This window comes from Viscerimonas tarda (assembly GCF_054601255.1).
In genome coordinates this window covers 57,672-173,014 of the sequence record NZ_BAAHWV010000002.1, presented here as the reverse complement: position 1 = coordinate 173,014, position 115,343 = coordinate 57,672, and the positions used below count along the sequence as shown (strand labels likewise).

At 43.9% G+C, this 115,343-nt stretch carries 85 protein-coding genes (2 of these 85 cut by a window edge); 32 read left to right on the top strand and 53 right to left on the bottom strand.

Annotated features, from left to right (window positions below; translation table 11 throughout):
- The 9 genes from ACYPWY_RS01490 to ACYPWY_RS01450 form a co-directional block, all read right to left on the bottom strand.
- Nucleotides 1–909 carry the 5' portion of a DUF6080 domain-containing protein gene (locus ACYPWY_RS01490; RefSeq protein ID WP_459683577.1) on the bottom strand. 387 nt of this gene lie to the left of the window's left edge, so 909 of the gene's 1,296 nt are visible here — the first part of the coding sequence; its start codon is at nt 907–909; its stop codon lies off the left edge, out of view.
- Nucleotides 910–933: 24 nt separating this feature from the next.
- Nucleotides 934–3,276 (bottom strand): ATP-dependent helicase, encoded by a 2,343-nt coding sequence (locus ACYPWY_RS01485; protein WP_459683575.1) that lies wholly within the window; start codon nt 3,274–3,276, stop codon nt 934–936.
- Nucleotides 3,277–3,299: 23 nt separating this feature from the next.
- Nucleotides 3,300–4,094 carry a thymidylate synthase gene (locus tag ACYPWY_RS01480; RefSeq protein WP_459683573.1) on the bottom strand — a complete coding sequence of 265 codons (795 nt, stop codon included), beginning with the start codon at nt 4,092–4,094 and terminating at the stop codon, nt 3,300–3,302.
- A 194-nt stretch (nt 4,095–4,288) separates the two neighbouring features.
- Complete coding sequence (locus ACYPWY_RS01475; RefSeq protein WP_459683571.1) at nt 4,289–5,896, bottom strand: hypothetical protein; 1,608 nt, start codon at nt 5,894–5,896, stop codon at nt 4,289–4,291.
- A 533-nt stretch (nt 5,897–6,429) separates the two neighbouring features.
- Nucleotides 6,430–7,140, bottom strand: coding sequence for a response regulator transcription factor RprY (rprY, locus tag ACYPWY_RS01470; RefSeq protein ID WP_459683569.1), 711 nt, complete (start codon nt 7,138–7,140; stop codon nt 6,430–6,432).
- Nucleotides 7,141–7,147: 7 nt separating this feature from the next.
- On the bottom strand, nt 7,148–8,704 hold the full coding sequence (locus ACYPWY_RS01465; RefSeq protein ID WP_459683568.1) for a sensor histidine kinase: 1,557 nt from the start codon (nt 8,702–8,704) through the stop codon (nt 7,148–7,150).
- 136 nt (nt 8,705–8,840) lie between these two features.
- The gene (sov, locus tag ACYPWY_RS01460; RefSeq protein WP_459683567.1) at nt 8,841–16,361 is read right to left on the bottom strand and encodes a T9SS outer membrane translocon Sov/SprA; all 7,521 of its coding nucleotides are present in this window, start codon (nt 16,359–16,361) and stop codon (nt 8,841–8,843) included.
- A 25-nt stretch (nt 16,362–16,386) separates the two neighbouring features.
- Entirely contained in the window at nt 16,387–16,968 is a 582-nt protein-coding gene (gene ruvA / locus ACYPWY_RS01455; RefSeq protein ID WP_459683565.1) for a Holliday junction branch migration protein RuvA, read from the bottom strand.
- Nucleotides 16,969–17,306: 338 nt separating this feature from the next.
- A complete protein-coding gene (locus tag ACYPWY_RS01450; protein ID WP_459683563.1) occupies nt 17,307–17,822 on the bottom strand; it encodes a DUF6913 domain-containing protein in 516 nt (171 codons plus the stop codon).
- A 323-nt stretch (nt 17,823–18,145) separates the two neighbouring features.
- On the opposite strand from ACYPWY_RS01450, the gene rplM reads away from it, so the two are divergent.
- The 10 genes from rplM to ACYPWY_RS01400 all read left to right on the top strand — a co-directional run bounded on the left by rplM (nt 18,146) and on the right by ACYPWY_RS01400 (nt 31,776).
- Nucleotides 18,146–18,601: a 50S ribosomal protein L13 gene (gene rplM, locus ACYPWY_RS01445; protein ID WP_459683562.1), complete on the top strand. Its 456-nt coding sequence runs from the start codon at nt 18,146–18,148 to the stop codon at nt 18,599–18,601.
- 5 nt (nt 18,602–18,606) lie between these two features.
- Entirely contained in the window at nt 18,607–18,993 is a 387-nt protein-coding gene (rpsI, locus tag ACYPWY_RS01440) for a 30S ribosomal protein S9 (protein ID WP_459683560.1), read from the top strand.
- Nucleotides 18,994–19,183: 190 nt separating this feature from the next.
- A complete protein-coding gene (gene rpsB / locus ACYPWY_RS01435; protein ID WP_459683559.1) occupies nt 19,184–20,044 on the top strand; it encodes a 30S ribosomal protein S2 in 861 nt (286 codons plus the stop codon).
- A gap of 107 nt (nt 20,045–20,151) precedes the next feature.
- On the top strand, nt 20,152–20,976 hold the full coding sequence (gene tsf, locus ACYPWY_RS01430) for a translation elongation factor Ts (RefSeq protein ID WP_459683558.1): 825 nt from the start codon (nt 20,152–20,154) through the stop codon (nt 20,974–20,976).
- Between the two features lie 237 nt (nt 20,977–21,213).
- Nucleotides 21,214–22,653: a hypothetical protein gene (locus ACYPWY_RS01425; protein WP_459683557.1), complete on the top strand. Its 1,440-nt coding sequence runs from the start codon at nt 21,214–21,216 to the stop codon at nt 22,651–22,653.
- A gap of 240 nt (nt 22,654–22,893) precedes the next feature.
- Entirely contained in the window at nt 22,894–25,992 is a 3,099-nt protein-coding gene (locus ACYPWY_RS01420) for a SusC/RagA family TonB-linked outer membrane protein (protein ID WP_459683556.1), read from the top strand.
- A gap of 89 nt (nt 25,993–26,081) precedes the next feature.
- The gene (locus ACYPWY_RS01415) at nt 26,082–27,710 is read left to right on the top strand and encodes a RagB/SusD family nutrient uptake outer membrane protein (protein WP_459683555.1); all 1,629 of its coding nucleotides are present in this window, start codon (nt 26,082–26,084) and stop codon (nt 27,708–27,710) included.
- 75 nt (nt 27,711–27,785) lie between these two features.
- Complete coding sequence (locus tag ACYPWY_RS01410) at nt 27,786–28,958, top strand: dicarboxylate/amino acid:cation symporter (RefSeq protein WP_459683554.1); 1,173 nt, start codon at nt 27,786–27,788, stop codon at nt 28,956–28,958.
- A 240-nt stretch (nt 28,959–29,198) separates the two neighbouring features.
- Nucleotides 29,199–29,402 carry a hypothetical protein gene (locus ACYPWY_RS01405; protein ID WP_459683552.1) on the top strand — a complete coding sequence of 68 codons (204 nt, stop codon included), beginning with the start codon at nt 29,199–29,201 and terminating at the stop codon, nt 29,400–29,402.
- A 190-nt stretch (nt 29,403–29,592) separates the two neighbouring features.
- A complete protein-coding gene (locus ACYPWY_RS01400) occupies nt 29,593–31,776 on the top strand; it encodes a RelA/SpoT family protein (RefSeq protein ID WP_459683551.1) in 2,184 nt (727 codons plus the stop codon).
- Here ACYPWY_RS01400 and mutL read toward each other — a convergent pair.
- The 9 genes from mutL to ACYPWY_RS01355 form a co-directional block, all read right to left on the bottom strand.
- Nucleotides 31,773–33,560, bottom strand: coding sequence for a DNA mismatch repair endonuclease MutL (gene mutL / locus ACYPWY_RS01395; protein ID WP_459683550.1), 1,788 nt, complete (start codon nt 33,558–33,560; stop codon nt 31,773–31,775). The genes ACYPWY_RS01400 and mutL overlap by 4 nt on opposite strands.
- Nucleotides 33,561–33,581: 21 nt before the next feature.
- Nucleotides 33,582–35,192 (bottom strand): OstA-like protein, encoded by a 1,611-nt coding sequence (locus ACYPWY_RS01390; RefSeq protein ID WP_459683548.1) that lies wholly within the window; start codon nt 35,190–35,192, stop codon nt 33,582–33,584.
- Between the two features lie 22 nt (nt 35,193–35,214).
- Nucleotides 35,215–36,585: a peptidylprolyl isomerase gene (locus ACYPWY_RS01385; protein ID WP_459683547.1), complete on the bottom strand. Its 1,371-nt coding sequence runs from the start codon at nt 36,583–36,585 to the stop codon at nt 35,215–35,217.
- A 94-nt stretch (nt 36,586–36,679) separates the two neighbouring features.
- The gene (locus tag ACYPWY_RS01380; RefSeq protein WP_459683546.1) at nt 36,680–37,552 is read right to left on the bottom strand and encodes a peptidyl-prolyl cis-trans isomerase; all 873 of its coding nucleotides are present in this window, start codon (nt 37,550–37,552) and stop codon (nt 36,680–36,682) included.
- 5 nt (nt 37,553–37,557) lie between these two features.
- On the bottom strand, nt 37,558–39,519 hold the full coding sequence (locus ACYPWY_RS01375) for a foldase protein PrsA (RefSeq protein WP_459683545.1): 1,962 nt from the start codon (nt 39,517–39,519) through the stop codon (nt 37,558–37,560).
- 400 nt (nt 39,520–39,919) lie between these two features.
- Nucleotides 39,920–40,738, bottom strand: coding sequence for a metal ABC transporter permease (locus tag ACYPWY_RS01370; protein WP_459683544.1), 819 nt, complete (start codon nt 40,736–40,738; stop codon nt 39,920–39,922).
- Between the two features lies 1 nt (nt 40,739).
- A complete protein-coding gene (locus ACYPWY_RS01365) occupies nt 40,740–41,144 on the bottom strand; it encodes a phospholipase (RefSeq protein ID WP_459683542.1) in 405 nt (134 codons plus the stop codon).
- On the bottom strand, nt 41,144–42,370 hold the full coding sequence (locus ACYPWY_RS01360) for a 3-phosphoshikimate 1-carboxyvinyltransferase (protein ID WP_459683540.1): 1,227 nt from the start codon (nt 42,368–42,370) through the stop codon (nt 41,144–41,146). Before ACYPWY_RS01360 ends, ACYPWY_RS01365 begins: the two co-directional genes overlap by 1 nt.
- A 316-nt stretch (nt 42,371–42,686) precedes the next feature.
- Entirely contained in the window at nt 42,687–43,829 is a 1,143-nt protein-coding gene (locus tag ACYPWY_RS01355) for a PDDEXK nuclease domain-containing protein (RefSeq protein WP_459683538.1), read from the bottom strand.
- A gap of 235 nt (nt 43,830–44,064) precedes the next feature.
- Here ACYPWY_RS01355 and ACYPWY_RS01350 point away from each other — a divergent pair, with 235 nt between their 5' ends.
- From ACYPWY_RS01350 to ACYPWY_RS01335, 4 genes are all read left to right on the top strand, one after another.
- Nucleotides 44,065–45,768, top strand: coding sequence for a tetratricopeptide repeat protein (locus tag ACYPWY_RS01350; protein ID WP_459683536.1), 1,704 nt, complete (start codon nt 44,065–44,067; stop codon nt 45,766–45,768).
- Nucleotides 45,769–46,237: 469 nt separating this feature from the next.
- The gene (locus ACYPWY_RS01345) at nt 46,238–48,250 is read left to right on the top strand and encodes a T9SS type A sorting domain-containing protein (protein WP_459683535.1); all 2,013 of its coding nucleotides are present in this window, start codon (nt 46,238–46,240) and stop codon (nt 48,248–48,250) included.
- A gap of 166 nt (nt 48,251–48,416) precedes the next feature.
- On the top strand, nt 48,417–48,581 hold the full coding sequence (locus tag ACYPWY_RS01340) for a hypothetical protein (protein WP_459683534.1): 165 nt from the start codon (nt 48,417–48,419) through the stop codon (nt 48,579–48,581).
- Nucleotides 48,582–48,766: 185 nt separating this feature from the next.
- Entirely contained in the window at nt 48,767–49,759 is a 993-nt protein-coding gene (locus ACYPWY_RS01335; protein WP_459683532.1) for a glycosyltransferase family 2 protein, read from the top strand.
- A gap of 138 nt (nt 49,760–49,897) precedes the next feature.
- Here the strand turns inward: ACYPWY_RS01335 and ACYPWY_RS01330 are convergent, their stop codons facing one another.
- The 9 genes from ACYPWY_RS01330 to ACYPWY_RS01290 form a co-directional block, all read right to left on the bottom strand.
- Nucleotides 49,898–51,244, bottom strand: a complete 1,347-nt coding sequence (locus ACYPWY_RS01330) for a phosphatase PAP2 family protein (protein WP_459683531.1) — start codon at nt 51,242–51,244, stop codon at nt 49,898–49,900.
- Between the two features lie 677 nt (nt 51,245–51,921).
- A complete protein-coding gene (locus ACYPWY_RS01325; protein ID WP_459683529.1) occupies nt 51,922–53,991 on the bottom strand; it encodes an HD family phosphohydrolase in 2,070 nt (689 codons plus the stop codon).
- Nucleotides 53,992–54,034: 43 nt separating this feature from the next.
- Nucleotides 54,035–55,513 (bottom strand): O-antigen translocase, encoded by a 1,479-nt coding sequence (locus ACYPWY_RS01320; RefSeq protein WP_459683527.1) that lies wholly within the window; start codon nt 55,511–55,513, stop codon nt 54,035–54,037.
- Between the two features lie 410 nt (nt 55,514–55,923).
- A complete protein-coding gene (locus ACYPWY_RS01315) occupies nt 55,924–57,126 on the bottom strand; it encodes an acetate kinase (RefSeq protein WP_459683526.1) in 1,203 nt (400 codons plus the stop codon).
- Between the two features lie 4 nt (nt 57,127–57,130).
- Nucleotides 57,131–58,096 (bottom strand): 3-hydroxyacyl-CoA dehydrogenase family protein, encoded by a 966-nt coding sequence (locus tag ACYPWY_RS01310; protein ID WP_459683525.1) that lies wholly within the window; start codon nt 58,094–58,096, stop codon nt 57,131–57,133.
- A 71-nt stretch (nt 58,097–58,167) separates the two neighbouring features.
- On the bottom strand, nt 58,168–59,175 hold the full coding sequence (gene pta, locus ACYPWY_RS01305; protein ID WP_459683524.1) for a phosphate acetyltransferase: 1,008 nt from the start codon (nt 59,173–59,175) through the stop codon (nt 58,168–58,170).
- Nucleotides 59,176–59,492: 317 nt separating this feature from the next.
- Nucleotides 59,493–60,338 carry a lipoyl synthase gene (gene lipA, locus ACYPWY_RS01300; protein WP_459683523.1) on the bottom strand — a complete coding sequence of 282 codons (846 nt, stop codon included), beginning with the start codon at nt 60,336–60,338 and terminating at the stop codon, nt 59,493–59,495.
- A gap of 20 nt (nt 60,339–60,358) precedes the next feature.
- Nucleotides 60,359–61,459, bottom strand: a complete 1,101-nt coding sequence (locus tag ACYPWY_RS01295) for a Gfo/Idh/MocA family protein (protein ID WP_459683522.1) — start codon at nt 61,457–61,459, stop codon at nt 60,359–60,361.
- A 30-nt stretch (nt 61,460–61,489) separates the two neighbouring features.
- On the bottom strand, nt 61,490–63,637 hold the full coding sequence (locus ACYPWY_RS01290) for a S9 family peptidase (RefSeq protein WP_459683521.1): 2,148 nt from the start codon (nt 63,635–63,637) through the stop codon (nt 61,490–61,492).
- Nucleotides 63,638–63,822: 185 nt separating this feature from the next.
- On the opposite strand from ACYPWY_RS01290, the gene ACYPWY_RS01285 reads away from it, so the two are divergent.
- Both ACYPWY_RS01285 and ACYPWY_RS01280 read left to right on the top strand, forming a co-directional pair.
- The gene (locus ACYPWY_RS01285; protein WP_459683519.1) at nt 63,823–64,767 is read left to right on the top strand and encodes a DNA cytosine methyltransferase; all 945 of its coding nucleotides are present in this window, start codon (nt 63,823–63,825) and stop codon (nt 64,765–64,767) included.
- Nucleotides 64,757–65,353 carry an HNH endonuclease gene (locus tag ACYPWY_RS01280; protein WP_459683517.1) on the top strand — a complete coding sequence of 199 codons (597 nt, stop codon included), beginning with the start codon at nt 64,757–64,759 and terminating at the stop codon, nt 65,351–65,353. Before ACYPWY_RS01285 ends, ACYPWY_RS01280 begins: the two co-directional genes overlap by 11 nt.
- A 5-nt stretch (nt 65,354–65,358) precedes the next feature.
- Here ACYPWY_RS01280 and ACYPWY_RS01275 read toward each other — a convergent pair whose 3' ends face one another.
- The 17 genes from ACYPWY_RS01275 to ACYPWY_RS01195 all read right to left on the bottom strand — a co-directional run bounded on the left by ACYPWY_RS01275 (nt 65,359) and on the right by ACYPWY_RS01195 (nt 84,472).
- A complete protein-coding gene (locus tag ACYPWY_RS01275) occupies nt 65,359–65,808 on the bottom strand; it encodes a GatB/YqeY domain-containing protein (protein WP_459683516.1) in 450 nt (149 codons plus the stop codon).
- Nucleotides 65,809–65,994: 186 nt separating this feature from the next.
- Nucleotides 65,995–67,287: a cell division protein FtsZ gene (ftsZ, locus tag ACYPWY_RS01270; protein WP_459683515.1), complete on the bottom strand. Its 1,293-nt coding sequence runs from the start codon at nt 67,285–67,287 to the stop codon at nt 65,995–65,997.
- A 32-nt stretch (nt 67,288–67,319) separates the two neighbouring features.
- Nucleotides 67,320–68,717 (bottom strand): cell division protein FtsA, encoded by a 1,398-nt coding sequence (gene ftsA, locus ACYPWY_RS01265; protein ID WP_459683514.1) that lies wholly within the window; start codon nt 68,715–68,717, stop codon nt 67,320–67,322.
- A 36-nt stretch (nt 68,718–68,753) separates the two neighbouring features.
- Nucleotides 68,754–69,488 carry a cell division protein FtsQ/DivIB gene (locus ACYPWY_RS01260; RefSeq protein WP_459683513.1) on the bottom strand — a complete coding sequence of 245 codons (735 nt, stop codon included), beginning with the start codon at nt 69,486–69,488 and terminating at the stop codon, nt 68,754–68,756.
- A gap of 24 nt (nt 69,489–69,512) precedes the next feature.
- Nucleotides 69,513–70,892 (bottom strand): UDP-N-acetylmuramate--L-alanine ligase, encoded by a 1,380-nt coding sequence (gene murC / locus ACYPWY_RS01255; RefSeq protein ID WP_459683616.1) that lies wholly within the window; start codon nt 70,890–70,892, stop codon nt 69,513–69,515.
- A complete protein-coding gene (gene murG, locus ACYPWY_RS01250; RefSeq protein ID WP_459683511.1) occupies nt 70,892–72,010 on the bottom strand; it encodes an undecaprenyldiphospho-muramoylpentapeptide beta-N-acetylglucosaminyltransferase in 1,119 nt (372 codons plus the stop codon). The genes murC and murG overlap by 1 nt, the downstream gene beginning before the upstream one ends.
- Nucleotides 72,011–72,051: 41 nt before the next feature.
- Complete coding sequence (locus ACYPWY_RS01245) at nt 72,052–73,254, bottom strand: FtsW/RodA/SpoVE family cell cycle protein (RefSeq protein ID WP_459683510.1); 1,203 nt, start codon at nt 73,252–73,254, stop codon at nt 72,052–72,054.
- Between the two features lie 19 nt (nt 73,255–73,273).
- Nucleotides 73,274–74,620 carry a UDP-N-acetylmuramoyl-L-alanine--D-glutamate ligase gene (gene murD, locus ACYPWY_RS01240; RefSeq protein WP_459683509.1) on the bottom strand — a complete coding sequence of 449 codons (1,347 nt, stop codon included), beginning with the start codon at nt 74,618–74,620 and terminating at the stop codon, nt 73,274–73,276.
- 12 nt (nt 74,621–74,632) lie between these two features.
- Nucleotides 74,633–75,703: a PDDEXK nuclease domain-containing protein gene (locus ACYPWY_RS01235; protein ID WP_459683508.1), complete on the bottom strand. Its 1,071-nt coding sequence runs from the start codon at nt 75,701–75,703 to the stop codon at nt 74,633–74,635.
- Between the two features lie 14 nt (nt 75,704–75,717).
- Nucleotides 75,718–76,980, bottom strand: coding sequence for a phospho-N-acetylmuramoyl-pentapeptide-transferase (mraY, locus tag ACYPWY_RS01230; protein WP_459683506.1), 1,263 nt, complete (start codon nt 76,978–76,980; stop codon nt 75,718–75,720).
- Nucleotides 76,981–76,982: 2 nt separating this feature from the next.
- Nucleotides 76,983–77,645: a DUF4276 family protein gene (locus ACYPWY_RS01225; RefSeq protein WP_459683505.1), complete on the bottom strand. Its 663-nt coding sequence runs from the start codon at nt 77,643–77,645 to the stop codon at nt 76,983–76,985.
- Nucleotides 77,646–77,653: 8 nt separating this feature from the next.
- Nucleotides 77,654–79,042 (bottom strand): AAA family ATPase, encoded by a 1,389-nt coding sequence (locus ACYPWY_RS01220; RefSeq protein ID WP_459683504.1) that lies wholly within the window; start codon nt 79,040–79,042, stop codon nt 77,654–77,656.
- Nucleotides 79,043–79,053: 11 nt separating this feature from the next.
- The gene (locus ACYPWY_RS01215; RefSeq protein WP_459683503.1) at nt 79,054–80,505 is read right to left on the bottom strand and encodes a UDP-N-acetylmuramoyl-L-alanyl-D-glutamate--2,6-diaminopimelate ligase; all 1,452 of its coding nucleotides are present in this window, start codon (nt 80,503–80,505) and stop codon (nt 79,054–79,056) included.
- A 12-nt stretch (nt 80,506–80,517) separates the two neighbouring features.
- Nucleotides 80,518–82,752, bottom strand: coding sequence for a penicillin-binding protein (locus ACYPWY_RS01210; RefSeq protein ID WP_459683501.1), 2,235 nt, complete (start codon nt 82,750–82,752; stop codon nt 80,518–80,520).
- Nucleotides 82,753–82,758: 6 nt separating this feature from the next.
- Entirely contained in the window at nt 82,759–83,091 is a 333-nt protein-coding gene (locus tag ACYPWY_RS01205; protein ID WP_459683500.1) for an FtsL-like putative cell division protein, read from the bottom strand.
- An 8-nt stretch (nt 83,092–83,099) separates the two neighbouring features.
- Nucleotides 83,100–84,023: a 16S rRNA (cytosine(1402)-N(4))-methyltransferase RsmH gene (rsmH, locus tag ACYPWY_RS01200; protein WP_459683499.1), complete on the bottom strand. Its 924-nt coding sequence runs from the start codon at nt 84,021–84,023 to the stop codon at nt 83,100–83,102.
- Entirely contained in the window at nt 84,020–84,472 is a 453-nt protein-coding gene (locus tag ACYPWY_RS01195; RefSeq protein ID WP_459683498.1) for a division/cell wall cluster transcriptional repressor MraZ, read from the bottom strand. Before ACYPWY_RS01195 ends, rsmH begins: the two co-directional genes overlap by 4 nt.
- A gap of 234 nt (nt 84,473–84,706) precedes the next feature.
- Between ACYPWY_RS01195 and ACYPWY_RS01190 the strand changes: the two genes are divergently transcribed.
- Genes ACYPWY_RS01190 through ACYPWY_RS01180 form a run of 3 tightly spaced genes read left to right on the top strand, consistent with a single transcriptional unit; the run spans nt 84,707 to nt 87,050 of the window.
- The gene (locus tag ACYPWY_RS01190) at nt 84,707–85,540 is read left to right on the top strand and encodes a 1-acyl-sn-glycerol-3-phosphate acyltransferase (protein WP_459683496.1); all 834 of its coding nucleotides are present in this window, start codon (nt 84,707–84,709) and stop codon (nt 85,538–85,540) included.
- Between the two features lie 26 nt (nt 85,541–85,566).
- The gene (locus tag ACYPWY_RS01185) at nt 85,567–86,586 is read left to right on the top strand and encodes a GNAT family N-acetyltransferase (protein WP_459683495.1); all 1,020 of its coding nucleotides are present in this window, start codon (nt 85,567–85,569) and stop codon (nt 86,584–86,586) included.
- Nucleotides 86,583–87,050, top strand: coding sequence for a methylated-DNA--[protein]-cysteine S-methyltransferase (locus ACYPWY_RS01180; RefSeq protein WP_459683493.1), 468 nt, complete (start codon nt 86,583–86,585; stop codon nt 87,048–87,050). The genes ACYPWY_RS01185 and ACYPWY_RS01180 overlap by 4 nt, the downstream gene beginning before the upstream one ends.
- 61 nt (nt 87,051–87,111) lie before the next feature.
- Here ACYPWY_RS01180 and ACYPWY_RS01175 read toward each other — a convergent pair whose 3' ends face one another.
- Nucleotides 87,112–87,309 (bottom strand): hypothetical protein, encoded by a 198-nt coding sequence (locus ACYPWY_RS01175; protein ID WP_459683492.1) that lies wholly within the window; start codon nt 87,307–87,309, stop codon nt 87,112–87,114.
- 101 nt (nt 87,310–87,410) lie between these two features.
- On the opposite strand from ACYPWY_RS01175, the gene ACYPWY_RS01170 reads away from it, so the two are divergent.
- The 7 genes from ACYPWY_RS01170 (at nt 87,411) to ACYPWY_RS01140 (ending at nt 99,000) form a co-directional block, all read left to right on the top strand.
- A complete protein-coding gene (locus tag ACYPWY_RS01170) occupies nt 87,411–88,103 on the top strand; it encodes an NUDIX hydrolase (RefSeq protein ID WP_459683491.1) in 693 nt (230 codons plus the stop codon).
- A gap of 394 nt (nt 88,104–88,497) precedes the next feature.
- Nucleotides 88,498–89,181, top strand: a complete 684-nt coding sequence (locus tag ACYPWY_RS01165) for an L-ribulose-5-phosphate 4-epimerase (RefSeq protein ID WP_459683490.1) — start codon at nt 88,498–88,500, stop codon at nt 89,179–89,181.
- An 85-nt stretch (nt 89,182–89,266) separates the two neighbouring features.
- On the top strand, nt 89,267–90,769 hold the full coding sequence (araA, locus tag ACYPWY_RS01160; protein WP_459683489.1) for an L-arabinose isomerase: 1,503 nt from the start codon (nt 89,267–89,269) through the stop codon (nt 90,767–90,769).
- Nucleotides 90,766–92,439 (top strand): ribulokinase, encoded by a 1,674-nt coding sequence (locus ACYPWY_RS01155; RefSeq protein WP_459683487.1) that lies wholly within the window; start codon nt 90,766–90,768, stop codon nt 92,437–92,439. Before araA ends, ACYPWY_RS01155 begins: the two co-directional genes overlap by 4 nt.
- 20 nt (nt 92,440–92,459) lie before the next feature.
- Nucleotides 92,460–94,142 (top strand): sodium:solute symporter, encoded by a 1,683-nt coding sequence (locus tag ACYPWY_RS01150; RefSeq protein ID WP_459683485.1) that lies wholly within the window; start codon nt 92,460–92,462, stop codon nt 94,140–94,142.
- 560 nt (nt 94,143–94,702) lie between these two features.
- Nucleotides 94,703–97,081 carry a glycoside hydrolase family 3 N-terminal domain-containing protein gene (locus tag ACYPWY_RS01145; protein WP_459683614.1) on the top strand — a complete coding sequence of 793 codons (2,379 nt, stop codon included), beginning with the start codon at nt 94,703–94,705 and terminating at the stop codon, nt 97,079–97,081.
- Between the two features lie 107 nt (nt 97,082–97,188).
- A complete protein-coding gene (locus tag ACYPWY_RS01140) occupies nt 97,189–99,000 on the top strand; it encodes a DUF4139 domain-containing protein (protein WP_459683484.1) in 1,812 nt (603 codons plus the stop codon).
- A 91-nt stretch (nt 99,001–99,091) separates the two neighbouring features.
- Here the strand turns inward: ACYPWY_RS01140 and ACYPWY_RS01135 are convergent, their stop codons facing one another.
- From ACYPWY_RS01135 to ACYPWY_RS01120, 4 genes are all read right to left on the bottom strand, one after another.
- Entirely contained in the window at nt 99,092–100,291 is a 1,200-nt protein-coding gene (locus ACYPWY_RS01135) for a DNA methyltransferase (RefSeq protein ID WP_459683483.1), read from the bottom strand.
- Nucleotides 100,281–100,916, bottom strand: a complete 636-nt coding sequence (locus ACYPWY_RS01130; protein ID WP_459683481.1) for an ApaLI family restriction endonuclease — start codon at nt 100,914–100,916, stop codon at nt 100,281–100,283. Before ACYPWY_RS01130 ends, ACYPWY_RS01135 begins: the two co-directional genes overlap by 11 nt.
- 200 nt (nt 100,917–101,116) lie before the next feature.
- A complete protein-coding gene (locus ACYPWY_RS01125) occupies nt 101,117–101,635 on the bottom strand; it encodes an RNA polymerase sigma factor (protein WP_459683613.1) in 519 nt (172 codons plus the stop codon).
- Nucleotides 101,636–101,939: 304 nt separating this feature from the next.
- Entirely contained in the window at nt 101,940–103,736 is a 1,797-nt protein-coding gene (locus ACYPWY_RS01120; RefSeq protein ID WP_459683479.1) for a DEAD/DEAH box helicase, read from the bottom strand.
- A 358-nt stretch (nt 103,737–104,094) separates the two neighbouring features.
- Here ACYPWY_RS01120 and rpsO point away from each other — a divergent pair, with 358 nt between their 5' ends.
- Entirely contained in the window at nt 104,095–104,364 is a 270-nt protein-coding gene (gene rpsO, locus ACYPWY_RS01115) for a 30S ribosomal protein S15 (RefSeq protein WP_459683478.1), read from the top strand.
- A 305-nt stretch (nt 104,365–104,669) separates the two neighbouring features.
- Here the strand turns inward: rpsO and ACYPWY_RS01110 are convergent, their stop codons facing one another.
- From ACYPWY_RS01110 to ACYPWY_RS01100, 3 genes are all read right to left on the bottom strand, one after another.
- Nucleotides 104,670–106,052, bottom strand: a complete 1,383-nt coding sequence (locus tag ACYPWY_RS01110) for an alpha-d-galacturonidase (RefSeq protein WP_459683476.1) — start codon at nt 106,050–106,052, stop codon at nt 104,670–104,672.
- Nucleotides 106,053–106,075: 23 nt separating this feature from the next.
- Nucleotides 106,076–108,823, bottom strand: a complete 2,748-nt coding sequence (locus ACYPWY_RS01105; protein WP_459683474.1) for a glycoside hydrolase family 2 protein — start codon at nt 108,821–108,823, stop codon at nt 106,076–106,078.
- Nucleotides 108,824–108,895: 72 nt separating this feature from the next.
- Nucleotides 108,896–109,021 (bottom strand): hypothetical protein, encoded by a 126-nt coding sequence (locus ACYPWY_RS01100; protein ID WP_459683473.1) that lies wholly within the window; start codon nt 109,019–109,021, stop codon nt 108,896–108,898.
- Between the two features lie 152 nt (nt 109,022–109,173).
- Here ACYPWY_RS01100 and ACYPWY_RS01095 point away from each other — a divergent pair, with 152 nt between their 5' ends.
- The 5 genes from ACYPWY_RS01095 to rplT all read left to right on the top strand — a co-directional run bounded on the left by ACYPWY_RS01095 (nt 109,174) and on the right by rplT (nt 113,908).
- Nucleotides 109,174–110,337 (top strand): PBSX family phage terminase large subunit, encoded by a 1,164-nt coding sequence (locus tag ACYPWY_RS01095; protein WP_459683471.1) that lies wholly within the window; start codon nt 109,174–109,176, stop codon nt 110,335–110,337.
- Nucleotides 110,338–110,527: 190 nt separating this feature from the next.
- Nucleotides 110,528–112,474 carry a threonine--tRNA ligase gene (gene thrS / locus ACYPWY_RS01090; protein ID WP_459683470.1) on the top strand — a complete coding sequence of 649 codons (1,947 nt, stop codon included), beginning with the start codon at nt 110,528–110,530 and terminating at the stop codon, nt 112,472–112,474.
- Nucleotides 112,475–112,541: 67 nt separating this feature from the next.
- On the top strand, nt 112,542–113,189 hold the full coding sequence (gene infC, locus ACYPWY_RS01085; protein WP_459683469.1) for a translation initiation factor IF-3: 648 nt from the start codon (nt 112,542–112,544) through the stop codon (nt 113,187–113,189).
- Between the two features lie 62 nt (nt 113,190–113,251).
- Nucleotides 113,252–113,449 carry a 50S ribosomal protein L35 gene (gene rpmI, locus ACYPWY_RS01080; protein ID WP_459683468.1) on the top strand — a complete coding sequence of 66 codons (198 nt, stop codon included), beginning with the start codon at nt 113,252–113,254 and terminating at the stop codon, nt 113,447–113,449.
- A gap of 114 nt (nt 113,450–113,563) precedes the next feature.
- Nucleotides 113,564–113,908: a 50S ribosomal protein L20 gene (gene rplT, locus ACYPWY_RS01075; RefSeq protein WP_459683467.1), complete on the top strand. Its 345-nt coding sequence runs from the start codon at nt 113,564–113,566 to the stop codon at nt 113,906–113,908.
- A 591-nt stretch (nt 113,909–114,499) separates the two neighbouring features.
- Here rplT and ACYPWY_RS01070 read toward each other — a convergent pair.
- Nucleotides 114,500–115,343, bottom strand: partial view of a glycoside hydrolase family 2 protein gene (locus ACYPWY_RS01070; RefSeq protein WP_459683466.1) — the final stretch only. Its footprint extends 1,379 nt past the window's final position; only the last 844 of its 2,223 coding nucleotides appear in the window; its start codon lies beyond the right edge, outside the window — the gene reads right to left on this strand; it ends in the stop codon at nt 114,500–114,502.

The following is a 115,343-nucleotide window of genomic DNA, read 5'->3' as shown; positions in this document are numbered from 1 at the left end:
CCCACCAGGAAGAACCATATCTGCCTTATATTCTATGAGGAAGTCGTAAAATAAAACAGGCGAAGCTAAAAAATCATTGATAGCAATCCAGAAAAATGGCTTGTTACCTTTCATGCCATACACTCTCATTTCCCGTTGAATATTGGATACAAACTGAGAAATCCGCTCGTTGTATTGCCAGAGCAGGATAGAAATAAGCAACAACAAACCAATAGCAATCAGCGCTTTAATCAATACTTTCTTATCCTGTTTCATAAAAAAGAACGGAATGATTCCTTTTACAAAATTAGTTAGAGTAATTCCGCCAAGCGATATAGCAAGAACAGAACCGGTAAGCAGGCCTACTGTTTTATTCGTTTCGATGCAGTGAGAATAGTAGTAAACAACAAAGGATAAGAGAAAGAGCGTTACCGTAAATGACTCCGTGGTGAAGCACAAAATCAAGTTGGTTGAAAAGAAAGCATAGAAGAACGTTAACAGCAACAAGGGGTATTTCTTTAATTTTATTATTTCTTTCATATACCTGTAAACGAATACACCTGATAATGAGACTAATAAAGAACAGACAAAAACCCAGAAAATAGCTTTCAATTTAGGATTTCCGCCCAACCAAGCGAAGAAATCTCCTGCGCAGATTACCGGTTTAGTGAAAAGTATAAGTAAGGGATGCTTCGAGAAAGTCATTTTTCCGGTGTGAAAAATGGAGGTGTTGTCGAATTGAAAATAGATGTCGCATGGAACAGTTTGACTATCAATTACAGATGAATTAATCGCTAAAAAGATAGAATAAGGAAGGTATATCGCCAAGAAAATTAACAGGATAAAAACTTCGCTCCTATTTTTGGGCAACATCAAAAGCAAGGCCTCTCGAAGTTGTAACAGACTAGATTTCAATTTATTGTTTACCATATTATTAATTCCTTTACATTCTTTTCAGCTAACTACCTCAAATCTTGCAAATTTAAGAAGCAGTTGTTTAATTCCCAGATTTTCAAACTCAACGGTTGCTTTCCGGTTGGTGTCATCGCCATCTATTGCGGTAACGGCGCCTATGCCGAAGCGTTCGTGCCTGATGACGGAACCTACCGATAGCCCAGCTGCTTGGGCTGGCTGAGGTTTGGGCTTTGCATCGCGCAAGTTTACAAAACGAGGCTGTGGAGTGGTATTGTAAGCCACCTCATTGGTCGTCTCTTCGGGAAAAGGCAGGTCTTTAAACTCTTCTACTTCCCTGCGTTCCCGGTTTTGGCGAACCGTATCCCAGAAACCACCTCGCGGAGCTTGTTCAAACCTTGCAGAACTGTCGCTTTGCAAATTGCCGTTCATTTTCAAATAATGCACGTCTATTTCCTTCAAAAAGCGGCTTGGATTGCAAGGGTTGGTTTGCCCGTTGCGGAAGCGGCTTTTGGCGTAGGTCAGCATACAAAACTCTTCGGCGCGGGTGATGGCCACGTAAAAAAGCCGGCGTTCTTCTTCAATGCCCCTTTCGGCTTTGGCCATGGACGAGGGGAACAAATCTTCCTCCAGTCCTACGATAAACACATTTTTGAACTCCAATCCCTTCGAGGCATGGACGGTCATCATGGTTATTTTTTCCTCATCGGCTCCCTTGTCGGTATCCTGATCGCTGAGGAGCGATACTTCGGCCAGAAAATCCATAAGGCCTACATGTTCATTGCCTTCTTCTCGGCGCATGTCGGTAAATTCGTGGATGCCGCCAAGCAGTTCCTGTAAATTTTCCTGCCGACTCATGCCTTCGGGCGTTTGATCCTGATAGGCATCGTGGGCTATGCCGGTTTGCTTAACAATAAGCGTGGCCAAATCATAAGCCGAAAGTTCGGTCAGCTGGCTTATGAAACTTTCGAGCATCTGCCTGAAGTCTTTGAGTTTGTTGGCTGTTCCGCTCTTGATGTTCAGGTTGTATTCCAGCACATTGCCAATCACTTCCCACAAACTTACGTTGTGCAGTTTGGCCGTCGAAATTATTTTACCGACAGTCGTCTGCCCTATTCCACGTGCAGGATAGTTGACAATTCGCTTAAATGCTTCTTCGTCATAAGGGTTGACCACCATGCGAAAGTAAGCTATCACATCCTTAATTTCCTTGCGCTGGTAGAACGACAGTCCGCCGTATATGCGATAGGGAATATTCTTTTTTCGCAAGGCTTCTTCAAACACACGCGACTGGGCATTGGTACGGTACAGAATAACAAAGTCGCTGTATGAGCCGTTCTTTTCACGGCGCAAGTCGAGGATGCGGTTGGCGACTATTACGCCTTCTTCAAAATCGGAGAATGCGCTCGCCAATTCGAGCTTCTCGCCTGCTTCTTTCTCCGAAAACACATTTTTCCGGTATTGTTCCCTGTTTTTGCTTATCAGGCTATTGGCCGCATTGACGATATTCTGTGTCGATCGGTAATTCTGCTCCAGTTTAAAGATGCGGGCATTGGGATAATTATCCGTGAAATTGAGCATGTTATCAATATTCGCCCCGCGGAACGAATAGATGCTCTGTGCATCGTCGCCTACAACACATACCCGGTGATGCTGCTCCGAGAGTTGCTTAACAATCAGATGCTGTGCAAAATTGGTATCCTGATACTCGTCCACTAAAATAAACTGGAAGCGATTTTGACAGGCTGCCAGCACAGCAGGATTGTCGCGGAAAAGCCGGTTGGTATAAAACAGCAAATCGTCGAAATCCATGGTGTTTGCCGCTTTCAGCCGGTTGCGGTAGTCCCTGTAAATATCTTTTGTCATGGGGATTTTCGCCTGCCGGTCGTATTCGGTCAGTTCTTTGTTCCGTGCATACATTTCGGGCGAAAGCAAGCCGTTTTTGGCGCTGGAAATATGGGCTTGTATTTTTGCCGGTTTATATATTTTGTCGTCCAACTGGTGTTCGGAGATGATGGCTTTTATCAGGTTGCGCGAATCGGCCGAGTCGGCTATAGTAAAATTCGATTGAAAGCCTACTTTTTCGGCTTCCGTCCTCAGTATCCGCGAGAAGATGGAGTGAAAGGTGCCCATCCACAAGCGACGGGCTTCTTTTTCACCCACAATCCGGGCGATTCGCGTCTTCATTTCGCGAGCTGCTTTATTGGTGAACGTAAGCGCCAGTATATTCTGTGGAGGCAATCCCAATTTCAGCAGATAAGCAATTTTGTAAGTCAACACGCGGGTTTTGCCCGATCCGGCGCCGGCAATAATAAGCGAAGGACCATCGACATATTCTACGGCCTCGCTTTGTGGTTTATTGAGTTGTGATAATAAATTCTCCATCTGTATCTATACCGGCATTTCGGTTAAACAGCCACTTCGCCCCTGATATGTGGATGTGGGTCGTAAGCTTCGAGTGAAAAATCCTCGTATTTAAAATCGAAAATATTCTTTACACCGGGGTTAATAATCATCCGGGGCAAGGGACGAGGTTGGCGGCTCATCTGCAGTTTCACCTGATCGAGGTGATTGAGGTAGATATGAGCATCGCCCAAGGTATGAACGAACTCCCCTTCCTGCAATCCGGTTACCTGAGCCATCATTTTAAGCAGCAAAGCATAAGAGGCAATATTGAAAGGAACCCCCAGAAATATATCGGCGCTACGCTGATAGAGCTGCAAGCTTAGTTTGCCATCGGCCACGTAGAACTGAAAAAAGGCATGGCAAGGAGGCAGATTCATATGGGGTAAATCGGCCACATTCCACGAACTGACAATAATGCGGCGCGAATCGGGATTCTGTTTAATCGTGTTCACCACTTCCGAAATCTGGTCGATGTGTCCGCCGTTATAGTCCGGCCACGACCGCCATTGGTAGCCGTATATATGACCCAGCTCGCCGTTTTCGTCTGCCCATTCGTTCCAGATACGCACGCCATTGTCTTGCAGGTATTTTGCATTCGTATCTCCATTCAAAAACCACAGCAATTCGTATATAATGGATTTCAGGTGCAGCTTTTTTGTGGTTACCAGCGGAAATCCATCCGCCAGATTGTAGCGGCTTTGATGACCAAAAACACTGATTGTCCCTGTTCCGGTGCGGTCTTCCTTCCTCAGCCCCTCGGTCAGAACTCTGTCTAACAAGTCGATATATTGTTTCATACTTCCGGTTGTTTTATGCGAAGCCAAAGGTAGGAAAATAAGTTCAAGGTTCAAAGGTTTCAGGTTCAAAGTTCAGGGTTCGGGATCAATGTAGGGCGTATCGAATAGTGGCATAAAAAAAAGGGCAACGCACGCGCTGCCCCTACATTTCAATATCCCTGTAAAGGCGGGTTTGAAACCCGCCCCTGCATTGATTAATTTGCTAATTTGCTAATCGAAACTTTGCCCGATTGGTGCAATTCTTTCACAATATATATTTGTCCCTTTTGCGGCTGTCCTACTGCCCTGCCTTGCAAATCGTAATACCGTGTGGCAATAACAGGGTCGTTGGCGCCGATAATGGGTTTGTAGATACCGGTAGAGGTAGAGGTGTAATAGTAGGTAGCTGTTCCAGCTGCCGAAGGTTCCCAATCTCTGCCAACAGTATCCCAAAGGAATGTTTCCTCTGTTGTTGGGTTACCATCTTCATTGTAGCTATATTCTATTTTGGAATTTTTTACCCAATCGTCGGCTACATCATCCCAATTGTAGGTTATATAGGTTATTAGTTTGTCATCGCCATCGTAAACCCATTCTTCTTTGGAACTGCCTACCCAACCACCGGTGGAAACTTGGGCATTTTTAAGAGGCAGCTTACGGGTAACGCTGGCATCCCAATAGTAAGATGCACTTAACATTCGGTTACCGTTGCTGTCGAAAGCATATACATTTTTGCTATAGCCAACCCAATCTTTGGCGTCAGTATCCCAATTGTAATATTCCTCCAATGTTTGGTTACCATTTTCGTCATACTCATATACATATTTGTTACTTTCTACCCAATCTTCATTCCAAATGTAAGATTTGTCCGATGTTTTGTTGCCATCGCCTTCGTAGGTATATACATGTTTTCCTCCTTGGTTGATTTCTACCCAATCGCCGTTTAGTTCATCCCACTCGTAATAGGTATATAAGGTTGGGTTGCCATTGTCATCGTACTCGTATTCGTATTTGCTAAAGCCAACAAAATCTTCGGCAGTAGCATCCCACAAAGAATATATATCTGACGTTTGGTTGTTATTTTCGTCGTACTCCGACAGATTTTTGTAATCGCCTGCCCAATCGCCGGCTGTTTCATCCCAATGATAAGAAGTGTATGATGTTTGGTTGTTATTTTCGTCGTACTCCGACAGATTCTTGTAATTGCCTACCCAATCGCCGGCTGTTTCATCCCAATGATAAGAAATAGATGATGTCATGTTGTTATTGTCATCGTAGGTATAATTGTTTTTCATAAATGCTGTCAATTCACCTTCAAAATTACCCTGGGCATTGCCGAAACCGTATAATATCTCTTCTGTTAGATGGCCATTGCTATTGGAGGTATATTCTTGTCTATCATACTCTATCCATGAGCTGCCATTCCAGCCCGAACGTATATATAATGTCCGGTAGCCGTTGGAGTCGTAACTAAATTCTTTTTTGAAATTGCTTTCCCAATCGCTACCGTTCCACACGTAGGTTATCAGCAATGTTTGGTTGCCATCGCCATTGTAAGCATATTCCTCTTTGGAGATATTAGTACCCGATGCATCTCTGGTTACCAAACTATCGGGATACAGGGCGGCGGATGCCAGCGCTGCTTGTCTTCGCAACTTCGGGCTTACTTGTTTTTGTACCGACAAAATAGAATCCCGCTTTTGAACCTTGTCAAAATGTTGCTGCTGACGATTTTGAGGCATTTGGGGTTTACTCACTCTTTCTCCGGCAAAGCCGGTTGCCGAGAGACATACTGCCCAAAAAAGTAAAAATAATTGCTTCATAATGTATGATTTTAAGAAATACTAACTTGTTGAGATTATGGGGGCAAAGATACTAAAATAAGTTTCAGGTTCAAAGGTTTCAGGTTTAAAGTTCAAGGTTGTCATTGCGGGCTCCGATCCGCAATCTCCTGAGTATAGCACAAACCCTGTGCATTTACAACCTTATTCTCACCTAATTCTATTTAACAGAACAACCTCAGTAGCAGTACATTACGAAGAATAATGGAACCTCATTACATCATTTCTTTATCATCATTTATTAATATAACACACGCGAATAATGATGTAATGAGGTTGTGTCGTATTTTGTAACACATTGCTACTGAGGTTGTTCTGTTAAATAGAATTAGGTGAGAATGAGGTTTTTAGTAGGCGCCCGCAATGACAGAAATCGTCCCCCAGGGCTCCGCACAATGAGGGATCATTAAAATTTATCTATCTGCCCCAATAACGAGGGGCGAACACACAGGTTCGCCCCTACATAATGGTCGCGGCACGCCACGACCCTTACATTTTTTGCATTTAATGCTTAATTATTTCTCGTCCGCGTCTTCTACCGGAACAATCAGCTTGTAGCCTTTTCCGTGAATGTTGATGATTTCAATATCCTCAGCCGGTTTCAGCAATTTCCTTAGTTTGGTGATATATACGTCCATGCTGCGTGCATTGAAATAGTTGTCATCCACCCAGATTTGTTTAAGTGCATGGTTCCGTTCCAGGATGTCGTTGGCATGAGCGCACAAAAGGCCTAACAGTTCCGATTCTTTTGTGGTTAGTTTAGTACTTACATCATTGATTGTCAGAATCTGTTTCTGTGTATCGAATGACATGCTGCCATAAGAGTAGAACTGTTGGTCTTTCACTTTCTTTCCTTTCACACGGCGGAATATGGCTTCGATACGAAGCACCAGCTCTTCCATACTGAAGGGTTTTGTAATGTAGTCGTCAGCTCCTGCCTTAAATCCGTCCAGAATATCATCCTTCATATTTTTGGCAGTCAGAAATATGATAGGTATTTCGGAGTTCAAGCCCCTGATATCTTTTACTAAACTAATACCATCTTTTTTGGGCATCATCACATCTATGACACAAAGATCGTACTTTTCCCTGATAAAGCCTCTGTAACCAACTTCTCCGTCAGCGTACAAATCTGTATCAAACCCTTTCGCTTGAAGATACTCTCTGAGCAACATACCCAGATTTTCATCATCTTCACACAAGAATAATTTTAATCTATCATCCATAATCAATCTATTTTATAATGGGTAAACATATAATAAATTTTGTTCCTTTTCCTAATTCACTTTCGGCCTTGATGGTTCCTTTGTGGTCTTCTACAATTTTTTTCACGTAAGCCAAGCCCAATCCAAAGCCTTTCACATCGTGCCGGTTTCCGGTCGAAACGCGGTAAAACCGGTCAAAAATTTTCTTCAAATATTCTTTTTTTATTCCTATCCCGTTGTCTTCGATAGAAATATATACCTTGTTGTTTCCGCCGTTCCATGTTTTCATCATAAGCACCGGCGGCACATTTTCTCTCCGGTATTTCAATGCATTGTCCAACAGGTTGAACAAAACGTTGGTGAAGTGCATTTCATCGACAAAAATAGCCGAACTGATTGCCTGCAAATCAATGTCGATTGTTCCGCCAAACTTCTCCACCTTCAGTTGAAACGTATTGGCCACCGAAACAGTTACATCGTTTATATCCATCTCCTTTTGCTTCAGTGTGGCTTTTTGTTTCTCGAAGAGCGACATCTGCAACACTTTCTCGACCTGAAAACTCAAGCGTTTTGTTTCGTCGTTAATAACCCCTGAAATATGTTTAAAAACATCCGGCGACTTTGTTATAGACGTATCTTTCAGCATTTGTGCCGCCAAAGATATGGTCGAAACCGGCGTTTTCAGCTCGTGGGTCATGTTGTTCATAAAGTCGCTTTTCATTTCCGACAAACGCTTTTGACGAAAAATAAGATATATTGATATAACAAATGTTATTAGCAATACGAACGTAAAACCGATGATCGGCATAAACAACCGGGTTTCGCTTATCAGGTAATCGTTTCTGGTCGGAAAATATACCTTTACATAGTTCAGCCTGTCAACAGGGTCGTTGGGATAAAGCACCCACGAATAAAGAAAATCGCTATTTTCCGGTTTGAAATTGTCCTGAGTATATACGGATTTGTCGTCCTTATTTACTATCTCGAAAGCAAATGGCAACTCTATGCCATTGTATTTCAACTCGTTTCTTATGTCCGTTTGCAGCCTTCTAAAATCAATCCGTTCCTCTATCGGCGCCAGGCTAGCCGTATTCACCAGCTTGTTTATAACATTGTCCAGCAATTTTCTGTTGTACTCCGACTGCAACCGTTGCGCCTCCTGTATTTCGAACGAGGTTTGCGACAAGGATTTAGAGCTGCGTCCGGGCGATAAAAAAACTCCTCTCTCGGGTTTTTCCTTTACCGTTTGCGTTTGCGATGCATCAACATGTATATCCATCATCGACTCGCCATCGGGGGAAGAAATCTGCCAGTGATGGTGTTTGGTTATGGTTTTCTCATACGCTTGCTTCATCGCCAGCTTTTGCTTCTTTTGGTCGGCCTCTATCTCAGCATCAAGATACTTCTTTGTTTGATCCAACTCCAGGTTTTTCGACACTTGCGAAAGAGTTCTGTTCACAGCTTCGTCAAACTGATTTATCCGCAACCTGATTGTCGTCCTGAAGTAGTTAACTTGCAAGTATATAAGACCAAAGAACGCAATTGCCATTATAGCTGTAAGCAACCAAATCGTTGATTTTTTCATTTTCCAGTTTTCGTCTTAAAGCTTTCCGCTGCAAATATAGTACAATTATACGAATTAACACTCTTCTTTTTAACAAATAAATAAGCTCTTTTGTTTGATTAGCGTTTGTATTATTTGTTAAATTTAATTAAAAAGCTCATTGTGTCAAAGTAAATCTCAGACTAATTCCAAAATTAGTGTTGGTAGTGGGGTACGAAGAGGCCGAAACAATAGGCGTATCCACCACCCTGTCGTAATAGGCTCTTAACATCAACGAACGGCTTAAAGCATAGTCGGCAGACAATTTTATCATAGTTCCGGTCTTCCCCGAAGTGGCCTGTGTATATTGTTCCTGAATTTTGCGGATAAGCGAATTAGCCATCTTATAAGAAAAATCGGCCTTGATGTTTAAATCGTTGTTGAATCCTTTTGAGCCTTTGGACGATAGTCCTATAACCCTGTTAAACTCGTTGATACGGTAGCCCAGCGATACCACAAATTCGTTGTTCGCCGTTTCCACTATCTGGTACGACGAAATATTCAGGTTGAGTTGCCGGCCTTTATTCATTTTCATCCCGATGGTCATACTATTATTCAGCGTAGCATCCACGCCGAACAGGGGACTGAATTTTTCGATGATACTGACCGAAGATATTTCATATCCTGCCGATGGAACAGGTTTAATATCGTCGCTTGTAACGCTTTGCTTAAAGCCCAGGCCTCCGCCCGCATCCACCCAGCTGGTGAATGACGAATAAGCCCCAATCTGGTACCGGCTATCGTAAGCGTGTGTAAGTTTGATGGTCTTGAACTTGGATTTGAGCCATGGGATATTGATTAATCCGTCGTAACTTACATTCCAGCCGGGCATCAGGGATGTTATTGCCGGAAAAGGAGATAGATTTATGCTGCTGGAATTCTTACCGGTGTAAGCTGCTAAAAACGCCGGAATCAGTACATCAGCCGAATTGCGGTCGATGTCGTCATTCCCCGGAGTGTAGGCGCTTCCGGGATAACCGGCCAGAAAGCCTTTCTTCGGTATCGCAATTCCGGTATATTTTTGCTTGTAACGTTCGGCTATAACCTCTCTGTTGGCCACAAATTTATTAAAAGCATTGGACGAATAGCCGCTGCGGGCATTGGACGATTCAAAGGCCGACGAAATTGTAACAACCGACATGGAGAAACTACCGCCAAATGTTTTCGGCATACCTTCGTTCATGTGCCGGTATTCGGTGCGGTCTGTTTTATCGCGGCGAGCGGCAAAGGTTATTTTCATGGCCTTGAAAGGCTCCAGCTCGGCCTTGAGTTCAAGCCGTTCTTCCATATTAAATATGGCCGGATTGATATTCATCCGGATGGAGTCGCTGCCTGTTGGCGGGCCTTTCAACCAGCCATTATCAACGGCTCTGTTGACATAGTTTTCGCCGCCATCAAGCCCGAAAGCAAAGCCAACGCCGGGCGCCAAGCCGTAATCGGACTGGTTTTGCCCAAATGCATCCCCCACATTCGGATTGAAATCGTAGATGAAGTTTTCTCTTTTCCGTGAATAATTTATCGTAATACTGCGCACCGACATCAACCCTCTGGCCGAATATTGCGCTACCTTATACAAAGTTCCTTCCTCGGGATTTTTTCCGGGGATGATGCTCAGGCTAAGTTTTACGGTGTCTTGCGATGTAATGAGTATGGTGTTGTTATCCACTTTCTTGTATTTCAGCAGATATACCCTGCCATCAGCCCGTTTTGCCGTTACTTTTATGTTTTTCTGGTTTAGTTTGTGGGCAACGGTGGTGGTGGTATCGGCTGACAGGGTAACTTCTTTTGTAAATTTCTTCGGCGCTTCGGGCCTTGCATTTCGTTGTGTTGCCCGGCTGGTTGACGAGCCTCCAAATTTTTGGTTCACTTTTTTCAGGAATGGCGACTTATTATATAATGTAAGCATATTCAGCGTGTTATTTGCCGAGATGGTCATGCTATTGTTTATGGTGTTGCCTACCTTATATTCTTCGTCGAAATTGGCGCCTCTGTCCCATGCATAATTACTGTCGTATTTTAAGGACGATGGTGTAATCCAATCGAGGAAGGGAATGGTGTTGAACGGTATGGCATAACTAACATTGGCCGATTGGCGGTACGACAAAGGAGTTCCCAGATTTCTGAGACTTTGGTTTACCGAATCTTTCCATACTTCATAATATTCGGGGAACAGGTCTTTATTGACGGCATGGCTATGCGGCTCCTCAATCTCGGCTTTTGTTCCGGTTTGGATATTGGCCTTCAGGTTTTTGGTGAAGTCCCATGTCAGGCTGAAATCGCGTTGCCAATAAAAGTCCTGGCTCCACGAAAGGAAATTGTAATCGTTGTTGTTCCCGCCCAAGGTATAAGACTCAAGGTCGCGCATGTTTGTTTCGGAGTATTGCCGTGTGATAACCGAATTGAGCGCTATGTTGTTGGGCAAATAATTAAAGCCTAAAGCCTTTGTGAATTTCGACATGGGCGCTTTGCTCTTCGATTTTTCGAATGGCGACCAGGTTTTCACCATCGGCGAATAGGAATAGCTTGCCCTGACTTCGTACTCTTTGGTTTGGTCGTAAACCGTTGTCGGATTTTTTGTTTCCGAAAAGCGTTGGGAATAGCCAAAGGTAAAATTCGCCGGATCATAAGGCATCGGCGTTTCGCTTCTGACGTTGAATTTCATACCGCTGATGCTCAGTCCTTTTGTAACGGTTTTGTCCTGTGCCAGATTTTTTATTGAATCCCGCTCGGCTTTTGTCGCCATGGTTGACATCGCTTCGCTCAAACTCACATCCTGATCCAAGGGGTCGTATTTGGGCGTAGTTGTTTCGTTTGAGTAGGTATAATATAAAGGTATGCTTGCCTTTATTTTTTCGGGCAAGAATCGTCCCATATCAATGTTAGCGGCAATGCTGTAGGTCTGAAAATCGTCGTTTCGCCTTTCCATCAGGCTTTGTTCTATTGAGCCGAAGCCTGCCGTTTCTTTCCGTCCCGAGATATTCACCGAACCCATATCCGACAGGGCGATGTTCAGATTTCCCTGTGCCGCCCATCCGCCTTCTTCGTCGAAGTCTGTCAGGCGAAGCTCATTTATCCATACCTCTCCCGATTTTCTTAATCGGGCATTGTTGCGCACACCTATCATAATCACACTGACTTCCGACAACGAAGGATTACCGACCACACTCACCCTGTTGCTGGGTTTTTCGGGGTCGTACTCATAATATACACTGGCATACGAAATCGTGGAACCGGCTTTCCGCTTCTCCCTGTTCCGGTTCAGTTTAATGTCTTTCAACAGCTCCAAGGGGAAGTCGAACATGTTATCCTTTGGCCAGACAATTTCCCGGTCAGCCGAATTATTTCCGTTGTAACGTCCCTCGGGGGTTATTGTCAACGGAATTTCGTATTCGTAATAGTTATTTTTGTAGTCCGAACCTAAGCGAATGAATACCGACAGGTCATTTTTATTCAAATCTTGTTCTTCGCCAATAAAAGCCTCGGCATGGGTAAACAACTGCATACGTTTGTAGCGTCTTAAATCGTAGATGGTGTTTTTGTAAACAGCCCGGGCCGCGCCCGGATCCAGATTGGTTAAACGAAGCGCCAAGGCTTGTTCGTTTTCCTGCCGCACCTGCCCCTGGTCGGGGTCAACCACGCGTGTTATGCCCGGAGGCAAAATGTAGCTGACCGGCTGTTTGTCGCCGTTTTCTTCTATATTGACCGAAAATACATTGATTGCTCCTTCGTCCGGCTGATTGGTTATGCTCAGGTTTTGAGTATAGGTACGCCATTCGCCACGGATAAGGTCTAAAGTACCAAAACGCAGGTGAGTTGTTTCCTTAAAATTGGTCATGTACATGCGAATAAAACGGATGGATTTAAAATCCTGTATATTACCCACTTTCTTCTCGTATTGGCGGACAGGTATTTTGAACTGTATCCATTTCACTTCGTCCTCTTTTCCGTTTGGCAGGTTGATTTTCACCACACGCACATCGTTGATATACGGGTTTTTGCCAACTTCCATATCTTCGGGACGCAAAGGAACTTTGTACTGGAAAAACGATTCGGTTTCGTTCAGGGTATAATCCTGGTCGATGTCTTCCACATCGGGCACCGAACGGGAGGCCGTAGAATAGCTTTCGCTTCCGTCCAGCGAGTTGCCTTCTGTCCCGTTGTAATGCTTGTAGCGGTCGAGGATGCTTTTTTGTTCACGGTCGTAATCCGATCCGCGGAAATGATGGTAATTGTCGCCCGCCGGGTCGTTCAATGGCGAGAACGGATCGCTTTCCATACCGGCTAAAGCATCGGGGTCGGTTAATTTTCTGCGAAAATTTTCCAAGTACTCTTTATAGCTCGAATACTCAAATTCTTCGGCTGTACTTAATCCGTTTAATCCCACATCCTGTTTGCGGCGGGTTTCTATTCCTTTATCGGTATCGAAAGCATAAACGGTCGATTGCCTTTTCGGAACCTTTCCCCAGCTTGTTGTATCAACAAGCGACGGGTCGGCATCGGCTGGAAGTCCATTTTCATAGAACTTCCGTCCATCCTTCAATATATCTTCCGATATTTCACCCAAATTGAAATACAGGTCTCCGCCGCTGGTTCTGTATCCGGCATACTCTTCGCCCTTATCGTTGTAAACGAAGGGATCCATCATCCAGAATTCGATGTATTCGTAATTGTTGGCTTCAAAGTCTTTCACATTCATTTTCCGCGAAATTCCGCCCCAACGCTTCTGCGCGTCCAGGAGGGCGCCTCTGCTGTCTATCCTGTCGGCATCGAGGTTGTATGGGCCTCGCTGTTGCGGGTAAAAAGACAAGTTCAGCACCGGAATATAGGCCGATTCGTTGTAAGAAGCATCGCGGTAAGGATACAACTCGTCCATATTGATTCGCCGGACAAAGTGATTCGATAGTTGTTCTTTGTCGGCTTTGATATGGGAGGGCGTCAGAGACGAATTTTTCCGCGTGAACAAATCGTCGATGCTGTACCAGGCCAGCAAAGCCCTGTTTTTACCATAGTCAATATTATTGGAATAAAGCGCTTCGGGGAATAAGGTTTCGTCGCTGGGTGTTGATGCCAGAAACCAGCCATACGGATCGCGAATACTTGTTGGCATACGCGAAGCTTCAAAATCGTCGAGATAGGAATATCCACCGGTATATTTATTCTTGTAATGCCCCGGCAGCATTTGCGCAAACTCGCCGCTGAAAGTTATTTGCGATGGAGCGGTAGCTTCCAGAAAAGGGAGTTTGTCGATTACATTGGTGAGCCATTGCGATTGTGTCCGGTACGAGGTGTTGAAGCCGAGCAGGGTGTTCTTCACCGATTCGTTCCCCACTTCGGTTTTGGTAGTCAGGGGTTTTTCGTACATGTGCATCACCGTGGTTCCGATATTGAAGTCCTTGGAAAAGTCGTAGCTCATGTTCAAGCCCAGCATGGTTTTGCGCTGCATACTGAAGAAAGCCTGATTTTCGGAAGAAACAGTTACGGGCGTACCTGAATCAATAATACTTTGATTGATGACCGACACTTTTCCGTTGCTATAATCCACTATATAATCGGTTCCCTCGCTCAAGACCCTGCCCCCTGCCATAACCTTAACGGAGCCACGGGCTACATTCATGGCATTGAGGTCTATCTCGTTGTTGCCCGATGCTTTGTAGCTCCCTTTAATCCGGTACTTGTTTTTCTCGGCAATCTGACGGGCAACAGTCAATGTAGAATCGTAGAGTTCCTGATAAACGTACTTGTCGGCAACGGCCGGGTCGTTAATCATTTTCCTTAAATGTGCGCCAAAGGGTTCCACAACCGGAAAAATAACCTTTCCGTCGCTGGATTTAATCGTATAGCCTTCAACGTAATCAAAAATACCATCGGGGTTCTTGTTCTGGCGCGAATCCAGGCGGTCGAGCCGCATAACCCGCAGCAATTGAATATTCCTGATGTCTCCTTCCGACAAATAATTGACGTAGGTTCCGGTAGTATCGCTCTGGTAAGATATATCCAACCGGAACTTATCCGACTGGAGGTTGTAGGCGCCCAAGGCATAAACGTTTTTCATCATCAAGTCCCAGGAATACGAACCGGGGGACAAGGATACGGGTTTCAACAGTTTCAGAAACAAGGCTTTTCCGGCGCCGTCAGAAGCGTCCTGAGTATCAGATAAATTATCCTGCGAAAGCTCCCCTACCTGATACACAATGCCATTCCTCGTATATTCGTAGGCAATGGCCAGCACATCGTCGGCTTGCAAGGCAAAGTTCAGCGAAAGGTAGCCCAACTGAGGGCTGAATGTATATTCGGAAGAGGAAAGCAAACGGGCGCTTTCTATTTTTTCGTAATCCAACCCGCTTTTCAGCCCCGCGCCGGATAGCGTAGCATTTACCTGACTGATATTTCGCGCGTCGGAATAACTATTCTTAATCTCTTCGTAAAGCGTATTGTTTCGGTTATAGGGATTCTTTACGCTCCCTACGGGGTTCCATCGCGGGTTTTTAATATGGTCATGCTCTGCTAAATCGGCAAAAGCGACAATGTTGCGCGCCTGGTCGAAATTGCCCCGCTTGTTGGTTATCCACACTTCTATTTTGGTGATGGATATATCCGACCTGATGAAGGGCAAGGTGCTCATGGCATCGTCGTAGTTGTCGCGGAAATAATGTCCGAAGAAGAAGTGCCGGTTTTCGTCGTAAGCATCCGCCTTAAATTCAAAGGGCGTAGTTTGAACGCCGCCTTTCGAGCTAACCGATTGCGATTCGGACTCCTGTTGAGAGATAACGCTGTTCAGCCTGAATTTACCAAATTGCAAATCGGCGCGAATACCGAACAGCGAGGTAGCGCCTTGCACCAGCGAGTTGGTAGTATTCAAGCTAACGTTACCTGCTTCGATGTAGCGCACAATTTCATCTTCCTTGCCTTCGTAGGCCAGTTTTATTTTTTTAGAATCGTAATCGTAAGTGGCTTGCGTATCGTAATTCAGGTCGAAATTCATTTTATCGCCGATGCTGGCATTCACGCTCGCCTGTATTTTTTCGTCCACATTGAACAAGGTTTTTGTCTTATTCCGTTCCGATATGGTGGGGTCTTCTACCGTGGAGCGCGTCAATCCCATCGAAAGTTCGGCATATCCTTGCGGTTTCAGCTTTACGCCACCCGGGCCGAATATTTTTTCGAGGGGGCCGATGTCTATTTTCACTTCCTTCAACGAAAATTCTTCGCGTTCATCGCCTTTTTCGTAAGTCTCGTTATTTTTTTCTTTAAAGTAGCCCGACATTGACTTCCTCAAGGTATAGTCGTAATATTCTTTGGGGCTGAGGATAAAAGGGGTCGTCCACTCGCTGTCGCCCACTTTTGTCCTGATTTGATATACGTTGTTTTTGTAGTCGTACACCACTTCGGTTTTTATGTTGCCGGGCGTTCGCAAATCAACGGGGTGATTTTCGTTGAGGTCGTTAAAATCGGCAATCTGCGTTTTTTGAACAGGATAACGGGGCCCTGTAGAATCCTGAGTAGCGGCAACAGCTTCCGATAGCTCCGCCTCGTTCAACGACACAGCCGAATCAGTTCGGGCGGAGGGGCCGGAGAACAGATTAATCCCGCTTATAAATAAAAGCGCTAATAAAAATATGTATTTAATTTTTTTATTCAAAAATTACCTAATCAAAAAAAACGGATTACAACATTCTGAATGCAACTTTCAATATTTCTTCAATCGAACTGTCGGACTTGTCTTTCAGTATTCGGGCAACCACCTTCTGCGATGCCGCCTGAGGGAATCCCAACATAACCAGGGCTGCCACCGATTCTTCGGCAAACAAGCTGTTGTTAGTGAAAGAAACAGGCTCATCCATATCCGATAGCTTAATTTTATCTTTCAGGTCAACAATCACCCGTTGAGCAGTTTTCAGCCCGATGCCCTTGACGGTTTTCAGCACATCGGCATTGCCCGATGCGATCACCGATTTCAGTTCACGCGGGGTCATCGACGAGAGAATCATCCGCGCCGTTCCCGCACCAATGCCCGATACGCTAATCAGCAGCACAAACAACTCGCGTTCGTGCTTGTCGAAAAAGCCAAAAAGCAGGTGGGCATCCTCCCTGATAGCCTCATAAACGAACAATTTCGTACTTTTTTGTCCGCTAAGAGCCGAGTATGTGTTTATAGAAATATGCATAAAATAGCCAACACCGTGATTTTCAACAACTACGGAGGCTGGCGTCAATTCTGCAATATCTCCTTTAATATAGTCTATCATTTTATATAAGAATATTGCCGGTTAATTTCAATACTAAACGGTGAAACAATCGAAAAAGTATATTTCTTTGGTTTAAAGTTCAAAGTTTCAAGTTCAATTCTCAATTCTCAATTTATAAATAGTGTCGTGCCTGCCCTGTATTCCTATTCATCTGTCATTGCGGGATCCGACCCGCAATGACAATCTAAGAAAAAGACTTTTGACACAGCCCCGTACTCTAGGTTTTGTAGGATTTTGTGCGGAGACGTGGCGCGCCACGTCTCTACTTTGAACCTCCTTATGGGCGGGTTTGAAACCCGTCCCTACAACCTTGAACATGAAACCTTGAACCGTCCCCCCTACCCCATCACACTCTTCAGGTAAAACTTCAGTTGCTTGTAGATTTCAAAGACTGTATGCTCTTCTTTTTTGAGCAGAATGAAATCGTATGCTTTGATGCGGCGCTCGCGTATGCCGATACAAAAACGGCCCGAATTGGATGCCAGCAAGTAATCGAGGAGGATGTTGTCGGCGGTGGTGAAGTCGATAAACGTATCATACTTCAAGGCCTCAAATTCGTCAATCACCGATTTCGACAATGTTTGCGACCAGGTGATTTCCTTCTCCAAATCAATAGCCCGAACATAAGGCGGATAGGTTATTTGCAGCGATTTATCCTTGGGACGCGTAGTCCATGCCGCCACCTTCTTTCCATCTTTCCTCAAAGCCTCCGCCACATTCTTAATGGCCGGAAGGTCGCTCGTATTAAATATAATCAACACATCCCGTATCGAATCGTAGGGCAGAAAAGTTTTCTCCCGCCGGTTCTTCTCCAATACCGATTTGTTTTTCTTCCTTCTTATAAAATTTATCATCAGTTCTAAATTTGTAATTATCCTCAACCGGCAAATAGTCAACCGCAAATAAACAAAAACACCTCAAATATACATTATATAAAACGAAATTACCAATTTAAAGTTCTTGTATTTCACAAATATCAAATAAATTAATATTTAAACCGCCTCAAGCCTTTGATAATTCGCAGAGAAATAGTACCTTTGCGAGCCGATTATTAAAAAAATAAATGTAAGGATTTGACAATTAGCTTGTTATTTGTTCTAACTGTGTCCTTAGCTGAGTAGCAAAGAAGCTGAGTTGTCAAATTGAAGTCTTTAAACAAATTAAAAAAATTAAGAAAGTGGATACTTTAAGTTATAAGACCATTTCCGCGAACCAAGCAACAGTCAACAAAGAGTGGGTTGAAATTGATGCAACCGGCCAAACTTTGGGTCGCCTTGCCTCTAAAGTCGCGAAGATTTTACGAGGGAAATACAAACCAAACTACACCCCACACGTGGACTGTGGCGACAATGTAGTGCTCATCAATGCCGATAAAGTGGTTTTGACCGGTAAAAAATGGACAGACCGCGTATATTTGAGATATACAGGCTATCCGGGAGGACAAAAAGAATCTACTCCAGCCGATTTATTGGAAAAGGGAGCCGACCGTTTGGCGCTGAAAGTGGTGAAAGGCATGTTACCCAAAAACAAATTGGGAGCAGCTCTTCTCCGAAACCTGTATGTTTACGGTGGAGCCGAACATCCTCATCAGGCACAACAGCCTAAATCATTAGATATTAACACTATTAAATAATAACAATGGAAGTAGTAAATACAATCGGAAGACGCAAAGCAGCTGTTGCACGCGTTTACGTAAGCGAAGGAACCGGTAAAATTGTTATTAACAAACGCGAATTAGAGATTTATTTCCCTTCTTCAATTCTTCAATATGTTGTACGGCAACCGCTAAATACATTAGGTGTTGTTGAAAAATACGACATCAAAATCAACCTGAAAGGTGGAGGATACAAAGGACAGTCGGAAGCCGCCCGTCTTGGTATTGCCCGCGCTTTAGTAAAGATTAATGCCGAAGATAAACCTGCACTCAGGGCCGAAGGATTTATGACTCGCGATTCTCGTGTCGTTGAACGTAAAAAACCAGGACGTCCTAAAGCAAGAAAAAGATTTCAATTCTCAAAACGTTAATTGGCATATATCTTCCGACCGGCAAAGCTACCGCCTTGTGGCATAGATTTTCGGGGGTCGGATCAAATATATAGAGCAGACTTGTTTGCACCAACATACGTTTAGTATCTAAATTGACGGGACTTCAACGTAAAAGAGCTACCCGGCAATTCATTCGGAAAAAGAAAGTAAACGAATTTAAAAAATTAAAATGGCTAAATTAGAATTTGACCAATTATTAGAAGCAGGCGTACACTTCGGACACTTAAAAAGAAAGTGGAACCCTGCCATGGCTCCTTACATTTTTATGGAGCGCAATGGTATTCACATCATTGACCTTTATAAAACAGCAGCAAAAGCTGACGAAGCTGCTGCGGCATTGAAACAAATTACAAAATCGGGTAAAAAAGTATTGTTTGTTGCAACAAAAAAACAAGCAAAACAAATTATCGCCGATTTAGCCCTGTCGGTAAACATGCCTTATGTTATCGAACGCTGGCCGGGTGGTATGTTGACCAACTTCCCAACTATCCGCAAGGCCGTGAAGAAGATGACAACTATCGACAAAATGATAAAAGACGGAACGTTCGATACCTTGTCGAAACGCGAAAAACTGCAAGTAACACGCCAGCGCGCCAAACTCGAAAAGAACTTAGGTTCTATTCAGGACCTGACTCGTTTGCCATCGGCGCTTTTCGTTGTTGACGTAATGAAAGAAAACATTGCCGTTAAAGAAGCAAAACGTTTGGGTATTCCGGTGTTTGCAATGGTTGATACCAACTCCGACCCTTCGGATGTGGACTTCTTGATACCGGCAAACGACGATGCTGCAAAATCGGTAGAGCTAATCGTATCGCACCTCTGCCAAGCTATCAAAGAAGGGCTTGAGGAACGAAAAGTAGAAAAAGCCGATGCTGTTGCAGCCGAAACTCAGGAAGACGGCGCCGCTGCTCCGCGTAAAGAACGCAAAGCAAAAGTAGGCGCGAAAAAAGAACGTGTAGCAAAAGAAGATGAAGAAGCTATCAACGCAGCCGTTGCCAGCAAATTCATCGGAAAAGAAGACGAAGAATAATACAAATAAAATCAGGAGCTAAGAATTAAATACTGAGTCTGATTCTTGGTATTGGGTTCTTGGCTCTTTTTTACATTAGAAACCAACAAAAATAAGGAGAAAAAAATATGGCAGTTAGTATGGCAGACATCCAAAGCCTTCGTAAAAGAACAGGCGCAGGAATGATGGATTGTAAAAGCGCTTTGACAGAAGCAGAAGGCGATTTTGAAAAAGCTATCGAAATTATTCGTAAAAAAGGACAGGCTTTTGCTGCAAAACGCGGCGACCGCGATGCATCCGAAGGATGTGTTCTGGCGGCAACAAAAGGCGATTTTGCAACAATCGTGGCATTGAAGTGCGAAACCGACTTCGTGGCCATCAATGCAGAATTTGTAGGCTTAACCAAGTCTATTCTTAATGCTGCTATCGAAAATAAACCGGCAACTTTGGAAGCGCTAAACGCTGTTCAGGTGGACGGACGCAGCATTGCCGACCTGGTAACCGACAGAATGGGCGTTACCGGCGAAAAAATGGAAATAGGAGTTTACGAACAAATTACGGCTCCTACCGTAGTTGCATACATTCATCCGGGTAACAAACTGGCTACAATTGTAGGCTTCAACAAAGCAAACATCGACGAACAGGTAGCTAAGGACGTAGCAATGCAGATTGCCGCTATGAATCCCGTAGCGCTAAGAGCTGAAGAAGTTTCGGAAGAAACCAGACAAAAAGAATTGAACATAGCAAAAGAAAAAGCGCGCGAAGCAGGCAAACCCGAAAATTTGCTCGAAAGAATTGCAGAAGGCGCTTTGATTAAATTCTACAAAGAATTCACACTTCTTCAACAAGAATTTGTAAAGAACCCAAAACAAACGGTAGCTCAATACCTCGAATCGTACGACAAAGAATTGACAGTTACAGCATTCAAACGCTTTACTTTGAACGCAGAATAAAAACTGTTTCCTCACACAGGAAAGGCCGTTCCATAATTTGGAGCGGCTTTTTTTGTGCTTTGTACAAAAATTAATAATGCAGGACAAATGCGTTTAACGGCGCAGGCAGGGACTAAAATCTTTCATGCATATACCGTTATATAATGTTAAATACCCACATATTCTGCCAAAATATTTATTATTAACTTAACTTTATCCAGTTTTCGTGTAGAAGTTTTACTAAATTATTTGAATGACATGAGTAAGCAGACCGAATCAGCTGATTATACCAAAGACAGTATAAAAGTAATTAATGATTTTCTGATTGATTTAATTGGAGCTTTGATTCCTGGAATAATATTTCTTTTTTCAGTAACTTTATGTGTGGTAATTCCTGTGATTATAATATATATTAATGGCAATACTTCGTATTCGGTAACCGTTGGCGGTACATCAGATATAGCAACACTCATCAGTTTGAATGGAATAGCAACAAAACAAGATTTATTAATATCAAATGTTTTTCAAGGATGGTTTTGGCTGGTAATATTTTTCGTATTTCTGATTTTAGCGTATGCTATTGGAAACATTTTCTACAGGTTGGATATTAAAGACGTGGATAGGAAAAGTTTTAAATGTGTAAAGAAAAAGCATTTTAAAAAGACGGTTCTTCCCCTATTTAAAAGTGAACTTGATGCCATTAAAAAAGAGAAGGCAGATAAAAATAAGGAAACAAAAGAAGAAAGAAAATTGAAGAAAGCTGAGTTATTTGATGAATATTATGATTTACTTTTTGATCATATATTGAGTCAGGAGAGGAGGCCTAAAAAAGACAGAGCAGAAAAAGATGAAATTAAAGAAGTGTATAAAAATATAATTGTAAAAAAATCAGAAAACGAAAAAAACGAAGAAATCGAACTCTTGAACCGAATTGCATACGAACTATATAAAAACAGTGGAAAGAACTTTCTCGAAAATGAAAAATTAAACCTTGAAGACACGAATGCAGTAGATGAAGATATGCAATTCAAAATATTGGAAACTTTTTCGAAAGAGTATAAATCGTGTGTGGAAAAATATGGCAAACAATCTGCCGGTAAAAATACTTTTTTGTTGGCATTGGGCTGGTACTTTTTGTTCTCTTTGCGTTCCGAGTCGGCATGTGATAATGAAGAGGATTGCCAGTTCCCGTATGTTTTTTATAACACATACCTGATAAAAAGGAATGAAGACCATTTGCTTGATTATGTTGAATGGTATGAGAAAAATTCCAGAAGCAAAAATGCAATCAATAAGCTTAAATTGAAAATACAATTAGTTGCCCAAAGAGAGTACAATATATTGGTGAAAAATGAAGCGCATATCCGGATGGCATCTTCTTCTTGGGCTGTTTCTATAACAAATGGATATATCGGCGGTGTATCCTTTATATTTTTATTGGCTTTTACCATTGTAGATACTCATAGTTTTATGAATCATGATATTTGTAATTTTCTAAACACTGTCCTCTCCGATAAGGCTTATATTCTTATTATTCTACTTTTACCTGTTTTGGTACTTCTATTGAACCTCTTTATACGCAAATCGGTTATCGAGTTTCTGCATTATCAGAGGTTAAGAGAAATATTCTTCGTCTTACAAGTCTATGATGAATTTTTCGGAATCAATGGCGTGTCCCGATTAAAAAGATGGACTTAATAGTAAAGTTTACTATCCCGACAAAGAATTGACAGTTACAGCATTCAAACGTTTTACTTTGAACGCAGAATAAAATCTGTTTCCTCACACAGGAAAGGCCGTTCCATAATTTGGAGCGGCTTTTTTTGTGCTAAAAAGAATCGCAGAATAAAACTCCCCTGCAATAATATACCACATTTACGGTATTTTTTGGGATGAAATAAGGCCTTACTTTTGCAAGTTAAAAAAATAAGACAAGACATGATTAAGCAATTCTCTTTTCAGAAAAACTGCAAACACTATTTAGGCTTTGCAATTCTTTTAGTTTCATTATTGGCCAATACTCAACCGGCTGTTGCTCAGGAAAAGCTAGCCATTCAGGGTAAAGTGATTGATGCAGCAACAAAGGAACCGATTATCGGCGCAAATATTTCGGTAACGGGCGAAAAAACAGGAACAGTAACCGACGTGGACGGCCGATTCAGCATCGGTGTCCGCTCTTTCCCAACGGCTGTTGTTGTAAAATACCTGGGGTATAAAACCGAAGAAATAGAAGTCTATGACCGCTCCAAGCCGCTTAGCATCTCCCTCCGCGAAGACCAACAGGTGCTGAGCGAAGTAGTGGTGATTGGTTATGGCGTACAAAAAAGAAAAGAACTGACGGGCTCGGTAGCTTCGTTAGACAAAAACATTTTGCAGCAATCGGCTACATCGCTCGATGGATTGCTTGGCGGCGCCGTTTCGGGCGTGAATGTAACACAAGCTTCGGGGCAACCGGGAGCCGGTTCGGAGATTCGTATCCGTGGTGGCAACTCCATCTATGCCAATAACGACCCACTGTATGTGATTGACGGTCTTATTTATTACAGCGACAAAGTTATTACGGGTGTTTCCGGCATCGAAAGTAGCCTTAACCCCCTGGCTTCCATCAATCCTTCGGATATAGAATCGGTCGAGATACTAAAAGATATGTCGGCAAAGGCCATCTACGGCACACGTGGCGCAAACGGCGTGATACTTGTTACCACCAAAAAAGGCAAGAAAGGCGGCAACACCATTCACTATCAATACACCGTTGGAGTAGATAAGTCGGCAAAGAAACTCAAAATGACAAATGCCGCGCAATGGGAAGAAATAAATAAAAAATATTTTAACAAGGGAACTTGGGGCAAACCCGATTTCATAGCATTTAATGAGGCGCAACTGGCTGCAACCGGTAAACCAACAGATAGCAATTGGCAGGATGCCGTGCTGCAAACCGGATCAACACAAACGCACGAACTGTCTATCAGTGGCGGAGACGACAAAACCCGTTACCTCCTGTCGGGTAACTACACCGACCAGCAAGGAATTATCCTTAATTCGGGTTTTAAACGCTTCAGCGGACGAATCAATTTAGACCGGGAAATATCGTCCAACCTCAGTATGGGCATTACAGCCTCTGCCGACAGAAGTACGCAGAATGCGCTCACCACTATGACAGCCGACGAAAAGGCCGGTGCAAGCAGCAGCCCATTTAAGTCGGGTATCACCAATTCGCTGGTGTATGCACTGTTTATGCCGCCGGTAATACCAATACGCAATGCCACCACCGGCGATTATAATTACTACAATCCGTTTGAGCTGTCCGAACTCAGCTATTATGGCAAGGCGGCAAATCCGGTTTCGGATTTGAAAAACAGCATTGGACAAACCTTGAGTACCTCATTGCTGGGTAATTTTTATGCCAAATACAAGATTCCAACCCTGGATGGCTTGACGGCTAAATTTAGTGCGGGAACAAATGTCAATTATACTACTCAAAACTTCTTTGCCCCGCCCTACTCTGCTCTTGGCATTAACGACGATATACAGGGACGCGGCGCTGTGGGTAACCGGAAGACAGATGTAACGCAAACAGAATATTTGCTGACCTACACCAAACAACTGACGCCAATACATTACATAGACCTGTTGGCCGGATATACCAATCAGGAAACCAATGCAGATATTGTAATCACTAAAGTTGACCATTTGGAGAATTTCAACATATTGGCAGCCGCAGCGGCCAATGAGGATGCGAAGATAAATATTATTAATAAAGCCGACCATTCCAGCATACACTCTGTAATTGCCCGCGCCAACTACACGCTGTTGGAAAAATACAACCTCACAGCTACCTGGCGTTCGGACAAATCTACACACTTTGCCAAAGGTCATCAATGGGGGCATTTCCCTTCTGTCGGATTGTCGTGGAATGGAAGTGATGAAGAGTTTGCAAAACCATTGTTTCCTACATTAAGTTCGCTGAAATTGCGAGCTACCTATGGCAAAGCAGGAAATCAGGAAATTGCGCCTAGAGATGCCGGAGGAGACACTGATACGGGTAGCTATAACGGCAAACCGGCCAGTATATTTACAACACTTGGCAATAACAAACTGACATGGGAAATCACAACCGAATACAATGCCGGATTTGATGCCGGATTTTTAGACAACAGGTTAAATCTGGTTGCCGATGTGTACTATAAAAAAACGGAAGATTTATTGACAAGAATAGAAGCCGAGTTTGGGTCAGCTAGCGGTGGTTATCAAACAATTAACTACGGAAACCTAAGCAACAAAGGTTTTGAACTGGCATTGAATGCAAAATTGATTGAGAGAAGAAACCTGACATGGTCGGTATCTGCCAATTTTGCGCGCAACATCAATACGATTACAAAATTAAAGGCAGAATTGGTAGAGGGCGACCATCAGGAAAAAATATACCGGGTAGGCGAATCTGCAGGCTCGTTCTACGGTTATGTGTATGATGGAGTGGACCCGGAAACCGGTGATATTAAAATAAAAGATTTGGACGGGGTAGATGGCTATGATACGAAAAAAGACCGCACAATACTCGGTAGCATACAACCCGACTTCACTTACGGATTATCGTCCAGCCTGACTTATCGCCGCTGGGATGTGTTTGTGTCGCTGCAAGGTTCGCAGGGCAACGAGGTGTATAACAAATTGCGCCGCCATCTCTCCGAAGGAAATGGCATGTACAATCTTTCGGCAGATGTGTTGAACGCTTGGACGAAAGAAAATCCGTCTAACCAGCCTCGCGCAAACGCTGTTCCCATTACCGGCGCAAACATTGCGTATAGCCGTTATATAGAAGATGGTTCTTTCCTGAAGATAAGAAACATCACATTGGGATACAATTTGCCGCTGAAAATAGCCAGTGCACCGGTGCAATTCCGCGCCTTTATTTCGGCTCAAAACCTCTATACGTTCACAAAATATACAGGTTACGACCCCGAAATAGCCGGAGGAGTAGATACGGGTGTTTATCCTACTTCACGCACATTTCTGGCAGGCGCCGGAATAACTTTCTAAAATACCATACCTGTGGTATTGCGGTGGCTAAACAAGCAGCCTAACTTTGCATCATCAAATAATTATTAATTATATCAATTACTAAAACAATGAAAAAAGGAATTTATTCAGTAGCGTTATTTGCGCTTTTTGCGGTCGCTTTTTCTTCGTGCGAGGATGAGGAAGAACAAACCCTTATTACACCGCCTGCCACCTCAGCTGAAGCTGAAGCATTGGCCAATGCCGTTTACGGGCCTTTGCAAACCCTTAGTTCTTCATATTCTTTCCTGGTAGAATCGGCCACCGAAACAACCGTTTCTTTTGAAGGTGAAGATAATGTAGAAGGACCATTGGTAAGTCAATTTGACATCAAGCCCGACAACTGGTATGCCGTTAAAGTCTTTAACCGTCTGTACACAAGTATTGGAGCTGCCAATCTGGCTATCGAACAAATCGGCGCAACCGTAGTATCCGACGAATTGAACAAAGAGGGCAAAGACTTGCTGATTGCCCGTGCTAAATTTATCCGCGGTTACAACTATTTTCAACTCGTACAGCTTTACGGCGAAGTACCTTTAATTTTGAGTTCCAGCGCTACGGAAGCCGACAAAACAACGCGTAAATCTATCGACGATGTTTATAATCAAGTAGTGAGCGATTTGAAGGCGGCCATTCCAGCTTTGCCGGAAGTTGATGCAAATAATAAATCGAATCCTTCGCAACTGGCTGCAAAAACCATCTTGGCTAAGGCTTACCTCACTTGGGGGCAAAAACCGCTTTCACAAAGCGAGGTTGCAGCTATCGCCACATCAAGAGTTGACCCTGAAAAACCGGCTATCGACCACGAAAAATTGCATACAGCGCTGGCCTATGCCAATGAAGTAATCAACAGCAAAAAATACATTTTGCTATCCGATTTCAACAAAATTTGGGGTGTGCCTAACGAAAACAATGCCGAAGTAATTTTCTCTATCCACCACGATGGCGATGGTATTGATGCACAAGGCAATCACCAAACACACTGCGGATTTACTTTCCCAACAGACGAAAGGGCATTTCCACATATTCAGTACGCCGACATCACGCTCGAAAACGCAATTCCGGCAAGCGATACCCGCAAATTGTACTCTTATGTTTCAAACGTAACATACTCTAACGGCGAAATTGATACGTTGACCTGGCCACTTAGCGTTGTTCGTCCCGGTAAATGGATACACAGAGAAACTGACGGCATCAACAAAGCAGAAGGCATTAGCACTCAGTTGAATAACATCGACCACATCGACTTCCGTCTGGCTGAAGTATATCTGATTAAAGCAGAAGCCCAGTTCTTTTTGGGAGACAGCGACAAAGGTTTGGCTGCCATCAACGAACTTCGCACAAGAGCCAAAGTAACTAAATTAAGCGCTGTTACAGTACAGGATTTGTACAACGAATGGGGTTACGAATTTGCTTTTGAACAAAAACACTGGATTAACTTAGTACGTTGGAGAACATTGATTTCTTCTGTTCTCAACAAAGTACCCAATTATGAATATTACAAATCTGCATACAACGACGAAACAGCGTTCAACACTCTTCCTAAAGCAGATGCAAGCCGGTTCACATTCTATTCGAGAATTTACAAACACCTGCATGCAAAAACAACAAATATCAACGGACATCAATATCGTTTCCCTGTTCCTTTGAGTGAAAGAGGCAATGATTTAGGTATCAGACCACAAAATCCGGGTTATTAAATTTAGAGTACTGGTTTTTTTAGAACAAGGGGGTCTGCCCCCTTGTTCTATTTGTTTATAATAAGACACATACAAATGAAAAAGATTTTTACCAGCCTTCCGTTCAAACTTATTGTGGGTTTATTGGCGGGCATACTGTTGGGCTTGCTTGCCAACGATGCGGTGATGCAAGTAGTTGTAACGCTGCAACGGCTTTCGGGTGCAGTTATTATGTTTATCGTTCCGCTGATTATTATCGGCTTCATTGCCCCATCCATTACCAAGCTCGGAAGCAATGCCTCCAAGTTGCTGGGTATTGCCTTGGGAATTGCTTATCTGTCGAGTATTGGAGCGGCGCTTTTTGCTACCGCAGCGGGTTACTCCATTATCCCGCATCTCAACATAACAGCAAGCGCCGATGGTGTACGCGAATTACCGGCAGTGATTTTCGACCTGCAAATTCCGCAAATTATGTCCGTAATGAGCGCGTTGGTGTTCTCCATCCTCATCGGACTGGCAGCCGTGTGGAACAAATCCGAAAAGATTATCGCCGCTCTGGACGAATTTCAGGAGATTGTAGTATCCATCGTTGTAAAGGTGATTATTCCTGTTTTGCCGTTTTTTATCGGTTTCACTTTCGCTTCGCTGGCTTACGAGGGAAGCCTCACGCATCAGTTGCCTGTTTTTCTTGTGGTGATAGTCATTGTGGTGATTGGCCATTATCTCTGGATGGGGATCCTTTACGGACTGGCCGGCGCTTATTCGCGGAAAAATCCTTTTCGGGTGTTGAAGCATTATGCTCCTGCCTATATCACGGCAATCGGCACCATGTCGTCTGCCGCCACGCTGCCAGTCGCACTGAATTGCGCCCGTCGCTCCAATGCGCTGCGTCCCGATATGGTGAGTTTTGGCGTCCCGCTGTTTGCCAATATACACCTTTGCGGTTCGGTACTTACCGAAACCTTTTTCGTAATGACTGTTTCGCAAGTGCTGTACGGCACATTGCCGCCCCTATCTACCATGATTTTGTTTTGTTTGTTGCTGGGTATTTTTGCCATTGGGGCTCCGGGTGTTCCCGGGGGTACGGTAATGGCTTCGCTTGGGCTGATAGTCAGCGTACTCGGTTTCGATGCCGCAGGTACGGCCCTGATGCTTACCATCTTTGCCCTGCAAGACAGCTTTGGAACCGCCTGCAATGTAACCGGCGATGGCGCGCTGACACTGATTCTCTCGGCCTATTCCGATAAAAAGGATGGGGAGAAAATTTAAAGTTCAGAATTTCAGGTTCAAGGTTTGTAGGGTCTGTTGCACAACTGTATTTAAGGCTGAAAGCCTTTAAGCATTAGCATAGGGCAACGCTGAAAGGCTTTCAGCCTTACCTGACGGCTATCAAAATGACACTCAATTAAATCTTATTTTTTAGTGGACACAGCGCTCCTACGATAAATACAGACACAGAATACAGACGTGGCGCGCCACGTCTCTATTGTAATCAGGCAGGGCAAACGCATGAAAAATTTTACTAGCGCTGTTGCAGATGAGATTCCTCCCTTTGGTCGGAATGACTCGCCTGTTAGTGCTTTAAGGGATGGGGAAGTGGCGGCTTCGCCGCCGCTTCCCCATCTCCTCTCCCCAAAAGGAGACCGTCATTCCGACCAAAGGGAGGAATCTCCTGCTCATACCAGCAACTTTACCGAAAGGTATAAGCAGTAAAATTTTTCATGCGTTTGCCCTATGTAATCAGGTTAATCAATAAAATCAGATATAATCAGCGGTGCAGACGGTAAGATTTTTCTAAAATCTGAACGGTTTTCTGAAAGGAATATACTAATTTTACGATTCGGTAGTTGAGGTCATTGATTCAACAAGTTTTGGGTTACACACTTTGTATTCGGAGTAAGAAATGAAAACAGAGCGAAATACATTATTTATATACAGGAAACTCATTCCGGCTGTGAAGAAAAATCTTTCGCCGAAAGAGCAGGATAGCGTGCGGACTATACTGAAAGAGGCTTCTGCAAAAGGGGTTTACAGGGATGCCAACACCGAATTATCTAATCCCGAGACCATCGCCAACACGGTCCTGATAATTATTCAGGAGATAGGACTGAAAAGCGCCTCCATCATTGCGGTGCTGTTATATTATCCGGTGTTGTGCAAAATAGTCAGCCTGAAACGAATCGAGGAACTTTTTGACACGGAAGTCAGGAACATTATACAAGGGCTTATTAAAATCCGGGAGCTCGAAGACAAGCAAACGGCTCTGGAATCGGAGAATTACCTGAAGTTGCTGTTGTCCTTTGCCGAAGACATGCGCGTTGTTCTTATCATGATTGCCAACCGCTTGTACCTGATGCGTAATGCCTTGAAGTATTCCGAATCGTTCCGGCTGAAGCTTTGTGTGGAGGTATCGTACCTCTATGCGCCCTTGGCACACAAGCTGGGCTTGTATAAGATAAAATCCGAGATGGAGGATTTGTATCTTAAATACACCGACAAAGAAATTTACGATTACATCTCGACAAAGATAAACGAGACCAAAGAGTCGCGCGACAAATATATTGCCGAATTTATTGCTCCTATCGAAGACAAACTGAAGAAAACAGATTTGCGATACGACATAAAAGGGCGGACAAAATCTATTTTTTCGATAAATAACAAGCTGAAAAAACAAAAGATAGATTTTGAATCGATATACGACCTTTTTGCCATCCGCATTATTCTCTATTCGCCTATGGACAAGGAGAAAGCCGATTGCTGGCAGGCCTACTCCATCGTAACCGACCTGTATCAACCCAATCCGAAACGATTGAAAGACTGGCTGTCGATACCTAAAAGCAATGGTTACGAGTCGTTGCACATCACGGTGATGGGTCCCGACTCGAAGTGGGTGGAAGTGCAGATACGGACGGAGCGGATGGATGAAATCGCCGAACGCGGTTTGGCTGCCCACTGGAAATACAAAGGCCTGAAAAGCCAGTCGAGCGTTGACGACTGGTTGACAAACCTGCGCGAAACACTCGAAAGCAATAGCCTCGAAACCAGCGAGAAACTGGAAGATTTCAAACTGGACATGTACGATGAGGAGATTTATGTTTTTACGCCTCGAGGCGATTTGCATAAACTGCCCAAAGGAGCAACTATTCTCGATTTTGCATTTTCTATTCACTCGAGAATAGGGTCGGCTTGTGTGTCGGGGAAGGTGAACGGGAAAAACGAATCGATCCGCCATAAGCTCAACAACGGAGACCTGATAGAGATTATAACATCGCCCAATCAATCGCCCAAACAAGACTGGCTGAGCTTTGTTGTAACCTCGAAAGCCCGAAACAAAATACGTCAAAGCCTGAAGGAAGAAGCCAACAAACAGGTGAATTATGCCAAGGAACTGCTGAAACGGCGGATGAAAAACCGTAAAATTGAAGACGACGAGGGCGTTTTGATGCGGCTGATAAAGAAAATGGGCTTCAAGACGGTTACGGATTTCTTCATCAAAATAGCCGATGAATCGCTGGACGTTAACTTGGTTATCGACCAATATGCCGTAGAGAAGAAAGAATCCGAAATACGGGACAAGCACGAAACAAAAAGCGCCGAAGGTTTTGTTGCGCCAACAATGGAAAACGACAAAGAAGATACCCGTGATGAGCTGGTACTCGACAAGGACCTGACGGGCGTTGATTATAAACTGGCCAGGTGCTGCAATCCGATTTATGGCGATGAGATTTTTGGTTTTGTGTCCTCGCAAGGGATTAAAATCCATCGCAGGAATTGTCCGAATGCCCACGATATGTTTTCGCGCTTTGGCTACCGGGTGATTCCGGCGCGCTGGTCGGGAAAATCGGGCTCGCAGTATTCGATAACCCTCCGCATCATTGGCAACGACGATATAGGCATTGTAACCAACCTCACTTCAATCATCTCGAAAGAATCGGGCGTAAGTTTGCGTTCGATAAACATTGATTCAACCGATGGCTTGTTTCAGGGAAATATCTCGGTATCGCTGAATAATACCGAGGCATTGAACGGCTTGATGAAAAAACTGAAAACCGTGAAAGGAGTGAAACAGGTGAGCAGGATAAATTAAAACTTTGAATTTATATCGCTATCCGAAAGGATGGCGATAATTGTTTTGCCGTCGGGCGTGTAGTTGTGGCTGCTTGAGGAAAAAAGGCCGTCAACAATTTCGGTTATTTCTTCGGCAGACAGTTTATGACCGTAGGGTATGGCTGCGGCATAAGCCATCGACAGGGCGAGCGATTCTTGTATTTCCTCCCGCACATCGCTGCCGGTTTCGATGCTTTTCGATACGATATTGTGGATAAGCTCAACCGGATTGACATTCACAATTTCGGAAGGTACGCCATTGATGGCATACGAATTATTTCCCAGATTGTTCAAATCGAAACCTACGGCCTCAAAATCATCCATCAGGTAGGGTATCATTGTAGCTTCGGTGGCGGCAAATTCCATTATTTCGGGGAATAATACCCGCTGCGAGATGCCACGTTTTAGCCTGATATTGGTCAGAAACCGGTCGAATAATATGCGAAGATGGGCGCGGCGTTGGTCGATAATCATCAATCCCGACTTCACCGAGGTCAGTATATACCGGTTCTTGTATTGGTAATGAGCCGAAAAGGATTCCTGCGATACCTCATTTTCGTTTACATTGAACAGATTAGTTTCTTCCTTTTCATTCTCAAAGCCTTGGTACAGTACTTCCCAATCAAGCTTCGGACGCTGGTAGGACGGGGAAGAACCCAGCTTAAAGGGATTGTATGAGGGATCGACATTTAGCTTTGGGCGATTCATATTCAAGGGATTATGAATCGGTATATCCACCGCGTCATCGGTATCGAAATCAATGGAGGGCACTTCGTTCGATTTGCCCAAGGCTTCTTTTACCGTTGCGGCCAGTATTTGCCAAAGAGCCTGTTCGTTTTCAAACTTTATTTCGGTCTTGGTCGGATGAATATTGACGTCGATAGAAGCCGGATCGACATCGAAATAAATGAAAAAATTGGGGCTTTCGCCTGTGGGAATCAGCGATTCGTAGGACGAGCTTACAGCCTTGGCAAAATAAGGGTGGCGCATATACCGGCCATTCACAAAAAAGAATTGCTGCGGCCTTGCCTTGCGTGCCGATTCGGGTTTACCTATAAAGCCATAAATTTTTGCAAGCTTTGTCTCAATTTCGACGGGGATTAACTGCTGATTGAAATTTTTGCCGATAACGTTGATTATCCGCTGCTTTAATCCCGAAGCCGGATATTTCAAGGCTTCCATATCGTTGTCGATAAATGTAAACTCTACATCCGGGTTCACCAGCACGATGCGCTCGAGTTCGGTCAGTATATTCCTTTTCTCGGTTTCGTTCGATTTCAGGAACTTGCGCCTTGCCGGCACATTGAAAAATATATTTTTTATGGCAAAGTTGCTGCCATCGGGACAGACCGTTACTTCCTGCTTCTCCACCTTTGAAGCCGAAATCAACAGCAGGGTGCCCACTTCATCTTCTTTTCTCTTCGATTTCAGTTCTACCTGGGCAACGGCTGCAATCGACGGCAAAGCCTCGCCGCGGAAGCCCATCGTTTTCAGCGAAAAGAGATCGTCCACCGACTGTATTTTAGATGTTGCATGACGCTCGAAAGCCAGACGGGCATCGGTTACCGACATCCCCTTGCCATCGTCAATCACTTGTATCAGGGTACGCCCTGCATCTTTTATGCTGATTTTAATGCTTTGGGCGCCTGCATCAATTGCATTTTCTACAAGTTCTTTCACGACCGATGCCGGACGTTGTATAACTTCCCCAGCTGCAATCTGATTGGCAATAGAATCGGGTAAAAGATGAATTATGTCACTCATGTAACTACTGTGTGTATGTTGCTATTCCTCCTGTCTGAATTTATCGGAAGACTTGGGTCTGATAGCTCCCTCTTTCTTCCTCACTTTTCTGAAGATGTCATCTTTATCCCTTGGTCGCAGGTAATCGAACCACTGAAAATCTTTCAATGTCAATTGTTCCGGTTTCAGGTCGGGTATCGGAATCATTTTACCGGTGGCTTTGGACCAGAGCTTCAATTTCTCTATTTTTTTCTCCTTCATGGCAATCGACAGGAAGCTGCTCTCGGTTTGATTCATTCCCGTCTTACTGCCATCCTTTTCCGCGGGATAAAAAATAGATTCGGCATTGCCCTCCACTACAATATAACGCAACTCTTTTCCTTCAAAAAAAGCTTTCAAGTCCCTACCCTTCAACTGATTGTAATGGAGTGAATCCAGTTCTTCTATGGCAAAGCAATAGTTCTTCATGTGCACATTATCAATCGTGCTGTCATTCATCATAATTTCAATCGTATCGCCATTGAGCTGCTGCTGCTCGTTCCACAGGACGGGTTCTTTATACATATAAAGGATAGAATCTTTTGTATTGAACTGCATTGAGTCGCACACGCCCTGCACATCGAAGCGATAGAACCGGACGTTGTAATATGCCTTTATCTCCCTGTAAACAGAATCGGTTTCCAGCTTCAGCGTATCGCCGTGCACATACAAACTGTCTCCTTGCGAATACTCGATGCAAAAAGCCGAATCGGTGGCCATTGCATAGTCGTTTACCTCGTCAAAATAGCCGTAATGCCCTCGCAGGATTATCTTCTTCAGGGTATCTTGCAGGTACATGTTGCCGAAGACTTCGCCGTAGCCTTTGGTTTTGTCATAAAATACCGTATCGCCCGTAAGGGTACGGTTGCCCTCCTTATTGACGATTAACGAGCGGTCGAACAACTTCGATTCTTCGCTCTGTGTATTGTACCATCCTTTTTTGGTGTAGATAATACCGCTATCGGAAACAATGGTGGATGGGCCGAGGATGGTGGCTATTTTGTTGTCGGTATTGTATTTCAAGGTATCGGAATACAAGATGAATTTATTGTTCACCAGCTTCACGCTGTCTTTGAAAGTCGCTATTTTAATCGCCGGCTCGTATTGCCCCCAGAAGGATGTCAGCTCATTTTCTTCATCCACCAGCATTCCGCCATCAAAATAATAGGCCAGGTTAATGGCTCTGTCATAATTGAGGCTGTCGGTGAAAAGCGTAACGTTTTTGTTTTCGAGCCGCACATTTTCTCTTATTCGCACCAGCTTGGTATTGGCATCGTAGCGTAGATAGTCGCCGTAAAGAAACAGGGTGTCGCCTTGTTCCACTTTTATCCGGCTAAAGGCTTCAAAAGCGTTGTTCTTTTCGTCGAGGTAGGCGCTATCGCAGTACATATAAGCGCCATCGTGAAAAAGCACGACACTGTCCAGCAAGATAGTCGGGTCGAAATTCTGGCGTTTATTCATCGACAAGGCAGACACTATTTCTATCTTTTTCTTGTTATTCTGAGGTGCGGGCAGAAGCGACTGGGCCGAGACATAAATAACAATCAAACACAGAATACCGGTTATTCGTACTCTGTGCCCTTTCATAAAGAAGTTTATAATCTTGCGATACATTGGCAGCTTGTTTATAGATACCCTATTTTACCCATCCCGAATAACTGAAATCGCAGTTCTTCCAATCGTTATGTATCCAGATATAAGTTGTTTTTATTTTGGTCTCCAACCATTTTTTTAATATGTCCTCTCTTTTATTGTTTTCTACAATGGCTTTAAGGGCTTGGTAGTCGTCCGACACGTTGGCGCGGTGCCCTTCGACCCGTTGTTTTAATTTGGCGATAGCTACCACTTCCTTTCCTTTTTCGTTGAGCATGGTAAAGGGTTTCGACAGTTCGCCCACAGCCAGATTATTCACTATTTTGGCTACTTCCTGCGGAAGCTCATTCATCTCGAAACGCGATGTTCCGGCATTTGCCCCGTAGTTATTTTTGTTGACCATCAGCCCCTTGTTGTTGCGGGTATCCTTATCCGACGACAAGATGCCTACTGCTTCCTCAAAAGTGTATCTCTTGTTGTCGATGTCGGAAACAATTGAATCCATGCGGCTTATTATTCTGTTTGTTTCCACAGCAGATGCTTTGGGTTTCAAGAGAATATGCCTTACATTGATCCGGTCGCCCCGGCGTTCGATCAGTTGGATGATATGAAATCCGTATTCGGTTTCTACAATGTTCGATATTTTTTTGGTGTCGGTGAGTGCAAAGGCTGCGCTGGAAAATTCGGGAACCAGCTGCGCCCGTCCGGTGAATCCCAATTCGCCTCCCCTTTTAGCCGATTCAACGTCTTCCGAATACATCAGCGCCAGAGTAGCAAAATCGGCGTCTCCTTTGTTGACCCTGTCGGTAAAATCTCTTAACCGTGCCTTTACAGCATCTATTTCTTTGATTGGGGTTACAGGCTGCATGGTCATTATCTGAACCTCGACCGTGGTTGGGATGAAAGGTAAGCTATCCTGCGGCAAACTCGAATAGTATTTCCGTATTTCCGAAGGGGTCAGGCGCACATCTCCTACAATTTTACTTTGTGTTTGTCTCATAATTGCTCCGTCTCTTCGTCTGGTTCTCAAATCTTCCCGAAGTTCATTCAGCGGTTTACCTTCATATTCTTCCAGCTTTTCTTTCGATCCGTAAAAGTTTATTGCACTGTTCAGGTCGGTCTCTACATCTCTCGATATGCTGGAGAGGGGGACATCTATACTGTCTATCTTTGCTTGGTGCAGGTACAATTTCTGAACGGCGAGTTGTTCGGGTATAAAACAATACGGGTCTCCCTCGAAATGTTTCCCGCTAACCAGCATATCGCGGCGAACAGTTTCTACTTCGGATTTCAATATCGATTCATCACCAACAACCCAGATAACCTGGTCGATGACATTATCCTGAGCGTTTGAATTATAACAAACGAATAACAGCGAAAAAAGGGAAATTATTCTACAGAAATATCTCTTCATTGTAATTGAATTTATTTAAGAGCGGTAAATATACTTATATTGGGCAACTTTTCGGGCGCCGGATTATTAAAAGAAGTTATAAAGCGATGAATTCTCACTTGGCATAAAATTTAATTTTGTTATGGTCTATGGCATCTTCATACAAATCGGCTTCAAATTTCTTTATAAAATTCTCTCTTTTTTTACTGAGAAGTATATCCAGAATCTGTCCTTTGGCAAATTCAAAGGGCGCTTTACTTCCTACCAATGCGTATTCTTTAATATTGAGTAAATAAACGTAGGCCGAGTCTTGTACTTCCAGTCGCTTGTTGTCGTTGAGAAACTGCGCCGGACTGCTTATCGTCCGGGGTATATTGGCCATAACATCGTCAAGATCCACCCACTTGTTATAGAAATAATCGTATATGACAGCATTCTCCAGCGAATATTTCTCAATATTTTCGATTGATTTCTCCGAGTCAGACGAATACCACTTCCTTAAATCGTTGAGGCGCAGCGAACTAATCGGCACTTTTAAAAATAAACCCTTGATAATGTTGGTCTCCAGCTTCAATTGCTCCTGATTATTGTCGTAATAATCATGGATTTCCTTATCGGTAATTTCTTTCGACAAACGCTCCCTCAGCAATTGCTCCTGATAGGTGTATATGGTCAGCGAGTGCCTGTAATTATCTACGAGTTCGTCAATTTTCGCTTTATCGACTAAATTTTCTTTTGCTTTTTCATACATCAACTCGTTCCTAATCCACATTTTTATATACGCTTCAGCCACAAGCGTACTGTCGGCAGCGCTTAATTCGCCGGAGATACTGCCGTCCACTTCCTGCTTATATAAAGTTTTACCGCCGATGCCGACCAAAGCCCGCTCGTCCTCTATCCCAACAACTTCGGACTTTGGAGAGCAAGCTTTAAGCGTTATTAGAGTTATTAATATGCTGCAATACAGTATTATAAAGCGATACTTCATCCAATCTATTTTACTGTTCTCAATACTTTACGATCGACTTCAACTTTATATTTATCGCGTAGGGATTGCATCCATTCTTTTTCTCTCAATTCCTGATAGTCGGAAACTACCAATCCTTTAATGTCGGTATAATCTTCGGGGGCGTTAATCAATCTGCCATCTACAAAATAGAAGGGGTAACTGGCAACGGGTTCGGGTTCGGGTCCTGCTTTGAAAACGGCGGCATCAACAAACTGATTTTCGCCTTTTGCCCACACGCCTTTTTTGATGGAAACAAGATTAATGCTATCGTTGTTGAACGATGATTTGATGAGGGCGTCAATATCGGGATTTTGCTTGTTTTTACTGGCAATATCTTTGGCTGCTTTCAATGTTGCTTCGTCTTTGCAATATACAATTCGTCCCTTGTAGTGTGGCGAATCCCATTTATAGTTGCTTTTGTTTGTATTAAAATAATTGACCAGCCCGGTGGTGTCGTTCGCGGCTTTTTCCCAAATTTCTTCATTCATCACGTTGAACAAGAGAATGCCGTCGTGGTATTCGTGGAGCAGGTTCCGGTATTCGGGATATTTATCTTCCAGCGAAAGCGTATAAGCCGCCTTCAAATTAGCCAGAAGATAGGTATCGAATGACCTGGCCAAAAATTCGGTAGAAAGGTTCTGACGGAAATTTCCGTTTTTTTGCAGGTAAGCCGTAAAATCGGCTACGCTGTATTTTTTACCGCCAACGGTCAACAATGTTCTGCTATCTTGCGATGTAATGCTTATTGAGGCCGAATCGAGCGGGAAATTGGCATTTGCCAGCGAAAGCAGGTTATTATAAACGGCATTATCTGTTTTATAATCGACATTTTTCGCTAAATTCTTTATTTTCAGCGAGGTTAGTTCTTCCGAAAGGTCGGAATTTTCTAATTGTTTTATGATTTTAGCTTTTGATTCGGCCCAGGATTCTCTGTCGGCTTTTTCGTTCAGTCTGATGATATGAAAGCCAAAGGACGTTGCCACAGGCGTGGTGAAACTGCCGGTATCTTTCAATGTGAATACCGCATCCATAAACGATTGTGGGTACCTTGTTCCGGTTTGCATCCAACCCAGGTTTCCGGCTTTTTCGGCAGATTGCCTGTCGCCCGAAAATTGATCGCTAAGTTCGGCGTAATTGCCTCCTGCCTTTAATCGGGCATACACTTCGTCGGCAATTTTCCGTACGCTGTCGGTTTCCTGTGCGGTTGGCTCCCGCTGTGGATAATTGAGCATGATGTGCGATATGTTTAATTTACCCGGATCGGGACGGCGGTTATGTACCTTAATCAGGTGGTAACCAAATGCCGACCTGACAGGCATACTTACTTCGTTTGTTTTGGTGGCATACATTCCGTTTTCAAAAGGCGCAACAAACATCATTGATGTTGCCCATCCCAAATATCCGGGACGTTCGGACTGGCTTACACCTTGGTCTTCGGAATTTTCTAAGGCAACAGCCTCAAAGCTTTTCGCATTTTTTCCTGTCAGCTGATTCCGGACGGCTATCGCTTTTTCGTATATAGCCAGTGTATCTTTGGGTAAAAGCCGCCCTTCGTTCGGCAAACGGATGAGGATGTGGCTGACTTCGATATTCTCGCCCATGCGGTCATAAATTTTCCTGGCTACGGTTTGTTCGCTAACCGTGTCGAGCAAATAAGGCTGTGTGAGCTGGTTTTTGTAGTTATTGTATTCCGACAAAAATACTTTCAGGGTATCCAGCCCCTGTGTCGAAGCTTCTTCCACCTTCAGTTTGTAGTCGATAAACAGTTTAAGGTATTCATCGAGGGATTGCTGCGAAGAAGAATTATTCTTGTTGTATAGATATTCAAATTCCGATTTTGTTACAGGTCGGTTATTAATCTTCATTAGCACAGCGTCCTTTGCCTGTGCGTATATGCCGGTGGAAACCAAAGCAACAGCTAAAAACAAAACAATTTTTTTATTCATAACAATACATAATTTTATTAAGGTCAGTCCTTTTGTAAGGTTTATTTAAGTACGACAACTAAAATCAACTACGGTTGGAAAACAGGCCAATAAATAGTTGATAAATTTTTATCCGTGCAAAGGTAAAAGAATTTCGGAAAAATAAGGTATCACTATGTATATGAAATTGTTTAAGCTTGCAAATAAATGTTTAAATTGGCTCTTCCCTGAAAACTGAGAAATGGCAACTATTCACCACAAAGGACACGAAATATAAGAACGCAAATTGCGCAGATTACGCGAATTATCGCAATTATATATTGTTTAAATCGGTCTATTCTCAGAACAAGAATGATTTATTTGCGTGAATTTGTGTAATCTGCGCAATTTGCATTCTTTTTGGGCGCCTTTATCGACCTTCTTAGACAGCCCTTTTCCTCAATCCCCGGAAAAACCGGCACAAAATAAAGCCGATTATCAGCACAAATATAATAAAGGCGCCCGAAGGTACATTCAGGAAATAGGAAAACAGCAATCCGGCAACGCAGGCTACAAAACCAATAGCAATCGACCCGAAAATTATTTTCGAGAAATTGGAAGTGTATAAATTGACCGTCATCTGGGGGACGGTGAGCAGAGACATTAACAACACAATGCCAACCAGACGGATGGACAACACAATGGAGACAGCAATAAAAAACATCATCAGGTATTCGATAAATTTCACCGGCAGATTGCGTGTTCTGGCAAAATCGGGGTCGAACGAAACATAGAGTATCTCGTGCCTGAAAGCTATAAACACAAGGCTTAGCACGGCTGACAGAATAGCCAGATAGAGGATGTCGGCGGTAGTAATGGTGAGGATATTGCCGAAAAGATATTCCGACAAATCGGGGGCAAATCCGGCCTTGAGGAAGATGAAGATAATACCCGTAGCCATTCCCAGCGACCAGAAGGCGGCAATGGCCGAATCCTGTCTCACGCCTTGCTTTTTGCTGAACCATTCGATGCCGAAAGCCGATAAAATGGAGAACAGCATGGCCGACAAAACAGGATTGACGCCGAAGTAAAAACCCATCCCCAATCCACCCAGCGAAGAGTGGGTAATTCCGCCGCTAATGAAAACCAGCCTCCGCGCAACGATGTACGTGCCGATGATGCCACAGGCAATGCTGGCAAACAAACTGCCCAACAAGGCATTCTGAAAAAAAGTATAGTGGAAAAGTTCAAAAAATTCCATGCTAGGTAACAGTAAGGATAATTTCATCTTTCAACTGGTTGGGTATAGCTATTCCTCTTCGTTGCAAACTGCGAACCCATTTGGGTTTATCGTCATCGTACATCGAATACAAAACTTCCCTGAATTCTTCTACTTCCTCCTCCGTGTAGCAGTCGGACGGCCTGTTAATATAGGTATCCAGTTCTTCGTCGTCGAAGTATTCTATTTCTTTGCTGAGGTAGCTTTTTATCAGCAGTTCCTTTTCGCAAACGGCATGTTGTCCGCAACATTCCCCGTCTTCGGGACGATTGTTGAGAACATCCTCCGGTTTTCCGGTGTTCCCTCTTTTTTGCTGGATGGTGTTCCAAACGAAAAGCGAGACGACGAAAAAAGCGACAATTGCCAGAAATATAAAAAGGAGTTCCATCAGTTATTTTCCGTTATAAGGAAGCCTGTTTTCTTCAAATCCGCCCAATACCGGGGATAGGATTTGCTAACAACATCCGGGTCGGCAATATTCAGCGAGCCGGTTTTTATAGCCGCCGGAGCAAATGCCATCGCCATCCGGTGGTCTTCGTAAGTGCTGATAACAGGGTCGGGCTGAACTTCCTCCCGCTCTCCATTCCATTCGAGGATGCTGTTTTTGCTGTCGGTTATTACATAGCCCAGCTTTCTCAGTTCGGCTTTAAGCGCTTCGATGCGGTCGGTCTCTTTTATTTTCAGGCTTTGCAAACCGGTGAACAAAAACGGGACATTCATCAGGCAACAAGTAACCACAAGCGTTTGCGCCAAATCGGGTTCGTTGACAAAATCGTGGAACATTTTCTTTACAATCCGGTCGGTTTTCTTCAGCAGCACGCCTCGTTCGGTATATTCGGTGCTTACGCCCAAGTCGAGGAACAAGTCGGCGACTTTTGAATCGCCTTGCCCGCTGTTGCGGAGAAGCCCCAGCAATTCAACTTCCGCATCCTGGCTGAGCGCCACTATTTCGTACCAATAGGAGGCCGCCGACCAATCCGATTCTACGCTGTATTGTGTGGCTTTGTACTCCTGTGGAAATACTTTTATGGTGTTCTCCGTCCAATTCGATTTCACGCCAAACTCTTCCATCATTTTCAGCGTGAGTTTGATGTAAGGAAGGGATATAACATCGCCTTCGAGGTGGATAACAAGGCCTTTCTCCATGGTGGGGGCAATCATCAGCAAAGCAGATATAAACTGCGAACTGACATTCCCCGACAAATATATTTCGCCGCCTTTCAAGGCGCTCCCTTTAATTTTTAGCGGAGGATAGCCCTGATTCTCCAAATAATCAATGTGTGCACCCAGCGAATTGAGGGCATCCACCAATATGTGAATAGGGCGTTCTTTCATCCGTTTTGTGCCGGTGATGACCCATTCGCCCGGAACCCTGGACAGGAATGCCGTCAGAAAGCGCATGGATGTTCCCGCCGCTTTCACATCAAACAGGTTCTCTTCCGACAAAAAAGCGTCTATCATCACTTTGGTGTCGTCGCAATCCGACAGGTTCTCTATTCCGGTCGGATTGGCACACATCACATTCAGGATTAAAGCCCTGTTGCTGATGCTTTTTGATGCCGGTAGTTTTATAGAAGAATGCACTGACTCCGGTGCACTTATTTTATATTTCATCTGTATAATTATTTGGGCGCAAATTTAAGAAAAACAAACGAAAAGGAAAACCATTGAACAAAGATTATCAGGGCAAACCTTGAAAAAATTTACCGCTACTGTTACGAATGAGATTCCTCCCCAAGCCCCCCCACCCCCCGTAGGGGGGGATTTCAAAAGCCTCCCCTACGGGGAGGTTTGGAGGGGCTTCGCCGCCACTTCCCCATCCCCTCTCCCAAAAAGGAGACAGTCATTCCGACCAAAGGGAGGAATCTCCTGCTCATATCAGCAATTTTACCGAAACATTAATCATACATGGCAAATCGGCAAGATAAAATTATTGATTCAATTCCCTTTTCATAAAGTTCTCCAGCACTTTCTTTTCCGGCAATTTAAGTAGATATTTGGAAACAAACAGATTCTCGTCCATTCCCGAAGTGGCATATTTTACCAGCGTATCGTTCTTGTTTGCACAAAGGATAATACCAATAGGCTGATTGTCGCCTTCCGTCATTTCATTTTCCTTGTAATAATTGAGATAGACATTCATCTGTCCGGCATCGGCATAGTCAAATTCATTCACTTTCAGGTCGATAAGAATATGGCATTTTAAAATACGATGATAGAAAATCAAATCCATTCGCAAATGTTTATTATCAAATGTGGTTCTTTTCTGACGTGCTTCAAAGCAAAATCCTGTTCCCAATTCAATCAAAAATTCCTGTAAATGATTCAGGATTTGCTGTTCGAGTTCCGTTTCGCTGTATTCCGATTTTTCTTCCAAGCCAAGAAACTCCAAAACGTATGGATTCCGTATAATTTCTTCATTGAAAGCCGGTTTGAGATTTTTTATTTTGGCAATAACCGCTTCTTTGTTGATGGACATGACACTACGGAATGCAAGCGAGGTATTAATGGCTCGTTTCAGTTCACGAACACTCCAATTGTTCTTGATAGTTTCCACTTCATAAAAAAGCCGTTGCAAGTCATCTTCCACTCGGATTAACTCAACAAAATGGGTAAAAGTAAGGCGTGAAAGTAATAATTCAGGTTGTAGCTGTAAATCGTTATTTTCTCCATTCGATTTTGTGGTAACTATTCCGATTTCCTCATCCGAAGATTTTGCGGTCACTGACCGCAAAATTGTATCCGGCTCAATGTCAGACTGTTGTAATTTTGCAGTCACTGACTGCAAAAAGTATGGATACGTCAAATAAAAGTCTTTGCAGATATATAATTGGCGAAAACGAAGTCCTTTTATATGGGTCAGTTTGTCGGCAATTTCCCGCATAAGATTTTCGCCGTATTTGGCGCGGTCTTCGCCCTTTTGTTCATACTCCACAATATAATAACCAAACGCCCAATTTCTTAATGAGAGGAATTGGTCAACCGTTTTCGCAGCGCAGTTTTGCAATGCGCTGTGAATATGCGACATATTTTCTATCAGTTCTTCAAAATTATTTTTCTCTACATTCGACATATCTATTTTCGATTAAAAGACAAAAATACAACAAATATTCAGTAATAAAAGCTATCGGCGCTATAATGCCGTAACGAAAGTTATTCATGGCAGGCACAAGAGGTTTTTGTTATAATTACTTAAAAATGGTTTTAAAACTTCGTTCTTCTTTTTCATCACACACAAAAAAGAATTAACTTAGCCCCGCAACAATGAAGTTAATTAAAATCCAGTAATAACAAATTTATTTTTAATCATGAAATTCAATAGAGTAGAACGCTACATCCCGCTAATGATGCTCGCTTTCATTAGTCTGTTAGCCGCGTCTTGCGGAAGTAATCTGAAACCATTGTCAGACTCGTCAATTAATGTTACCCCCTCTCCTCTCGAACTTGTGGGGACAAAAGTTCCGGTAACAATTAACGGCGCATTTCCAAGCAAATGGTTTAACAAAAATGCCGTTGTAACAATTACGCCTGTGCTGAAATATCAGGGACAAGAAAGCCTGGGAACTCCTCAAACATTTCAGGGAGAAAATGTTGCCGGTAACGGAATCGTTATTTCTCAATCGAAAGGTGGAAATTTCACATTGAAATCGACTTTCGACTATGTGCCCGCTATGCAGAAATCGGAATTGTATCTCCGTTTCAATGCCGGTATCAAATCAAAAAGCTTCAATCTTCCCGATTTGAAGGTTGCCGATGGCATTTCATCAACAGCTTCTTTGGCCAGCGCTTTGGGCGTTACTCCTGCCAGCGCACCCGATAAATTCCAACGGATTATAAAAGAAGCGCACGACGCCGACATCTTGTTCCTGATACAACAAGCCGAACTAAGATCGGGTCAGTTGAACTCCAGCGATTTGGCTGCATGGAAAAACCTGGTGAAAGATGCTTACGACAACGATCGCAAATACGTTAACGTGGAAGTTTCGGCTTATGCATCTCCCGACGGCGGTCTTGAGTTGAACGAAAAGTTGGCTGAAAAACGCGAAAAGAATACCTCCAGCTACCTTGAAAAAGAATTTGCCAAAAAAGAAATCGACACAGAAATTACCGCCAGATACACCGCTCAGGACTGGGATGGATTCAAGGCTTTGGTAGAAGCTTCCAGCTTGCAGGACAAAAAACTAGTTCTAAGCGTTTTGTCGATGTATTCCGACCCTGAAACAAGGGAACGCGAAATTAAAAATATCTCGGTTATATATAAGGAGCTGGCCGAAACAATTCTTCCTCAACTTCGCCGCTCGCGCCTGACTGCCAATGTCGAAATTATAGGTAAAACAGACGAAGAACTGATAGCCGCCATCAATAGCAATTCCACAAGCGATTTAAGCGTTGAAGAATTACTGTATGCGGCCAATCTGGATGGCGCTGCCAAAGAAAAAATATATACCTTGGTTACTCAGAAGTTCCCGAACGATTATCGCGGATGGAACAACTTGGGCGCTTACTATTATGCAAACGGACAGGCCGAAAAAGCCACTTTATCGTTCAATAAAGCGCTTAGCCTGGCGCCAAAAGGCGCCGAACCAAACATGAACCTGGCGCTGAATGCACTATCGAACAACGACACACAAAAAGCGCAGGAATTGTTGGGCTTGGCATCGCAAGCCAATACCGTTAACGAAGCCCTGGGATTGCTTTACATCAAGCAAGGCGATTACACCAAAGCCGTACAAGCTTTTGGCGATGCTAAAACAAACAATGCCGCCGTAGCCCAGATACTGACAAAAGACTACAACAAAGCGCAACAAACATTGAAAGCCGTTACAAAAGGAGATGCAACCACCTCTTACCTTTCGGCAATTGTAGCTGCCCGCACAAACAACATTGCCGGAGTTGCCGGAAACTTGCGCGAAGCAATTCAAAAAGATGCCAACATCAAGAAATACGCAGGCAACGATTTGGAAATAGCCAAATTCCTGTCCAATCCTGATATAGCGAATATACTTAAATAGTTCAAAGTTTCAGGGTTAAAGTTCAGAGTATAGACGGGTCATGACCCGCCTATACTGAGGTTCACAACAAAAAAATGTCCGAATAAAATTCGGACATTTTTTTGTTGTTGACGACGAAATTGTAGGGGCGTATGCCATACGCCCCTACAATTTCATTGCGGGCTCCGACCCGCAATCCCTTTATGCAATATTCGGGCAGACACACAGGTCTGCCCCTACAGCCAATTGCAATATTCGGAGTTGTCTCAAAAAAAATACTCTTTTTTTCACACCAAGGTCAATTTAATAAAAAATTAATACGCAATTAATAAGTTGTGGCGTCAAAATTTAATAGGATCGCGCTTTCTTTGTGGTATCTAATTTCTGCACGCAGAAGTTATGAATTGCTCCCGAAAGAATACCGGATGTATTCTGGAGTGGGTCGGCAAAACAAAATTAACTATTTAATTCAATTAAAACATTCGTACTTATGAAAAAAATTACAAAATTAATGGCGGCTCTGTGCTTGTGTTGTTTCGTTACAACAAGCGCTTACGCATTGGACTTCTATCTTTCGGCAAATGGAGACGACAAAGCAGACGGTTTGACAAAAGAAACAGCGGTGAAAACTTTACGCCAGATTCACTTGCTGATGAGCGATCCCGAAAACTTGTTGTCGAATGGCGGTAACAATACTATTTGGGTGGACGGTATTATTGACATGAACAACGAGCCCGTTAGTGCCCCAGGTGCATCAGCAGCAGAGGCTCAGGGTATTATGCGACTAAGCGCTAATGGTGGCAGACAAGGTTTCTTCTTCTCAAATGTAGGCCCCTGGTCAAATTCAATTATCAAAGGCTTGAACGAACCCGAAGAAACAATGATTGATGACGACAACAGTAGAGTAGCATTTCTTCCTGTTGACGGTTTCGATTCAAAGGGTACCGGACGTATTTTCGCAATCGACGGACAAACTCACACTTTCGAAAACATCCTGTTTACCGGTGGTACAGACCGGGTTAGCGATGGCGGCGGTGTGTTTTGGTTAAGAAGTTCGGTTATCAATTTCAACAACTGCTATTTTACCAAAAACTATTGCGCTCTTATTGACGAAGATGCTATGACTTGGAACAGCTCTGTCTCTCAAGGTAATGGTGGCGCTATCACTTTCCTGACAGGAACAATGAATATAACCGATTGTGTATTCGACGACAACCTGAACAAGCAAGGTGGAGCCATCTTCCAATCGGGAGGCGTTTTGAACATTACCCGTAGCATTTTCCAAAATCACAATTGTGCAGCGCTTTATAATGCAGCCGGTACCAGCCCCGATAGCCATGGTGGCGTTATTCAAATTCAGAATAACCACGACCGCAAAGCTACACTTAATATTGACGGCTGTTTGTTCAAAAATAACAATTGCTATGGCGACGGCGGCGTTATTGCCGACAGAACCAGCGGTGGCATCGTCGAAGAAGACAAATGGCTGAACATCAACATTCTGAACTCAGCATTCATAAATAACAGTGCAGGACGTGGCGGCGCTATCTTTATCGACCATAAGAGAGAAGCTCCACAGGAAACATTTATTGCAAATTCGTTCTTCTACCACAACGAGTCGAGAACCGACGGTAGCACAATCTTATTGTGGGCTGCAACTCCGAACAACAAATTTACCCTGGTTAATTCATCGCTTATTGATAACGCAACAGGTGGGAATGGCGGTCATGGCCCAGGTGTTCTATTTATGCATACCGAAGGTTATGGACAGGCAAACCGTATTTCTGCTTTCTACAACGATTTGCTCGACGGTAACGGAACATCGGGTGGCGAATATGGAATTGACTTCGTATATAGAGGAGAAGTTGCTCCGGCGGCAGGTCAACTTACAATTGCCAACAGCATGATTGGTCGTGTTCAAGGCCCTGGTATTACCATAGGTGATTTTGATGAACCGAATGAATTCAATTATTATACAGGAGCCGAATATACAAATGCAGCAGGTGTTGTTCGTTCGGAAGATGATCCGATGGCGCCGATATATTTAAGCGAATATTATGCATGTCCATTGCTTCCCGATGCATTTGCCCGCACCTACGGAAACGCTGCATACCTCACACAATTCGCCGACCGTGTTGATCTCACAAAAGATATATTTGGTTTCGAGCGTGTAATTGACGGAGGCAAATGCTCCATCGGCGCCTTTGAAATGAACGGTGATGAACTTGTAGATTTATTAGGCGAAACCGAATATCCATGGAACGCGCTGGGCATTAAAGCTGCGGATGCAGTAAGCAACAGCAATTCGCTGGTTATAATAGGCGGCGTACTTCAGTTTGCAAAAGCAGAACAAGAACAAGCCAAAATAGCTGTAATCAGCTTGTCGGGCGCCACTGTTAAATCGGGTATCAACCAAGTATCGGTAGAAAACCTGCCAAAAGGCTTGTACATTGCAAAAGCTCAATTGGGCGGCAAAGTATATGTTCAAAAATTCATCAAATAATGCGTTAAGTATATAACACGTTATCGACAGATAAAAAATTAATAAGGGCGAACCGAGTGTTCGCCCTTATTGTTTACCTCACACACCCCCCCTCTCCAAAGGGCGAGGGGGGCAGGAACGCCCCACAAAAAAACTGTCATTGCGGGGCCTGACCCGCAATCTCCCCATGCATGGCGAAAACCTTGTGCATGGCACAACGCATTGTAGGGGCGTATGGCATACGCCCGACACACGCACCGGCGAAACGCGCAAATGTTTTATCATTGCATGTATTTTGATTGTCGTGTGTCGGGCGTATGCCATACGCCCCTACGAATGGTACGAAAAATAAGGGCGGTTCGCGAACCGCCCCTATTTTTCGTTGGTGCGGACATGTTGTATTTGTTGCACAACTACACGTTGAGGCTGACGGCTATGCCTTCTGGGTCTAATTTTTTCATGCATTTACCCCTACTTTAACACCAAATTCAAAGAAAATAGTGTAATTTTGGAAGTTAATTTTAGACTAAAAAAAATATGCCCCAAGTTTCTGTTTTGATGCCTGTTTATAACGGTGCAGATTATATTGCCGAAGCCATCGACAGTATAATCGGCCAAAGTTTTTCCGATTGGGAATTGATTATCGGGGACGATGGCTCGACAGATAATACCGGGGAAATTATCAATGCTTATATCGACAAGGATAACAGGATAAGCCTCTGTAAGAATACCGAAAACAGGGGCGTTTCCTATACCCGAAAATTGCTGCTGGAAAAAGCGCAGGGAGAATACATCGCGTTTTTGGATAGCGACGACATAGCGCTACCCAATAAATTGCAGCTACAAGTCGATTTCCTGGATAGCCATCCCGATTATGTGCTGTGCGGGACTTGGGGAACAATGATTGACAGTAATGGGAAGAAAATAAAGCAAATTAAGCTGGCAAACGGTTACGATAGCATTCGTTGTTCGTTGCTTTTCAGTAGCCAGTTTATTCAGTCGAGCATCCTGATCAGGAAGGCCATATTTGTCAACGAATCGTATAATCCCGATTTTTGGGTGGCTGAGGACTACGACCTGTGGTGCCGCTTTTCGGCAGCCCGTTATAAAATGGAGAACATCACCAAACCCTTGGTGAAATATCGCTGGCACGATGCAAACACCAGCAGCGCCATGCAGGAAAAAATAACGTCGTTTACCAAAACTATTTTTAAACGAGAGCTGATAAGTCTGGCCATTTATGCCGACGATGAAGAACTGGATATTCACTTGGCATTGAGAGATAAAAGCGTACAGGCAATACCGGATAAGGATTTTCTTGTCAAAGCCAACTCCTGGTTAATAAAGCTGGGCGGATCCAACCAGCTTTGCCGAACCTACAATCACGACATATTCAGGGCAACAATCTGCTTCCGGTGGATATTTGCCTGCAAAGAACGGAAAGCATTCCGGCGCATACTCGATTTTCCGACACCCATGAACTTCAAGGTGTGGAAAGAACTGTTGTGTATGCTTTTTGTTAAGGTTTAAAGTTCAAGGGTTTACCCGAAATACACCTCATCCCCCGCCCCTCTCCAAAAGGCGATTTACATCGGGTTCAAGTTCCTCAAAGGGCTTCTTTCCCGCTTTCTATCGCTCTCATCATTCCGTTGTCAAAAATGCCGGAAGTCAAAAGAAGGAAACCAATTTAAGCCCGCAAAACAAAGCGCTTATGTACATTCGTTCACTATCAAGAAACCCGTTTTCGACCTCCGAATAATAGCTCGAAATTGACAGTTTGGTTTTGGGATTTGTATATTTGTAGTCTGCATATAATGAAAGGCCTAATGTAGGAGCTATCATCATGGTCAGCGAGGCTCCTCCTCCTGCAATCCATGCATTATCAACTGAATATTCTATTAACGGGATAGTCGTTTGTACCAATTCTCCGCCAAGCTTTCTTTGAGCTATGATATTGATGTCGCCGCCAATGCCAAATCCTACTCCGGCAAGGAGCTTCCCCTGAAAAATAAATTTGCGGCCCAAGTATTTGGAGTAATATCCGCCTATCATCAATGAAGATAATCCAAAGGACTGGGTATTCATTTGCGGATTTATAAAATCTTCCGGCGGTTCGTCCCATTCCAGAAAGTCTAACGCTTCTTCTTCAAACGGCATGTGCAGAAAGCTCAATTCGCCGCCAATGCCCCATTTTTTATTAAAAAAACAGGCTCCCTCTACGGCTCCTTCCAAGCCAAATTTATCGAATGACTTCAAGCCATTTATATAAAAAGACTGGCCAAACCTTGCGGAAACAAACGATGGATTTTCCAGTTCGGTTCTTGTATCAAAAGAAGAAAAGAAATCTCCCTTGTTTTTATAGAAATTATCTACTATCAGATAGCTTAGTTCGGTAGATAAAATACCAATGCCTGCTCCTGCCAGAATATCGGAAAGCCAATGCCGGTTATTCAAGCTGCGGCTTATTCCGGTATAGCTGCTCATCGAATACCCCAATATGCTGTACAGCGAATTTACATGCCCATATTCCTTGTGAAGAAAAGTGGCGTTCATAAAAGCCGTTGCCGTATGTCCCGAAGGAAAGGAATTTCTTGTTGTTTCATCCGGACGCATCACTTTGGCCGTATATTTGATTGAATTAACCAATCCGCCCATAATTAACATGCTCCCGCCCCAGTTGAGCGCTACACGGCCAAGTCTATTCCGGCCTTTGACGCCGGACAAGTTTAATGCAAAAGCCGTAGCTGCCGGAGCATATTGCATATAATCGTCTAATTTACTGTGAAATCCGGGTATGTAGCGGTTCCTGATTGCCCTTACATCCTTGTTTACATCCCAAGTAATGGCGGATGCCCCCAGAAAAATAGCCGGAGGTATTGTTTGTTTCCAGAATGGAGTTGTTTGCGTGAATGTTAAGGTAACCGAATCCGGTATAACGGAAGAAAGTTTATCTTGACCTTCTACGATGTTCGGCAAAACGAAAAATACAAGAGCTAATAAAAAATTCGTCTTCATCTGGCGATTATTTCTTACAAAGGAAAAAAAGATTTTCATGTAATTTTATGCAAGATAGATTTCTTTATTGTTAGTTAATAAGTATTAGCAAATTGGGATTGATAACAAATGTAAAATATTGTCCGTTTGCCCTGGTAATATTTGCAGGGCAAACGCATGAAAAATTTTACGGCTTATACCTTTCGGTAAAGTTGCTGATATGAGCAGGGATTTCTCGCTACGCTACCAATGACAGTCTCCTTTTTGGGAGAGGGGATGAGGAAGTGGCGGCGAAGCCCCTCCAAACCTCCCCGTAGGGGAGGCTTTTGAAATCCCCCCTACGGGGGGTGGGGGGGCTTGGGGAGGAATCTCATCCGTAACAGTAGTACTAAAAATTTCATACGTTTGCCCTGGTAATATTTGCCGCTTTCCGGCCGGGGAGGGGATTATGAAAGTAAAAGTCATTGCGTATGCTTTTTGTTAGGGTTTAAAAGTTTCAGGTTCAAAGTTGTAGGGTCGAAGCCCATAATGACAAAACCCCAGTAGAGACGTGGCGTGCCACGTCTTCATAGCAACATATTCGATACAAACAGACGTGGCACGCCACGACCCTACAAAACCTAGTGTAGGGGCTGTGTCAAAAGTCTTTTTCTTAGATTGTCATTGCGGGCTCCGACCCGCAATGACAAATTTGTACCTTACGCCTCTTTCTTCAACTCGGGATAGGTTATCCGGGTATGATAAATGGTGATTAGTTTTTCTTTGAAAACAGTTTTTGCCGTTTCAATATCTTTGAATGTGATGGGCGCATTTCGCAACAGCTTTTCACTCATCTGTGCATCAATCATTCGCTCAACCAGTTCCGAAATCGACTCCTCGGTAAATTCGGTCAAGCTATGAGAGGCGGCCTCAATGGCATCCGCCATCATCACAATGGCTGTTTCCTTACTAAAGGGATTAGGCCCCGGATAAAGGAAGATCGACTCGTCAATCTCTTCATCGGGATGTTCATTCTTGTACGAATTGTAAAAGAATCGCGTTTTACCTGTCCCGTGATGCGTAACAATAAAGGCGATGATTTGTTGTGGCAGATTGTATTTACGGGCTATCTTCACCCCTTCTTCCACGTGGCTGATGATTATCCGTGCGCTCTCTTTATAGGATAATCCGGCATGGGGATTCATTCCCGGGGCCTGATTCTCGGTAAAGAATGCCGGATTGGTCATTTTCCCAATATCGTGATAGATGGCTCCCGTACGCGCCAACGCAGCATTAGCGCCCAATTTTAACGCCACAGCCGAGGCTAAATTTGAAACCTGAATAGAATGCTGAAAGGTACCGGGCGCAACTTCCGAAAATTTTTGCAACAAAGGCTTATTGGTATTGGACAGCTCAATCATGCTCACGCCCGAAATAAAGCCAAATACTTTTTCGCACATATACACCAGCAAATAGGTAAACATCACAAAAATGAAATTGATGCCGAAATAAAGCAACATCATCCAATGTGCACGGGTGGTGTCAAGCTCTTTATCTTGCGCAAAACCGGCATCATGCGTCAACGAATAGCCGGCATAAACAAGCATGTAGGTAACCAGAATAAAGAACGAACTCCTTATCAGCTGCGAACGTTCGGTCAAGTCCCTCAAGCTGAATATGCAGATAAACCCTGCCGTTATTTGCAGGGTCAGAAATTCGGCGGGAAAAGGCACCATAAACGAGCATATAAGCGCCGTTATCAGGTGGGTAGTCATTGCCGTGCGCGAGTCGATAAAGGTTCTGACCATAATAGTCGGAATGACATAAGGGATGATATACACGTTGAACAAGTTATTATCGACCGCAATCCCGGTCAGGGCGCTAAAGCCCGTTATCATTAGCAGCATGAACAGCACATTCTTCCGGTTACTGTATTCTTTCAGCCTGAAAAACCGTAAATAGGTCATGAACGAAAAAATGAATACCAGAACCAGTAACGATTCCCCGAGCAACAACCAACTCTGCGTGGATTTGCTTCCAACAGTTTCGTCCGATACTTTTTTCAACGAGTTGAGAATCATAAATGTCCTTGGCGTAACCAGTTCGCCCCTGTCGATTATTTTTTCGCCCGACTGCACCATTCCTTGTGCCGGGGATATTTGCGACAATAATTCGTCTTTTGCCTTGGTAGATGTTTCTTTGTCGTACAAAATATTGCTGAACAGGCAATTATTTAATGACAGGGAGGTTACAACATGGATGTCCAGTATATCCGGTTTGTCTTTAATAAACTTTTCGTAAGCCGATTTTGGCGTGTAGAAAGAAGATACATCCCTGGCCACCGCCGTATTGGAGGAGGCATAAATCAGCTTCAATTGCTTCGAGCGGGTGTTTTCTATTTTGTCATAATCCTCAGTCGAAATTATGCCCGATTCATACAATTCGGCCATTTTCGCCTTTATATACAGCACATATTCTTCGGGAATGTCATTCTCTACGGCGCTTTCATCAAATTCGGAAATGGCATTCTCCGAAATCTCCTTATTGATAGTAAAATAAGGTTGATACTTGGACAATAAACTGTCGCGTTCCCGCTCTATTTCCAGTTCTCCCTTATAAATCGGGAAATCGAAAGAGGCCGTCAACAATCCATACCGCCAGGGTTTTCCTTCTACATAAGAATACTTAAACTTCCCCTCTCTGGGGCAGAAAAAGATTATAAGCAACGCCGCCGCAATAAATAACAGTGGCATCGGGATGTTTATCCGCTTGTTTTTCTTTGTATCCATACTACTGAGATTATTCTGTTGACGCAAATATACGCATTTAATTTCAGCCTAGGATTTTCTTTCTTATTTTAACAATCAGTTCGCGAATATCAACCACTCTATTTAGCATAATGGCGACATATACAATAACGGACAGACTAAACAGGGCGCTTATAATTAACTGATAATCGGAAATGTATAATTGTATGGCAAGGGCGGCCAAAATAAGTAATAGGCCTAAAGCCGACATCAGCAGATTTTGTTTGCTCCACCCGAAAGCGCATAACCTGACACCGATAAGCGCCACCACTGCCAAATAAACGATATAGGCCAACAGATAGCCGATGCCAAACCCAACGAAGCCGTAGTGTGGAAATAGCACATAACCGCCACCCAGATAAGCGACATAAAACACTATTTCCGCCAACAGGTGATACTTCCCCTTCCCTTTTGCCAACATAACAAAAGCCAAAGGCCAGGAAAGCACCTTGAAGAATCCTCCGGCGATTTGCCACTGCAATAAAGAGCCGGCCACGGCAAATTCGGAAGTGTAGAAGAATTGAAGAACATACTGCGAGAATAGCATCATGACAATCACAATGGGGATAATGACGATTAACGCAACATAAGTCTGCTCATTCACCAGTTTCCGAACCTCCGAATTGGAATTGGCAACCGAACAAAGGCGCGGGAAAAAATCGGAACCCATCGATTGCAGTATCAATGCCGGATAAACAAAGGAGATAGTCCATGCCGCATTAAAAACGCCAACCGCATCAAAATTGAGCCGGTGCGCTAAAAACGAACGGACAAAAAGCATACTCACCGTGCTGATAATACCCACCGAAGCAATATACAAGCCCAACTTGAGATTTGAAATGCCTTGTCGCAAAGCCACCGAATGGCTCAATGAAACTGGAGACAGCCGTATTTTCCGGACATAACTATTCGTGAAGAAAAAAAGAGCGATGCCCGACAGCATAAAGGCCGGAACAATGCCCTTAAGCCCGAAAAAGAAGTAGGCCGCAATGGAAATGACCAATCCGGCAGCATTGCCCCACAAACTGGCTTTTGCCATTTCCCCTATCATCCTCAATCCTTGCAAAACGGTCGATTGACCAAACGACAGCGATATAAAAAACACCGCGACAGATAACAAGGCAACAGGCAAGGCATAGCTCCCGTCGCCAAAACCGAACAAACTTAGCGGATAGCAGAACACCAACGCAATAAGGCTGCCCAAACAGGAGGTAAGCATAGCCCACCAGCGGAAAACAGAAATGGAATAGGCTTGCCGCTTTTCGTCATCCACACAGGAAGCAATGTCCCTGACGCCTCCCGTATTGATTCCCAGATTACTGACAAGGCGTATCAGGTCGATTACATTTTGGTAGATGCCAATCAGTCCAATCCCATCGGGGCCAAGCAGTATGGCGCCCAATTTATTGCGGGCGATGCCAATGATGGTGTTTATTATCTGCACACCACCAAAAACACCCGTCGATTTAACAATTTGCTTGTATGACGAATTTCGTTTATTCACCTTGTCCTTTTTATCCAAACCGGAGTACAATAGTAATAACGTATTGTTTTTGCATATTATTGCTTTTTCTTTCGTTTAAAGTTTCAAGGTTCAAGGTTGCGTGCCGCGACCATTTTTTCCCTGTCAATGCGGGCTCCGACCCGCAATCCCCTGTGCATGGCACAACGCATTGTAGGGGCGTATGGCATACGCCCGATGCACGTACTGTCGAAACGCGCAAATGTTTCATTATTATATGTATTTTGATTGTCGTGTGTTGGGCGTATGCCATACGCCCCTACGGATGCAACCGATGAATTGTACCCCAACTGTCTTTGTGGGGCATTCCTGCAAAAGAAAGGGCGCGATTAATCGCGCCCCTACAACCTTGAATCCGTAAGGGCGGGTTTAAAACCCGCCCCTACAACAACCTATGCTTTCATCACAATTTCCGCTGTATCGGATGCAATCATAAATTCTTCGTCGGTTGGTATAATAACCACTTTTACTTTTGAATCAGGAGCACTGATAAGGGCTTCTTCGCCATGAGTGGCAGCATTCATTTTCTTATCCAGTTCTATTCCCAGAAACTCGAGGTTTTTACATACTACCTCTCTGGTTATCGAATGGTTTTCGCCAACTCCGGCGGTGAATATTACTATATCTATTCCACCCAGAGCGGCTGCATAAGAACCAATGTATTTTTTTACCCGGTAGCAAAACATATCGAAAGCGAGTTTTGCCCGGGCATTTCCTTCGTCCATAGCCGCTTTGATGTCGCGCATATCGGAAGAAATACCCGAAATACCGCTCAATCCGCTGAATTCGTTCACGATAGTCGATAAGGTTTGTGGCCCTACATTTTCTTTCTCCATAATATAGGCCAAAACACCCGCATCCACATCGCCCGAACGGGTACCCATCAGCAAACCCTCAACAGGGGTCATACCCATACTGGTGTCAATCGATTCTCCGTTTTTTATGGCAGCCAGCGAACCGCCGCCACCAATATGAACAGATATAATTTTCTGACTTTCGTACGGAACGCCTAAAAAATCGCAGGCCCTGCGCGATACATAGCGGTGGCTTGTTCCGTGGAAACCGTAACGGCGAATGGCGTATTTTTCGTACAACGAATAAGGCAAGCCATACATGTAGGCTTCCGCCGGCATTGTTTGGTGGAAAGCCGTATCGAACACCGCTACCTGTGGTATGTCGCCCATCAGTTCTTTTACGGCATCTATACCGGCCAAATTGGGTGGATTATGCAGCGGCGCCAGGTCGATGCATTCCACTACTTTTATCAGTACATCGTCTGTAATCAATTCGCTTTTGCTGAATTTTTCGCCGCCATGCACCACCCTGTGTCCCACGGCATCTATTTCGCTCAGGGATTTTATACAGCCGTATTTTTCGCTTGTCAGTACGCCCAGAATGTACTCTATTCCTGCTTTGTGTTCAAGAATTTCACCCTCGAGGGCTAGTTTATCTCCGTTTGGTAAAGAGACTCTCAGAACCGAACCTTTTAATCCTATTTTTTCGACCAGTCCCTTAGCCAATATCGCTTTGGTATCCATGTCAAAAAGCTGGTATTTTATCGAAGAACTTCCACAGTTCAATACTAATATTTTCATCTTGTCAAATTAAATTGTTAGGGGCAATCACTTTTTCTGCTTCGTCGTAGGTATAGAACCCTCTTTTAGTAGCCTTTCCCAGTTGCTTGGAATAATAGAGCCGCCACAAAATAGGAGAGGCTTTGTATCGCTTGTCGCCATATTCGTGGAACATGTCTTCCATAAGCATTACCAGTTTTTCGATACCAATAATATCTGCCAGACGGAAGATACCGTAACGCTGCCCGTAGATCACCTTAAATTCCTCATCAATGTTTTCCATGCTGGTGAGGCCTTCCATCAATATCTGGCAAGCTTCGTTCAGCATGATAACCATCAGGCGGAGGCCAACCAAACCGCTGCTTTCCTTTACCTCGATAGGCGTATATTTGATTAGCTTGGCAAAACGGTTGATTTTTTCGATTACTTCTTTCGAGGTAAAGCTGCCGCTGACCACCTCAAGAAGGCGGGCATCGGTGTGCGCTATCGGGAAGTGCAGGCTGACACATCTTTCCTTGTGTACCAGGCCGGCGGCCAGTTCGCTGATGATGACCGTTGTGGCATTGGTGCCAATGATGGCGTCGGGCGACAAAACTTCCTCCAACTTTTTGAATACCTCTTTACGCAACTGGGTACTGCGTTCGCCATTGGCCTCGTAGCGGATACATTCAATAACAAAATCGCAGTCCTTCAGGTCGTTGTAATCCAACGAGCCGGAGATGCGACCCATTGTAGTACGCTTTTTGGCCTGTGTCAGCCCCCAGTTTTCGATTTTGGTATCCAGATTTTGCTCAATAGCTTTGAGCGCTTCCTGTATTTTCTCTTCGGACAATTCAATAAAGACAACTTCCATCCCCGAAAGGGCGATCAGATTCACGACATACCGTCCATCGCGGCCACAACCCACAACGCCGATTTTAGAGAATAAGGATCTCTTTTTGTCTTTTTTACTCAATCCGTAATTTTCGATTGGTTCTTTAAATTCAGCCATATTATTATAGTTACGAGTTATCCACCCCCTCCAACCTCCCCCTACTGGGGAGGTTGGAGGGGGTGGTATGTTTATTTTTTTGCTGCAATTACCTGGTTTGCTGTTATAGCTACCATCTTATACACATCATCCACCGAACATCCGCGCGAAAGGTCGTTCACCGGAGCAGCCATCCCTTGAAGGATTGGTCCGATAGCTTCGGCGTCGCCCAACCGCTGAACGAGCTTGTAGGCAATATTTCCGACTTCCAATGTGGGGAATACCAGCACATTGGCTTTGCCTGCAATGGCGCTTCCGGGCGCTTTGCTTTCCGCAACCGAAGGAACAAGAGCCGCATCGGCCTGCAATTCGCCGTCGATAGCGATGGCCGGATCTATTTCTTTTGCCAGTTTGGTGGCTTCAATTACTTTGTCGGCCAAGGGGTCTTTGGCGCTGCCTTTTGTCGAGAAGCTCAACATGGCTACGCGGGGTTCTTCGCCAACCAGCGCCTGTGCCGTGCGGGCAGTCGAAATGGCTATTTCGGCCAATTGAGGGGCTGTTGGATTGGGTGTTACGGCACAATCGGCAAAAACCAAAAGGCCATCCTTACCATATTGTTTTGCTTTTGTAAACATCAGGAAAGCGCCCGATACTACACTGATTCCCGCTGCTGTTTTTATGATTTGCAAGGCGGGGCGCAATACATTACCGGTGGTATTTTGGGCGCCGGCAACTTCGCCGTCGGCATCGCCATTCTTTATCATCAGGCAAGCGCAATACAAAGGGTTTTCGACCAGGCTTGCCGCTTGTTCAATGGTCATGCCTTTCGCCTTTCTTAATTCAAAAAGCAAGTTGATATACTCCTGTTTCCGTGCGTGATCCTTCGGGTTGATGACCCTTGCCTTGCTGATGTTTGTTAACCCGAACCGGCTGGCCAAACTGTTTATTTCGGAAGGATCTCCCAGTAGCGTGATGTCTGCAATTCCTTCTGCAATAAGCTGATCGGCAGCTTTAATGGTTCTTTCTTCGGTTCCTTCCGGCAATACGATACGTTGTTTGTCGGCTTTCGCTCTGGCAATGATTTGTTGCAATAAATCCATGACAATGTTAAAAATTTATCGGAAAGATAGATAGAGATGTCTCACTAGTCGAATTAGCGCACGGATTACACAGAACAAACTGATAAACACGGATTCATTTTTAATATATTATTAATTATCAGAATTATACAAAATATTATTCCGTATTTTCCGTGTAATCCGTGTGCTGTTATTGACTTTTTAGACAGCCCCTAATCTCTCCCAATATGATTAGATTATTATTTTTGCACAAAGATATAAAAATGTAATGTAGAGATTGCAATTCTGTGAAGAAAATATTGCGTGTATTTCAAAATAAATTTTTCTAAGAGGCGCTATCAAGAAAATAAATCCCCGGCATGATAAGACGACCTGACCAGCGGGCCGCTTTCGACATGCTTAAATCCTTTTCCCAGCGCGAGCTTTTTTAGTTCGGCGAAGGCTTCAGGAGTGATGTATTCGCTTACAGGCAGGTGATTCTTTGATGGTTGCAAGTATTGCCCCAGGGTGAGGATGAAGCATCCGGCAGCCAGTAAATCATCCATCAGCTCCGTAACTTCGGCGTATGTTTCGCCCAAGCCAAGCATGATTCCCGATTTGGCTTCACAACCATTTTGGGCGATGGACGACAACACCGAGAGGCTCAGCTCGTATTTTGCTGCGCTCCGTACCTGTGGGGTCAGGCGGCGAACAGTTTCCACATTGTGGGAAATTATGTCGGGAGCGGCCTGACAAATGCGGTTGATTAAATCCGGCCTTCCCTGAAAATCGGGGATCAGGACTTCCAAGCTGATACCGGGGTTGATTTCCTTTATCTTGTCAATTGTTTTTACCCAATGAGAGGCGCCCAAATCGGGCAGGTCGTCCCTATCGACAGAGGTTATCACGGCATGTTTAAGTTCCATCAGCTGTATCGACCGGGCTACATTGACGGGTTCTTCAGGGTTCAAGGGCAGCGGTTTGCCTGTTTGGGTGTTGCAGAATTTGCACGAACGGGTACAAATATCGCCCGCAATGAGAAATGTCGCCGTGCCTCTTTCCCAGCATTCGCCCATGTTGGGGCAGCGTCCGCTGGAACAGATTGTATGGAGGCAATGCGTTTCTACGATTTTTTTTGTCCGCGTAAATCTTTCATTGCCTCCCAATTTTATTTTCAACCAGTCGGGCTTTCTGCTATTTTCCATGTTGCGAGTGCAGGGAATTGTCAATTTGCTTTCAATCGAACAGGCTTTCCTGTTTTGGCGCTTTTTATGGCCGATTCCAGAATCTCAACCACTACCAAATTATTCTCCAGAGAAGAAAGATCGGTTGGCTTCAGTTCTATTTCCTTGCGCACAGCCGCTTTCAGGTAAGAATACGGGTCGTTGTAGGGCGCTTTGAGGGCGGGGGCTGTTTCCTTTACTTCCTTCCGGTTGGTATAAACGCGCATTTCGGTGGAGGTATCCTGATATATGTAGCCTTTGCTGCCGTAGATGTGCATGTCTTTCCGGTTCATCGGCCAGTTCCACGATGCCATAATCTGCACCGTTGCCGCCGGATATTCCACGATGATTGTCGCGTCGTCATCTACCTTGGGATAAATAGCCGGCTTTTGCTGTTTGAGGACGGCATAAACGCTCACCGGCTTTTGGCCTTTCAGCAGCCAGGTCGCCAAATTGGCTCCGTAGCAACCGAAATCGACTACGGCTCCGCCGCCATTCAGTACAGGGTCGGTCAGCCAGTCGGTAAATTCTTTGCTGCATTTTATTTCAAAAGGCCCCTGATGCCCATCATATACATTTATTCGGGTGATGCTCCCGATGGAGTCGGCATTTACCAGGCGGTATGCTTCGCTGTTGGTATTGTACCAGGTTGTTTCGTAGTTCGTTAGCAACAGGATGTTGTTTTCTCTGGCCAGTTTGGCCATGCGCTTGGCATGTTTCATATTCACCGCCAGGGGTTTTTCGACCATCACGTGTATTTTTCGGGGCGCACATGCTTCCACTACCCTCAAATGGTCGAAGATTGATTCATAAACCACCACCACTTCGGGCTTGGTTTTGTCGAGCATTTCTTCCAGATTCTCGTAAAAAAGCGAAGCATCCAGTTTCTTCCGCAAGGGATTGTTTTCCCGTATTTGCGCATCTCTTTCGGCAACGCCAACAACCTCGAAATCGCCTCTTCCGATGCGGGTATATATTTCGTTCAGATGGCTGTGAGAGGCTCCGGCCACCCCTATGCGCAAGGGCGATTTATCTTGTCCGTGCAGCGCCAAAGGCCACACAAAAAGAGAAATTACGCCGAATAATAAAGCTATTTTTTTCATTAGGATATTATTAAAAAAGGGTTCTACTGCTTACAAATTCTTCTTAAAAAAATCAATCACTTTCCGGTACAGGAAAGTCCGGTTCTGCGTGCCTGAAATAGCATGATTTTTATCGGGAAAAACAAACATATCGAATTGCTTGTCGGCCTCAATTAAAGCATTGGCATATTCTATTGTGTTCTGAAAATGAACATTGTCGTCAGCCGAACCATGAATGAGTAACAAGCTGCCCGATAGCTTATTGGCCAAAGCGACGGGCGAACCGGCAGTATATCCGGCATCGTTCTGTTGCGGAGTGCGCATAAACCGCTCGGTATATGCCGAATCGTAAAAACGCCAATCGGTAACGGGAGCAATGGCCACACCGGCTCTGAATACATTGCCGCGGCTCATGCTCATCAGCACGTTATAGCCTCCGTAGCTCCAGCCCCAGATGGCCATCCGGTTTTTATCAATGTAGGGCAATGTGCCGAAGTAGGTGGCGGCTTCTATCTGGTCGTCCGATTCTTTCAGGCCGAGATTCAGATAGGTGCATTTCTTGAAATCCTGACCTCTGGCGCCGGTTCCCCGACCGTCCACACAGGCAACAACAAAGCCCTGGGTAACCAAACAGGCTGTCCAATCGACCGAAAATTTATCCAGCACTTCCTGCGAACCGGGGCCATTATACTGCACCATGACGAGCGGGTATTGGGTTGAGGCATTAAAATTCGCCGGTTTTAGTAGCCATGCATTCAGGGCAGTTCCATCTTTCGCGTTAAGGGTGATAAATTCTTTTTGCGGAAGATTAAGCGCGTTGAGTGTGGCTTTCAGCGCTTGATTATCTTCCAACACTTTCAATTCTTTGCCGTTGGCATCGTTCAATGTAACTATCGCCGGTGTTTTTGCATCCGACCATATATTGACAAAATATTTTCCCTTGTTGCCAAATGTAGCCGAATTATAGCCTTGCTTGGCCGAAATTTTGGTCTTCGTTCCTTTTACCAAGTCTGTTTTATAAACCGACCGGCGTAGCGGGCTTTCTTCTGCCGACTCGTAAAAAACCGTTTTGCTGTCGGGGTTTACAGCCAGTATTTGGGTAACATCGTAATTGCCCGATGTCAGTTGCTTTTGCTGAACACCCGAATGGGAATAACTGTAGATGTGCGAGTAGCCGTCTTTTTCGCTGAGATAGACAAACTGGTCGGCCAGAAAATTAACCGAAGCAATTAAATTTACATCAATATAGCGGTCGCTTTCTTCGTGAAGAATGAGGCGGCTGACCGACGAACGCGGATTCAGGTAATACATATTAAAATCGTTCTGCTCGCGGTTCAAGGTCATAACGGCCAGCTGCGAATCGTTTACAAACTGTATGCGTGGAATGTATTCGGCCCGCTCCATCGGGACATTCATCGCGCGGGTGGTCTTCGATTCGATGTCGAACACCTGACACGTAACTTTTGAGTTGGGCAGTCCGGCTTTGGGATATTTGAAGGATTTGAACTTGGGATACAGCTCGTTGCCATAATACTGGAACGAAAATTCGGGAACGGCGGTTTCATCGAAGCGGACGAAAGCCAGTAGTTTGCTATCATCGGAAAAATCAATCAGACCGGTGATTCCAAATTCTTCTTCGTAAACCCAGTCGGTTGAGCCGTTTATAATGCTCCCTGCCTGTCCGTCCCTTGTAATTTGCGATTCGGTATCGTAATCGAACTTTGCCAGCCAGATGTTATTATTGGCAACATACGCCAACATTCTGCCGTCCTTCGAGAAAACAGGAATCTGCTGTTTATCGGAGTTCTCAGTTAATTTACGCACCAGATTGCGGCGGATGTCGTAATAGTAATACTTGGCCTTGAATGAATGCCTGTATAGTTGTTCCGAATCGCGGTAAACAAGCAGCCGCTTTTCGTCGGGACTTATCAGAAAACCCTCGAAAGCATTGAAATCGCACTCGCGGGCGCGCTTGACGTTAAACACCGTATCGACGGGCGATGCCGTTTTATACGCATATTTTATGATCATCGACTTGTCCTTATTCGCCTGAAAATAATACTCGCCATCCGCAGACGAAATCGTTTCATCGACACCTTTTCCGGCATATTTCTGTGCTGTAATATCTTTCAACTCAATTTGCTGAGCCGATAAACTCATGCACACAAACATTGTAAATATGAATATTCCTTTTTTCATTATTAGCTCTTTTTTAGCGAGTACAAATATATCCAAGATAAATAACATTCTATTTGTGCGTTAACAACAATTTAGAATTAACTTTTTAGTCTATTATTACTGAATAAATTGAGTATGGCATTTACAGACAAAATTAGTGGGAATAATCAAAATTTGAGTACATTTGTAATGTAAAAAAAGGTAATATGCAAAAGCTCAAATCACTTGAAATATGCGCAGGAGCAGGCGGACAGGCCTTAGGACTTGAGGAGGCTGGTTTTGAACACGTTGTGTTAGTCGAAATTGAACCGCTTGCTTGTCAAACGCTGAAAGCAAACCGTCCGGAATGGAACGTAGTGGAGGGTGATTTGCGAAAATTCAGCGCTTCTCGGTACAAGGGGCAAGTTGACCTTTTGGCTGGTGGTGTTCCTTGCCCGCCATTCTCCATAGCGGGTAAACAGTTGGGACAATTGGACGACCGCGATTTATTTCCCGAAGCTATTCGGCTGATTAAAGAGTGCAACCCAAAAGCCGTTTTGCTCGAGAATGTACGTGGCCTGCTTGACCCAAAATTTGAAGATTATAGGAAAACAATCATATCCGAAATAGAAAGTTTGGGCTACAAGGTGGATTGGAAACTACTGAACGCTTCCGATTACGGCGTTTCTCAACTAAGGCCAAGGGCTATTTTAGTTGCTATCAAACACGAATATGCCGATAATTTCAGGTGGCCGGAAAAACAGACGGAACAACCCAAGCCAATAGGTGATTTACTATTTGAAGAAATGTCAAAGTTGGGGTGGAATAATGTTCACGAGTGGCGAAAAAAAGCCAACAAAATAGCGCCTACACTTGTTGGCGGCTCTAAAAAACACGGTGGAGCTGATTTAGGTCCAACAAGAGCCAGAAAAGTTTGGGCAGAATTAGGTATTGACGGCATGGGATTAGCTGATACTCCACCTACAGCTGATTTTAACGGAAGTCCACGCTTGACCCTTAATATGACCGCATTGGTGCAAGGCTTTCCAAAAGAATGGCGATTTGTAGGGAAAAAAACACCGGCATACCGACAAGTGGGAAATGCGTTTCCGCCACCCGTTGCAAAAGTTGTTGGAAAATCAATTTATAAAGCGCTAAGTCATGGTGAATAAACGGCCAAAAAGTAAAGGTTCAAGAACAAAGTTGCGGGATTATTTTGTCCAGAATGTAGGTAAAACACTCGAATCAGAAGAATTACGAGAAATTGCAGGAACAAGCGAATGGGCGAGACGTATTCGTGAACTTCGCAACGAAGAAGGCCTGAATATTCTAACTCACAATGACAGAAGTGATTTGAAACCCGGACAATACTTATTGACTGACCTCAAGCCCCGTCCTGCTTTTGAACGTGGAATTTCCAAAGAAACCCGTGCTTTTGTTTTAGACCGCAACGGATTTACCTGTCAAATGTGCGGTGCGGCCGCAGGCGATCCCCACCCTTACGATAATGGACGAAAGACACGACTGCATATAGGACATATCATTGACAAATCAATGGGTGGAACCGATGATGCAAGCAACTTGCGAGCTATTTGCTCCGTCTGCAACGAAGGCGCTTCAAATCTAACATTGAACAGACCTGATACAATAAAACTTATTGCGCAAATACGTCGCGCTCCCGCTAAAGACCAGTTGGACGTTCTTCAATGGTTAATTCAGAAGTTCCCTAAACAAACGGAAGATATGATGAACAAATAATTAAATTACGCCAACAACTTCTTCACCGCATCCGATATGGCTTTTCCGGCAGCTACGCCGGCCAGGGCTTTTGAGGCTGCGCCCATTACTTTTCCCATATCGGCAGGACTTGTTGCACCTACTTGGGCAATGATTTCTTTCAGCTTGGCTTCCAGTTCTTCGACTGATAATTGCTTGGGCAGGTAGGTTTCCAGCACCACAAGTTCAGCAAGTTCGGTTTCGGCCAAGTCGGGACGGCCTTGTGTGGTGTAGATTGAGGCACTTTCGCGGCGTTGTTTTGCCATTTTCTGGATGATGGCAATGGCTTTTTCGTCGCTCAATTCGCCATCCGAATCTTTGGCAGTTTTGGCTTCAATAAACTCTTTTTTTATTCCACGCAAAGCTTCGAGTTTTACTTTCTCTTTGGCAAGCATTGCTGCTTTAATGTCATCACTTACTTTATCAAATAGACTCATAATTATATTGTTTTAGTTTAGTTTTTAAATGGGGAGCTGTCTTGTAAGCTATTGTCATCCCGTGCTCCGACACGGGATCTCCTAACAACACTATTCCAGTTAGGAGATTGGCTAAGGCCGATTTACGCTTCGCTCCAATTGCGGGTCGAAGCCCGCAATGACAAACTCAGAAAAAACAGGCTTATATTAATTAAATAAACTGGTCGAAGCCGTGTTTACTTCGGGTTTGTAATTCTTTGGGTCGAAATTTTCGCCGCGTTTAAATACCGGCGTATTTTCGAGCGCTTCTATGATACGGTCGTCGTCCAAATCTTCTGCCGACAGTATAATTGGCTTGGGCGTGAAGAAAGGGTTGATGCCCATGGTTTGCATGTTTTCCTTTCCATAATGTTTCTCCATCATGTCGGCAATGCGGCGTTTTTCCTCTTCCTCTTTCCGTTTGCGTTCTTCTATTTCCCATCGTTCGTCATCCGTAAGATCATCGGGGTCAATTTCGATGCCGATGTTCGACATGTCGAATCCGGTAGCCAGCAAGGTTACTTTCACTTTGTCGCCGGTTAATCCGTTTTCGGTGGCAGTTCCCCAAATCACTTCTACTTCCGGCCCGAAACGCTTCATGAAATCGGAAACAGCTCCCATTTCTTCTACTATCAGAGGCGTATCGCCCGAATAGATGTTGAACAGCACTTTTTTGGCCGCAAACACATCGTTATTGTTCAGTAGCGGCGAATGCAGCGCATTGCGGAAAGCGTCTTCAACACGGTATTCACCCTCGCCAAATCCGCTACTCATAATGGCTACGCCACCGTCTTGCAAGATGGTATTCACATCAGCAAAGTCGAGGTTGATATGTCCGTGTACGGTAATTATTTCGGCGATGCCTTTGGCGGCTACGGTCAGCGTATCATCGGCTTTGGCAAATGCATTGGGTATTGTCAGGTCGGCATAGATGTCGATCAACCGCTCGTTGTTGATAACCAGCAAGGCATCCACATTTTTAGAAATCTCTTCAACACCCTTCAAGGCTTGAATGATTTTCTTCTTTCCTTCAAACATGAACGGAATGGTAACAATACCGACCGTGAGAATGCCCATATTCTTGGCAATACCGGCTACTACCGGCGCAGAGCCTGTCCCTGTTCCGCCTCCCATCCCAGCAGTGATAAAAGCCATCTTGGTGCCATCGTTGAATAGCTCTTTGATGTCTTCGGCGCTTTCCTCGGCGGCGGCTTTTGCAACCTCCGGCTTGTTACCGGCGCCTAAACCTCCGGTTGTTTGGGGGCCGAGTTGAAGTTTTGTCTTGACCGGAGAGTTAGCCAGAGCTTGGTTATCGGTGTTGCACAGTGCAAACGAAACATCCTGTATTCCCTGTTCGTACATGTGGTTTACGGCATTTCCGCCGCCACCGCCCACACCCACTACTTTTATAATAGTCGGGGTTTTTCGTGGAAATTGAAATTCCAATATATCTTCACTCATATTATAGGTGTATTTGATTCTTTTTCTATTATTTATTCCTCATCCTTGAATATTCCACCAATTCCACTAAAGAGGTTGGGTATGCTTATCCCCTTCCTTTTACCTCCATTCCCTTTTGGTTTGGGGGGGGTTATGGGATTTTCATCCGGCGCTACTTTTTCTTCATCATCTGTTGCTGTTACTTCCTCGCCTGCTGTTGCCTTTTTCCCCGAATCCGTGTTTGGATTTGGATTGGGCTGAGACTGCGGATTCACAGAGTGATGTTGCGGTTGTTGTTTAGGCTGTTGCACTTCCACTTTTTCGCAATTTTCCTTGGCGAAAAGCATGATGCCCAAGCATTGCGAATAGGACGGATTTTGCAACAAGTCGGTGGCATTATTAATATAAAGGCGTTTGATGCTGGCTATTTGCACCTTCATTTTTGTTTTTTCGGCCAAATATTCGGGCAAACCGGTCATTTGCGAGGCGCCTCCGGTAATAAATATACCGCCATCCAGTTGTCCGTTGTATTCCGACTTTTTTATCTGATTGACAACGTTTTCCACAATTTCTTCCTGCCGCGCCTGAATAACTTTGTTAAATTCACGCAGATTGATGCTGGAATCTGTGGCAGCTTCGGCGCTTGATTTGAGTTTATTTTTACCTACCCGGCCATAGCGTATTTTGTAGCTTTCGGCCACATCTTCGGCAAAGCCCAAGGCTTGGATGTCCTTGGTTATTGTTTTTCCACCGAAAGGGATAACGACCAAATTGCGCAACAAGCCATCCTTATATACCGATACCGTGGTTGTGCCGCCGCCAAAATCGACGAGGACGCATCCGGCTTCGGTGTCTTCTTTTCCCAGCAACACAGCGCCGGTTGCAATGGGGCCGGTTACATATCTCACAATCTCAATCTTGTTTTTTTCGGTGATGCATTTTGCGAGGTTATTTTTTATGTCGGGACGTCCCGCGATAAGCCTGTAACGGGTTTCGACAGTCGTTGCTTTCTTATCAATGGGGTCTTCCTCCCGTTGACCGTCGAGGTATGTTTCGGGCGATACCACATCGTAAACGGACAAAAGCGGAAGCTTGTTTGCCAGCGATTGATTTTCCAAATCTTTCAGCAGCGAATAGGTGATAACTGTTTCGGTTCCGAATTTTTTGGTTTGTATGTCTTCAATCGCTTTCAACGATCTTCCGGCCAAGGAAACATATAGCCTCCCTATTTTCTTCCCGGTTTTGTTTTCGAGAAGGCTCAGCAATTTCTTTACTTTTCCTGCCGCATCGTTTATGCTGTAAACGCTGCCATGCTTGACGCAGGTTTCCGCCGGAATAGACTCGGAAGCCAGAATGGATATAACCCCATGCTCGTTTTTCCGGCCTAATAACCCTATTATGTTTGAGGTACCCAGATTTATACCTACAATAAAACCTTCTTCTTGTTCCATAACCTTATCTATTTAGCTCTTTTTATTATCTCTGATTCAACGTTTTGTGCCAATAACCTGTTTATCGTATTTCAGGTTGATGACCGAATACCGGTTCCAGCCGGTTTCGGGCAAAGCCTTTTTATAAAATACCTTTAGTTTATCTAACTTCTCTTTATAATTATTGAGTTTCCCCAACACAATCACCTGATCGCCTACTGCCGGAATTAGTTTGAGGTCGTTGTTGGGCAATACCACAATTTGCTCTATCTGGCTATCCCAGAATTCGTCCTTTTGCAGAAAAAGGGCAAACTCACGCAGCTCCGTTTTTGCAAACTCCTCTTTTATCGCTCCGGTTGCAAGCGGCAAATTGGCTACATAGTTTTTCGACAGAGGCACTTTTTCGCCATCCTTGTCGATGTAATAACTGGTTCCCGAACCAGGAATAATCCGCAGAACAGGTTTTTTGTTTTTTATAACGACCCTTATTCCCCTGTTGCCGGTTACAAACACTTTAACCGATTTTATCATGTTGTTTGTAACAATGGCTTGCTCTATTTCGTAGGTGTTGATCTCCTTTATCGGCTTTCCGTAAGGATTGAGACCTTTTGAATCGACCAATTTTTCGATGTCCGCAATATCAACCAAGTTCGAATCGTTGCTATCATCCGAAACAATCTCAAAGTGGCTGCATATTTGCTCTTTGGGCTTTTCTTCAAAATAAATCGCCGCAAAAATCAAATATCCTGCTAAGATACACAATCCTATGATAACTAAGGCTTTCTTTACCATTCTATGTACGAAAATTCTTATTAATTACTCATTTTTCAGTTTATTTTCAAGCAACTCTTTTATCTGTGGAAGCAGTTGGTCGATGTCTCCTGCTCCCAGGGTTAAGAGGACTTCAATATCTTTTTTGTCATTCAATATAGCCAGTAATTCGTCTTTTCGGCAAAGTGTTTTTTTGCAGGTTACGTTGTCGAATATAATTTTCGATGTTACGCCCTCAATCGGTTTTTCGCGCGCCGGATAAATATCCAGTAGAACCAGTTCGTCGAGCAACGACAGGCTTCGGGCAAAGTCGTCGGCAAAGTCTTTTGTCCGGCTATAGAGATGCGGTTGAAAAACGCCGGTTACTTTTTTGTCGGGATACAGTTCCTTGACCGAAGTAATGGACGCCGCCAGTTCTTCGGGATGATGGGCGTAATCGTCTATCAGCGCCAGCTTGTCTGTTTTCAGCAGAAAATCGAAACGGCGTTTTGCTCCTTGGAAGGTAGCAATCGCCCCACGAAGTTCGGTGGCAGTAGCGCCATTCAGCCAAGCAATGGCCATGGCGCCCACGGCATTCTCTATATTAATCCTGACCGGAACGCCAAGTTCTATATTTACAATTGTTTCTTTCGGGGTAACAAAATCGAAACGGATTGAACCACTGCCAATTCGGATGTTTTTTGCATGAAAATCGCCCCTCTCCATCGAATAGGTATATACACGAACCGACTTACCGGTTTCAGGCGCCAGCTTTATATTGTGTTTGATAACCAATGCGCCTTCGGGACGTATCAGGCTGGTAAAATGCTCGAAACTTTTCAGGTATTCTTCTTCGGCGCCGTAAATATCCAGGTGATCGGGGTCGGCGGATGTGATTAGCGCCATATAGGGATGCAACCAGTGAAAAGACCGGTCGTATTCGTCGGCCTCCACAACCGTAAATTCACTTTTGTCCGACAATAGCAGGTTGTTGTCGTAATTCTTCAGTATGCCACCCAGAAAAGCGTTGCAATCGAGGTGCGATTGCCGAAGAATATGGGCAAGCATACTCGAAGTGGTTGTTTTGCCATGCGTTCCGGCACAACACAAGGCCTTGCTCGATTTGGTGATTTCGCCAAGCACCTGCGCCCGTTTCTGAATCGTAAATTCGTTGTTTCGGAAAAAAGCCAGTTCGTTGCTGTCGCCCGGAATAGCGGGTGTATAAACAATCAGGCTCGTATCCTTGTCTTTGCAAAACGCGGGAATTAGCGCCGTATCGTCCTGATAATGAATAATAGCGCCTTCTGCAACCAGTTCTTTGGTCAACGCCGTTTCTGTCCGGTCGTAACCGGCAACCGGTATCTTTTTCGACATAAAATAGCGGGCCAGGTTACTCATGCCAATGCCACCTATACCCAGAAAACAGACCGATTTAATAGTTCCCATCATTTGTTATTATCCAATTTAGTCTCAATTATTTCTACCAGTTCGTTAACAATGCGGTTAGCCGAATCGTGTTGGGCTAGTTGCGATATGTTTTTGGACAGCAGTTTCAATTTTTCCGGATCGTTTACTGTTTCAAATGCCATATTTATCAGTTTATCTTCGGCTTCATCATCCCTTACAAGAAGCGCGGCATTTTTTGAAACAAGCGCCATTGCATTTTTCGTTTGATGGTCTTCGGCTACGTTGGGAGACGGCACCAATATGACAGGCTTAGCCAATAAGCAGAGTTCGGAAATGGCTCCCGCTCCGGCTCTGGAAATAACAAGGTCGGCGGCTTTGTAGGCATAATCCATCCTGTTGATAAAGGTACAGAGATGAATATTTTTATTTTGATGGTCTTGGATCTCCAAAAATATGTCGTGAAAAAATAAATCGCCGGCTTGCCAGATAATCTGAATGTCGGAGTTGTTGATGTTGTACAAATGTTTGCTGATACTCCGGTTCAGGGTTCTTGAGCCTAAACTGCCGCCTATCACCAGTATGGTTTTCTTCCCGGGATGAAGATCGAAATACTTGGCCGATTCTTCTCTTGACACATCCGACAGCAGGTGGTTTCGGCAAGGATTTCCGGTCAGTACAATTTTTTCTTTGGGGAAAAATTTATCCATCCCTTCGTATGCCACGCAAATTACATCGGCACGATTGGCCAGGAGTTTATTGGTAACACCCGGATAGGAGTTCTGCTCTTGTATAAGAATAGGAATGTGATTTGCCGAAGCAACTTTTAGCAATGGCCCGCTGGCATAACCGCCAACACCAATGGCAGCAATCGGCTTAAAGTCTTTAATAATTTTTTTCGCCATACGAAGGCTTTTCTGAAGCTTCCATAGCACGCTGAAGTTTTTTAGCAGGCTTTTCCGGTTAAATCCCGAAACAGGCAAGCCGACAATTCTATATCCGGCATCCGGCACCCGCTGCATTTCCATGCGACCTTCGGCGCCAACAAAAAGAATCTCAACATGGGGGAATCGTTTTTTTAGCGCATCTGCAATAGATATTGCAGGGAAGATATGTCCTCCTGTTCCCCCTCCGCTTATTATAATCTTTAAAGCTTTCATCTTTTCACTATTATTAAAAACACCTGATTCTTATGCTTTATTTATTCGTATTGTACGTTAGCAATGCCTTCGTCTGCATCTTCGTGCTCTTCTTCCTTAAAATTAGAGCAGGCCAAAATTATGCCAAAATAGATGCATGTCATCACAGTAGAACTCCCGCCACGGCTGATTAATGGTAAGGGCTGACCGGTTACAGGCATTAAATTGACGGCGACAGCCATATTGATTAAAGCTTGTATTGTCAGAATCAAGCCCGCCCCCAACAGCAAATACTTCGGGAAAAGCTTTTTGCATTTATTGGCCAATATGCCCACCCTGAACATAAGCGCCAAATACAATAACAACACAAACAACCCTCCGGCTAATCCCATTTCCTCCAATATAATCGCAAATATAAAATCGGAATAGGCCTGTGGCAGGAAATCGCGCTCGGCGCCGCTGCCGGGAAGCCCGATTATTCCGCCGTTTGCGATGGCTATCTTGGCATGTGTTACCTGAAAATTATCTTCAATATTGTATTCCTCCACATTTCCGCCCGCGGCATTAAGTTCCGATGCATCCGTATGCCTGTCTATCCGGTTTTTCCATGTTTCAAACCTATCGGGGAAATAATTCTTTATTACATCGGCAGGCATGATTTTAAGCGTTCCGACCAAAAGCAATCCGGCTAAACTTCCGACCAAGACAATGGCTCCCAATCGTCGCCACGATATTTGTCCGATAAACATCATCAGGAAACATACCATAAATAACAAAATTGCTGTGGACAAGTTTTCGGAGAAAATAATCATACAGGTAATCACAACTCCTATAATCATGATTTTGAACATCTTTTTCTCGTTCTCGGCATTCACTTTGCTCAGGAAAAAGGCAACAAACCCAATAGCCGCTATTTTAGCAATTTCGGAAGGTTGGAAACTAAACGCCCCCACACCCAGCCAGCGTTGCGCCCCATTCACATTTTCGCCCATAACAAAGGTCAGACCAAGCAATATCCACGACAAAGGTAATATTAGTATTAATCCCGAGAAGTATCGGGTAGGAATTCTTTGTAAAAACATGACGCCGCCAAAACCTATCAACAGAAAGGTAGCATGACGCAAGATAGGCCCCCATTGGTCTTGTTGTTTATAAACAATGGTACTGGTTGCGCTAAAAATTTCGAGCAAAGATATAAAACACAATGCGGCGAATATACACCATATTGTTTTATCTCCCCTGAATGTTTTACTAAAGAAATCCATAATTAATAAAATTTCCGAATTATAATTTTCTTACACAGTCTTTAAACTGGGTTCCCCTGTCTTCGTAATTCTTGAACAAATCGAAACTGGCACAGCAGGGCGACAACAACACCGTATTGCCTTCCTGCGCCAAAGCATAGGCCTTATTCACTGCTTCTTCCATCGACCGGGCATCCTCTATCTGAGCCACTTTCCCGTCGAAGAATTTATGCAACTTCGTATTGTCGGCGCCCAAAAATACCAAGGCTGTGGCTTTATTCCTGACCAGCTCTTCAATTTCGGAATAGTCGTTGCCCTTGTCCGTACCACCAAGTATCAGCACCACTTTCGTTTGCATGCTTTGTAGCGCATACCAGCACGAGTTTACATTCGTGGCCTTGGAATCGTTTATAAAGCAGATTCCTTTTACCTTGGCCACCTTTTCGAGCCGGTGCTCCACGCCTTTGAAATCGGATAAGGACTGCCTCAGGTTTTCGTCCGAAATATCGAGTAGTTTGGCGGTTATGCCCGATGCCAACGAATTGTAGAGGTTGTGTGTGCCTGTCAGGGCCAATAAATCTTGTTCCATAATAAAAACAGACTGGGGGGTATTTATGACTATTTCGCCGTTTTCGGTATAAGCTGCTGCATTTAATACATGATGCTCGGCAAAAGTGAATTGTCTTCCTTGCGGGTTGGCTTTCTCTATTTCTTTTTTGATAATCGGGTCTTCGCTCCAATATACAAAAGCATCTGTTCCGGTTTGGTTACGCGCTATGCGGATTTTTGAGCCGGCATATTTCTCCAGGTCGTGGTCGTAGCGGTCGAGGTGGTCGGGCGTAATGTTTAGCAGGATGGCAATATCGGCTTTGAACCGGTACATGTTATCGAGCTGAAAACTGCTCAATTCCAGCACATAGTAATCGAAATTTTCTTCTGCCACCTGTCGGGCAAAGCTTTTGCCGATGTTTCCACCCAAGCCCACATTCAAACCGGCCGATTTCAGGATGTGATAAATCATGCTGGTAGTGGTTGTTTTGCCGTTACTTCCGGTTATACATATCTTTTTGGCATCGGTATAGCGTCCGGCAAATTCAATTTCCGAAATAACGGGTATATTTTCCGCTATCGCTTTCAGAATCAAAGGAGCGTCATTGGGTATGCCGGGGCTTTTAATCAGTTCGGCGGCAGACAGAATCAGCTCTTCGGTATGCCCGTTTTCTTCAAACGGAATATTGTACTGCACTAATTCGGCTTTGTATTTATCTTTCAGGCTCTTACTGTCGGATAAAAACACATCAAATCCTTTGGCTTGAGCTAATATGGCCGAACCTACGCCACTTTCGCCACCACCAAGTACAACTATTTTGTTTTTTGAATTGCTCATTATTTTGTGATTCTAGTTATTTATTTTTTTGTTTGGGCTGTCTTCGAAGTCTTCTTCCTGCAAGATTCCTTTTATTTCCAAATTCTCTAATTCACGTTTCAATTCATGCAATAATTGCTTTTCCGAAGGCAAATAGAGTTGATATTTGTTTGCCATAATGGTTCTATTGTCTTCTGGGAGTGAATATTTGACCAATGTATTGTTTTTATCGGCGCAAAGTAAGATGCCAATTGTCGAATTTTCATCCGGCAATTTTTCTTCCCTGTCGTAATAATTTACATACATTTGTAGTTGTCCGATGTCTTTGTGTGTGATTTTCTGCGTTTTAATATCAATAACAACGAAACAACGTAATAGACGATTATAAAAAATCAAGTCGGCGAAAAATTCATCATCTTCAAGCAGGATTCTTTTTTGTCGTGCAACAAATGAAAATCCGTTGCCTAGCTCCAATAAAAAATCTTGCAAATTCGTGATCAGTAAGTTTTCCAAATCTTTCTCATAATAAACCGTTTCGCGTTTCAAATTAAGAAACTCCAGCACCATCGGGTCTTTGATAATTTCCATTGGATTTTCAGGAATTCGTTCCCTGCGAGCAACTTTCAATACGGCTGCTTTATCGTTGCTCATTAACAAACGTTCGTATAAACTCGAATTAATTTGTCTCTCCAATTCCCGCCCCGTCCAGTGATTGTGCAAAGTTTCATATTCGTAGTATTCCCGTTTATCACTATCATCTATTTGTATAAGCAGCTTATATTGAGACCAATTGAATTGCGTCCGCACTGCGGACGCAATTGGATAAGTGCGATAAAAACGTCTTGCACGTTCCAGTTGACGTACTGAAAAACCGCTACCAAACTCCGGTTCTATTTGTCCCGCCAGATTGCGTAACAAATAGCTTCCATATTCTGCCCGTTCTTTGCCTTGTTGTTCTTCCACAAGAATACGTTCACCTAATTTCCAATACATCATTACCCGCTGAAAATCGACACTTCGTACCGCATTAATTTTAGACGTAGTAATAATGTTCCGAATATCGGAAACAAATTCATTTCTTAATGTTATTTCTTGCTGGCTCATCTATTCTTGTTGCTTTATCTCATCTTCAAGGTGGCCAATGCCAAAACAGCCAGAATAATCCCTACAAGCCAGAAGCGAACGACGATCTTCGATTCGGGGATGGGGATGATTGGCTTTTGTAACTTGGCGACAATACCTGCATTTCCGGCTTTTTGGAAATGATGGTGCAAAGGCGTCATTTTAAATATACGCCGACCTTCTCCGTATTTCTTTTTTGTATATTTGAAATAGCTAACCTGTATCATAACCGAAAGGCTTTCGACGAAAAATACGCCGCAAAGTATGGGCAACAGTAGCTCTTTATGTATTATCACGGCAAATACGCCGATGATACCCCCCAATGTCAGACTTCCGGTATCGCCCATAAACACTTGTGCCGGAAAGGAATTGTACCACAAGAACCCGACCGTGGCGCCGATAAAAGCGGCTGCAAAAACCACCAGTTCCTCGCTTCCGGGGATGAACATGATATTGAGGTAGGCCGCAAATTCTACGTGGCCGGAGACGTAGGCCAGTATCCCCAGCGTAACGCCGATAATGGCCGAACTTCCGGCGGCCAAGCCATCTAATCCGTCCGTCAGGTTGGCTCCGTTCGATACTGCCGTAACAATAAATATAACGACAAGCACAAACAAAATCCATGCGGCAGGCTCCGAATAATCGCCCATGAATGAGACCAGGGATTCATAGTCCAAATTGTTGTTTTTCAGGAACGGGATAGTAGTCTGTGTTGATTTTACACCCTCTACATCGAAGGTTACACGCTCAATCACATTCTCCACATTCCGTATTTCCGTATTTTCACGTACAATCACACTCGGACTTAAATAGAGCGTCAACCCAACTATCAGGCCAAGCCCCAACTGGGCAATTATTTTGAATTTGCCGTGCAGTCCTTCCTTGTCTTTTTTGAAAACCTTGATGTAATCGTCCAAAAACCCCAATGTACCCAACCAGATGGTGGTAATCAACATCAGGATGATATAGATGTTATCAACCTTTGCCAACAACAAAACCGGAACCAGAATGGCAATAATGATGATAATTCCGCCCATGGTAGGAGTACCTTTTTTGCTCAACTGGCCTTCAAGTCCCAGATTTCTGACGACTTCCCCAATCTGAAGTTTTTGCAGTTTATTGATTATCTTACGTCCGATAAGGGTGGATATGAGCAAAGAAAGTATCAATGCTACCGCCGACCGGAAAGATACATACTTAAACATCCCCGCTCCGGGAAAGTCTAACTGGTTTAAGTAATTGAAAAGATAGTATAACATAATCAATACAAATAATTTAATTTTTTAAGAGCTTCTCTAATATTATCTTGAAATTTCTTATATGATGGAATTTGTTCCAGCATATTTATTGATATACTCTGCCCTATTGGTAGATACAAATCCGAAATGTTCAATTCATTTCTACGGCGTCTAACTTTTTCCTGATTTGCAATGCGTATTGCATCCTTAATAACCTCTTTAGGGCTCGCATACTGTTCGGGGTGTTTATATATTCCTAAATCATTATCTGTCTTGCCAGTTCCTATTTCTTTCCTTAGTAAATCCCTATCAGCCAACATCCAGGATTCAATCATTTGTACCGGAACAACAGGAATTATTACTTTGCAAACATTTTCCTTTGTACTTTCAATTTCAATTAGCGCAGGATTAATTTTAGTCCTATATACACCTTCATCACTATCATTATCGGCATCTGTATGAACACATAGTATCATAATTCCAAAATCATTAGCTCCTTTGTGAGAAGCATTGATAACATCTTCTACAAAAGAAGACTTGTTTATCTTAATTTCTTGTATATCAAATATTTCCAAATCGCCCTGACATTCATAACATATCTTTTCAAATGATCTTTTAATTACACTTTTCAAGAAACGAATATCCGTTGGACCCTCTGTATATAATCCGATTAATAGTTGCTTCATGTTCAATGCTAATTTTGATTAGATGAAAAATTGCTTGTGTTTAAATAACTTTTTACCTCTGCCAAAGTAAGATTTTTTTCCAAATTAGAAAACCCACTTATGATAGCCTGTGCATCTTTAATGACGGGCACCATCTTTGTCGCTTTGAGTCTATATTTTTGATTATTAAAATCCGTCATACGTGTGTTTGTATTAGCAAACCAAATACTTACATACTTATCTTTCTCCCAATTTAATATTTCTCCTACCAATACAGGAGAATGAGTATTCACAATTACCTGCCTTGCAGCAACAGTTTTATCCTTAAAATCTGTACTTAATTCTTTTAGCAAATCTATCATTGACTGGATTCTACATGGATGAATTCCATTTTCAGGTTCTTCAAAACAAAGAACACTTTTGTGTTGATCATCATACAACAAAATACATAATGCCAATAACCGCAAAGTTCCTTCCGAAAGAACCCTGGAAGAGAACACCCTGCCATCTTCACCTTTCAACTTAATTATAAATTGTTTATTTGCCCTATCATCTAAGACTTCCACAGCAATAAACTCAGGCAGAAAAGTATTTAACTTCCTTGATATTTCAATTAAGCTATATTCATCTTCCTGTTTTATCCGAAACAAAGCTGCCGCTAAGTTTTTCCCACTGTGTGAAATCATATCACTTGCATTCGGCTCTTGCCGGGTAGGTTCTCGAAGGTCTTCAGGATTGAATTGCAAAAATTTCCAATTCCGCATTTCTTCTCTTGCAGCAAGAATATGCCGAAAATCCACCGTAGTTATTCCACTCAGAAGACTTTGCTTCGCCTCTATTGCAGCATAAGTCCTTGTATTTCCTTGTCTCAAATCCTGTGAGACAACAAATGATGAAATTCCATTATGATCTTTCGTCTCTATATAAACACCTCGTCCACCATGACCAGCCTTAGGTCTCCAGTACTCCAAGTCATCTTTATCAATTATGTTTATCCATTTATCTTCTCCCTGTCTCAAATTGACTAATGATTCGTGGACAACAAATAAATCTTCAAATCCTTTCTCATTGTTACGGCGGGCAATTTTTATTTCATATCGCAAACGTGTATATTTCAACTCGGCTTCTCCACCCCAATTATCTCTTATTTTCTTATCAACCAACATTTCAACGGCAAAAGTAATTTCCTGAGCTGCCGTATTATCGTCATATTTTAAAAATAATTCACTCGCATCCCCTCTTTGCTCTCCAAAGGCAGTTCTCAAATCAACCTCTGCCAATCGGGATAATAATTGTAAAGCATCAAAAAGATTACTCTTCCCCGAAGCATTTGCCCCTGCAATTACAGTAAGAGGAGTAAATTCCATTACGAAATTCTTAAACGATTTGAATCCATCTATTTCTATTCGTGTTATCATACTTCTTTTTGCTATGAATTAAAAATTCCTTGTACCACTTCTTTATCATCAAAATGGTATTTTACGCCTTTTATATCCTGATAATCTTCGTGTCCTTTTCCGGCTATCAGAATCACATCGCCTTCTTTTGCCAGCGTGCAGGCGGTTCTGATTGCTTGGGCACGGTCGATAATCAACAATGCTTTTTTCATATCTGCCGAGGTTAATCCATCGGCCATATCGTTTACGATGGCTTCGGGTTCTTCAAAACGCGGATTGTCGGAGGTTAGAATTACCTGATCGCTCAGTTTTACCGCTTCACGAGCCATAATCGGGCGTTTGGTTTTGTCTCGGTTGCCTCCGCAGCCAACAACGGTTATCACGCGTCCACGACCCTGCAATGTTTCGTGAATTGTTTCCAGTACATTTATTATAGCATCGGGGGTATGCGCATAATCCACAATAGCTGTATAATTCTGCGGCGAGCGCAGGGTCTCGAAACGTCCCGATACAGGTTTGAGGGCGCTCATTATCCGTAATGCCTCGTCTTTGTCCTGTCCCAATAAAATGGTGGCGCCATATACGGCCAGTAAGTTATAGACGTTGAAAACGCCGACAAAATGCACTTCCAATTCTTTGCCGTTAATCTCGAGCGATGTACCGTCGAAGTGTTTTTCGATGATGCGCGCCTTAAAATCGGCCAATGATTTTACCGAATAGGTCTGCTTTCTGGCTTTTGTATTCTGAAGCATCACCAGTCCGTTTTTGTCGTCGGCGTTGGTGAGGGCAAAAGCTGTTTCGGGCAAATTGTCGAAGAATGCTTTTTTTGCTTTCAGGTACTCGTCCATTGTTTTATGGTAGTCGAGGTGATCTTGGGTGAGGTTGGTAAAAATTCCTCCCGTAAACCTCAATCCGCCGATTCTTTTTTGATGTATGGCATGTGAACTTACCTCCATAAATACATATTCGCATCCCTCAGCTACCATTTTCGCCAGCATTTCGTTCAGCGAAATCGGGTCGGGAGTGGTATGCGTGGCCGGATATTGCTCCTCGTTCACGTAGTTGGCAACGGTCGAAAGCAGTCCGGCTCCGTATCCCAATTGGCGAAACATCCGGTAGAGCAGCGTGGCAGTGGTGGTTTTGCCGTTTGTACCGGTAACGCCAACCAACTTCAGCTTTTCGGAGGGGTTTCCGTACCATCTGGTGGCAATTTTGCCAATGGCATCGGATGAGTTTTTTACTTTTATATAGGTTACTCCGGCTTCGGATTTATCCATATCCGAATCGAACAGAATGGCTTTTGCGCCTAGTCCGATGGCATTGGAGACGTATTGGTGTCCGTCCACCTGAACGCCTTTCAATGCTACAAACAACGATCCTTTGACAGCTTTCCGCGAATCGGAAGCTATCCCCGAAATATCAAGGGCATCACTACCTGTTATTTCAACAACATCTAATCCTGATAATAATTCCCGTAGTTTCATAACAACCCGTTTTTAATTCAATTGTACTTCTATATATGAGCCTTTAACAAGGTAGTTTCCGGCTGGTATCGATTGGTTGATTACTTTGCCGGTACCGCTCAAACCGACTTTTAATCCCGATTTTTCGAGCAGATACAAGGCATTGCGCGCTCCCATCCCTGTAACATCGGGAACAATATCTTTTGCAATGGTATTCTTATTCAGTTCTATCGACTTATCACCGGTTGATGTTCTAACCCATTCGCTTTCGGTATTCGCAAGTCTAAAATCCACATTCAGTTCTTTTAATACCGTCTCCAGTTTGCTGTATTGCCCATTTTTTACATGGGGCAATTTTGTCAGGGCCGAATCTATGGAACATTTACTGGGCGATAGCCGCATATTGTGCGCATAGACTTCCTCCGCAATATTTCGGAATACCATTCCGGGCATTCCTCCACCCGAGGGGTTGCCTTTGGGGCGACGAACACCTACAAAACAAGTATATTTGGGCTTGTCAGCCGGAAAGTAGCCGCAAAACGACACAAAATACCCGCTGTAACCCCCGTTTGAAGCTATCAGCGCAGTCCCTGTTTTTCCTGCAATCTGAAACAGGTCGGTATCCACCACTTTGGCTGTACCTTCGTTCACTACGCCCACCAGTATATCCTGAATTTGCTTCAAGGTTCTGTCGGAACAGAGGGACGGATTGACTACTTCTGTTTCAAATTCCTCAACGGCCTTGCCATCTCTCAAAAAAGATTTGGTAATGAATGGCTTAATCATCAGTCCATTATTGGCAATGCCGTTGTAGAACATGAGTGTGTAGATGGGAGGAATCTGAGTTTCGTACCCGAACGACATCCAGGGTAGCGTTGTCGCCGACCACGGATTCGCTTTATCTTTGGGATGCCTGATAACAGCTGTTCCCTCTTTCCCTTTGAGCGGAACGTCCCAGTCCAGTTTTTTTGTAATGCCCAAGTCGTACAAGCGTTGTACATACTTACCGGGATTATTTCTGTAACCTTTCAATATCGTTTTTGCAACAACAATGTTCGACGACACATACATTCCTTCGGCAACAGTCAGATAGCCTCTATCTTTTTTTTGTCGCCAATAGTGGTCGAAGATTGTTCTGCTGCGTGGCTTCCCGCCTTTGGTATTGTATTCGTAAGCGTAGGCGCCGACGCCCACATAGAACGAGTCTTGCGGCGTTACAACACCATCTTCGAGGGCGACCATTATCGAAGCCGTCTTGAATGTTGAGCCCGGTTCCGACATGTATGAAAAAACATTCGGATTTCCTTCCGCGTAGGCTCCGTTCGATATTCGGTCGAGGTTCGATATGGCTTTTATTTCGCCTGTTTCTACCTCCATTATCACAGCGCATCCCGATTCGGCTTCGGTTTCGGCCAGTTTTGCATAAAGCGCTTTTTCTACAATATCTTGTATATCAACATCAATGGTTGTTTTAATATCCAAACCGTCTTGTGCCGGAACATCCACTATGTCAATCCATTTCCGTTGAATCTTTTGACGGCTTTTGGTTCCGGGTACGCCCCGCAGTATCGAGTCATATTTCAATTCGATGCCGCTGGTTCCGCCCATGCTTATCTCTTTGTAGATTGACCCAATCGTTCGACCGGCAAGACGTCCGAATGGTTTCTTGCGCACGGTTTTTTCTTCGGCAATCATTCCGTTCTGGTTCGACCGCTTGTTGAAATAAGGAAAAGTGCGTATCTCTTTCAATTCGGGATAGTTTACGTCTCGCTTAATAATCCGGATATAGCGGCTTTTTGTTTTCACTTTCTTTCCCGATTTCTCGGACTTTGCTTTTTCTATTTCGGCGAACTCCTTACGGCTTAGCGCCCAGCCATCCATAAATATTTTCTTGTACTGGGCAGCGGTTTTGTCGGGAAACTTCCTGGCCAAAGCAGCCGACAAATCGCCAACATACTTCATCAGCGTATCGTGCTTGATGCCCTCCGATAAAAAATCGACATAGACTCCGTACAGAGGTTCGCTTGTGGCCAGCAAACGCCCGTCGGCAGCGTATATGTTTCCTCTGTTAGGCAGTATAACACGGTCTTTTATTGTCCGTTCCCGTTCGCCTATGGCGCGCCACATTTCCCCTTCAACAAACCTTATCTGAAAAATATATACCACAACCGCAACAAAGACGCAGGAAAGCGCAACAGCAATAATCCCGTAGCGGTTTATTGCTCTTGCACCCTTCTTATTCTTTATGTTAGTTGATTCTTCCGGCATACTTTCTTATTCTTCTATTTCAAATACAGGTTCTTTGGGCGTTTGCAATTCCAGTCCGTTTTGATTGACAAGCGATTGCAACTGCGATTGGCGGCTTATACCTATCAATTCGGTGGATATGGTCAGCGATTCGTATTTGGCATCTTCCAAGTTCTTTTGCAGGGTCTGTATTTCCCCCATTTTCGATATACAAGTATAACGATTGCTTATATAAAGCACTATAATCATGAATATCAAGAGCATAAAGCGTGTGTTTTTCAAGAAGAAGTCTTCGGTAAGAATGCTTCCGCTTACAACATGCATTATTTGCTTCTTTATTTCTTTCAGGTCGAATTTCATACTTTCTCCTATATTTTCTCCGCCACCCTAAGCTTTGCGCTCCGCGAACGCGGATTTTCAGTCTGTTCTTGTTCGGAGGGAATGATTACTTTGTTGTTTATCAACCTGAACGGCGTTTGGATGTTTCCGAAGAAATCTTTTTCCATATTGCCTTCAAAGTTTCCCGTTCTAAAGAAGTTCTTTACCAACCTGTCTTCCAGCGAATGGTAGGTGATTACCGATATGCGGCCTCCCTTTTTCAATATATCAAGCCCTTGAACCAGCATTTCTTTTAGCGCTTCCATTTCTTCATTCACTTCTATGCGAAGTGCTTGGAAGGCCTGGGCCAGTATTTTCTTTTCCTTCCCTTTTCCGGTGAAAGGCTCCAATATATCCAACAAATCGCGTACGGTGCGAAAATTTTGCGCTTGCCTTTGGCGGACGATGAGTGAAGCAATTTTGCGCGCTTGCTTTAGTTCGCCATACAAATAAAAGACCGAGGCCAGTTGCTCTTCCGTATAGTCGTTCAGGATGTTGGCGGCTGTTTTGTGGGCTTTTTTATTCATTCGCATATCCAGCAAACTGTCTTCGTAACGGAATGAGAATCCGCGAATTGAGTCGTCGAAGTGGTGGGACGACACGCCCAGGTCGGCCAAAATAGCGTCCACTTCGTCTATGCCATAGTAGCGGACAAAGTTTTTAACGAACCTGAAGTTAGCTTTTACAAAGGTCAACCGCTTGTCGTTGGGCAAATTGCACATGACGTCATCGTCCTGGTCGAAAGCCAGCAGTTTTCCCTTGGCGCCAATCCGCGACAAAATTTCGCGACTGTGGCCTCCACCACCGAAAGTGGTATCGACACAAATACTACCGGCGGTAATATTCATTCCATCCACACTTTCCATCAAAAGTACGGGGGTGTGATAACTGGTTGCTTTTATAATGCCGTTCATAAGCCATTGTTCATTAGTTCTTGTATTTTAGCGCCAAAATCATCGGAGGGGATAAGCGTGTTGTCGAGCCCGTCTTTTGTCCATATTTCGATGGTGTTGTCAACGCCCAGGAACCTGATTTCCGATTCAATGCCAATCATCAACTGGCAACGTTTCGGAATCAATATTCTCCCGCTTGCATCCATTTCGAGGTGTTCGACCTCGACAACGAACTGGCGAAACAGCTGTTGCTGATTTTTATCCCACCGGTTGAGGCGAGAGCGCAGGCAGGCAACTTCCTCTTCCCACACAACCAAGGGATAGAGCGCCAGGCAATTCTGAAAAATATCTTTCCGCAGAATTAGCTCGTTCTGCCCCGATGATTGCAGTATTTTACGAAAAGAAGCGGGCACAAAAACACGAGATTTTGCGTCTAATTTTGCTTCTATATTTCCTAAAAACCGAATCATAATTCCGACCACATTAATATATATGACCGTAAAGGTATAAAATAATCCACTTTCCCCCACTTTTGAACACTAAAGTTTTGAAAAAGTTTTCAACAGGTTGATATTTATAATCTTCAACCCTCTATTCAGGAGATAGCTGCTTGCGTATATGATTCGTATAATCAATTGGATTTTTATCTTTTTTTCTGCTGTATTTCCGCGAAAAGTGTTAATTTTACGGGCGGCAATAATGTATTGAAAACAGGCATAAAAGTGGAAGAGCAGAAATTAATTGATTTAGACAAAGTCATAAAAGGGAAAGCCCCTGAAATTTACAGAAAAATACCTGAATGTTGCATTTCGTACCTGAAAAGAAAGATACATCAGGACGAACTGAACGAGATATTGACCCTGTACGCCGACCGGGACGGGGTTGATTTCATGGCATCTGTTGTCGATTACTTCAATCTCAATCTCCGGGTAGAGGGCGTGGACAAGCTAAACAAAGAGGGGCGCTATATTTTTGCATCCAATCATCCCCTGGGCGGGTTGGACGGCATCTGTCTATCGGCGGTGATTGGTGAGAAATTTGACAAAAAAATCAAATATCCTGTAAATGATTTGTTGCTTAACATCAGAAACCTGCGGTCGATTTTTGTCCCGATAAATAAATACGGCTCGCAATCGCGAAATGCTGCCGGTTTAATGAATGAGGCTTTTGCATCCGATAATCAGCTGATTACATTCCCTGCCGGACTGTGTTCGCGGAAAATAAAGGGGAAAATTTGTGATTTGAAGTGGAAAAAAATGTTTATCCTCAAAGCCATTGAAACCAAGCGGGATGTTATTCCTGTTTATTTTGATGCTTGCAATTCAAATTTCTTTTATAGATTTGCAAACCTTAGAAAACGATTAGGAATAAAATTTAATTTTGAGTTGGTATTTTTGCCCGACGAAATGTTCAAAAACAAAAATAAAACGTTCACAATCATATTCGGAGAACCTATTCCGTGGCAAAGCTTTGATAAGTCTAAAACGCCTTCGGCATGGGCGGATGAGGTGAAAGAAAAAGTTTACTCTTTAATATAAAGTCTGATAAGCACATAATACTCTATATGGAAAATATAATTCCTCCCGTAGATAAGCGATTGATAAAGGCCGAGTTATCGAAGGACAAGTTCCTGCGAAACACCAACAAGGCCAATAACGAAATCTACATTATTACGCACCACAATTCGCCGAATATTATGCGCGAAATAGGCCGGTTGAGGGAAATCGCTTTTCGTTATTATGGCGGAGGCACAGGGCTCTCGATCGACATAGACGAGTTTGATACGATGGACAATCCCTACAAACAATTGATTGTCTGGAACCCCGAATCGGAAGAAATTCTGGGCGGCTACCGGTTTATTTGCGGGCCGGATATTAAATTCGACCCACAGGGCGAACCTATTTTGGCAACCTCCCATCTATTCCATTTCTCGAAAAAGTTTATAGACGAGTACCTCCCCTGTACGTTTGAATTGGGGCGCTCGTTTGTATCGCTCGAGTACCAGACTACCCGGGCAGGGACAAAAGGCATATTTGCGCTGGACAACCTGTGGGACGGGCTGGGCGCACTGTCTGTCGCCGACCCGTCGATGAAATATTTCTTCGGCAAAATGACCATGTTCGACACTTACAACACCGAAGCGAGGGACATGATTCTGTACTTCATGAAAAAACATTTCCCCGACCCCGACAAGCTTATCTGGCCGAAGCAATCGGTTAAAATCAACGCCTCGGACGATGTACTGGCCACGATGTTTTATGCCGATAACATAAAAACGAATTACCGGATACTGAACTCAGCCGTCCGCCGATTGGGCATTAATATTCCTCCGCTGATGAATGCGTATATGGGACTTTCGCCACACATGAAGGTATTCGGCACTGCGGTGAACGAGGAATTTGGCAGCGTGGAAGAAACCGGAATACTGATAAAAGTGGATGAAATTCTCGAAGAAAAGAAAAAGCGACATATCGAATCGTACATTTTAGATAAACCCTCCAAGCGTTTTCTGAGAAGATTGCGCCAAATGGTGAACTGGAGTTGGCGACCGGCGCAAAAATCACCTAAAAAAGGAAAAATATGAATCTCAGTTATTACAATTCTCCGGTTGGTCTTCTTGAGATTGCCGAGACAGACGGTTACATTACAGGTCTGAGTATTGTTCTTCCAGCAGAAAAGAAGGAAGAAAAAACAAGCCCTGTACTTTTGGAAGCACAGAAACAGTTGGACGAATATTTTTCGGGCAAACGCTTTGAATTTGATTTGCCCCTGAAACAAACAGGCACCGCCTTCCAACAAAAAGCATGGGAGTATCTTCTGACTATTCCTTACGGGCAAACGGTTTCGTACAAAAACGAGGCGGAAGCGATAGGCTCGGCTGATGCCTGCCGCGCGGCAGGTTCGGCCAACGGGAAGAACAATATAGCCATTATCGTTCCTTGCCACAGGGTCGTCAATACCGGTAACAAATTGGGCGGATATGCCTACGGATTGGATGTGAAGCAGCGATTGCTTGATATGGAAAAGAAGTTTGCCGGGGCCAAATAATACCGCTGAATTTTTGTATCGGCCAAATGTACCAGGGCAAACGCATGAAAAATTTTACTGCTTATGCCTTTCGGTAAAGTTGCTGACATGAGCAGGAGATTCCTCCCTTTGGTCGGAATGACTGTCTCCTTTTTGGGAAGAGGAGAGTAGGAAGCGGCGGCTTCGCCGCCGCTTCCTCATCCTTTAAACCACTAACAGGCGAGTCATTCCGACCAAAGGGAGGAATCTCATTCGTAATAGTGGTACTAAATTTTTTCATGCGTTTGCCCTGCCAAATGTACCCAAATTAGATTTTTATATGTAATTTTGTGCGACTATACATATAATGTGTACTAGTCTTCAAATTATTGAGCAAAAAAAATGACGCCATATTTCTATCAGGAACAAGAAAAATTTTACCTGTCGGTCGATTGCCTTATACTCGGTTTTAGAGACGATAAACTCTATTTATTAATTACCAAGCGAATTTTTGAACCCCTTAAAGGACAAGATTCGTTGATGGGCGGATTTATTCGTGTGGATGAAAACATAGATGAGGCAGCGACCCGCGTATTATCCGAATACACCGGCATAGAAAATATATACATGGAGCAGGTAGGCGCCTACGGAGAAGTGGGTCGCGATATAGGAGAGCGGGTGATTTCCATCGCCTATTATGCCTTGATAGACATGCAAACCTTTGATGATGAGCTGTGTGAAACACACAATGCGCGTTGGGTTGAATTGGAAAAAGTAAACGAACTTGTTTTTGACCACAACCGCATTCTGAGCGATACACTCAACATTCTGAAAAAGAAAGCTGCCACCCAACCGGTCGGCTTCAATCTTCTACCCGAAAAATTCACGCTTCCACAACTGCAAACCTTGTACGAAGCCATTTATCAGCGGCCTTTGGATAAACGGAATTTCAGAAAAAGAATTCTGGAAATGGATATTCTCAAGAAACACGCCGATAAAGATAAGTCCAGCTCGAAAAGAGGAGCGTATTATTATTCATTCGATCAAGAGAAATATGGTCTTCTTTTGAAGAAAGGGTATTTTTTTTCGTTGTAATCCAAAATTTCAGGTTAAGGCAGTATCTAGGCAAACGCATGAAAAAAGTCCGAATAGGCTAAGGCTGAAAGCCTTTAAGCAATAGCATAGGGCAGTACCCTTGTTCATAGACGTGGCGCGCCACGTCTCTACTGATTCTTTTGTCATTGCGGGCCCCCGACCCGCAATTGGAGCGGAGCGTAAATCGGCCTTAGTCAATCTCCTGAAAATCATTGCACGTTTACTCAGGAGATCCCGTGTCAGGCACGGGATGACAGACTTTTGACACATCCCCCCACATCAAATCTTGAACTTTTTTTCGAGATATGTTTTATAACATACGAAATATAAGTGTATATCTCTACACTTATTATTAATATTGCAGATGAAAACATTTTTAGAATCTGAATAGCGTATGTTGGAAGCATTGAAAAAAGAAGTCTTTGATGCCAATATCAATTTGGTGAAGCATGGTCTGGTTATTTTTACCTGGGGCAATGTCAGCGCCATCGACAAGTCTTCGGGACTGGTGGTCATCAAACCATCGGGGGTTTCTTACGATGTGATGAAGCCCGAAGATATGGTGGTAGTGGACATCGAAGGCCAAGTTGTCGAAGGGCGGCTGAAGCCATCGTCTGATACGCCTACACATCTTGTATTGTATAAATCTTTTCCCGAAACAGGCGGGATAGCACACACCCACTCTACTTATGCAACAGCCTGGGCGCAAGCCGGTTGCGACATTCCGAATATAGGAACAACACACGCCGATTACTTCAAAGACGCTGTGCCCTGTACCCGTTTTATGACGCCCGAAGAAGTGGAAGGCAATTACGAACAGGAAACAGGCAAGGTCATTGTTGAACGGTTCAGGGACATAAACGAAAATTATACTCCTGCCGTGCTGGTGAACAATCACGGACCTTTTAGCTGGGGCAAAGATGCACATAATGCCGTGCATAACGCGGTTGTGCTGGAACAAATAGCAAAAATGGCCTATATCTCATTCAATATAAATTCCGGTTTGAAGATGAACGAAGAACTGATTAAAAAGCACTTCTTCCGAAAACACGGGCCGGGCGCATATTATGGACAATGAGCCCCTCTAACCTCCCCGTAGGGGAGGCTTAAAATCCTCCCTACGGGGGGCGGAAGGGCTAGTTATAACTTAAAAAATAAATATCATGGATTTTAAAGAATTAGAAGTTTGGTTCGTAACAGGAGCACAACTTTTGTATGGTGGAGATGCTGTTGTTGCAGTCGATTCTCACTCTGCCGAAATAGTAAAGGGCTTGAATAATTCGGGAACTCTCCCTGTAAAAGTTGTTTACAAGGGAACCGTTAATTCAGCTGTTGAGGTTTCAAAAACCTTTTCCGATGCTAATAACGATACTCGATGCATCGGTGTTATTACCTGGATGCATACTTTCTCGCCTGCCAAAATGTGGATACATGGCCTGAAAAATTTCCAAAAACCTTTACTGCATCTTCACACGCAGTTTAATAAGGAAATTCCATGGAGCGAAATTGATATGGATTTTATGAATCTGAATCAATCGGCTCATGGCGACCGTGAATTTGGGCATATCGTAAGCCGTTTGCGCAAAAACAGAAAAGTGGTTGTCGGCTATTGGAAAGACCAGGCTACTCACGAAAAAATTGCCGGTTGGATGCGGGTAGCTGCCGCCTGGGCCGATGCACAGGATATGCGTATCATCCGTTTCGGCGACAATATGAATAATGTTGCCGTAACCGATGGCGATAAAGTGGAAGCCGAAATCCGGTTGGGCTATCATGTGGACAATGCACCAATTGCCAAATTAGCGCCATTTGTTGAGGCCGTTACCGAAGCAGAAATTGATGCCCTGATTGCCGAGTACGAAAAACTGTACGATTTTGCCGATAATTGCAAAAAGGGACAGGAAAAACACCAATATGTGCGCGATGCTGCCGCTCAGGAAATCGGTTTGCGCCGTTTCTTGGAAGAAAAAGGAGCGAAAGCATTTACCACCAGTTTCGACGAACTGGAAGGCATGAAGCAACTCATGGGATTGGCATCGCAACGGCTGATGGCGGAAGGCTATGGCTTTGGAGCCGAGGGCGACTGGAAAACAGCTGCCTTGGTACGCACCATGTGGGTAATGGGACAAGGCTTAGTCGGCGGACAATCCTTCCTCGAAGACTATACCTTGAATTTTGATGGAGCCAACAGCGCGATTCTTCAAGCGCACATGTTGGAAATCAACCCCGAAATAGCCGCTAAAAAACCGCGCATCGAAGTGCATTTTCTGGGTATCGGCGATTCGGGAACTTGCGCCCGCTTGGTATTTCAGGCTCACACCGGCGAAGGCGTTGCCGCCACTATCGTGGATATGGGAAACCGTTTCCGCATGATAGTCAACAAGGTGGACGTCATCGAGCCCAAAGCCTTGCCGAAATTACCGGTCGCTTGTGCTTTATGGAAGCCTCAACCCAATCTGGAAATTGGCGCAGGAGCCTGGATTCTGGCCGGAGGAACACACCACTCCAGTTTTTCTTACTCGCTGACTGTTGAAAATCTGGAAGATTATGCCGAAATTGCGGGCATCGAACTCGTAACTATCGACAACGATACAACTTTCAATAAATTCAAATTTGAATTAAAAGTGAACGAGGTGTATTACCTGCTTAATAAGGCCTTGCAATGAAATATACAATAGGACTGGATTATGGTTCGGATTCGTGCCGGGCTGTTATTGTTGAAGTAGAAACAGGAAAAGAGATTGCTTCGTCGGTGAAGTACTACAAGCGTTGGAAAGAAGGGAAATATTGCGTTCCGGCCAAGAACCAGTACCGGCAGCACCCCCTCGATTATGTTGAAGCGCTCGAAGAATCGGTGAAAGAAGCCTTGGCTAAAGCGCCGCAGGACATAGCCGGAAAGGTGGTGGGCATATCGTTCGATACCACCGGCAGTACGCCTGTATTGATAAATGAGGAGGGGCAACCCCTGGCTTTAATGCCCGAGTTTGCCGAAAATCCGAACGCCATGTTTGTTCTCTGGAAAGATCATACGGCCGTAGAAGAGGCTGCCAGAATAAATAAACTGGCCAAAAGCTGGGAGATTGATTACACAGCCTACGAGGGCGGTATCTATTCCAGCGAATGGGTATGGGCAAAAATAGCGCATGTGCTCAAAGAAGACGAAACAATCCGACAGGATGCCTACAGCTGGATAGAGCATTGCGACTGGATGCCGGCCTTGATTACCGGTAAAACAAAACCCGCCGAAATTATCAGAGGTCGCTGCGCCGCCGGACACAAAGCCATGTGGCTGAAAGAATGGGGCGGACTTCCCTCCGAAGAGTTTCTGGTGGCCATAGAGCCTTTGTTGAAAGGATTCCGCGAACGGCTTTTTGACGACACTTATACCAGCGACGTGAAAGTTGGCAATTTAACGCCGGAATGGGCCAAGCGCCTGGGTTTAACAACCAATGTGGCTGTGGGCGTAGGCGCTTTCGATTGCCACATGGGCGCTGTTGGAGCCGAAATTGGCCCCAAAGCTTTTGTGCGTGTTATCGGAACGTCCACCTGCGATATTATGGTGGCGCCTTACAAAGATATGGAGGGCAAACTCGTACCCGGCATCTGCGGACAAGTTGACGGTTCGGTTATTCCCGGCATGATAGGCTTAGAAGCCGGACAATCGGGTTTTGGCGACATTTATGCCTGGTTTAAGTCGGTGATAGCCTGGCCTGTCGAAAATATTATCAGGGAATCGTTGCTGATTGATGGCGAAACAAAAGAAAAACTGATAGAAGAAACGCTCGATAAAATTATTCCGGTTTTGTCTAAAGAAGCGATGCTTATTCCGGTATCCGAAAGTGGAATTCTGGCTGTCGATTGGATGAATGGCCGCCGTACGCCCGATGCCAATCAACTGGTGAAAGGTACAATAAGCGGATTAAATCTGGCAAGCTCTGCGCCGCTTATTTTCAAGGCGCTGGTCGAAGCTACGGCTTTCGGTTCAAAAGCGATTATCGACCGTTTTATCGAAAATGGAATTGAAATAGACACCGTAATCGGTATCGGGGGAATCTCCCTGAAATCGCCTTTTGTGATGCAAACCTTAGCCGATGTGTTGGGTATGCCGATAAAAGTAGCCAAAGCCGAACAGGCCTGCGCTTTTGGGGCAGCCATGTTTGCAGCAGTTGTCGCCGGAGTATATCCCGATATTGAGACCGCTCAGCAAAAAATGGGACTAGGCTTCGCTTTCGAGTACTTTCCTGATAAGGAAAATCACAAAACCTATATGGCTTTGTATGAAAGGTACCTGAAATTAGGACGATTTACAGAGCGTGAATTATTTAATAAATTATAAACTTATAACCTTATATTGTTATGGCGTTGTTAGATTGGATTGTAATTAGTATATTTGCACTGTTGCTTGTTGCGATCGTCATTTGGGTGTTTAAGCAAAAGCAAGATAGTTCGGGTGATTATTTTTTAGCAGGAAGAGATGCGACATGGCTCGCTATTGGCGCTTCGATTTTCGCTTCTAACATTGGATCCGAGCATTTAATTGGTCTCGCAGGAGCAGGGGCTTCGAGTGGGATGGCGATGGCTCATTGGGAAATTCAAGGTTGGATGATCTTGATTTTGGGGTGGGTATTTGTACCTTTTTATTCGAGAAGTATGGTGTTGACCATGCCCGAATTTTTGGAAAGAAGATACAATAAGGAGTCGAGAACTATACTTTCGGTTATTTCGTTGGTTAGTTATGTACTCACCAAAGTTGCAGTAACCGTGTATGCGGGAGGTCTTGTATTTAAAGAGGTGTTTGGTATCGACCAAATGTTTGGTATTGATTTCTTCTGGATTGCCGCAATAGGCTTAGTGTTAATCACGGCGCTTTATACGGTGATAGGAGGAATGAAATCGGTTCTTTACACATCGGTGTTACAAACGCCGATATTGTTGTTAGGATCAATAATAATCTTGGTACTTGGTCTTCAGGCTGTTGGAGGATGGGATGCTGTACTTGAGGCAACACGTGCAACACCTGTAAACGAATACGGGGATAGCATGACAAATCTGATAAGGAGCAATAGTGATGAAAACTTCCCTTGGTTGGGAGTACTGATAGGTTCATCTATTATCGGATTTTGGTATTGGTGTACCGACCAGTATATTGTGCAGCGGGTTTTGTCGGGAAGAGATGAAAAGCAAGCCCGTAGAGGTACAATATTCGGAGCCTACCTAAAGCTAACGCCTGTGTTTCTGTTCCTTATCCCGGGTATGATTGCCTTTGCAATGATGAAAAATGGAGTTGTTGTTAATGGGGAAGTTTTCACAATGTCGTCCGCCGATGCAGCATTTCCAACATTAGTTGCAAAATTATTGCCCGCAGGTGTCAAAGGTTTGGTAGTTTGTGGTATCTTAGCAGCCTTAATGAGTTCTTTAGCATCATTGTTTAATTCGTCGGCCATGTTATTTACCATTGACTTCTATAAAAGAGTCAAGCCACAGGCCTCAGAAAAGACATTATTGCAAGTCGGCAGGTTAGCAACTGTTGTAATTGTGATACTCGGTATTCTCTGGATTCCTGTGATGAAAAGTGTAGGGTCGGTGCTTTATAACTATTTGCAAGATGTTCAATCGGTTCTTGCTCCCGGTATTGCCGCGGCATTCCTGTTGGGAATTCTATCGAAAAGGATTACACCCAAGGGAGGTATGTGGGGATTAATATCCGGTTTTATTATCGGTATTACACGTTTGGGAGCAAAAGTATATTATACGTCCGAAGCCGGATTAACAAGTGGAGACAACTGGTTCAAGTATTTGTTCTATGATGTCAACTGGTTATTCTTCTGTGGAGGAATGTTTTTAGTTTGTATTATTGTGATTATGCTGGTAAGTAAATTTACAAAAGCAGCGCCGGCGGCACAAATACAAGGACTTACATTTGGTTCGGTTGATCCGGAGCAAAAAGCGCAAACCCGCGCGAGCTGGGATAAGTGGGATATTATTCACACTACTATTATCTTGGCCATCACCGCGGCGTTTTATATTTATTTCTGGTGAAATCCCAGAGGATTGTTTATTAGCTAGGAAAAGGATGGGCTGTGAAGCTCGTCCTTTTTGTTTGTATCAGGTTGTGAAAAAACAGGCTCACCAGTAAAACTCTGTGTTTAGTCCCGCAGGGGACGTCACTTTATTAACCGTATGCTTTAGCTTACGGATTGACAGACAACACAGTAGCCTAAGCCCCGCATGGGGCGACACTTGATAGCGTGTCCAAGTGTCGTCCCTGCGGGACTTGCTTGCAGGAGGCGATTGTCTATCCGTAAGCTAAAGCATACGGTTAATAAAGTACCGTCCCCTGCGGGACTAAATGCAAATTATGGCAATTTATATATCAATTCATAAAATTATTTGCGATAATTCGCATAATCCGCGTAATTTGCGTTTTTTCTGTGTTCGGATATTCCCCTCCTCATTTTCGGTATGTTCCTTAAAAAACAATTAAAATCGGTTTATTCCCAACTTTTAATTCCCAATTAATATAAATTTAATACGCCTATTAAGATTGAAAAACTACCTTTGGACAAAAAAATAAACTAACTAACTATTCTGATAACATGATGTTGAAATCGAAAGCCAGTTTTATTCTCTGCTTGCTTGTTTCCTGGGGAAGCATTCAGCCGGTAGTGTCGCAAAATAAAAATTCAATCTATAAAAAAGGATGGATTGACTTTAATAAAAACGGCGTAAAAGACGTTTACGAAGACCCTGCCGCTCCATTGGAAACACGTGTTCAAGACCTTCTGTCGCAAATGTCGATGGATGAAAAAACCTGCCAGATGGCAACCCTTTACGGTTCGGGGAGGGTGTTGACCGATGCGCTTCCTACGCCTGAATGGAAAAATGAAATATGGAAAGACGGAATCGCCAATATCGACGAACAAGCCAACGGATTGGGTAATTTTAAGTCGGAATTGTCGTTCCCTTACACAAACAGTATTGAAAACCGGCAAGCTATCCAACGCTGGTTTGTAGAATCTACACGCCTGGGCATTCCGGTCGATTACACCAATGAAGGTATTCGCGGGTTGTGCCACGACCGGGCGACCATGTTTCCGGCACAGTGCGGACAAGGGGCAACCTGGGACAAAGGACTTATCCGCCAAATAGCAACTGTTACGGCTGCCGAAGCAAACGCTTTGGGCTACACCAATATCTATTCTCCCATACTCGATATTGCCCAGGACCCTCGCTGGGGCCGGGTGGTTGAATCTTACGGCGAAGACCCTTATCTGGCGGGAGAATTAGGAAAACAAATGATTACCGGATTGCAGGAAAACGGCTTAATTTCGACGCCAAAGCATTTTGCCGTATATAGCATTCCCGTGGGTGGACGCGATGCCGGAACGCGAACCGATCCGCATGTTGCGCCCCGCGAGATGCGCACATTATACATGGAGCCCTTCCGAAAAGCTTTTCAGGAGGCAGGCGCTTTGGGTGTGATGAGTTCTTACAACGATTATGACGGGGAACCCATTACCGGCAGTTATTACTTCCTGACCGAGATATTGCGCCGTCAGTTTGGTTTTAAAGGTTATGTTGTATCCGATAGCGAGGCAGTTGAATTTTTGAAGTCGAAACACCGGGTTGCTTCGAGCGATGAGGATGTGGCGGCTCAGGTAATTAATGCCGGACTGAACGTGCGGACTAATTTTTCGCTGCCTCACAATTTTATCTTGCCCCTCCGCAAAGCCATTGAAGAAGGGAAAATAGCGCAGAAAACAATTGACGAACGGGTTTCGGATGTGCTGAGAATAAAGTTCGGACTGGGACTTTTCGATAATCCGTATAAAGGAGACCTGAAGGCAGTAAACAATATTGTGCATAGTAAATCGCATCAGGATTTATCGTTGAAGGCTGCTTTGGAGTCGCTGGTACTGCTTAAAAACGAGGGCAATCTGCTTCCGCTATCCAAGGGCCTGAAAAAAGTGGCTGTTATAGGTCCTAATGCCGATGAAGTAAAGAACCTTATTTGCCGCTACGGACCGGCCAATGCCCCCATACAAACTGTTTACAGCGGAATTAAAGCCTATTTGCCGACTGCCGATGTGCAATATGCCAAGGGCTGTGATATAATAGACAAGTACTTCCCCGAGAGCGAACTGTATGATGTAGCCCTGGATAACGAAGAAAAACAGTCGATAGACGAAGCGGTGGCGCTGGCAAAAACATCGGACGTAGCAATTTTAGTCTTAGGCGGAAATGAATTGACGGTGCGTGAAGAATATTCGCGTACAAACCTCGATTTGCCCGGAAGACAGCAAAAACTGCTGGAGGCCGTTTATGAAACAGGCAAACCGGTTGTGCTGGTCTTGATTGACGGTCGCGCCTCAACCATCAACTGGGCGAATAAATACATTAAAGCCATCGTACACGGCTGGTTCCCTGGCGAATTTATGGGCAAGGCGGTAGCTCAAACGCTGTTCGGCGATAACAATCCGGGTGGAAAACTGGCTGTAACTTTCCCCAAATCGGTAGGGCAAATACCTTTTGCGTTCCCATTCAAACCGGGCTCGGACTCCAAGGGGCATGTTCGTGTTAACGGGGTGCTGTATCCTTTTGGTTACGGCCTGAGCTACACCACTTTTGCTTACAGCAACCTGAAAATAGAGAATCCTGAAATAGGGGTACAAGGCTCGGTTAATCTTAGCTGCAAAGTGAAGAATACGGGAAAAATTGCCGGAGATGAAGTTGTTCAACTCTACCTGCACGACGATATTAGTTCGGTTACCACCTACGTGAAAGTTCTTCGTGGGTTTGAGCGGGTTCACCTGTTGCCGGGAGAAGAAAAAACCGTAGAATTTGTACTTACTCCTCAGGAACTGGGCTTGTGGAACAAAAACAATCAGTTTGTTGTTGAACCGGGCACATTCTCGGTGATGGTGGGCAGCTCGTCCGAAGATATACGGTTGAACGGAGCCTTTGAAGTCGTTAATTAAAAGTTCAAAGTTTCAGGTTCAAGGTTTGAGACTTTGAACTTTGAACCTTGAACCTGAAACTTTGAACATTAAACACTTGAAATACGTTTATTTAATAAATTACTATTATGAAATTAAAAATCGTTCTTTTAACCGTATCGGCAAGTCTGCTGATTTCGTTGAATGTATTTTCGGAAAAAAAGACGGTAAAGTCGTCTTTGCAAACAGCAACCGTCTTTTTTCAGGGAGCCGAGTTGACTCATAAAGCATCGTCGGCTTTGCTCAAAGGCGAAAACGAGATACAGATAGAGGGCCTGAGCCCCAATATCGACCGGAACAGCCTGAAAATAAATGCGACTGGTGGAGCTATCATCACTTCATACGAGTATTCTATTGACCACCTGAATCCTCAAGCGGGTTCGGCAACCGAGAAGAAACTTCGGGATTCGATAAGCATATACCAAAAGCAAATTAAGACTGCGGAAGTAAAACTGAAAACGAACGAAGACCTGTTGGGACTTTTGCAAGCCAATAAGAGTATTGCCGGCGCCCAAACCGGATTAAGTGTTGCAGAACTGGTGAAAATGATGGATTATTACCAATCGAAATCCATTGAGTTGCAAAACGAAAAGCGGTCGTTGGAAGAAATACAGGAAAAATCCGAAGAACGCATCTATGTGTTGCAAGATCAACTGAATCAGGAATCGGTGAAAAATATCAAAACATCGGGGGTATTAAAGTTGAGCTTGACTTCGCCAACGAATGTTTCGTCCGACTTCACAATAAGCTACTATACGACAGCTTCGGGATGGACGCCCTATTACGACATAAATGTGATGGGGATAGGTAACCCAATCAAAATAGCCTCCAAAGCCAAAGTGAAACAAACAACCGGAATGGACTGGGACAAAGTGAAACTCACGCTCTCAACTTCGGCGCCGAGTAAAGGGAAAATAGCGCCTTTATTCAATGCCTGGTTTTTGGCCTTTCAGGAAAACTATCTTTACAACAGAAAGATGGGCAACGCTCTTGTTGCTCAAAATAAGATGTCGTATGATGCGAATGCTTTGGCCGAGGTAGTTGTTAGCCCGAAGATGATGGTTCGTGAAGCTGCCTCAGCAGCCGAAAGCGGTCAGCCATTGATTATTGTTGATGGAAAAGTCGTTACGCAAGAAGAGCGGGAAAATATTGACCCGAATATGATAAAGAACGTGGAAGTGGTGAATGGTGCGGATGCCACATCATTGTATGGCTCCCGAGCAACAAACGGGGTTATCCTCATCACACTGAAAAACAGTATGGGGGACTTTGTTTCCCAAGAAGAGAACCAACTAAATAAGACGTACAGCATCGCATTGCCCTATACCATCGAAGGAAACGGAAAAGAGCAAAGCATTGACTTGCAAACATTGGATGTGCCTGCCAAATTTAGCTATTACTCGGCTCCAAAGCTTGACGGAGAAACTTTCCTGGTGGCCGAAATAAGCAATTGGGAGCAACTGGGCTTGCTGACCGGAAATGCCAATATAACCTACGACGGGACTTATGTAGGCAAGACATTGATAGATGTAAATTCTACGCTCGAAAAATTAGCCCTTACCTTGGGAACAGACAAGCGGGTAACGGTGAAACGCGAGAAACTGCAGGACTTCAGCAGCAAGAAATTCCTGGGGAACGATACCAAGCAGGAGTTCGTTTATCAGTTGACCGTAAAAAACAACCAGAATCAAGCGATAAAGATGATTCTGAAAGACCAGTATCCGCTTTCGACGCAGAAAGAAATAGAAGTTGAGATACTGAAAGAAACAACGGCAACAACCCACCGAAACGAAGAAGTAGGTGTGCTGGTGTGGGAATTTGAACTGAAACCGGGCGAAACCCGCACATTCAAAACCGCCTACAGCGTGAAATATCCGAAAGACAAGACTTTGAATTTGTAGGGAGGGGAGATTGAAATAGTAAAAACACAAACCGGTGCGAATTGCAGATTCGCACCGGTTGTGTTTTATAAAAATGGGTAATGAGGGCTTGTTAAGAAGTTGCTAAAAATCTTTTATGAAGGTTTTTAACCTGTAATTCAAGCGATTTTATTATTACAACATTTGTTTGTAAGTAGAAAAGACGGCTAACATTCGTTTCTTTTGTTTGAACGACTATCTTCATCGCATAATCTTTATTAATAGAAGCTTTTTCCAGTTTCTCAATGGCATCTTCAAGGCTTTCGTATTTGCCTTGAATTTTTACAGGAACAGGCATTCCATCACAATGCTCTTTCAAAAAGCCATCAATACCGGCATTTCGTTGAACGGGAAAAGCATTCATATTTTGAAGTATTGCAAGTTCCTTCTCCGATTTTTCAATATACTCGCCTATCCCTTTATTTAACAAATTAGATTCCGACACAATCATCTCTTTAAGTCGAATTTCGGCCAGTTCCACTGCATCTTTAGAAATGTCGATACCAATGTAATTCCGCTTTAAATAGTTGGCCGATACACATGTAGTTCCACTTCCACAAAAAGGGTCTAACACCAAGTCCCCTTCATTTGTCGCAATGTTTATGATTTGATTTATTAATAAAACGGGCTTTTGTGTCGGATAGCCAATACGTTCTCTGGCTTTTGGATTCAAATAGGGAATTTCCCATACATCGGAGAGGGGTACTCCTTTTTTCTCTTTCCCCCATATTATATTGCCATTTTCATCTCTTTTATAAACCGATTTACCATTCTCATCGCGTTCCCTATCCTGTAATATTTGGTCAATATTTGTCGTTACGGAATAATCTGTATAAAGCTTGTTAAACCTAAAATCTGCTGTTTTTGAGTAAAATAGAATAACCTGATGAGCGTTTAAAAGACCTTTCTTTGAATTAGACCAGCGTTTATAATACCAAATTATCTCACTCTGAAAATTTTCTTTTCCAAATACGCTGTCTAAAACTATTCTAATATGGTGAGAAGCCGTTTTGTCGCAATGTAAAAAGACGCTTCCGGTATCCTTTAATACCCTTTTACTCTGTTCGAGAACATTTTCGATGAGTGATAGGTAGTCTTCCAAAGAGCTATACTTATCATCAAATTCGTAGGTCTTAGAATTGTCTTTATTATTTAAAGTATGCTTGCGTTGAGTAAAAAATGGCGGATCAAAATAAATTAAATCAACCCTATCACTTTCTATTTCTTTAAGTTTTTCAACGCAATCGCCATGAATAATTTTATTAATTTCCATCCTTAGGTGTCCTTTCGTTTGCAATATCCGTTAAAATCGCTTTTAAGTCAATTCCTGTGTATCTATGTAAATATTCCCAAGTTTCATCTCCGCCATAATATTCTCCACCTGCACCTGCATAAAGTGTCTTTAATGTTTCTTGAATCCGAATAGCTTGTGCTCTTTGAGGATAATAGAACATAACCCGAATGGGTTTATATCCCTGTGCCCGAATCACTTGAACCCTGGTGTGTTCTTTTGTAATATGATCGCCATCGGTTGTTGCATCTCTCCACTTAACCTCTAGTGCATCATGGTCATTAAGAAAATCAATTTCAAACGTTTTGGGCTTTTGTCCATTTGTATTTTCAATCTTAGTCTTAACTCCCTCCGGAAATTTGTAATTAAGACACAGCGTTGCAGCTTCTTCCAAAAATGAACCGGCATATTTATAAAGAAATCGTCCTGTATTTTGGTACTCATCAATAAGCATTCCTTCGTGGGTTGTAATTCCGAATACCCTATAGATTAGATAATGAGAATTATCGTCAGCCTTCATTTCTTCTTTCCGTGCATCAATCTTCTCTTTGAGATTTGCAGAATAAACTTCAGCCAACAAGCTTATTTTTTGTTTTAATTCTTCCATTCCAAATTTGTTTGAATACAGGTTACTAAATTACTGAATTTTGTTGATATTCATTAGTTGTTGCAAAATAAAACACGACTAGCTACTAATTTTATTCGAAGCAGCCTATTTCAATACGTTCATAAAAACGGAAAAACACCAAAAAAACCGCATCTGAAAATCATTCAAATGCGGTTTTTCCATATTATATATATGTGTATTTATCCTCTGTCCTGATACTTGTAATCGTTCAGCATTTCCTGCAATCTTTTTCTGGCAAAGAAAATCCGGCTTTTTACTGTTCCTATGGGTAGCTCGAGTTTTTGCGCTATTTCTTCGTACTTGAAGCCTGCTACGTGCATCGAAAACGGCGTTTTGTACTCGTCGCTAAAGCTGTTTATGGCTTTATTTATCTCGGCAACGGTATAGGCGCCTTCCGGTGTATCGAAGCCCGAATCCTGAGGCAAATTAAGGTGATAGAGATTTTCTGTTTGATCTACCATTGTTTGAATGCGCACAATCCGCCTGTAGTTGTTCACAAATATGTTGTGCATAATGGTGAACACCCAGCCTTTGAAATTTACGTTTTCGTAATATTTCTCCTTGTTATCCAGCGCGCGCAGCGTGGTTTCCTGTAACAGATCCTTCGCTTCTTCTCTGTTTGTTGTGAGGGTAAGAGCAAAATTCAACATGTTGTTTTGCAAGTCCACCAACTTATCTTCAAAACTGTTTGGTTTAATTGTTCTCATAACACTTAATTTTATTCTTAGTTTACTGTTTATCAACAGTATATAAAGCATTTCTCTTTCACAAAGATATAATCTTTTTTATTAAACATCCAAGATAAATTCTTTTTTTATAGATTTATTAGATGAATATATTTTAAATATAAGCATAAAACTGGAAATCAACTATTTATATCACCCGCTTTTAGTGTAAATTAGTGATAAATAATATCTATTGGTATCTTTTTAGTTAAAATACAGTTAAAAAAAGGGACTATTTTGATTATATAGCCCCTCAATTATCAGTTGAAATTTTTATTTACCGTTTGCGTGGTTTTCTGTTTTTGGAGTAATTATCTCTTGGTGCGTTATTTCGGGGATAAGAACCTTTACGCTCCGGGTAACCACCCTGTCTTTCGTCTTTTGCCTGAGACAGTTCCACGGAAATTTTACGTCCGTTGTACTCCTTGTTTTTTAATGCGCCAACCACTTTTGAGGCATCTCTTTCGGGCACCTCGAAGAAAGAGAAGTTTGGCAACAGGTCGATGCGGCCAATTCTGACCTTGCTGTCGATAAAGTCGTTAATAAAGCCCATCAAGGTAGCCGGATTTATGCCATCTGTCCGTCCGATGTTGATAAACAAGCGCGAGTAACCTTTTTCGGCCACGCGTGCAGGCGAATTTCTTCTGTCGCCTCTGTCCCGGTCGGGGCGGCCGCCTCTATCGCTTCTGTCCCGGTCGCCGCCTCTCGCCGATTTTCGATCGTCGCCGTAGCGGGAGGAGAAAGATGAAACGGTTTCAATATCCTGAGCATCCTGATAGTACTCTATCAAGCGGTTTAATTCGAGCGAAACAATGCGCTTTACAATGTCTTCCTTTTCGAGCCATTCCAAACGGCGATAGACTCCCGGCAACAAGCGAGCGATTTCTTCCTCGTTAACCTTCACTTTTTCCAGTTTATCGACGAAGTTGAACAATTGTTTTTCGCAAATAACATCACCATCGGGAATTGTGCCTTCTTCAAACTTTTTATTTATCGTTTTCTCAATTTCCCTGACTTTGCTTTTTTCCTTCACATGCACAATGGCAATGGAAACCCCTGTTTTGCCGGCACGTCCTGTACGTCCGCTGCGATGGGTATAAGATTCTATATCGTCGGGCAAGCCATAGTTTATAATGTGTGTAAGGCTATCTACGTCCAATCCACGGGCGGCAACGTCTGTTGCAACGAGCAACTGCAAGGCATGGCTGCGGAATTTCTGCATCACATAATCGCGCTGCGATTGCGATAAATCGCCGTGCAACGAGTCGGCATTGTATCCGTCCTGTATCAGCTTATCGGCAATTTCCTGCGTTTCGCGGCGGGTGCGGCAAAAAATGATACCATATATATTGGGATAATAATCGGCAATGCGCTTCAAGGCCAGGTATTTGTCTTTTGCATGTACCATATAATACACATGCTTCACATTTTCGGAGCCTTCGTTTTTACGACCAATCGTAATTTCTTTGGGAGACTCCATGTATTTTTTGGTGATTTTTGCAATCTCCTTGGGCATGGTTGCCGAAAACAAAAGCATCGAACGCGTATCGGGAACTTTCTTCAATATTTCGTCAATGCTGTCGGTAAAGCCCATGTTCAGCATTTCGTCGGCTTCGTCGAGCACAACATATTTTACGGTGGCCAAATCAACGGTTCGGCGGTTGATGAGGTCAATCAAACGACCCGGAGTAGCTACAATAATCTGAACGCCTCTTTTCAGGGCTTTTATCTGGCTTTCGATGCTCGAACCGCCATAAACCGGCAACACGCGCAGGCCATCAACATATTTTGAGTAATCGGCCAAATCGCCGGCAATTTGCAAACACAGTTCGCGGGTAGGAGCAAGGATAAGCGCTTGAGGCGCGTTTTTCTTCACGTCAATTTTCTGGATAACAGGCAAACCGAAGGCGGCTGTTTTCCCTGTCCCTGTTTGGGCTAATGCAATAATATCGCGGATTTCACTCAGCAAGTAAGGGATTACTTCTTCTTGTACGGGCATCGGATTTTCATAGCCCATCTCTTGTATTGCCTGAAGGATATTCGTGGCAACACCTAATTCTTCAAATGTCTTCATTTATAATTTTAATGATGTTTAAATGGCAATTATTTTCCTCTTTGCCAAACATACGACTCCGAAGAAGAGAGAAAAACAATAAGCCCGAATTTTTTTCAGAAACCGTTTCTATTTATTCGGCTTCTTCGCTTTACTTCGACTAAAGCATTGTATATCATTCTATTCTGAATTAGTAAAGTTGTTCTATTCAATAAATTAATGAACGCCGGAACAAGCCTTTACACAGGGTAAAACGAAAAACCGGACAAAGGTAATGATTTTATGTCAAAAATCTAATTAAATACCACATAACTTTTGGTAATCAAAAAAATAAGACATACCTTTGCCCCTCAATTTTTAATTTTAAAATAAAAAGTTTATGTATTTAGACGCTGCTAAGAAACAGGAAATCTTTGCAAAACACGGAAAGTCTAACACTGATACTGGCTCACCAGAAGCTCAGATTGCTTTGTTTTCGTACCGTATTTCGCATTTGACTGAACATTTGAAGTCAAACAAAAAAGATTATAACACTGAAAGATCGCTTAAAATGTTGGTTGGTAAACGTCGCCGTTTACTCGATTACCTTATTGATATTGACATCGAAAGGTATCGCGCCATCATTAAAGAGTTGGGTATCAGAAAATAATTCCGATACCAAAGCCAACGAAAAAGAAAAGGTGTTGTTCATTGCGAGCAACACCTTTTCAATTTTTTTGAAGTAGGGGCGGGTTTAAAAGGCTCATGCCGGAAATATGTGTTTAGTCCCGCAGGGACGACACTTGGACACGCTATCAAGTGTCGCCCCTGCGGGGCTTAGGCTACCGCACTGTCTGTCAATCCGTAGGCTGAAGCATACGGTTAATAAAGTGTCGTCCCTGCGGGACTAAACACAGCGTATTATTTGCGAAAATCTGCGTAATTTGCGTTCTTATATTTCGTGTCGAAGCCCCACTATTTTGCAGCTTCAAATTCCTGATAAGATACGTTTTCTTCCGTAATATTCAGAACGTTGAGTACCCTGTTTATAAACCCGGTTACTTTTCCTACGCTAACATTCTCTATTTTCACATTCCTGACCGACAATCTCACATCGCCTTTCAAATCATAGATGGCTTCTGCCGATTCACAAGTAACGTTTTTCAGGTATATGCCATTGATGCGTGTGATACGCGTTTCGTACGTGGGGACAAGGTCTTTCCATTGGTAAAGAACATCCGTGTCTATTTCCAGTACACGTTGCGTACGGCCTGTTTTCACATTCTCCATGTAGATATTTTCGATGAATCCGCCTCTGCGATGGTTTGTTTTTATAAAGTAGAGACGGTGTACAGCATTAGGAGCAACACAGTCGTGCATATAAATATTGCGAATACCACCCGAAATCTCACTGCCGATACCCAACAAGGTATGCCCTTCAAGAATGGTACAATTGCGAACAACAATATTTTCGCAAGGAGTATTCAGCCTCCAGGCATCACGGTTTCGCCCCGCCTTGATAACCACCGCATCGTCTCCCTGATCAAAAGTGCAATTTTCGACCAGAAAATTACGGCTCATCTCAAAGTCTATGCCATCGTTGTTGTGTCCGTGCGCTCTTACATCCAGATTGCGCGCAAGGCCGTTGTTACACATATAAAGGTGTATTGTCCAGAATGGGCTTTCTCTAATTTTGAAGCCGTCGAGCAATACATTATTGCAGCGGTTGAAATGTATCAGGTGTGGGCGCAGGTTATTATTGCCTTTTGCCATTTGACGTTGCTCCACGGCTATGTCGGTGGATGCCATCGTATAAAGTTCTTTCAATGCATCCAAATGAGCTTGAGGGCGGGCGAACCATTTTTTCCAAGTCCCCATATTGGGATTTAACGTACCTTTGCCTGTAATTGCCACATTTTCGCATTCAAAAGCGTATAGCAGAGGCGAATAATTGTAGCATTCCATCCCTTCCCAGGATGTCGTTACGGCAGGTAAATAATCTTCAGGATTATCGGAGAAACGAAGCACGGCGCCTTCTTCCAAATGAAGATTCACATTGCTTCGGAAGTGTATTGGCCCTGTAAACCAAGTACCTGCCGGTATAACTACCCGTCCGCCTCCGGCTTTGTTGCAGGCCGCAATAGCCTTAGCAATGGCTTGCGTATTTTTTATTGTTCCGCCTTCAACAGCGCCGTAATTCCTAATCGAAAAATCTTTGTTGGGATATACAAACACGTTTATCTCGTCCATCTTGAATGGAGCATCCACCCTGATTGTTTCGTATTTACTTGCAGGATAGGCGAATGATGCCGTGAACACACAAACAACTATCGCTGTAATCCATTTTTCTAATTTCATATTTCTTTGTTCTTGTAATTTTTTTATTTAGGGATATACTTTATATAAAACGTTCCTCTCAACGGTTCGGCATGGGATGAACTGGCAAACAGATTCTTTTGACTTTGCGGGCCAAAACCTTCTGCCGACCTGAATTTAGAACCTACGGGACTAATGGCGTTCAAGATGGAGAGTTGTCCATCGGGGAATTTACCCAAGGTGTTGTCATTGCCACGTTTTACGGGCTTGTCGGGGGTAAACAGATGCAAGAACAAATCCTCGTCTGCGGCTACAAACTTGATAACTCCCTCATCGGTGTATAAATCGGCTGCATAAAGGTTGGAATAGAAACCTTTAAATTCGGGATATTCCCAGGATTCACCCGTAACGGTATTGTTATAGGCTTTTTCCCATATATTAAATGTAACCCCTTTCATGCGGTTCTTCCAAACGCGGTAAGGGCCGTTCCCCAGCCATTTGACGCGCTGCACCTTGTCCTCGGGGAAGTCGAATGTAACGCCGATGTGGTCGTATGCTCCGCCAATATCGAACGAGTAACTAATTTCAATCCAATCCGAGGGCAACAAGCTAATCTGAATCGTATTGCGGGTCGATTTGCGGGTATCGCCTTTTTTCTTGTAATGGACTTGTGTTGCCGGAGCGCCGCCGTTTGTGATGTCTTTAATCTCTGTTATTTCCATGTCGCCGGACGTAAAGCGGGGGCCATTGGCGAGGGGCAGTATTTTTTCTCCCACTTTTATCTCGGTAATTATCCCGCGTGTTTTATCAATGCTGATGGATGTTTTGCTCACTTCCGGTTTGCTTATCCCTTCCGGTTGGGTAAGCCGTTTAGCGAACTCTTTTGCCGGAGTAATGTTGCGGCTCCATGTATATATTTCTTTGCCGTAAGGGTCGAAAGCGGTAACGTACAAGGCATCGTACAGTTTCAGATCTTCGGGTTTGGTTATTTTCAAAATACCCGAGAAGCCCGGGGCTACATCAGATGCCAGCGTTGCTGCTGCCGGAAGGGCTGTATTTGTTCCTTTCGCATAATCGAACCTGATCCATTTAGCCTCAAAACGGCATTGACTCAGCTGGGTGAAGTGGTAACGGTTTTGCACTTTCAGCTGACCATCGAAGGACAAGGGCAGAAAATTTGTCCCCTCCAGATAAACCGGCGACCAGATTTCCTTGATGGCATAAAAGCTGCCTTCTTTTTCCCTGTATGGCCCTACGATACCATCGGCAGCATGATCGCCATCGGTATCCATTTCGTTATTTTTGTCATTTCTCACCACCCCTTGGTCGGCATAATCCCACAGGAAACCACCGGCGCTCAAGGGATTGTCGTACATTAATCGCCAAAAATCGTCTAATCCGGCTCCGTGTCCGCCGTCATACAGCCCATGAAGAAACTCGGTCGGATAAAAAACCTTATTCCCCTCGAAAAAGAAGTGAGCGCCAACGCCATAAGATATATAATGGTGCGTATTCACATTTTCTTCTTCGAGCCATGGATGAATAACCAGGCGTTTTTGAATGTCGTATCGCGGATAGTTGGGCAGCAATTCGAAGTTGAATCCGCCCTCATTGCCGTTCGCCCACATCACTACCGAAGGATGATTCACATCTCTCAGTATCAGCTCCTTCACCAGTTTCTTTCCGGCATTGGTATCGTAAGCCGATTGCCAGCCGGTTAATTCGTCAATCACGAACAGGCCCAAAGAATCGCAGACCTCCAGAAAATGCCTGTCGGGTGGATAATGCGACATCCTCACGGCATTCATATTCATTTCTTTAATCAGTTGCACATCGGTCAGGCTGAGCGAATAATTCGATGCACGACCTGTTGTAGGCCAATGAGTATGCCTGTTTACGCCCTTGAATTTTACCTTCGCACCATTCACATAAAATCCATCGCCGGGACGTAATTCGGCTGTGCGAAATCCGAATTTTTCCGTAACAGCGTGCAATATTTTACCATCCTTCACGACCGACACTTCCACCATGTAGCGGTTGGGAAATTCCGATGTCCACAACTTGGGATTTGGAAAGTTGGCCGATAAGCGGAGGGAATCGGCGTTCGTTACAGTTTGCCTGATTACATCGCCAAAAGCTTTTCCGTCCAAGGTTTTCAGTTGTGCCGATATTTCAGCCTGTTCGACCGTGTTTCCCAGAAAAACATCCATCCGAAACGCTCCCGTGCATTGCGCATCTATGGCTAGCCTTTCGATGTGTGTTTGTGGCAATGCCTCCAGCCATACAGGACGGAAAATGCCTCCAAAAACCCAAAAATCGGCGTTCCGTTCGGCATTTTCGATGGATTTATTGGACGAGGATTTATGAACGCTTACTTCCAACAGATTGTCTTTTCCGAAGTTCAACAGTTCGCTGATGTCGTAGCGGAAGCAATAGAAAGCCCCCTGATGCATTTCACCGGCGCTTTTCCCATTGATTTTCACTTCGGTATCTGTCATCGAACCCTCGAAAACAATATTCACCTGCTTATCTTTCCAATTGGCGGGCGCCCTAAATTTGTAGCGATACAAGCCGCTTTCGTTCAGCCGTTCTTTATCATGGCCATAAGCGAATTGCCCGAATCCCTGAAATTCCCAGTTGGACGGGACAGGTATCTTTGTCCATTTTCCGCTTTTATTGCCAGCCGTGCAATAAAAATCCCACAAAACAGTATTATCGCTCCCCGTGCCGGATAAATAAAGCGTTTCGGTTTGCCGGGCGCTCATACTAAGGGAATAAATGGATACAAGAATAAATACAAGTTTTTTTCTCATGATATTTAGATTAGTTTCAGCCGGTAAAGATAGAAAAATAATGATTAATGGTTAGGGCAAACCTTAAAAAATTTACTGCTTATGCCTTTCGGTAAAGTTGCTGATATGAGCAGGAGATTTCTCGCTACGCTTCGAAATGACGGTCTCCTTTTTGGGAGAGGGGATGAGGAAATGGCGGCTTTGCCGCCACTTCCTCATCCCTTAAACCACCAATAGGCGAGTCATTCCGACCAAAGGGAGGAATCTCATCCGTAACAGTAGTTCTAAAAAAATTTCTGCCCTGGGTTAATTTGCAACTTTGAACCTTGAACTTTGAACTTTTAGTTTATCTATATCATAAAGAAACGTTTGTGAAAGTAACATCTGTATTTGGACGGAATTTGTTGGCCTATAACCAAAAACACCGCATTATTGTGAATAAGGGTTCTACGCGCTCGTCAAAAACATGGAGCATCCTGCAACTGCTGTATATAATCGCCGAATTATCTGACGAGCAACGGCTTATATCGGTGGTCTCGGAGTCGATGCCACACCTGAAGAAAGGCTGTATGCGCGATTTTGAGAACATGCTTAATCACGAAAAAAAATGGAACGCCAAGCATTGGAATGCCACCGACAAAATTTACAAGGTAAACAAGTCCTACATCGAATTTTTCTCTGCCGACCAACCCGGGAAAGTACATGGACCTGCCCGCGATATACTCTATATTAATGAGTGCATAAATATCGGTTACGAAACCTATCGCCAGCTGGCCATCCGCACAACAGAAACGATTTTCCTCGATTACAATCCCTGCTTTGAGTTTTGGGTGGACGAGAAAGTCCTCCCCCGCCCCGAATCAATCCTCATCCGTTCCACCTACCTTGATAACGAATACCTGACCCCGGCGCAAGTGCAGGAAATAGAATCGAACAAGCACGATGCCGATTGGTGGCAGGTGTACGGGTTGGGAGAAACCGGGTCAAAGGCCGGATTGATTATGCAGAACTGGGACATGGTGGAGAGCCTGCCGTCCAACTACAAAAGCAGGTGGATAGGCATTGATTTCGGGTTCACCAACGACCCGACTTCGATAGTGGATGTGCGCTTGTCGGATGGCGAGCTGTGGATTGACGAGCTGCTTTACGAACGGGGCTGCGACAATATCGCCATCGCACGCCACCTCGAAAAATCGGGAGTAGAACGTTCCGTACCGGTTATTGCCGATAGCGCCGAACCGAAATCCATTCGCGAAATACGCTCCTTTGGCTGGCAGATAGAACCGGCGGTGAAAGGTCGCGACAGCATTCTTCTTGGCCTGTCGGTTCTCAACCGCTACAAAAAGCACATCACCGCCCGAAGCGTAAACATCATTTCAGAATACCGCAACTACCGCTGGCTGACCGACGAATTTGGCAATCCCTCAAACATCCCCTCCGACAAATTCAACCACAGCATCGACGCCCAACGCTACATAGCCCTCAATAAACTGTCGAAACGGAATGGGGATTTTGATTATTATGTGGGGAAATAGGGTTCAAAGGGTTAAAGTTCAAAGTTTCAAGTTCAAGGTTTTGTACGAGTGGGTTTCAAACCTGAAACCTTGAACTTTGAACCTGAAACTTTGCCCTTATTTTATTCCCCAAAAATGTTGTAAAATGGGTAAATTGGATTAATTTTGCAGGTTCAAACAGACTAGTTGTAAAGTCTTAAATGAATTTGTAATGATTAAAATCACATTTCCGGATGGTTCGGTCAGGGAGTTTGCCCAAGGAACCACTTCTATTCAAATAGCCGAAAGCATTAGCCCGCGCTTGGCGCAGGATGTTTTGGCGGCAAAAGTAAACGGCGAAGTATGGGATCTGACTCGCCCGATTAACGAAGATTCGACCGTCAACCTGCTTAAATGGGAGGATGACGATGCCAAACATGCTTACTGGCATTCATCGGCTCACCTCATGGCCGAAGCCGTTCAGGCGCTTTATCCACAGGCCAGATTCGGTATTGGCCCGGCCATCGAAAACGGTTTTTACTACGACATTGATTTTGGCGATACGCCCGTAAAAGATTCCGATTTTCCGGCTATTGAGGCCAAGATGATGGAGTTTGTCGCCCAAAAAGAAGACATTGTTCGTCAGAACATCAGCAAAACCGATGCGGTGAAATTGTTTACCGACCGGAACGAGGAATACAAAGCCGAGCTAATCAGCGAATTAGCCGATGGAACCATCACCACCTACACGCAAGGCAGTTTCACCGATTTGTGTCGTGGCCCGCACTTGCCCAATACGTCCTACATCAAAGCGGTAAAAATATTGAGCGCTGCCGGCGCTTATTGGCGTGGAGACGAAAAGCGGAAGCAATTAACCCGCCTGTACGGAATCACCTTCCCAAAAAAGAAGTTGTTGGACGAATACCTTGTCTTGCTGGAAGAAGCGAAGAAGCGCGACCACCGGAAGATAGGCAAAGAACTCGAATTGTTCGCGTTTTCGCAAAACGTGGGACAGGGGCTCCCCTTGTGGTTGCCCAGAGGAACCCAGCTCCGCCTGCGATTGGAAGATTTTCTGAAAAAAATACAGCGAAAATTCGATTACCAGCAGGTGATGACTCCGCATATCGGCAACAAGCAACTCTACGTTATTTCGGGGCATTATGCCAAGTACGGAAAAGATTCGTTTCAACCGATACACACACCGGAAGAAGGCGAAGAATTTTTGTTGAAACCAATGAATTGCCCTCACCACTGCGAGATATACAAGGTGGCTCCGCGTTCGTACAAAGACCTGCCGCTTCGTTTGGCGGAATTTGGCACCGTTTATCGTTACGAACAGAGCGGCGAATTGCACGGATTGACACGTGTTCGTGGATTTACCCAAGACGACGCCCATATTTTCTGTACTCCCGACCAACTGAAAACGGAGTTCCTGAAAGTAATGGATATTATTTTCATCATATTCAAAGCCCTTGATTTCGAGAATTTTGAAGCCCAAATATCGTTGCGCGACCCCAACAACCGGGAAAAATACATCGGCAGCGACGAAAACTGGGAAAAAGCCGAACGCTCCATCATAGAAGCATGTGAAGAAAAAGGCTTACCGGCAAAAGTAGAATATGGCGAAGCCGCTTTCTACGGCCCCAAACTCGACTTTATGGTGAAAGACGCCATCGGTCGCCGTTGGCAATTGGGTACCATACAGGTGGATTACAACCTGCCCGAACGGTTTGAACTTGAATACACCGGAGCCGATAACCAAAAGCACCGTCCGGTAATGATTCACCGCGCGCCATTTGGCTCAATGGAACGCTTTATTGCCGTGCTGATTGAACATACCGCCGGCAAATTTCCGCTTTGGCTCACCCCCGATCAGGTAGTGATATTGCCTATCAGCGAAAAATTTAACGACTATGCCGAAAGGGTGGCAAGCTACTTCAAACAACTGGATATTCGGGCGCAAGTGGACGACCGCAACGAAAAAATAGGCCGGAAAATACGCGATAATGAATTGAAACGCATCCCGTATTTACTCGTTGTTGGAGAGAAAGAAGCAGAAACAGAAGAAGTTTCGGTAAGAAAACAGGGCGAAGGTGATAAAGGTTCAATGAAATTTATTAACTTTGCCGCTCAGTTGTTGGAGGAAAATGATAAAATGATGAACGCATGGCAGCGTTGATTCATGTATTTAATTAACAATAAACGATATAGCTTAAAAACAAAATAGGAAGAACAAGCATTTTTGAATGAGAAACAGCAGGTTTAACACTAAAAAAGAAGAGCTTCACAAAATCAATGAAAATATTCATGCCCGTGAAGTGCGCCTTACAGGAGACAATGTCGAACAGGGAGTTTACCCATTAAGTAAAGCTCTTCAGATAGCCGACGACCTGGGGCTTGATCTTATTGAGATTTCACCCAATGCCGAACCACCGGTGTGCCGGGTTGCGGACTATCAAAAGTTCCTTTACCAGCAAAAGAAGAAACAAAAAGAGCAGAAAGCTAAAACCGTGAAAGTTGTCGTAAAAGAGATCCGTTTCGGACCTCAAACCGATGACCATGATTTTAACTTCAAACTTAAACATGCGAAAAGTTTCCTTGAAGAAGGCGCTAAAGTGAAAGCTTATGTGTTTTTCAAAGGCCGTTCGATTCTTTTCAAAGAACAGGGAGAAGTGCTTCTTCTGCGTTTTGCAACCGAATTGGAAGATTATGCAAAAGTAGATCAATTGCCTACATTGGAAGGTAAAAAGATGATTATCATGCTTTCGCCCAAAAAAGCTCCCGTAAAAGCAGCAGCAGCGGTTGTCAAACCCAAAGAAAAAATAAAACTGGAGAAGAAAGAAGATGCCCAACCGACGGCGGCAGATTCGGAGCAAAAACAGGAACAAGAATAAACCGTTTGCAGAAAAGCAAACGATTGTTTTAATATAAATTTCAATTATTTAAAAGTAAAAAAATGCCAAAAATTAAGACTAATTCCGGTGCCAAAAAGAGGTTTGCCCTTACCGGATCAGGAAAAATCAAGAGAAAACATGCTTTTAAAAGTCATATCCTGACTAAGAAAACTAAAAAGCAAAAAAGAAACCTGACTCACTTTACAACAGTGGACAAGGTGGACGTGAAGAATGTGAAGAGATTATTAGCATTAAAGTAATCCATTCTCATTTAGCTTTTTAGATTACAGTTTTCATTTAGATTTATTAACCGGATGTATGCAACAAAGAGTTCCGCAGAAAAGAACCGCTAACATTCAAAACAATTTACAATTATGCCAAGATCAGTCAATCATGTTGCATCACGCAACCGCAGAAAAAAAGTATTAAAACTAACAAGAGGTTATTACGGAGCCCGGAAAAATGTTTGGACAATAGCCAAAAACACCTGGGAAAAAGGCTTAACTTATGCATTCCGCGACCGTCGCGCCAAAAAACGCAACTTCCGCGCGCTTTGGATACAACGTATCAATGCAGCAGCTCGCCTCGAAGGATTGTCTTACTCTCGTTTGATGGGCGCTTTGCACAAAAACGGAATAGAAATCAACCGCAAAGTCCTTGCCGATTTAGCGGTAAATCACCCCGAAGCTTTCAAAGCGATTGTTTCTAAAGTGAAATAAAGAATTACACCATATTCTTAAGCCAAACGGGAGCCAATTTTTGGGTTCCCGTTTGTTTGTTTATTCAAGTCTCATAAGCATGAGCCGTTTTTAGAACCTCATTCTTACCTAATTTCATTTAACAAAACAACCTCAGTAGCAATACATTACAACGAATAGTGTAACCACATTACCTCATTGTTCACATGTTTGTATGTTGCTAAAATTTGGTGTAAATGAATGAGGTAATTAGGTCTATATTTTTCTCTATCTGCCTGCTACTGAGGTTGTTTTGTTAAAGGAAATTAGGTAAGAATGAGTTTTCTACCAATATTATGTTCCCCCCTTTGGCGCAAGTTTGCTACTTGTACTTGATATTCAGGCACAAGTTACAAACTTGCGCCAAATGCGCTTTCAGCCTTTACCTTACAGTTATCAAAATTACCATTTTCAAAACGCCCGTTCGCGGCAACGGGCGTATGCCATACGCCCCTACGGGAAATGCGGACGCGGAATGCGGACGTGGCACGCCACGTCTCTACAATGTAATCAGGTTAATCAATAAAATCAGCTACAATCAACGGTTCAGACATATTCGCGGCAACTTTGCATCTAATACCCATACACGCCAAAGTCGGCTGGTTTTCCGGCTCGCGTGCATTTTATGTGCACAATAATATCGTTCTGTCCTTTGCGGAAGTAGTCGAGGTATTGGCTTAGGTTGATACTTTCGTAGTGCCGCCACGAATCAATATAGCGCGATTCGACCCGTTGTCCGTTGACAAATACTTCTACTTCGCCGTTAGACGACAGGGAAAGGTAGTAACCATTGGCTTTTTTATCAATGTTAAATTCTTTTTTGAACCACTTTTCATCGCCTTTTCTCATGTCCACCATGCCCTGCTTTGTTTCCCATTTATCGGCTTTGGTGAACGAGGGCGCTTCGTTGCGTACCAAAATGCTGTTGGTCTGCAAGCGGCTATCATCGTTAAATACCTGAATGACAGGAAGCGGAGTATATAAATCGGCATGAAGTGTTCGCAATACCTGCGGGTCTATTTTGCACAACTCACGGTCGTAGGTCAGCATTCCGTTTACCTCGCCTTCCACATCGGTGGTTTGCGTGTAAACCGCCGCCGCAATACCCGTATAGCGAGCCGCTTTCAGGTTCTGAACCAGTTGAATGTACCGGTCGTACAATTTAATACCGTCGTGAAAAGTTTCGTATCCGCCGCTTTTCCGGTTGGTAAACCACAGGTGATTTTCTATCGGCCACCCCAAACCGCCAAACTCGCCCAGCACAACTGCTCTCCCCGGAAAGCGTTGATAGGGTTCGGCACACGGCCCCGGGTACTGGTGCATGTCATACACATCGCCCACATTGCGGTCTGTCCAGCCGCTAACGGCGTTCACCAAACGCGATGGGTCGTAAGCTTTTACCCAGTTGAAAATACGT

Excerpts from the sequence above, each read along its gene's own strand:
- ACYPWY_RS01370 (WP_459683544.1), bottom strand. The coding sequence starts at position 40,738 with ATGGAATTTTTTGAACTTTTCCACTATACTTTTTTTCAGAATGCCTTG.
- ACYPWY_RS01345 (WP_459683535.1), top strand. The coding sequence starts at position 46,238 with ATGAAAAAAATTACAAAATTAATGGCGGCTCTGTGCTTGTGTTGTTTC.
- araA (WP_459683489.1), top strand. The coding sequence starts at position 89,267 with ATGGATTTTAAAGAATTAGAAGTTTGGTTCGTAACAGGAGCACAACTT.
- ACYPWY_RS01400 (WP_459683551.1), top strand. The coding sequence starts at position 29,593 with ATGAAAACAGAGCGAAATACATTATTTATATACAGGAAACTCATTCCG.
- lipA (WP_459683523.1), bottom strand. The coding sequence starts at position 60,338 with ATGGAAAATAGCAGAAAGCCCGACTGGTTGAAAATAAAATTGGGAGGC.
- ACYPWY_RS01290 (WP_459683521.1), bottom strand. The coding sequence starts at position 63,637 with ATGAAAAAAGGAATATTCATATTTACAATGTTTGTGTGCATGAGTTTA.
- ACYPWY_RS01245 (WP_459683510.1), bottom strand. The coding sequence starts at position 73,254 with ATGGATTTCTTTAGTAAAACATTCAGGGGAGATAAAACAATATGGTGT.
- ACYPWY_RS01260 (WP_459683513.1), bottom strand. The coding sequence starts at position 69,488 with ATGGTAAAGAAAGCCTTAGTTATCATAGGATTGTGTATCTTAGCAGGA.
- ACYPWY_RS01450 (WP_459683563.1), bottom strand. The coding sequence starts at position 17,822 with ATGATAAATTTTATAAGAAGGAAGAAAAACAAATCGGTATTGGAGAAG.
- ACYPWY_RS01315 (WP_459683526.1), bottom strand. The coding sequence starts at position 57,126 with ATGAAAATATTAGTATTGAACTGTGGAAGTTCTTCGATAAAATACCAG.
- ACYPWY_RS01180 (WP_459683493.1), top strand. The coding sequence starts at position 86,583 with ATGAATCTCAGTTATTACAATTCTCCGGTTGGTCTTCTTGAGATTGCC.
- ACYPWY_RS01195 (WP_459683498.1), bottom strand. The coding sequence starts at position 84,472 with ATGATTCGGTTTTTAGGAAATATAGAAGCAAAATTAGACGCAAAATCT.
- ACYPWY_RS01165 (WP_459683490.1), top strand. The coding sequence starts at position 88,498 with ATGTTGGAAGCATTGAAAAAAGAAGTCTTTGATGCCAATATCAATTTG.
- ACYPWY_RS01150 (WP_459683485.1), top strand. The coding sequence starts at position 92,460 with ATGGCGTTGTTAGATTGGATTGTAATTAGTATATTTGCACTGTTGCTT.
- ACYPWY_RS01485 (WP_459683575.1), bottom strand. The coding sequence starts at position 3,276 with ATGGAGAATTTATTATCACAACTCAATAAACCACAAAGCGAGGCCGTA.
- ACYPWY_RS01295 (WP_459683522.1), bottom strand. The coding sequence starts at position 61,459 with ATGAAAAAAATAGCTTTATTATTCGGCGTAATTTCTCTTTTTGTGTGG.
- rprY (WP_459683569.1), bottom strand. The coding sequence starts at position 7,140 with ATGGATGATAGATTAAAATTATTCTTGTGTGAAGATGATGAAAATCTG.
- rpmI (WP_459683468.1), top strand. The coding sequence starts at position 113,252 with ATGCCAAAAATTAAGACTAATTCCGGTGCCAAAAAGAGGTTTGCCCTT.
- ACYPWY_RS01375 (WP_459683545.1), bottom strand. The coding sequence starts at position 39,519 with ATGAATAAAAAAATTGTTTTGTTTTTAGCTGTTGCTTTGGTTTCCACC.
- ruvA (WP_459683565.1), bottom strand. The coding sequence starts at position 16,968 with ATGATAGACTATATTAAAGGAGATATTGCAGAATTGACGCCAGCCTCC.
- ACYPWY_RS01170 (WP_459683491.1), top strand. The coding sequence starts at position 87,411 with ATGACGCCATATTTCTATCAGGAACAAGAAAAATTTTACCTGTCGGTC.
- ACYPWY_RS01130 (WP_459683481.1), bottom strand. The coding sequence starts at position 100,916 with ATGGAAGAATTAAAACAAAAAATAAGCTTGTTGGCTGAAGTTTATTCT.
- ACYPWY_RS01275 (WP_459683516.1), bottom strand. The coding sequence starts at position 65,808 with ATGAGTCTATTTGATAAAGTAAGTGATGACATTAAAGCAGCAATGCTT.
- ACYPWY_RS01330 (WP_459683531.1), bottom strand. The coding sequence starts at position 51,244 with ATGAAGACGAATTTTTTATTAGCTCTTGTATTTTTCGTTTTGCCGAAC.
- ACYPWY_RS01335 (WP_459683532.1), top strand. The coding sequence starts at position 48,767 with ATGCCCCAAGTTTCTGTTTTGATGCCTGTTTATAACGGTGCAGATTAT.
- ACYPWY_RS01415 (WP_459683555.1), top strand. The coding sequence starts at position 26,082 with ATGAAAAAAGGAATTTATTCAGTAGCGTTATTTGCGCTTTTTGCGGTC.
- murG (WP_459683511.1), bottom strand. The coding sequence starts at position 72,010 with ATGAAAGCTTTAAAGATTATAATAAGCGGAGGGGGAACAGGAGGACAT.
- ACYPWY_RS01235 (WP_459683508.1), bottom strand. The coding sequence starts at position 75,703 with ATGAGCCAGCAAGAAATAACATTAAGAAATGAATTTGTTTCCGATATT.
- murD (WP_459683509.1), bottom strand. The coding sequence starts at position 74,620 with ATGAGCAATTCAAAAAACAAAATAGTTGTACTTGGTGGTGGCGAAAGT.
- ACYPWY_RS01410 (WP_459683554.1), top strand. The coding sequence starts at position 27,786 with ATGAAAAAGATTTTTACCAGCCTTCCGTTCAAACTTATTGTGGGTTTA.
- thrS (WP_459683470.1), top strand. The coding sequence starts at position 110,528 with ATGATTAAAATCACATTTCCGGATGGTTCGGTCAGGGAGTTTGCCCAA.
- ACYPWY_RS01285 (WP_459683519.1), top strand. The coding sequence starts at position 63,823 with ATGCAAAAGCTCAAATCACTTGAAATATGCGCAGGAGCAGGCGGACAG.
- ACYPWY_RS01365 (WP_459683542.1), bottom strand. The coding sequence starts at position 41,144 with ATGGAACTCCTTTTTATATTTCTGGCAATTGTCGCTTTTTTCGTCGTC.
- ACYPWY_RS01210 (WP_459683501.1), bottom strand. The coding sequence starts at position 82,752 with ATGCCGGAAGAATCAACTAACATAAAGAATAAGAAGGGTGCAAGAGCA.
- rsmH (WP_459683499.1), bottom strand. The coding sequence starts at position 84,023 with ATGAACGGCATTATAAAAGCAACCAGTTATCACACCCCCGTACTTTTG.
- ACYPWY_RS01175 (WP_459683492.1), bottom strand. The coding sequence starts at position 87,309 with ATGAAAAAATTTAGTACCACTATTACGAATGAGATTCCTCCCTTTGGT.
- rpsB (WP_459683559.1), top strand. The coding sequence starts at position 19,184 with ATGGCTAAATTAGAATTTGACCAATTATTAGAAGCAGGCGTACACTTC.
- ACYPWY_RS01480 (WP_459683573.1), bottom strand. The coding sequence starts at position 4,094 with ATGAAACAATATATCGACTTGTTAGACAGAGTTCTGACCGAGGGGCTG.
- ACYPWY_RS01420 (WP_459683556.1), top strand. The coding sequence starts at position 22,894 with ATGATTAAGCAATTCTCTTTTCAGAAAAACTGCAAACACTATTTAGGC.
- ACYPWY_RS01205 (WP_459683500.1), bottom strand. The coding sequence starts at position 83,091 with ATGAAATTCGACCTGAAAGAAATAAAGAAGCAAATAATGCATGTTGTA.
- ACYPWY_RS01135 (WP_459683483.1), bottom strand. The coding sequence starts at position 100,291 with ATGGAAATTAATAAAATTATTCATGGCGATTGCGTTGAAAAACTTAAA.
- ACYPWY_RS01100 (WP_459683473.1), bottom strand. The coding sequence starts at position 109,021 with ATGAGGAAGTGGCGGCAAAGCCGCCATTTCCTCATCCCCTCTCCCAAA.
- ACYPWY_RS01385 (WP_459683547.1), bottom strand. The coding sequence starts at position 36,585 with ATGAAGAGATATTTCTGTAGAATAATTTCCCTTTTTTCGCTGTTATTC.
- rplT (WP_459683467.1), top strand. The coding sequence starts at position 113,564 with ATGCCAAGATCAGTCAATCATGTTGCATCACGCAACCGCAGAAAAAAA.
- ACYPWY_RS01475 (WP_459683571.1), bottom strand. The coding sequence starts at position 5,896 with ATGAAGCAATTATTTTTACTTTTTTGGGCAGTATGTCTCTCGGCAACC.
- ftsZ (WP_459683515.1), bottom strand. The coding sequence starts at position 67,287 with ATGAGTGAAGATATATTGGAATTTCAATTTCCACGAAAAACCCCGACT.
- ACYPWY_RS01225 (WP_459683505.1), bottom strand. The coding sequence starts at position 77,645 with ATGAAGCAACTATTAATCGGATTATATACAGAGGGTCCAACGGATATT.
- ACYPWY_RS01405 (WP_459683552.1), top strand. The coding sequence starts at position 29,199 with ATGAAAAATTTTACTAGCGCTGTTGCAGATGAGATTCCTCCCTTTGGT.
- pta (WP_459683524.1), bottom strand. The coding sequence starts at position 59,175 with ATGGATTTATTGCAACAAATCATTGCCAGAGCGAAAGCCGACAAACAA.
- ACYPWY_RS01360 (WP_459683540.1), bottom strand. The coding sequence starts at position 42,370 with ATGAAATATAAAATAAGTGCACCGGAGTCAGTGCATTCTTCTATAAAA.
- ACYPWY_RS01425 (WP_459683557.1), top strand. The coding sequence starts at position 21,214 with ATGAGTAAGCAGACCGAATCAGCTGATTATACCAAAGACAGTATAAAA.
- ACYPWY_RS01340 (WP_459683534.1), top strand. The coding sequence starts at position 48,417 with ATGCATGGCGAAAACCTTGTGCATGGCACAACGCATTGTAGGGGCGTA.
- ACYPWY_RS01215 (WP_459683503.1), bottom strand. The coding sequence starts at position 80,505 with ATGAAACTACGGGAATTATTATCAGGATTAGATGTTGTTGAAATAACA.
- ACYPWY_RS01120 (WP_459683479.1), bottom strand. The coding sequence starts at position 103,736 with ATGAAGACATTTGAAGAATTAGGTGTTGCCACGAATATCCTTCAGGCA.
- ACYPWY_RS01465 (WP_459683568.1), bottom strand. The coding sequence starts at position 8,704 with ATGAAAAAATCAACGATTTGGTTGCTTACAGCTATAATGGCAATTGCG.
- ACYPWY_RS01350 (WP_459683536.1), top strand. The coding sequence starts at position 44,065 with ATGAAATTCAATAGAGTAGAACGCTACATCCCGCTAATGATGCTCGCT.
- ACYPWY_RS01310 (WP_459683525.1), bottom strand. The coding sequence starts at position 58,096 with ATGGCTGAATTTAAAGAACCAATCGAAAATTACGGATTGAGTAAAAAA.
- ACYPWY_RS01280 (WP_459683517.1), top strand. The coding sequence starts at position 64,757 with ATGGTGAATAAACGGCCAAAAAGTAAAGGTTCAAGAACAAAGTTGCGG.
- ACYPWY_RS01145 (WP_459683614.1), top strand. The coding sequence starts at position 94,703 with ATGTTGAAATCGAAAGCCAGTTTTATTCTCTGCTTGCTTGTTTCCTGG.
- ACYPWY_RS01390 (WP_459683548.1), bottom strand. The coding sequence starts at position 35,192 with ATGTATCGCAAGATTATAAACTTCTTTATGAAAGGGCACAGAGTACGA.
- ACYPWY_RS01105 (WP_459683474.1), bottom strand. The coding sequence starts at position 108,823 with ATGAGAAAAAAACTTGTATTTATTCTTGTATCCATTTATTCCCTTAGT.
- tsf (WP_459683558.1), top strand. The coding sequence starts at position 20,152 with ATGGCAGTTAGTATGGCAGACATCCAAAGCCTTCGTAAAAGAACAGGC.
- ACYPWY_RS01110 (WP_459683476.1), bottom strand. The coding sequence starts at position 106,052 with ATGAAATTAGAAAAATGGATTACAGCGATAGTTGTTTGTGTGTTCACG.
- rpsI (WP_459683560.1), top strand. The coding sequence starts at position 18,607 with ATGGAAGTAGTAAATACAATCGGAAGACGCAAAGCAGCTGTTGCACGC.
- ACYPWY_RS01380 (WP_459683546.1), bottom strand. The coding sequence starts at position 37,552 with ATGAAGTATCGCTTTATAATACTGTATTGCAGCATATTAATAACTCTA.
- murC (WP_459683616.1), bottom strand. The coding sequence starts at position 70,892 with ATGGGAACTATTAAATCGGTCTGTTTTCTGGGTATAGGTGGCATTGGC.
- mutL (WP_459683550.1), bottom strand. The coding sequence starts at position 33,560 with ATGAGTGACATAATTCATCTTTTACCCGATTCTATTGCCAATCAGATT.
- mraY (WP_459683506.1), bottom strand. The coding sequence starts at position 76,980 with ATGTTATACTATCTTTTCAATTACTTAAACCAGTTAGACTTTCCCGGA.
- rpsO (WP_459683478.1), top strand. The coding sequence starts at position 104,095 with ATGTATTTAGACGCTGCTAAGAAACAGGAAATCTTTGCAAAACACGGA.
- ftsA (WP_459683514.1), bottom strand. The coding sequence starts at position 68,717 with ATGGAACAAGAAGAAGGTTTTATTGTAGGTATAAATCTGGGTACCTCA.
- ACYPWY_RS01155 (WP_459683487.1), top strand. The coding sequence starts at position 90,766 with ATGAAATATACAATAGGACTGGATTATGGTTCGGATTCGTGCCGGGCT.
- ACYPWY_RS01220 (WP_459683504.1), bottom strand. The coding sequence starts at position 79,042 with ATGATAACACGAATAGAAATAGATGGATTCAAATCGTTTAAGAATTTC.
- infC (WP_459683469.1), top strand. The coding sequence starts at position 112,542 with ATGAGAAACAGCAGGTTTAACACTAAAAAAGAAGAGCTTCACAAAATC.
- ACYPWY_RS01325 (WP_459683529.1), bottom strand. The coding sequence starts at position 53,991 with ATGGATACAAAGAAAAACAAGCGGATAAACATCCCGATGCCACTGTTA.
- ACYPWY_RS01185 (WP_459683495.1), top strand. The coding sequence starts at position 85,567 with ATGGAAAATATAATTCCTCCCGTAGATAAGCGATTGATAAAGGCCGAG.
- ACYPWY_RS01140 (WP_459683484.1), top strand. The coding sequence starts at position 97,189 with ATGAAATTAAAAATCGTTCTTTTAACCGTATCGGCAAGTCTGCTGATT.
- ACYPWY_RS01355 (WP_459683538.1), bottom strand. The coding sequence starts at position 43,829 with ATGTCGAATGTAGAGAAAAATAATTTTGAAGAACTGATAGAAAATATG.